Source organism: Paenibacillus sp. TAB_01 (assembly GCF_043945595.1).
Taxonomy (GTDB): domain Bacteria; phylum Bacillota; class Bacilli; order Paenibacillales; family NBRC-103111; genus Paenibacillus_S.
The window spans coordinates 1-111347 of the sequence record NZ_JBIFNP010000002.1; the positions used below are offsets into that span (position 1 = coordinate 1).

At 50.5% G+C, this 111347-nt stretch carries 132 protein-coding genes, 5 pseudogenes and 1 riboswitch (1 of these 138 running past the window's edge); of the genes and pseudogenes, 37 read left to right on the plus strand and 100 right to left on the minus strand.

Going from position 1 to position 111347, the window contains the following annotated elements; translation table 11 throughout:
- Positions 1-434: 434 nt before the first annotated feature.
- From ACHHV8_RS32995 to ACHHV8_RS33040, 10 genes are all read right to left on the minus strand, one after another.
- The gene (locus tag ACHHV8_RS32995; protein ID WP_395163712.1) at positions 435-845 is read right to left on the minus strand and encodes a hypothetical protein; all 411 of its coding nucleotides are present in this window, start codon (positions 843-845) and stop codon (positions 435-437) included.
- A complete protein-coding gene (locus tag ACHHV8_RS33000; RefSeq protein ID WP_395163713.1) occupies positions 842-1102 on the minus strand; it encodes a helix-turn-helix domain-containing protein in 261 nt (86 codons plus the stop codon). Before ACHHV8_RS33000 ends, ACHHV8_RS32995 begins: the two co-directional genes overlap by 4 nt.
- 97 nt (positions 1103-1199) lie before the next feature.
- Positions 1200-1403, minus strand: coding sequence for a P-loop NTPase family protein (locus tag ACHHV8_RS33005; protein WP_395164325.1), 204 nt, complete (start codon positions 1401-1403; stop codon positions 1200-1202).
- A gap of 64 nt (positions 1404-1467) precedes the next feature.
- A complete protein-coding gene (locus ACHHV8_RS33010; protein WP_395163714.1) occupies positions 1468-1959 on the minus strand; it encodes a P-loop NTPase family protein in 492 nt (163 codons plus the stop codon).
- Between the two features lie 13 nt (positions 1960-1972).
- Positions 1973-3007, minus strand: a complete 1035-nt coding sequence (locus ACHHV8_RS33015; RefSeq protein WP_395163715.1) for a DUF4373 domain-containing protein — start codon at positions 3005-3007, stop codon at positions 1973-1975.
- A 228-nt stretch (positions 3008-3235) separates the two neighbouring features.
- Positions 3236-3367: a hypothetical protein gene (locus tag ACHHV8_RS33020; protein ID WP_395163716.1), complete on the minus strand. Its 132-nt coding sequence runs from the start codon at positions 3365-3367 to the stop codon at positions 3236-3238.
- Complete coding sequence (locus tag ACHHV8_RS33025) at positions 3360-3623, minus strand: hypothetical protein (protein ID WP_395163717.1); 264 nt, start codon at positions 3621-3623, stop codon at positions 3360-3362. Before ACHHV8_RS33025 ends, ACHHV8_RS33020 begins: the two co-directional genes overlap by 8 nt.
- A complete protein-coding gene (locus ACHHV8_RS33030; RefSeq protein WP_395163718.1) occupies positions 3613-4110 on the minus strand; it encodes a helix-turn-helix transcriptional regulator in 498 nt (165 codons plus the stop codon). Before ACHHV8_RS33030 ends, ACHHV8_RS33025 begins: the two co-directional genes overlap by 11 nt.
- 190 nt (positions 4111-4300) lie before the next feature.
- Positions 4301-4630 carry a DNA-binding protein gene (locus ACHHV8_RS33035; protein ID WP_395163719.1) on the minus strand — a complete coding sequence of 110 codons (330 nt, stop codon included), beginning with the start codon at positions 4628-4630 and terminating at the stop codon, positions 4301-4303.
- Positions 4627-4884 carry a helix-turn-helix transcriptional regulator gene (locus ACHHV8_RS33040; protein ID WP_395163720.1) on the minus strand — a complete coding sequence of 86 codons (258 nt, stop codon included), beginning with the start codon at positions 4882-4884 and terminating at the stop codon, positions 4627-4629. The genes ACHHV8_RS33035 and ACHHV8_RS33040 overlap by 4 nt, the downstream gene beginning before the upstream one ends.
- Positions 4885-5039: 155 nt before the next feature.
- Here ACHHV8_RS33040 and ACHHV8_RS33045 point away from each other — a divergent pair, with 155 nt between their 5' ends.
- From ACHHV8_RS33045 to ACHHV8_RS33060, 4 genes are all read left to right on the plus strand, one after another.
- Positions 5040-5384 (plus strand): helix-turn-helix domain-containing protein, encoded by a 345-nt coding sequence (locus ACHHV8_RS33045; RefSeq protein ID WP_395163721.1) that lies wholly within the window; start codon positions 5040-5042, stop codon positions 5382-5384.
- A 3-nt stretch (positions 5385-5387) separates the two neighbouring features.
- Positions 5388-6407 carry an ImmA/IrrE family metallo-endopeptidase gene (locus ACHHV8_RS33050; protein WP_395163722.1) on the plus strand — a complete coding sequence of 340 codons (1020 nt, stop codon included), beginning with the start codon at positions 5388-5390 and terminating at the stop codon, positions 6405-6407.
- Between the two features lie 49 nt (positions 6408-6456).
- Positions 6457-6903, plus strand: a complete 447-nt coding sequence (locus ACHHV8_RS33055) for an HIRAN domain-containing protein (protein ID WP_395163723.1) — start codon at positions 6457-6459, stop codon at positions 6901-6903.
- A 94-nt stretch (positions 6904-6997) separates the two neighbouring features.
- Positions 6998-8203 (plus strand): tyrosine-type recombinase/integrase, encoded by a 1206-nt coding sequence (locus ACHHV8_RS33060; RefSeq protein WP_395163724.1) that lies wholly within the window; start codon positions 6998-7000, stop codon positions 8201-8203.
- A gap of 98 nt (positions 8204-8301) precedes the next feature.
- Here the strand turns inward: ACHHV8_RS33060 and groL are convergent, their stop codons facing one another.
- From groL to ACHHV8_RS33105, 9 genes are all read right to left on the minus strand, one after another.
- Positions 8302-9930 carry a chaperonin GroEL gene (gene groL, locus ACHHV8_RS33065; protein WP_395163725.1) on the minus strand — a complete coding sequence of 543 codons (1629 nt, stop codon included), beginning with the start codon at positions 9928-9930 and terminating at the stop codon, positions 8302-8304.
- Positions 9931-10058: 128 nt separating this feature from the next.
- The gene (gene groES / locus ACHHV8_RS33070; RefSeq protein ID WP_395163726.1) at positions 10059-10340 is read right to left on the minus strand and encodes a co-chaperone GroES; all 282 of its coding nucleotides are present in this window, start codon (positions 10338-10340) and stop codon (positions 10059-10061) included.
- Between the two features lie 241 nt (positions 10341-10581).
- Complete coding sequence (tatC, locus tag ACHHV8_RS33075) at positions 10582-11322, minus strand: twin-arginine translocase subunit TatC (protein WP_395163727.1); 741 nt, start codon at positions 11320-11322, stop codon at positions 10582-10584.
- Positions 11323-11387: 65 nt separating this feature from the next.
- The gene (locus tag ACHHV8_RS33080) at positions 11388-11747 is read right to left on the minus strand and encodes a twin-arginine translocase TatA/TatE family subunit (protein ID WP_395163728.1); all 360 of its coding nucleotides are present in this window, start codon (positions 11745-11747) and stop codon (positions 11388-11390) included.
- A 153-nt stretch (positions 11748-11900) separates the two neighbouring features.
- Positions 11901-12905, minus strand: a complete 1005-nt coding sequence (locus ACHHV8_RS33085) for a molybdopterin-binding protein (protein WP_395163729.1) — start codon at positions 12903-12905, stop codon at positions 11901-11903.
- Positions 12895-13395 (minus strand): molybdopterin adenylyltransferase, encoded by a 501-nt coding sequence (gene mog, locus ACHHV8_RS33090; protein WP_395163730.1) that lies wholly within the window; start codon positions 13393-13395, stop codon positions 12895-12897. The genes ACHHV8_RS33085 and mog overlap by 11 nt, the downstream gene beginning before the upstream one ends.
- A 51-nt stretch (positions 13396-13446) precedes the next feature.
- Positions 13447-13944, minus strand: coding sequence for a cyclic pyranopterin monophosphate synthase MoaC (gene moaC / locus ACHHV8_RS33095; RefSeq protein WP_395163731.1), 498 nt, complete (start codon positions 13942-13944; stop codon positions 13447-13449).
- Positions 13945-13988: 44 nt separating this feature from the next.
- Complete coding sequence (locus ACHHV8_RS33100) at positions 13989-14624, minus strand: 5-formyltetrahydrofolate cyclo-ligase (RefSeq protein ID WP_395163732.1); 636 nt, start codon at positions 14622-14624, stop codon at positions 13989-13991.
- 210 nt (positions 14625-14834) lie between these two features.
- The gene (locus ACHHV8_RS33105) at positions 14835-15782 is read right to left on the minus strand and encodes an endonuclease/exonuclease/phosphatase family protein (RefSeq protein ID WP_395163733.1); all 948 of its coding nucleotides are present in this window, start codon (positions 15780-15782) and stop codon (positions 14835-14837) included.
- Between the two features lie 325 nt (positions 15783-16107).
- On the opposite strand from ACHHV8_RS33105, the gene ACHHV8_RS33110 reads away from it, so the two are divergent.
- Entirely contained in the window at positions 16108-18054 is a 1947-nt protein-coding gene (locus ACHHV8_RS33110) for an ABC-F family ATP-binding cassette domain-containing protein (protein WP_395163734.1), read from the plus strand.
- 144 nt (positions 18055-18198) lie between these two features.
- On the opposite strand, the gene ACHHV8_RS33115 is transcribed toward ACHHV8_RS33110, so the two are convergent.
- A complete protein-coding gene (locus ACHHV8_RS33115; RefSeq protein ID WP_395163735.1) occupies positions 18199-20112 on the minus strand; it encodes a hypothetical protein in 1914 nt (637 codons plus the stop codon).
- Positions 20022-20825 carry a hypothetical protein gene (locus ACHHV8_RS33120; protein WP_395163736.1) on the minus strand — a complete coding sequence of 268 codons (804 nt, stop codon included), beginning with the start codon at positions 20823-20825 and terminating at the stop codon, positions 20022-20024. The genes ACHHV8_RS33115 and ACHHV8_RS33120 overlap by 91 nt, the downstream gene beginning before the upstream one ends.
- A 600-nt stretch (positions 20826-21425) precedes the next feature.
- Here ACHHV8_RS33120 and ACHHV8_RS33125 point away from each other — a divergent pair.
- From ACHHV8_RS33125 to ACHHV8_RS33135, 3 genes are read left to right on the plus strand one after another with little or no spacing between them, the layout of a single operon-like run.
- The gene (locus ACHHV8_RS33125; protein ID WP_395163737.1) at positions 21426-21875 is read left to right on the plus strand and encodes a DoxX family protein; all 450 of its coding nucleotides are present in this window, start codon (positions 21426-21428) and stop codon (positions 21873-21875) included.
- A gap of 52 nt (positions 21876-21927) precedes the next feature.
- Complete coding sequence (locus ACHHV8_RS33130) at positions 21928-22479, plus strand: helix-turn-helix transcriptional regulator (protein WP_395163738.1); 552 nt, start codon at positions 21928-21930, stop codon at positions 22477-22479.
- Positions 22476-22937 carry a DUF2269 family protein gene (locus ACHHV8_RS33135; protein WP_395163739.1) on the plus strand — a complete coding sequence of 154 codons (462 nt, stop codon included), beginning with the start codon at positions 22476-22478 and terminating at the stop codon, positions 22935-22937. The genes ACHHV8_RS33130 and ACHHV8_RS33135 overlap by 4 nt, the downstream gene beginning before the upstream one ends.
- Before the next feature lie 126 nt (positions 22938-23063).
- Here the strand turns inward: ACHHV8_RS33135 and ACHHV8_RS33140 are convergent, their stop codons facing one another.
- From ACHHV8_RS33140 to ACHHV8_RS33170, 7 genes and pseudogenes are all read right to left on the minus strand, one after another.
- Positions 23064-24461 (minus strand): NCS2 family permease, encoded by a 1398-nt coding sequence (locus ACHHV8_RS33140; protein ID WP_395163740.1) that lies wholly within the window; start codon positions 24459-24461, stop codon positions 23064-23066.
- Between the two features lie 164 nt (positions 24462-24625).
- A riboswitch (purine riboswitch) is annotated at positions 24626-24726 on the minus strand.
- Between the two features lie 80 nt (positions 24727-24806).
- A complete protein-coding gene (locus tag ACHHV8_RS33145) occupies positions 24807-25235 on the minus strand; it encodes a copper amine oxidase N-terminal domain-containing protein (RefSeq protein WP_395163741.1) in 429 nt (142 codons plus the stop codon).
- 285 nt (positions 25236-25520) lie between these two features.
- Positions 25521-27059, minus strand: a pseudogene (gene guaA, locus ACHHV8_RS33150) (glutamine-hydrolyzing GMP synthase).
- A 288-nt stretch (positions 27060-27347) separates the two neighbouring features.
- A complete protein-coding gene (locus ACHHV8_RS33155) occupies positions 27348-28778 on the minus strand; it encodes a transglutaminase-like domain-containing protein (protein WP_395163742.1) in 1431 nt (476 codons plus the stop codon).
- Positions 28775-28966, minus strand: a complete 192-nt coding sequence (locus ACHHV8_RS33160; RefSeq protein ID WP_395163743.1) for a hypothetical protein — start codon at positions 28964-28966, stop codon at positions 28775-28777. The genes ACHHV8_RS33155 and ACHHV8_RS33160 overlap by 4 nt, the downstream gene beginning before the upstream one ends.
- Positions 28967-28984: 18 nt before the next feature.
- Positions 28985-30046 (minus strand): hypothetical protein, encoded by a 1062-nt coding sequence (locus ACHHV8_RS33165; RefSeq protein WP_395163744.1) that lies wholly within the window; start codon positions 30044-30046, stop codon positions 28985-28987.
- The gene (locus ACHHV8_RS33170; RefSeq protein ID WP_395163745.1) at positions 30012-30716 is read right to left on the minus strand and encodes a DUF58 domain-containing protein; all 705 of its coding nucleotides are present in this window, start codon (positions 30714-30716) and stop codon (positions 30012-30014) included. The genes ACHHV8_RS33165 and ACHHV8_RS33170 overlap by 35 nt, the downstream gene beginning before the upstream one ends.
- A gap of 86 nt (positions 30717-30802) precedes the next feature.
- Here ACHHV8_RS33170 and ACHHV8_RS33175 point away from each other — a divergent pair, with 86 nt between their 5' ends.
- The gene (locus ACHHV8_RS33175; RefSeq protein WP_395163746.1) at positions 30803-31156 is read left to right on the plus strand and encodes a hypothetical protein; all 354 of its coding nucleotides are present in this window, start codon (positions 30803-30805) and stop codon (positions 31154-31156) included.
- 109 nt (positions 31157-31265) lie between these two features.
- Here the strand turns inward: ACHHV8_RS33175 and ACHHV8_RS33180 are convergent, their stop codons facing one another.
- The 9 genes from ACHHV8_RS33180 to ACHHV8_RS33220 form a co-directional block, all read right to left on the minus strand.
- Positions 31266-32249, minus strand: a complete 984-nt coding sequence (locus ACHHV8_RS33180; protein WP_395163747.1) for an AAA family ATPase — start codon at positions 32247-32249, stop codon at positions 31266-31268.
- A gap of 59 nt (positions 32250-32308) precedes the next feature.
- Complete coding sequence (locus ACHHV8_RS33185; RefSeq protein WP_395163748.1) at positions 32309-33319, minus strand: stalk domain-containing protein; 1011 nt, start codon at positions 33317-33319, stop codon at positions 32309-32311.
- Positions 33213-33746, minus strand: a complete 534-nt coding sequence (locus ACHHV8_RS33190; protein WP_395163749.1) for a polysaccharide deacetylase family protein — start codon at positions 33744-33746, stop codon at positions 33213-33215. The genes ACHHV8_RS33185 and ACHHV8_RS33190 overlap by 107 nt, the downstream gene beginning before the upstream one ends.
- 346 nt (positions 33747-34092) lie before the next feature.
- Complete coding sequence (gene bcp / locus ACHHV8_RS33195; RefSeq protein ID WP_395163750.1) at positions 34093-34563, minus strand: thioredoxin-dependent thiol peroxidase; 471 nt, start codon at positions 34561-34563, stop codon at positions 34093-34095.
- An 84-nt stretch (positions 34564-34647) separates the two neighbouring features.
- The gene (locus ACHHV8_RS33200) at positions 34648-35898 is read right to left on the minus strand and encodes a serine hydrolase domain-containing protein (protein ID WP_395163751.1); all 1251 of its coding nucleotides are present in this window, start codon (positions 35896-35898) and stop codon (positions 34648-34650) included.
- Positions 35899-36080: 182 nt separating this feature from the next.
- A complete protein-coding gene (locus tag ACHHV8_RS33205; protein ID WP_395163752.1) occupies positions 36081-36776 on the minus strand; it encodes a hypothetical protein in 696 nt (231 codons plus the stop codon).
- A gap of 188 nt (positions 36777-36964) precedes the next feature.
- The gene (locus ACHHV8_RS33210; protein WP_395163753.1) at positions 36965-37255 is read right to left on the minus strand and encodes a hypothetical protein; all 291 of its coding nucleotides are present in this window, start codon (positions 37253-37255) and stop codon (positions 36965-36967) included.
- A 25-nt stretch (positions 37256-37280) separates the two neighbouring features.
- On the minus strand, positions 37281-37436 hold the full coding sequence (locus tag ACHHV8_RS33215) for a hypothetical protein (RefSeq protein WP_395163754.1): 156 nt from the start codon (positions 37434-37436) through the stop codon (positions 37281-37283).
- 3 nt (positions 37437-37439) lie between these two features.
- Positions 37440-38219, minus strand: a complete 780-nt coding sequence (locus ACHHV8_RS33220) for a hypothetical protein (RefSeq protein WP_395163755.1) — start codon at positions 38217-38219, stop codon at positions 37440-37442.
- 147 nt (positions 38220-38366) lie between these two features.
- On the opposite strand from ACHHV8_RS33220, the gene ACHHV8_RS33225 reads away from it, so the two are divergent.
- Positions 38367-38498 (plus strand): DUF4023 domain-containing protein, encoded by a 132-nt coding sequence (locus ACHHV8_RS33225; RefSeq protein ID WP_395163756.1) that lies wholly within the window; start codon positions 38367-38369, stop codon positions 38496-38498.
- Between the two features lie 80 nt (positions 38499-38578).
- Here ACHHV8_RS33225 and ACHHV8_RS33230 read toward each other — a convergent pair whose 3' ends face one another.
- Genes ACHHV8_RS33230 through ACHHV8_RS33240 form a run of 3 tightly spaced genes read right to left on the minus strand, consistent with a single transcriptional unit; the run spans position 38579 to position 41230 of the window.
- The gene (locus ACHHV8_RS33230; protein WP_395163757.1) at positions 38579-39364 is read right to left on the minus strand and encodes an ABC transporter permease; all 786 of its coding nucleotides are present in this window, start codon (positions 39362-39364) and stop codon (positions 38579-38581) included.
- Positions 39365-39369: 5 nt separating this feature from the next.
- Positions 39370-40164, minus strand: coding sequence for an ABC transporter permease (locus ACHHV8_RS33235; protein ID WP_395163758.1), 795 nt, complete (start codon positions 40162-40164; stop codon positions 39370-39372).
- Positions 40157-41230, minus strand: a complete 1074-nt coding sequence (locus ACHHV8_RS33240; protein ID WP_395163759.1) for an ABC transporter ATP-binding protein — start codon at positions 41228-41230, stop codon at positions 40157-40159. Before ACHHV8_RS33240 ends, ACHHV8_RS33235 begins: the two co-directional genes overlap by 8 nt.
- 390 nt (positions 41231-41620) lie before the next feature.
- Here ACHHV8_RS33240 and ACHHV8_RS33245 point away from each other — a divergent pair, with 390 nt between their 5' ends.
- From ACHHV8_RS33245 to ACHHV8_RS33260, 4 genes and pseudogenes are all read left to right on the plus strand, one after another.
- Positions 41621-42691: an LCP family protein gene (locus ACHHV8_RS33245; RefSeq protein ID WP_395163760.1), complete on the plus strand. Its 1071-nt coding sequence runs from the start codon at positions 41621-41623 to the stop codon at positions 42689-42691.
- Between the two features lie 356 nt (positions 42692-43047).
- Positions 43048-43844, plus strand: a pseudogene (locus ACHHV8_RS33250) (PhzF family phenazine biosynthesis protein).
- Between the two features lie 128 nt (positions 43845-43972).
- A complete protein-coding gene (locus ACHHV8_RS33255; protein ID WP_395163761.1) occupies positions 43973-45325 on the plus strand; it encodes a glutamate-1-semialdehyde 2,1-aminomutase in 1353 nt (450 codons plus the stop codon).
- Between the two features lie 867 nt (positions 45326-46192).
- On the plus strand, positions 46193-50743 hold the full coding sequence (locus ACHHV8_RS33260) for a glutamate synthase-related protein (RefSeq protein ID WP_395163762.1): 4551 nt from the start codon (positions 46193-46195) through the stop codon (positions 50741-50743).
- Between the two features lie 222 nt (positions 50744-50965).
- Here ACHHV8_RS33260 and ACHHV8_RS33265 read toward each other — a convergent pair.
- From ACHHV8_RS33265 to cidR, 5 genes and pseudogenes are all read right to left on the minus strand, one after another.
- Positions 50966-51629: pseudogene (locus ACHHV8_RS33265) on the minus strand (bifunctional 2-keto-4-hydroxyglutarate aldolase/2-keto-3-deoxy-6-phosphogluconate aldolase).
- A 115-nt stretch (positions 51630-51744) separates the two neighbouring features.
- Positions 51745-52722: a sugar kinase gene (locus ACHHV8_RS33270; RefSeq protein WP_395163763.1), complete on the minus strand. Its 978-nt coding sequence runs from the start codon at positions 52720-52722 to the stop codon at positions 51745-51747.
- Positions 52722-53477: a 2-dehydro-3-deoxy-D-gluconate 5-dehydrogenase KduD gene (gene kduD / locus ACHHV8_RS33275; RefSeq protein ID WP_395163764.1), complete on the minus strand. Its 756-nt coding sequence runs from the start codon at positions 53475-53477 to the stop codon at positions 52722-52724. Before kduD ends, ACHHV8_RS33270 begins: the two co-directional genes overlap by 1 nt.
- Positions 53478-53639: 162 nt before the next feature.
- On the minus strand, positions 53640-54632 hold the full coding sequence (bioB, locus tag ACHHV8_RS33280; protein WP_395163765.1) for a biotin synthase BioB: 993 nt from the start codon (positions 54630-54632) through the stop codon (positions 53640-53642).
- Between the two features lie 177 nt (positions 54633-54809).
- Positions 54810-55733, minus strand: coding sequence for a cidABC operon transcriptional activator CidR (gene cidR, locus ACHHV8_RS33285; protein WP_395163766.1), 924 nt, complete (start codon positions 55731-55733; stop codon positions 54810-54812).
- Positions 55734-55954: 221 nt separating this feature from the next.
- On the opposite strand from cidR, the gene ACHHV8_RS33290 reads away from it, so the two are divergent.
- Both ACHHV8_RS33290 and ACHHV8_RS33295 read left to right on the plus strand, forming a co-directional pair.
- On the plus strand, positions 55955-56323 hold the full coding sequence (locus ACHHV8_RS33290) for a CidA/LrgA family holin-like protein (RefSeq protein WP_395163767.1): 369 nt from the start codon (positions 55955-55957) through the stop codon (positions 56321-56323).
- Positions 56320-57003: an LrgB family protein gene (locus ACHHV8_RS33295; RefSeq protein WP_395163768.1), complete on the plus strand. Its 684-nt coding sequence runs from the start codon at positions 56320-56322 to the stop codon at positions 57001-57003. The genes ACHHV8_RS33290 and ACHHV8_RS33295 overlap by 4 nt, the downstream gene beginning before the upstream one ends.
- Before the next feature lie 285 nt (positions 57004-57288).
- On the opposite strand, the pseudogene ACHHV8_RS36855 reads toward ACHHV8_RS33295, so the two are convergent.
- A pseudogene (locus ACHHV8_RS36855) lies at positions 57289-57558 on the minus strand (TetR family transcriptional regulator C-terminal domain-containing protein); the annotation flags it as partial.
- Between the two features lie 15 nt (positions 57559-57573).
- Positions 57574-57897 carry a TetR/AcrR family transcriptional regulator gene (locus ACHHV8_RS36860; RefSeq protein WP_483874901.1) on the minus strand — a complete coding sequence of 108 codons (324 nt, stop codon included), beginning with the start codon at positions 57895-57897 and terminating at the stop codon, positions 57574-57576.
- A 523-nt stretch (positions 57898-58420) separates the two neighbouring features.
- Here ACHHV8_RS36860 and ACHHV8_RS36865 point away from each other — a divergent pair.
- From ACHHV8_RS36865 to ACHHV8_RS33385, 19 genes and pseudogenes are all read left to right on the plus strand, one after another.
- Positions 58421-58609 (plus strand): annotated as a pseudogene (locus tag ACHHV8_RS36865) (transposase); the annotation flags it as partial.
- A gap of 507 nt (positions 58610-59116) precedes the next feature.
- Positions 59117-59521, plus strand: coding sequence for an RNA polymerase subunit sigma (locus tag ACHHV8_RS33305; protein WP_395163769.1), 405 nt, complete (start codon positions 59117-59119; stop codon positions 59519-59521).
- The gene (locus tag ACHHV8_RS33310; protein ID WP_395163770.1) at positions 59511-60023 is read left to right on the plus strand and encodes a hypothetical protein; all 513 of its coding nucleotides are present in this window, start codon (positions 59511-59513) and stop codon (positions 60021-60023) included. The genes ACHHV8_RS33305 and ACHHV8_RS33310 overlap by 11 nt, the downstream gene beginning before the upstream one ends.
- A 253-nt stretch (positions 60024-60276) precedes the next feature.
- Positions 60277-60723: a hypothetical protein gene (locus ACHHV8_RS33315; RefSeq protein ID WP_395163771.1), complete on the plus strand. Its 447-nt coding sequence runs from the start codon at positions 60277-60279 to the stop codon at positions 60721-60723.
- 77 nt (positions 60724-60800) lie between these two features.
- The gene (locus ACHHV8_RS33320; RefSeq protein WP_395163772.1) at positions 60801-61850 is read left to right on the plus strand and encodes a phage tail sheath subtilisin-like domain-containing protein; all 1050 of its coding nucleotides are present in this window, start codon (positions 60801-60803) and stop codon (positions 61848-61850) included.
- Positions 61851-61895: 45 nt separating this feature from the next.
- Positions 61896-62336, plus strand: coding sequence for a phage tail tube protein (locus ACHHV8_RS33325; protein WP_395163773.1), 441 nt, complete (start codon positions 61896-61898; stop codon positions 62334-62336).
- Between the two features lie 115 nt (positions 62337-62451).
- Complete coding sequence (locus ACHHV8_RS33330) at positions 62452-62841, plus strand: phage tail assembly chaperone (protein WP_395163774.1); 390 nt, start codon at positions 62452-62454, stop codon at positions 62839-62841.
- Positions 62842-63020: 179 nt separating this feature from the next.
- The gene (locus ACHHV8_RS33335; RefSeq protein WP_395164298.1) at positions 63021-64904 is read left to right on the plus strand and encodes a tape measure protein; all 1884 of its coding nucleotides are present in this window, start codon (positions 63021-63023) and stop codon (positions 64902-64904) included.
- Positions 64901-65545, plus strand: coding sequence for a LysM peptidoglycan-binding domain-containing protein (locus ACHHV8_RS33340; protein ID WP_395163775.1), 645 nt, complete (start codon positions 64901-64903; stop codon positions 65543-65545). Before ACHHV8_RS33335 ends, ACHHV8_RS33340 begins: the two co-directional genes overlap by 4 nt.
- Before the next feature lie 42 nt (positions 65546-65587).
- Positions 65588-66598 carry an XkdQ/YqbQ family protein gene (locus ACHHV8_RS33345; RefSeq protein ID WP_395163776.1) on the plus strand — a complete coding sequence of 337 codons (1011 nt, stop codon included), beginning with the start codon at positions 65588-65590 and terminating at the stop codon, positions 66596-66598.
- 16 nt (positions 66599-66614) lie between these two features.
- Positions 66615-67001, plus strand: a complete 387-nt coding sequence (locus ACHHV8_RS33350) for a DUF2577 domain-containing protein (protein ID WP_395163777.1) — start codon at positions 66615-66617, stop codon at positions 66999-67001.
- Positions 66991-67401 (plus strand): DUF2634 domain-containing protein, encoded by a 411-nt coding sequence (locus ACHHV8_RS33355; RefSeq protein ID WP_395163778.1) that lies wholly within the window; start codon positions 66991-66993, stop codon positions 67399-67401. Before ACHHV8_RS33350 ends, ACHHV8_RS33355 begins: the two co-directional genes overlap by 11 nt.
- Positions 67401-67934 carry a baseplate J/gp47 family protein gene (locus tag ACHHV8_RS36870; protein ID WP_483874902.1) on the plus strand — a complete coding sequence of 178 codons (534 nt, stop codon included), beginning with the start codon at positions 67401-67403 and terminating at the stop codon, positions 67932-67934. Before ACHHV8_RS33355 ends, ACHHV8_RS36870 begins: the two co-directional genes overlap by 1 nt.
- Positions 67935-68017: 83 nt before the next feature.
- On the plus strand, positions 68018-68449 hold the full coding sequence (locus ACHHV8_RS36875; RefSeq protein WP_483874904.1) for a hypothetical protein: 432 nt from the start codon (positions 68018-68020) through the stop codon (positions 68447-68449).
- A complete protein-coding gene (locus ACHHV8_RS33365) occupies positions 68449-69018 on the plus strand; it encodes a YmfQ family protein (protein ID WP_395163779.1) in 570 nt (189 codons plus the stop codon). The genes ACHHV8_RS36875 and ACHHV8_RS33365 overlap by 1 nt, the downstream gene beginning before the upstream one ends.
- A 264-nt stretch (positions 69019-69282) precedes the next feature.
- Positions 69283-71256 (plus strand): DNRLRE domain-containing protein, encoded by a 1974-nt coding sequence (locus ACHHV8_RS33370; protein WP_395163780.1) that lies wholly within the window; start codon positions 69283-69285, stop codon positions 71254-71256.
- 269 nt (positions 71257-71525) lie between these two features.
- Positions 71526-71756, plus strand: coding sequence for a BhlA/UviB family holin-like peptide (locus tag ACHHV8_RS33375; RefSeq protein WP_395164299.1), 231 nt, complete (start codon positions 71526-71528; stop codon positions 71754-71756).
- Between the two features lie 5 nt (positions 71757-71761).
- Complete coding sequence (locus ACHHV8_RS33380; protein ID WP_395163781.1) at positions 71762-71989, plus strand: hypothetical protein; 228 nt, start codon at positions 71762-71764, stop codon at positions 71987-71989.
- Positions 71989-72735, plus strand: coding sequence for a peptidoglycan recognition protein family protein (locus tag ACHHV8_RS33385; protein ID WP_395163782.1), 747 nt, complete (start codon positions 71989-71991; stop codon positions 72733-72735). The genes ACHHV8_RS33380 and ACHHV8_RS33385 overlap by 1 nt, the downstream gene beginning before the upstream one ends.
- 422 nt (positions 72736-73157) lie before the next feature.
- On the opposite strand, the gene ACHHV8_RS33390 is transcribed toward ACHHV8_RS33385, so the two are convergent.
- Both ACHHV8_RS33390 and ACHHV8_RS33395 read right to left on the minus strand, forming a co-directional pair.
- Positions 73158-73712 (minus strand): hypothetical protein, encoded by a 555-nt coding sequence (locus ACHHV8_RS33390; RefSeq protein ID WP_395163783.1) that lies wholly within the window; start codon positions 73710-73712, stop codon positions 73158-73160.
- A 68-nt stretch (positions 73713-73780) separates the two neighbouring features.
- On the minus strand, positions 73781-74065 hold the full coding sequence (locus tag ACHHV8_RS33395; RefSeq protein ID WP_395163784.1) for a YolD-like family protein: 285 nt from the start codon (positions 74063-74065) through the stop codon (positions 73781-73783).
- 206 nt (positions 74066-74271) lie between these two features.
- On the opposite strand from ACHHV8_RS33395, the gene ACHHV8_RS33400 reads away from it, so the two are divergent.
- Both ACHHV8_RS33400 and ACHHV8_RS33405 read left to right on the plus strand, forming a co-directional pair.
- The gene (locus tag ACHHV8_RS33400) at positions 74272-74625 is read left to right on the plus strand and encodes a YolD-like family protein (RefSeq protein ID WP_395163785.1); all 354 of its coding nucleotides are present in this window, start codon (positions 74272-74274) and stop codon (positions 74623-74625) included.
- 223 nt (positions 74626-74848) lie between these two features.
- A complete protein-coding gene (locus tag ACHHV8_RS33405; protein ID WP_395163786.1) occupies positions 74849-75040 on the plus strand; it encodes a YqaE/Pmp3 family membrane protein in 192 nt (63 codons plus the stop codon).
- Positions 75041-75114: 74 nt separating this feature from the next.
- Here the strand turns inward: ACHHV8_RS33405 and ACHHV8_RS33410 are convergent, their stop codons facing one another.
- The 51 genes from ACHHV8_RS33410 to ACHHV8_RS33660 all read right to left on the minus strand — a co-directional run.
- Positions 75115-75558 carry a hypothetical protein gene (locus ACHHV8_RS33410; protein ID WP_395163787.1) on the minus strand — a complete coding sequence of 148 codons (444 nt, stop codon included), beginning with the start codon at positions 75556-75558 and terminating at the stop codon, positions 75115-75117.
- Positions 75559-75590: 32 nt separating this feature from the next.
- Positions 75591-75821 (minus strand): helix-turn-helix domain-containing protein, encoded by a 231-nt coding sequence (locus ACHHV8_RS33415; RefSeq protein ID WP_395163788.1) that lies wholly within the window; start codon positions 75819-75821, stop codon positions 75591-75593.
- Between the two features lie 624 nt (positions 75822-76445).
- Complete coding sequence (locus ACHHV8_RS33420; protein ID WP_395163789.1) at positions 76446-77183, minus strand: C1 family peptidase; 738 nt, start codon at positions 77181-77183, stop codon at positions 76446-76448.
- 16 nt (positions 77184-77199) lie between these two features.
- Positions 77200-77889 carry a glucosaminidase domain-containing protein gene (locus tag ACHHV8_RS33425; protein ID WP_395163790.1) on the minus strand — a complete coding sequence of 230 codons (690 nt, stop codon included), beginning with the start codon at positions 77887-77889 and terminating at the stop codon, positions 77200-77202.
- Positions 77886-78116, minus strand: a complete 231-nt coding sequence (locus ACHHV8_RS33430) for a hypothetical protein (RefSeq protein ID WP_395163791.1) — start codon at positions 78114-78116, stop codon at positions 77886-77888. The genes ACHHV8_RS33425 and ACHHV8_RS33430 overlap by 4 nt, the downstream gene beginning before the upstream one ends.
- Before the next feature lie 5 nt (positions 78117-78121).
- Positions 78122-78616, minus strand: coding sequence for a phage holin family protein (locus tag ACHHV8_RS33435; RefSeq protein WP_395163792.1), 495 nt, complete (start codon positions 78614-78616; stop codon positions 78122-78124).
- Positions 78617-78682: 66 nt separating this feature from the next.
- Positions 78683-78955 (minus strand): hypothetical protein, encoded by a 273-nt coding sequence (locus ACHHV8_RS33440; protein WP_395163793.1) that lies wholly within the window; start codon positions 78953-78955, stop codon positions 78683-78685.
- On the minus strand, positions 78955-79488 hold the full coding sequence (locus tag ACHHV8_RS33445) for a hypothetical protein (RefSeq protein WP_395163794.1): 534 nt from the start codon (positions 79486-79488) through the stop codon (positions 78955-78957). Before ACHHV8_RS33445 ends, ACHHV8_RS33440 begins: the two co-directional genes overlap by 1 nt.
- A 1238-nt stretch (positions 79489-80726) precedes the next feature.
- Positions 80727-82817: a phage tail-collar fiber domain-containing protein gene (locus ACHHV8_RS33450; RefSeq protein ID WP_395163795.1), complete on the minus strand. Its 2091-nt coding sequence runs from the start codon at positions 82815-82817 to the stop codon at positions 80727-80729.
- Positions 82818-83381, minus strand: a complete 564-nt coding sequence (locus ACHHV8_RS33455) for a phage tail protein I (RefSeq protein WP_395163796.1) — start codon at positions 83379-83381, stop codon at positions 82818-82820.
- Positions 83374-84318 (minus strand): baseplate assembly protein, encoded by a 945-nt coding sequence (locus tag ACHHV8_RS33460; protein ID WP_395163797.1) that lies wholly within the window; start codon positions 84316-84318, stop codon positions 83374-83376. The genes ACHHV8_RS33455 and ACHHV8_RS33460 overlap by 8 nt, the downstream gene beginning before the upstream one ends.
- A 167-nt stretch (positions 84319-84485) precedes the next feature.
- Positions 84486-84803 carry a GPW/gp25 family protein gene (locus tag ACHHV8_RS33465; RefSeq protein WP_395163798.1) on the minus strand — a complete coding sequence of 106 codons (318 nt, stop codon included), beginning with the start codon at positions 84801-84803 and terminating at the stop codon, positions 84486-84488.
- Between the two features lie 12 nt (positions 84804-84815).
- Positions 84816-85214 carry a phage tail protein gene (locus ACHHV8_RS33470; RefSeq protein ID WP_395163799.1) on the minus strand — a complete coding sequence of 133 codons (399 nt, stop codon included), beginning with the start codon at positions 85212-85214 and terminating at the stop codon, positions 84816-84818.
- Complete coding sequence (locus ACHHV8_RS33475) at positions 85215-85637, minus strand: phage baseplate assembly protein V (protein WP_395163800.1); 423 nt, start codon at positions 85635-85637, stop codon at positions 85215-85217. It abuts the gene before it with no gap.
- Entirely contained in the window at positions 85637-86122 is a 486-nt protein-coding gene (locus ACHHV8_RS33480) for a phage late control D family protein (protein WP_395163801.1), read from the minus strand. The genes ACHHV8_RS33475 and ACHHV8_RS33480 overlap by 1 nt, the downstream gene beginning before the upstream one ends.
- Entirely contained in the window at positions 86088-86654 is a 567-nt protein-coding gene (locus ACHHV8_RS33485; RefSeq protein WP_395163802.1) for a phage late control D family protein, read from the minus strand. The genes ACHHV8_RS33480 and ACHHV8_RS33485 overlap by 35 nt, the downstream gene beginning before the upstream one ends.
- Positions 86651-86866 (minus strand): tail protein X, encoded by a 216-nt coding sequence (locus ACHHV8_RS33490; RefSeq protein ID WP_395163803.1) that lies wholly within the window; start codon positions 86864-86866, stop codon positions 86651-86653. The genes ACHHV8_RS33485 and ACHHV8_RS33490 overlap by 4 nt, the downstream gene beginning before the upstream one ends.
- Positions 86856-89096, minus strand: coding sequence for a phage tail tape measure protein (locus ACHHV8_RS33495; protein WP_395163804.1), 2241 nt, complete (start codon positions 89094-89096; stop codon positions 86856-86858). The genes ACHHV8_RS33490 and ACHHV8_RS33495 overlap by 11 nt, the downstream gene beginning before the upstream one ends.
- Positions 89077-89451 (minus strand): hypothetical protein, encoded by a 375-nt coding sequence (locus ACHHV8_RS33500; protein WP_395163805.1) that lies wholly within the window; start codon positions 89449-89451, stop codon positions 89077-89079. The genes ACHHV8_RS33495 and ACHHV8_RS33500 overlap by 20 nt, the downstream gene beginning before the upstream one ends.
- Positions 89452-89606: 155 nt before the next feature.
- The gene (locus ACHHV8_RS33505) at positions 89607-89936 is read right to left on the minus strand and encodes a phage tail assembly protein (protein ID WP_395163806.1); all 330 of its coding nucleotides are present in this window, start codon (positions 89934-89936) and stop codon (positions 89607-89609) included.
- Positions 89937-89955: 19 nt separating this feature from the next.
- On the minus strand, positions 89956-90474 hold the full coding sequence (locus tag ACHHV8_RS33510) for a phage major tail tube protein (protein ID WP_395163807.1): 519 nt from the start codon (positions 90472-90474) through the stop codon (positions 89956-89958).
- A gap of 15 nt (positions 90475-90489) precedes the next feature.
- Positions 90490-91938 (minus strand): phage tail sheath family protein, encoded by a 1449-nt coding sequence (locus tag ACHHV8_RS33515; protein WP_395163808.1) that lies wholly within the window; start codon positions 91936-91938, stop codon positions 90490-90492.
- Positions 91938-92405: a hypothetical protein gene (locus ACHHV8_RS33520; protein WP_395163809.1), complete on the minus strand. Its 468-nt coding sequence runs from the start codon at positions 92403-92405 to the stop codon at positions 91938-91940. The genes ACHHV8_RS33515 and ACHHV8_RS33520 overlap by 1 nt, the downstream gene beginning before the upstream one ends.
- Positions 92402-92965 (minus strand): phage tail protein, encoded by a 564-nt coding sequence (locus ACHHV8_RS33525; protein ID WP_395163810.1) that lies wholly within the window; start codon positions 92963-92965, stop codon positions 92402-92404. The genes ACHHV8_RS33520 and ACHHV8_RS33525 overlap by 4 nt, the downstream gene beginning before the upstream one ends.
- On the minus strand, positions 92962-93282 hold the full coding sequence (locus tag ACHHV8_RS33530; RefSeq protein ID WP_395163811.1) for a hypothetical protein: 321 nt from the start codon (positions 93280-93282) through the stop codon (positions 92962-92964). Before ACHHV8_RS33530 ends, ACHHV8_RS33525 begins: the two co-directional genes overlap by 4 nt.
- Complete coding sequence (locus ACHHV8_RS33535; RefSeq protein WP_395163812.1) at positions 93269-93571, minus strand: hypothetical protein; 303 nt, start codon at positions 93569-93571, stop codon at positions 93269-93271. The genes ACHHV8_RS33530 and ACHHV8_RS33535 overlap by 14 nt, the downstream gene beginning before the upstream one ends.
- Positions 93572-93986: 415 nt before the next feature.
- A complete protein-coding gene (locus tag ACHHV8_RS33540; RefSeq protein WP_395158340.1) occupies positions 93987-95285 on the minus strand; it encodes an IS110 family RNA-guided transposase in 1299 nt (432 codons plus the stop codon).
- 119 nt (positions 95286-95404) lie between these two features.
- The gene (locus tag ACHHV8_RS33545) at positions 95405-96451 is read right to left on the minus strand and encodes a major capsid protein (RefSeq protein WP_395163813.1); all 1047 of its coding nucleotides are present in this window, start codon (positions 96449-96451) and stop codon (positions 95405-95407) included.
- 15 nt (positions 96452-96466) lie between these two features.
- Positions 96467-96835: a head decoration protein gene (locus ACHHV8_RS33550; RefSeq protein ID WP_395163814.1), complete on the minus strand. Its 369-nt coding sequence runs from the start codon at positions 96833-96835 to the stop codon at positions 96467-96469.
- 3 nt (positions 96836-96838) lie between these two features.
- Complete coding sequence (locus tag ACHHV8_RS33555) at positions 96839-97642, minus strand: Clp protease ClpP (RefSeq protein WP_395164300.1); 804 nt, start codon at positions 97640-97642, stop codon at positions 96839-96841.
- Entirely contained in the window at positions 97590-97934 is a 345-nt protein-coding gene (locus ACHHV8_RS33560; RefSeq protein ID WP_395163815.1) for an ATP-dependent Clp protease proteolytic subunit, read from the minus strand. The genes ACHHV8_RS33555 and ACHHV8_RS33560 overlap by 53 nt, the downstream gene beginning before the upstream one ends.
- Positions 97888-99459, minus strand: coding sequence for a phage portal protein (locus ACHHV8_RS33565; protein WP_395163816.1), 1572 nt, complete (start codon positions 99457-99459; stop codon positions 97888-97890). The genes ACHHV8_RS33560 and ACHHV8_RS33565 overlap by 47 nt, the downstream gene beginning before the upstream one ends.
- Complete coding sequence (locus tag ACHHV8_RS33570) at positions 99459-99680, minus strand: DUF6148 family protein (RefSeq protein WP_395163817.1); 222 nt, start codon at positions 99678-99680, stop codon at positions 99459-99461. Before ACHHV8_RS33570 ends, ACHHV8_RS33565 begins: the two co-directional genes overlap by 1 nt.
- Positions 99681-99700: 20 nt before the next feature.
- Positions 99701-101509, minus strand: a complete 1809-nt coding sequence (locus ACHHV8_RS33575) for a phage terminase large subunit family protein (RefSeq protein ID WP_395163818.1) — start codon at positions 101507-101509, stop codon at positions 99701-99703.
- Positions 101490-102044 carry a hypothetical protein gene (locus tag ACHHV8_RS33580; RefSeq protein WP_395163819.1) on the minus strand — a complete coding sequence of 185 codons (555 nt, stop codon included), beginning with the start codon at positions 102042-102044 and terminating at the stop codon, positions 101490-101492. Before ACHHV8_RS33580 ends, ACHHV8_RS33575 begins: the two co-directional genes overlap by 20 nt.
- A 381-nt stretch (positions 102045-102425) precedes the next feature.
- Positions 102426-103049: a tyrosine-type recombinase/integrase gene (locus tag ACHHV8_RS33585; protein ID WP_395163820.1), complete on the minus strand. Its 624-nt coding sequence runs from the start codon at positions 103047-103049 to the stop codon at positions 102426-102428.
- A gap of 462 nt (positions 103050-103511) precedes the next feature.
- The gene (locus ACHHV8_RS33590) at positions 103512-103859 is read right to left on the minus strand and encodes a hypothetical protein (protein ID WP_395163821.1); all 348 of its coding nucleotides are present in this window, start codon (positions 103857-103859) and stop codon (positions 103512-103514) included.
- Positions 103860-103911: 52 nt separating this feature from the next.
- The gene (locus ACHHV8_RS33595; RefSeq protein WP_395163822.1) at positions 103912-104346 is read right to left on the minus strand and encodes a hypothetical protein; all 435 of its coding nucleotides are present in this window, start codon (positions 104344-104346) and stop codon (positions 103912-103914) included.
- Between the two features lie 446 nt (positions 104347-104792).
- A complete protein-coding gene (locus ACHHV8_RS33600) occupies positions 104793-105029 on the minus strand; it encodes a hypothetical protein (protein ID WP_395163823.1) in 237 nt (78 codons plus the stop codon).
- Between the two features lie 20 nt (positions 105030-105049).
- Positions 105050-106081: a DNA cytosine methyltransferase gene (locus ACHHV8_RS33605; RefSeq protein ID WP_395163824.1), complete on the minus strand. Its 1032-nt coding sequence runs from the start codon at positions 106079-106081 to the stop codon at positions 105050-105052.
- A gap of 511 nt (positions 106082-106592) precedes the next feature.
- Positions 106593-106922: a hypothetical protein gene (locus ACHHV8_RS33610; protein ID WP_395163825.1), complete on the minus strand. Its 330-nt coding sequence runs from the start codon at positions 106920-106922 to the stop codon at positions 106593-106595.
- A gap of 36 nt (positions 106923-106958) precedes the next feature.
- On the minus strand, positions 106959-107477 hold the full coding sequence (locus ACHHV8_RS33615) for a hypothetical protein (RefSeq protein WP_395163826.1): 519 nt from the start codon (positions 107475-107477) through the stop codon (positions 106959-106961).
- 50 nt (positions 107478-107527) lie between these two features.
- The gene (locus tag ACHHV8_RS33620) at positions 107528-107713 is read right to left on the minus strand and encodes a hypothetical protein (RefSeq protein WP_395163827.1); all 186 of its coding nucleotides are present in this window, start codon (positions 107711-107713) and stop codon (positions 107528-107530) included.
- Positions 107714-107754: 41 nt separating this feature from the next.
- Positions 107755-108045: a hypothetical protein gene (locus tag ACHHV8_RS33625; protein ID WP_395163828.1), complete on the minus strand. Its 291-nt coding sequence runs from the start codon at positions 108043-108045 to the stop codon at positions 107755-107757.
- Between the two features lie 36 nt (positions 108046-108081).
- Entirely contained in the window at positions 108082-108396 is a 315-nt protein-coding gene (locus ACHHV8_RS33630) for a hypothetical protein (RefSeq protein ID WP_395163829.1), read from the minus strand.
- An 11-nt stretch (positions 108397-108407) separates the two neighbouring features.
- Entirely contained in the window at positions 108408-108950 is a 543-nt protein-coding gene (locus ACHHV8_RS33635) for a site-specific integrase (protein WP_395163830.1), read from the minus strand.
- Between the two features lie 159 nt (positions 108951-109109).
- Positions 109110-109280 (minus strand): hypothetical protein, encoded by a 171-nt coding sequence (locus ACHHV8_RS33640; RefSeq protein WP_395163831.1) that lies wholly within the window; start codon positions 109278-109280, stop codon positions 109110-109112.
- A 19-nt stretch (positions 109281-109299) separates the two neighbouring features.
- Complete coding sequence (locus tag ACHHV8_RS33645; protein WP_395163832.1) at positions 109300-109455, minus strand: DUF6906 family protein; 156 nt, start codon at positions 109453-109455, stop codon at positions 109300-109302.
- Between the two features lie 33 nt (positions 109456-109488).
- Positions 109489-110844 carry a replicative DNA helicase gene (gene dnaB, locus ACHHV8_RS33650; protein WP_395163833.1) on the minus strand — a complete coding sequence of 452 codons (1356 nt, stop codon included), beginning with the start codon at positions 110842-110844 and terminating at the stop codon, positions 109489-109491.
- A complete protein-coding gene (locus ACHHV8_RS33655; RefSeq protein WP_395163834.1) occupies positions 110819-111175 on the minus strand; it encodes a hypothetical protein in 357 nt (118 codons plus the stop codon). The genes dnaB and ACHHV8_RS33655 overlap by 26 nt, the downstream gene beginning before the upstream one ends.
- A protein-coding gene (locus ACHHV8_RS33660) for a DnaD domain-containing protein (RefSeq protein ID WP_395163835.1) crosses the window boundary here: on the minus strand, positions 111168-111347 show its 3' portion. Its footprint extends 570 nt past the window's final position; 180 of the gene's 750 nt are visible here — the last part of the coding sequence; its start codon lies beyond the right edge, outside the window — the gene reads right to left on this strand; its stop codon occupies positions 111168-111170. Before ACHHV8_RS33660 ends, ACHHV8_RS33655 begins: the two co-directional genes overlap by 8 nt.

Below are 111347 nucleotides of genomic sequence, written 5' to 3' on the forward strand. Positions count from 1 at the left end.
TTAACCGTCTGTCTTAAAATTTTCCACGCATCTTCCTCGCTGTTAGCCCGGACACGGATCGTCACGCTATCGACAATCAAGCTTTCAAACTCGTAAAGACCGTTCCCGCCGATAACCAGGTACCATTTTTCTTTAAGCTTCATGCCGCCGCCTCCTGACGGACAAATTTATTCATTTTGTTGTATGGCTACTTGGTAACCAGGTAATCCTCGATTACAGTTTGATTCTGATCAGAAGCACCTGAACTTTGGAGGATAAATCGAATGAATGAGCTTAGTAAATAAGTCCAGCGTTTTCCCGTTTCCAATAGCCTTAAGTATGATATTTTCTTCCTGGCGCTTCAGTGGACGGCCTGCCCACATGGAGAACGTTTCAAGGATATGCTCGAATCTCTTGTTCCTTTTCTTCGTTATGGACGATATTTTGAATGCCCATTAAGCCCCACACCCCATTTGAAGAATAAGCATATTCAAATCAACCTTGCTCATTCCGTATTTTTTGGCGATTACAGAACGGGGAAGCTTATTCTTGTAGTCGTTTAAAACCATCCGCTGGAGTTCAGACAGACCATTTATTTCTAAAGTTCCAGTCAACTGCTTGGATTTGGTTACCCGAAGCCTGAAAGTTTCCTCATCAGGCAATACTTCATATTCCTTTTCATAAGTGAGATAGCAGCCTCTCTTGACTAACTCCACCATCCCAACAGTTCTTAAGTGGTTAATGATGGTTCCGACTTTACCTTTGCCTATCTTTGAAATCTCCAAAATTTCTTTATGCGGCTTACCTTGCTTTAATAATTCGAAAATGACTACCTCGCAGCTGCGAAGATAAATTGGCTCGCTCATTGTTCCAGCATCCTCCTTCCGTAAACCCCTCCGGGGCGGTCATTAATATAGCCAGTACGTTTCCGATCCATCACCAGCAAAACAACTTCATCCATGTCTCGATCAAATGCCCGAGAAATATCCTGAATGCTTAACCCCTCGATCCACATTCGGTCAAATTCTTTAACCTCTTTCTCGTCCCAAACAAAATCCAAATCTTCCAAGCAGACATATAATTTTTGCCGCTGATGCTTTAGAACGACCAGGCTATTTAGCATTCAGCATCCTCCCTACGCATTTGCTCGTATTCCCACTGAAGGTCTTCAACTATTAAATCGCAGATGTGTTCAGGCGATACGTCTAAATCGTAATCATTCATGCACTTTCTGGCCCCCTGTTCATTTTATTGCGGCGTCGATCTGTGCCGATCATTTCCACAAGAACAGCCTGTCCGAAGATTCGGCTGGAAACGGCGTTGCCCGTCCGTTCCATAGCGATTTCGATTCGATTGGGAGCATAGTTGCTATTGATGATGGTCACCTTACCCGGGCAATTCCGATGATCCAGCAGATGAAACATGATATCCTCTGCCCAATCCTTGTACTGGCTCTTAAACAGATCATCGATCAACAGGACCGGTACGTTATGATACCGCCATAAAACGTCTGCTTCGCTTTCTTTGGAGTCCTTTCGATATGTACTCTTGATCTCCCTGAAAAGCTGGTCCGTCCGTGATGTATATTGCCCGTTGCTTGAGCTTTGTCAGCTCGTTTCCGATGCAATGTGTGAGGTAGCTCTTACCCGTTCCATATGCGCTAAGCCCGCGCTGCTTAGCCCGATGTTCATCTCCGTAAATATAAAGCCACGTCCCTGACTTTAAATGTGCGTCGATGTTTTTCACAAAATTATGAGCCTGAATAAAGAACTGTCTGTTCTCGGTATCAATAACGGCGGTCGAAAATAACCTCTCCCGCTCGTTGGGCTTCATCCCTGCAGATGCGTTGCAACTCTCAAAGATTGTCTTTGAATAGCAATCGCACAGGGGCGGATAACCATTTTCATCAACCCGTAGTCTTTCGCGTTCCCGATAAATCACATTCCCGAGCTCGTCCCGATCACCTTCGTCAACCTTCACAACAATGATCTCGTTAATAGTTCCCGTATCCCGACACTTCGAGCATTTGTAGGGACTGTCTGTTAAGTTCATCGAGGTCGTCGTCTGAGACTTGTAACGCTCCGCTTTGACCCGAACCTCTTCCAAAAACTTTGCCACGTCCTTGGATGCCCCTGAGATTGCCTTCTTCAAGCTTGCCGCCTCCTTTTCCATCTGTCATTTCAATGCAGAGCTTTACATAATGCTTTCTCAGTGATTCAGGACTAAGAATATTCTTTCGCCAGAAAGCATCTTTCGTGGCCCAATCAATAACATTTTTGATTTCTTCCTTCTGTCGTCCGTCTAATTCGACAATCTTGCGAAAATCATCAGCCCATTTTTGCATATTGGAATTCTTGATCAAGTGGTCTACACTAAGGTTTTTAGCATATTCATTAATCTTAGAGTGAAGATAAACAGCCATACGATAGTAGCTACTGTCCTCGGCATATGTTTTTATTTGCCGAGAGGTAGTATCTTTGGGTTTTAATTCTTTACTTTTATTTACTTTACTTTCCTTTACTTTACTTTGTGCACTTTCTGCACTCGTTGCGTTGCTTTTATCTGGTTTAATGTATACATTTACCGTGTTACCGTCGGAATTAACTATTTTGATACTCACACTGCATTCCTTACTCATGGCCCCTGCGTCAATGAGAAGGTAATCATGTACGAGGGTTAGCTCCTTGCGCCGTTTGGCGGCCTCGACATACCTCTTTTGAAATCCCTTGGAGGTCAATATAGAATGTCTGTCGAATAGTTCCTGCTGGAAGAAACCCCATTTAATGCATTCATTAACAACATCTTTTATTGTGTTAATGTCAACAATAACCCGGCTTGCGAATACATACTGTTCCTTTTCTCCCCACGGATAGAAGTAACCGTTTTTATAAATCTCTCCCATCAGCTTGACGATAATCCCAAATCCCTGCATACCAAACTTGCCAATTGGGACAACGAGCTTATCGTCCTGGTCTATGTCTACATCCATCGGAAAATAGTCCAATCCTTCCTTTTGCGGTCTTGCCAATATTCATCCCCTCCTCCCCGAAGATCCGAATTGAAAAAATTAATGAGCTGCCTGTTTATCAAAACAAAAGAATAGTGCTTCCCGGATCCCGTACTTGCCTTTATATAATCTGGAATAATCAATTTCCCCTGTTGTCAAAATATTGGTCAAGTGTGCCCCGACCTCGATCAGTCTTGCCTCTGTATCGGGTTTGTCGAGGTAAATATGGGATTCGGCCAAATAGTTCAGTTAGTCGTCCTTCAAACGGATGCTGATCTGATTTACATGCCCTGAAAATTCAATGAACACATTAAAATCCGAGTTTTGATTTAATAAATACGCAATCCCCATGATCTGACCTAGTATCTTTTGTTTAGACATAGGTACTTACCTCCTTGTCAGCATGCTCATGAACAGGTATAATATCTCCAGGTACATTTTCTAAATGTGTTGCACTAAAGTCACTCTGGCCAGTGGCTTTTTTGCTTTGTAAGCAGTTATTTTCCCGAAGAATCCTATTTGTCATCGGTCGGATGCTTTCCTGGGCTCTAAACTCCTCAACCATCTGCCTTACTTCTTTACCTTTCAAGACTCCAGTTACATAGATAACCCTTGAACCGAATACCTCATCTTTCACCGCGCTTCACCTCCATTTCATGTTTCTGTGCTAAACGCTTACGATCTAGGCCGAATTCCTCCTCAAGAACTCCTTGCAGTACCACGGCCTTTTCGATTACATCCCTCATTTCTTGCCAAACTCTTTCAGCGCTTTCCCTGCGCTTTTCGGGGTCGATATGTTTTGCCACGACAAGCCCCTCCAATGCTGCTTCTGCTTCTCCTAGTTCCTTTAGAAGCACGTCTTTTAAAGCTGCCGGGTGTAAATCTAGATTTGGCACATCGTCTAAAATGTTAGAGATAAAGCCACCTGTTCTTTCATCAGCAATTGCCAGGGCTAGTTTCCAACTCAGCCCAGCTACAACAGAATCGTAAGAAGCAGCAAGCTCCCTTTCCCCATTTTCAATACGCGAAAGGACTGTGCGATCGATTGGTAATTTTTCAGACAGCGCCTTTTGGGATAAATTGTTCGATATTCGATATTCGTGAATCGCTTCTCCTAAGCTCAATGATGGCACTCCTTTCTGTCCATTGGAATTTAGCAGGATGGACAATTTGCGCACTTAAAGGCACACGAAATTGACAAAACTGCACATGTAATATATGGGAATGTGACATGATAACCGATTACAATAAGGTCAACCAACATTTCCCTTTTCGGCCCGCCAGCCACTTGGAGGCGGGTATTTCTTATCATTTTCACACCACTTGCTTGTAACCAGAACCGGCGTTTTCAGTAACCCACTCAGTGTGGTCTTCAAGCCATTTCATAAGAAGATGGGTCAGAATCTTGGGATGGCCCAGTTCTCGAATAACTGGGAAATCCCTGCGGTTCATTAACTCGGAAGCTTTGGTACTTTTAATGTCAAGAAACTTCATTAATTGCTCCCGATTCAACACTGGGGGCAGCGACCCTGCAAGCGAATGACGCTCAAGCGCCTGGTCAACTGCTTCGTTAATGGCCTTTCTCAATTGAGTCATGTCCATTTCGAATTTGATTAATGGAATACCGGAATTTGTTTCGCTCATTTACACGACCTCCCTTGTTGCGGCTTGCTCATCATTAAAATGTAATGTTTCATTGCCTTCATCCGCAAAAAAAGAGTCCAGTCGAATTCCAGATATGTTGCTATTGCCTTAGCTACTTCAACGCTCGGATTACTTACGCCATTCTCGATCATTCCGTAATACTGACGTTTTATTCCCGAATTGCTTGCAACTTCTAAATGAGTTTTACTACGAGATGTTCTAATTTTATTAAGCCATAACCTTTTCAAGATCATCACCACCTATGCAATGTTTTATTGCCTATGTCATTAATAATAGGGCAATGTTTCATTGCTGTCAATAACATTATGCAATTGTTTATTGCCTTTTCTGTTCAGGCAACTTTTTATTGCTTATAATTAATGTAATACTAGGTATGTGGGGGATAATTATGTTTTCTGATCGACTTCGCGGTCTACGAATACAATCTAAAAAGACCCAAAAAGACCTCGCTGATTTTCTAGGGATAACAAGACAAGGCTATGGTAGTTATGAAAATGGAATAACTGAACCTGACAACAAAACGTTGAATGACCTTGCTGATTATTTTGATGTGGATACAGACTATTTATTGGGACGTAGTGATGTAAAGAAGAAAAATGGTATCAATAAAGAGACTGAGCCTGTATATCGTATGATCGCACGGGCCAAAGAACTTCCTCCTGAACAATTTGAACAGGCAAAAAAATTCATTGATTTCCTGTATGAGCAGGGAAATAAAAAAGATGAAGAGTAAATTATGAAAAAGATCCCCATCATTCCACGCAGGATGTTTGCAGTACAAGGTGCCCGTAAATTCATGAGAACCTTCGAGATTTCTGAACTTCCTGTTGATCCGTTTGTTTATTTTAAAAATAATAAATGGTTGTTGTTCAAGCTTTCCGAAGCAGAGCAACTCTATGGGCAGAAGGATCCGCTAGGTCTAAGGATAAAAAATGTAGATGCTGTAACCACTTGGAACGGAAAACAATACATGACGATCTACGATGATTCAAAGCATAAATCACCCGGTAGAGTCCGTTGGACACTGGCCCATGAAATCGGGCACATCTATTTGAACCATCTTAAAGATTTTGAGCTAACATCCATTAATCGCGGCGCCAGATTGACTCAATATCAATATCAGACTCTGGAGAAAGAAGCGGACTTTTTTGCAAAAGAGCTTCTATCCCCTTCATACATCGTGTCCAGGCTTGGCTTAGATGAATGGGAAGATATCGCATCCATATGTAAAATATCAAATCAAGCTGCTTTGAATCGTCTAAGGGAATTTGAAACTGTAAAGTATTCTCATAAGATTGATTCTGACGGATATAGGTTTTATGAACAACAGTTCAAAGGCTTCTTAAGAGAGGTTAATTTTTGCTCCAATATTCCTTTTCGTCTGCCACAGCATCTTGTCAGTCGAGATCAGATAGGTGTGAAATATTTGGACTACAAATTTATGAATATATCCATGGATTCGAAGGGCCGATTTAAAATGTGCCCGCGGTGCGCACACTCTCAGTTCTCAGCACATGCCTCATATTGCAAAATGTGTGGTCTTTTTTTATACAACGACTGTCAAAAACAGGTTAAGATTGAAAACAGCGTAAATTGTGGTGAGATAAACCCATCTGATGCAAGGTACTGTGAGCACTGCGGATCGGAAACCTACTTATCAAAAATGGGTTTGTTGAAAACATGGCTTGATATCGAGAAAGAACGCCGGCGTGATGAAATTCATCCCGGCATGCGGATTGGAACAGCGAGGTATTGAATAGCAAATCCCGCAACCGATGTGGAAATATTGAGGCGCGATATTGGAAATGAATTTTTTTAAATGGGTCTGGGGTCAGATCATCCGAACAAATGATAAAAGCGATCAAGAGATGTCAAGAGTAGAAGATCAGTCGTCAGAATATAAAGAGTTTGAAATTAATGTAGCTGGAGTCACTCATAAAAATAATGATGGTTCATCAAGAAAGAAGATTGCCTCTAGTTGTCACTACGGGCAAAAATTAATTCTTGTTCGTGAATTGGACAACCCATATGATAAGAATGCCGTTAAAATAATGACGGAATCAAATAAACAATTAGGGTATGTAGACGCTTGGAACGCAAAAGATTTTCAAGCGATACTTAAGGGAACCTCAAGAACATACAGTCATATCGAGTGTGCGTTTATAGAATCAGGTATGTTCAAACCGGAAGATGAAGATAAATTACTTCCTTACTGCACTGTTTCCATTAAGAAGTATTACAAAAATAATTAGTTAATAACAGCTCTATTATCCCATCCCCTTGTAGGGGCTTTTATTTTGGCTTTGTGTGGAACATATGATCCCATATAGAAAGGGTTTATCAATTATGCCTTACTTTTATAAAGTCGATGCGAAGAATAAACAAGGCTATAAGTGGGTATGTGTCGCTGACGGCCCGCCAGATCCGGTAACCGGTAAGCGTAATCAGATTTCGCGGCGAGCTGACAAGAAGAAAGATGCTGAGAATCGAGTCAACAAAGCAATTGAGGATTTGCTCGACGCTGGGGCAGAACATCCCAAAGCCTTGAGGAATATGACTTTCGAAAAAGCTGCCTGGGAATGGCTAGAAACCTATTCAAAAGGCCGAAGGAAAGGAAGCACAATAAGGGTTCGAGAAAAAGAAATTAAAATACTCCTGCGTTATGTAGCCGCTGTTAATATTGATAAGGTCACACATAAGATGTACCAAAGAATATTGAATGATTTGGACGATAAGAATTACGCCAAAACAAGCATTGAAGGCGTTCATGTGACCGCCGGCATGATCTTCAAATATGCAATACATCATAAGATGCGAAAAGACAACCCGTGTGAAGGGGCTGTTATACCTGTCAAGAAATTAACTGTTGAGGAAATCGAGAATAATACGATCGAGGAAAAATATCTGGAGAAATCAGAACTGACCGAATTTCTTTCGGTTGTTCGTGAATATGGCATGCCGGATGATTTTGAGATATTTTACTTACTTGCCTTCTCAGGAATGAGGTCAGGCGAGCTGTGCGCGCTTAAAGAGACAGACTTTAATTTTGAAACAAATGAAATGAGAATTACCAAGACACTATACAATCCAGATAACAACATGAGGAAATATGAATTAACGCCGCCAAAAACAGAAGGATCCATACGCACCATTGAGCTTGATGAGAGCATAATGGATTTGATAAAGGCTCATATAAAAAAAGAAGCTAAGAAAAGGATGTCAACGAGACATCTATTCGAAGATTATCATGATAAGCAATTTGTCTTTCGCCATGAGAACGGATATCCCATTATCCCAAAGAACATTAATATCAGGATGCAGAGATTACTCAAGAAAACATCCATCAAAAAAGCAGCTACCCCGCACATCTTCCGTCATTCTCATATTAGCATGCTGACCGAAGCAGAAGTAGATATTAATGCGATCATGAAGAGAGTCGGCCACGATGACATGAAAACCACAATGCAAATCTACACCCACGTGACTGAAAAGATGAGAAAGTCTGTCACTCAAAAGATAAAAAATCACTTCGGCAGCATCCTCAATATGTGATTTTTGCAATGAATGTGATTTTTCCGTGATTTTAAATAAAACAGGGCCCCTCACGAGGCCCTGTAAATACTGGTATTTCAAGGTTTTTGGTTGGGCGATTACATCATGCCGCCCATTCCACCCATGCCGCCCATATCAGGCATGGCCGGTTTGTCTTTTTCCGGTTTGTCTGCGATTACCGCTTCAGTTGTCAAGAACATAGCTGCAACGGAAGCTGCGTTTTGCAATGCGGAGCGAGTTACTTTCGCAGGGTCAACGATACCGGAGTCGAACATGTTCACCCATTCGCCGGTAGCAGCGTTGTAGCCAATGCCTACAGGCTCTTTTTTCAGACGCTCAACGATAACGGAGCCTTCTTGGCCAGCGTTAGCTGCGATCGTGCGAACTGGCTCTTCCAGGGAGCGCAGAACGATGTTCACGCCGGTTTGCTCGTCGCCGGAAGCTTGAACTGCCGATACAGCTGCGTATACGTTCACCAGTGCTGTACCGCCACCGGATACGATACCTTCTTCTACAGCCGCACGAGTCGCGTTCAAAGCATCCTCGATGCGAAGCTTGCGCTCTTTCAACTCAGTTTCCGTAGCTGCGCCGACTTTGATAACCGCTACGCCGCCGGACAATTTAGCCAGACGCTCTTGCAGCTTCTCTTTGTCGAAGTCGGAAGTCGTTTCTTCCAGTTGAGCACGGATTTGGGAAATACGAGCGCCGATGTCTTTTTTGTCGCCGGAGCCGTCTACAACGATCGTGTTTTCTTTCGTTACACGAACTTGACGAGCGGAACCCAATTGGTCTGGAGTTGTGGATTTCAGATCCAGGCCAAGCTCTTCCGTAATGACTTGACCGCCAGTCAAGGCAGCGATATCTTGCAGCATAGCTTTGCGGCGGTCGCCGAAGCCAGGAGCTTTAACCGCTACGCAAGTGAATGTGCCGCGCAGTCTGTTAACAACCAGAGTTGCCAACGCTTCGCCTTCAACATCCTCAGCGATAATAACAAGCGGTTTGCCTTGTTGTACAACTTTCTCAAGCACAGGCAGAATCTCTTGAATGTTGGAGATTTTTTTGTCTGTGATCAAGATGTATGGGTTATCCAATACAGCTTCCATTTTGTCTGTATCGGTGATCATGTAAGGGGAGATGTAACCGCGGTCGAACTGCATACCTTCAACCACTTCAAGCTCCGTTGCGAAGCCTTTGGACTCTTCAACCGTGATAACACCGTCTTTGCCCACTTTTTCCATCGCTTCTGCAATCAGTTCGCCCACTTCATCGTCAGCTGCGGAGATCGCCGCTACTTGAGCGATGGATTGTTTGCCTTCGATTGTTTTGGAGATGTTTTTCAGCTCTTCTACAGCCGCTTTAACCGCTTTGTCGATCCCTTTGCGAACGACCATTGGGTTGGCGCCTGCAGTTACGTTTTTCAAGCCTTCGCGAATCATCGCTTGAGCCAATACCGTTGCAGTTGTTGTACCGTCACCGGCAACATCGTTTGTTTTGGTAGCAACTTCTTTAACCAGTTGAGCACCCATGTTCTCGAATGCATCTTCCAGCTCAATTTCTTTGGCGATAGTTACGCCGTCGTTAGTGATAAGCGGGCTGCCGAATTTTTTCTCCAGAACGACGTTGCGGCCTTTAGGACCCAAAGTAACCTTTACCGCATTAGCCAGTGCGTCCACACCACGCAGCATGGAACGACGAGCTTCTTCACTGAATTTAATTTCTTTTGCCATGAGTGATACCCTCCCGAAAATGTAATGTATATTTGGAAACGATCCGTTATTGTTTCGTAAGTAACCTCCACTGCCCTACTCATAAAGCAGCAGCGAATGGGCTAACCTAAGTATATGGCTCAGCTAAATTAGGCTAAAACGGCAAGAATGTCGCTTTCACGCATAATCAATAGCTCGCGGCCATCGTATTTCACTTCTGTGCCAGCGTATTTGGAGAAAATGACGCGGTCGCCTTCTTTAACTTCCAACGGAGTACGCTCTCCGTCTTTCAGAGTGCCGCTGCCTACTGCTACCACTTTGCCTTCTTGCGGCTTTTCTTTAGAAGTCTCCGGAAGAAAAATACCGCTTGCCGTGGTTTCCTCCTTAGCAATGGCTTCAATGACTACGCGATCGCCTAACGGTTTGATCATGAGAAAATAGCCTCCTTTAGATTATGGTTGTTTCAAATTCCTTCTGTTAGCACTCGAATATGTTAAGTGCTAACAACACTTATTATGATAATCAGTTTGTGTGAATTTTGCAAGTGGTTTTGTTCATTTTACTATTTTTTCACACCCCCATCATTGTATCCATTCTCAATTGATATATACGAGAGCTGCCTACAGAAAAAAATCCGCCTTCGCAGCACGCAAAAGCTGTCAAAAGCGGATGTTATTTCAGACCGAACTCCTTCTCCCAAGTCTGATCCTGCAGCAGCTGCTTCCTGTAGATGACCCCGGAAAGCATCACGCTGAACTCATAGAGCACAATCATAGGTATCGCTACGATAATGGCTGAAATCGCATCAGGCGGGGTAATGACCGCAGCGATAATAACCAGGATCATGTAAGCATACCGGCGTATTTTATGAAGCCGCTTCGGATTCAGAATCCTGAGCTTCGTTAAGAACATGACGACAATCGGCAGCTCGAATACGAGCGCGATCGGAATGAGAATGTTGAACATGAAGGAGAAATATTGCGCAATCCCGTACGTTTCCTTCAGTTCGAGCTTCCCTGCAATGCCGGAGGTAAACAGAAACGCCATCTGGAATACGACGAAGTAGCCGAACGCCAGCCCCAGCAAAAACAGCAAAAACGCGAACGGAATAAAAATTAGCGAAGCCTTCTGTTCCTCCGGTCTGAGACCGGGCTTGAGGAACGCCCACAGCTGGTAAAGCGAGAAAGGCAATGTTACGATAAGCCCTACCACCAGCGCAAAGCTCATATACATGCGCAGGGGCTCCCAAGGGGAAAAAGTATACCAGCCGATGCCGTTGGCCGGAGGGATCGTTTTGAGATAAGCGATGGTCGGCTGTGCGACGAACACCCCGATGACCATGCCGATAATCAGGACGATGAGCACCCATATAATCCGTTTGCGAAGCTCGCCCAGGTGCTCGACTAAAGACATTCCTTCATCCTGTTCCATGTGTTGTTCACCAACTTAGCTATGATTGATTAAAAAGTACGAATGTCTCATTCGGGAAGTCTGCGCGGGTCCGCAGCAGGCTTTGGTCTTTCCTGGACAGGCTCGGGCTCCGTTCCCGCAGCCGAGACTGCTTGTGCTGCCGGAGCAATCGGCTCCGCAGAAGCGGCAGGCTGCGCCTGAGCAGCCGATGCACCGGCATCGACTCCAGCGCCTGACGCCGGAGTCACATCCTTACGCTCCTCCGGCGGGGTCCGCACATCTTCCATCAGGTCGCTGGCGCCTTTCTTGAATTCGCGGATTGTCTTGCCCATGGCCCGTCCCAGCTCGGGCAGCTTATTCGGTCCGAAGATAACGAGAGCTACGATGGCAATGAGTAAAATCTCGGTGAAGCCCAGGTTTCCAAACATAGCGTTGAACTTTCCTTTCTAACTTAAATTTCCTTACATTCTCCTAAATGCCTATAGAACGGCAGAACACGAACAAGAGCCCGCTCCAGCTCCAGCAGCCAGGCCGATCCGGTACGCTGCACGATAAGCTGGCATACGCCAGCCTAACGCCTACTAGCAGCCGTACAAGCCCCCGTAGCCCATTTCCGTGATGTCCTCCCGGACAATCCTCTCTCCTGCATAAATACGCGGCAGCAGCACATCGAATGAAGTGTACGGATCGTGCATGACGCAGCCCGGCAGGCCCATCACAGGCACGTCGCCGAAGTAGCCTACAAGCAGCATCGATCCGGGCAGCATCGGCGTCCCGTAGCTGACAATATCAGCTCCCGCCTGCTTGATTGCGCCGGGCGTCCGGTCATCCGGATCGACCGACATGCCGCCGGTAACCAGGATCAGGTCCGCCTTCTGCTCCTCGAGAAAATAACGGATTTCTGCGACGATCGTCTCGCTGGTATCCGGCGCAAGACGCTGTTCGATCACTTCCGAGCCGAACGCAGCGACCTTCTCGCGGACAATCGGGCCGAACTTATCCTGAATGCGGCCTTTGAACACTTCGCTGCCTGTCGTAATCAAGCCTACGCGCATGGGGCGAAACGGCTTTACCTGCACCAGCGGCTCCGCTGAGGCCCCCGCCAGGCGCTCCATCTGCTCAATTTTGGCTTCCTCCACCAGCAGCGGAATGACACGGGTTCCCGTCAACGGGTGGCCGGGCTTCACGACCGTATTGGTCTTAGTCGTCGACATGACCAGCTGATCGATCGCATTAATCGCATCGACCAGCGGTCTGTGTACTTTAGCCAAGCCGTGAATCGTCGACTTCAGCGTGATTTTTCCTTCATGCGGCGAAGTCAGCTCCACGTTGGCGCCTGCAGCTGCACGGGCCATACGCAGGGCCGCTTCATCCTCGTGCAGCCATCCGGGCTGCAGGTCCATCACATAAATATGCTCCTTGCCGATGCTGAGCAGCGCCGGGATGTCTTCCTCGCGGACAATGTGCCCCTTGGTGAACAGCCGCCCCTTGAACGTTCCGGGCAAAATCTGCGTCAAGTCATGAGCCAAAGCCATACCTATGGCTTCCTCCACCTTTACTTCCCGCAGCATCGTATCAGGCTTCATCCCCGTGTTCTCCTTCACGGCCGGTCAAAATGCCGAGCGCATGCGGCAGCTGATCCATAATGGCGGCCAAATTTTCCGAAACGCCCTTCGGGCTGCCGGGCAGATTAATGATCAACGTTCTGCCGCGGATACCGGAAACGGCGCGCGACAGCATCGCCTTCGGCGTTTTTTGCAGGGCAATCATCCGCATCGCTTCCACAAAGCCGAGCGCCTGACGGTCCAGCACAGCCAGCGTCGCTTCCGGCGTGACGTCTCTGGGAGCCAGACCGGTGCCGCCCGTCGTTAGAATAAGATCCACCTTGAAATAATCGGTCATTTCGATGAGCGCGGCCATAATCTCATCCTTCTCATCCGGCACGACACGGTATTCCACGATTTCCCCGTTGATTTCCTCTTCAATCAGCTCCCGAATCACCTGCGCGCTCGTATCCTCACGCTCTCCCCGGGATCCTCGATCGCTTGCGGTTAAAATCGCCACTTTCCAACGCATAAGCTTACTCCTCTCCATGGGTTTCAAATTGCATCGTACACTGAAAGATTATTACTGTTCCGTGTCGTTTCTGAGAAAATCGCCGCTTTTGCCTCCGCTTTTGCTCATCAGCAGGGTTGGTTCGATCACCATACTTTTCTCCGCCGCTTTGCACATATCGTACACCGTCAGAGCCGCAGCGGAAACCGCCGTCAGAGCTTCCATCTCCACGCCGGTCTGCCCCTTTGTGCGGACGGTAGCCTCAATATGCAGCTCGTTCGTTCCGTTATCGGTAAAACGGATATCCACCCCGGTCAAAGAAAGCGGGTGGCACATCGGAATCCAGTCCGACGTTTTTTTGGCAGCCATTACCGCGGCAATCTGGGCAACCGCCAATACGTCGCCTTTGCCGATCTTGCCTTCCTTGATCAAAGCCAGCGTAGCCGGCTTCATGGTCACCGTCGTCCTCGCGGTGGCGCTCCGGCTCGTCTCCGCTTTATCCGAGATGTCGACCATACGGGCGCGGCCTTGTTCGTTAAAATGCGTTAAAGGGCTGTTCGTCTCCCCCATAGCCGCACCCTCCTTTACATGTCGCCTCAAACGGCTGATTGTATCTATCCTCTAGTCTTCGCCGCGCGGATGCTTCTTTCCTCCGTGATCAGCTCGTCCAAGCGAAAATCAAACAAGCCCATCGGCACTTCCTTGATCATCTGAATATCGAAGGCGCCCGCTAAAATATAAGGCTTGCTCCAGCCCGCCCGAACATACTGCTGCATAAAGCGGTCATAATAACCGCCGCCATACCCCAGCCTGCCCAGATGAACGTCAAAAGCCAAGCCCGGCACCAGCACCGCATCGATCTGCCGGATATCCGACAGCTGGGGAGCGCTCGCCTTCGGCTCAAGGATTCCCCAAGTGCCTTTCTCCAAATCGTCATACGTGCGGATCTCGAACAGCTTCAGCTGTTTGGCCTCAGGCTGTACCTTGGACACAACGATCCGGTACTTCCTCGACCAGCAGGCTTCCATCACCGGCTTGACATCCACCTCGGATTTGATAGGCATATAAGTGAACAGCGTGGGCGGATGACTCCCGCTGCGTGTGCCAAAAGATTGAAACAGCTCATCCAGCCTGCGAATGAGGATTTCGTTAATAACCGCTGATTTCTCGGCGCGTTCGGAAACGGATAATGCGTTCCTGGCCTTCTCCGCCTGCCGCCTCAGCTCAATTTTCCATTCTTTTATATTCATGTAACGGCCTCTCTTTGATGGGGTCGGTAACGTGATTAACATCATTCTAATGCCGTGTACTGCCGATAGCAAATTTTTTGCGGCAAATGATGCAAAATGTACAAGGTACTCCCTTAGTTTACCATAAAATACGCAAAAGCAAGTAATGTAAAGCATAAGCGGGAAAATGGCCGTTCAAGCCAGAGGAGAGCGGCCGGCTCCCTCGCTGATTCAATGGATGAACACGGTCGCCAGAACCGGCCGGTGGTCCGAAGCCGCCGTCGCTTCCGTCCAAGCGGAAGCCTTGTCTTCAAACCCGGCAAACAGATGATCGATTTCGCCTCCATGCAGTACCGTCGCCTGCGGGCGGGCTAACGGCACCTTGTGCAGCAGAAGCGAAAGCTCCCTCATCAACGGGTCGCTCTCCTTCATATTAAAATCGCCCATCACGACGACGGGAGTCTGTACCGACCTCACAAACCGGAGCAGCTCCGGCATTTGCTGCGTGCGGTCCGCACGGGGCACGCCCAGGTGAGTCGTAATAATAGTGACGGCCTCCCCTCGCGCCGTAACCGTTTGGGCGGCAAGCGCCACGCGCGGCTCCAGCCCGCCGGGGAGCCGGTCGATTCGAACGCGGCTTAACGGATACCGGCTGAGCAGCGCAATGCCGTATTGGGATAAACCCTGCTTCATCGCAGGGGCAAATATATACTGCATGCCGAGCTGTCTTGCCAAGGCAGCCGCTTGATCCTGCAGGCCGCTTCGCCACTGATAGCGGTCGACCTCCTGAAGAGCGACGACGTCCGCTCCTCCCCGCTCGATTTGGCTGGAGATGGCCGACAGCCTTATTTGACCGTCTAAACCTTTAGCATGGCGAATATTAAAGGTCATCAAGCGAAGTGGCGGATTGGCGTTCTCGCCAGGTAACGCCTGCAGCGGCGCTCGGGATACGGCCGCGCCGGAAAGCGCCGATTCGCTCTGCGAAGCTCCAACAGCCGGAGAAGACACCGTCGCAGTTACCGGAAAATACCGGGACTGCAAAGGAGACAGCCAAAATCCGGCGGCCGCGGCGGTACAGAGCAGCAGCACAAGCGAGCCGGCTATCCGATACTCGAAGCCCGTCTTCCCGCTTCCGCTCCGGGAGGCCGCTTCCATTCCGCTTACAGGTTGAACATCCATCTAGTATCCCCGCTTTCCGCATCAATAACTTGAGCATATAATAGATGCTTTTCGTTTGTATACGCGGGAAACAGTGGGAATAAAGCTTCATCCCCATGTGGATAACTAGATCTGTGGATATGTTTATACTTATCTTGAAATGTATGCACAGAAAGCCTTCGGTTATTGTTAATACTGTGCATAACCTTGTGAATAATTGAAGTTCCGTACAATAGGCTGAAAACTCGGGAAGAACATGATACACTGAAAGTGTTGTTTTGCATAGCTATTTTCAAAATGATGAGATAGATAATCTGGTTGTCTATTGTTTAGGAGGCTTTTATCCATGCTGCTGCAAGTTTCGGGGATCACCAAAAGCTACGGGATCAATACCGTTCTTTCTAATATATCGCTGCAAATTGAGCCGAGAGAGCGGATTGGACTCGTCGGCGTCAACGGCGCGGGGAAATCGACCCTGCTGCAAATTATCGCCGGGGAGATGTCTTACGATTCCGGGGATATTTTTAAAGCGAAGGAAACTAAAATCGGATATTTAAAACAAAACAGCGGCCTCATTTCGGACCGTTCCATCTGGGATGAAATGAAAAGCGTCTTCACGCATCTGGAGGAAGCGGAACGGGAGCTCCGGAGGCTTGAAGCCCAGATGGCCGATCCGGCTGTGCTCGCCAACGAGAAGCTGACGGAAGATACGATGAAAAAATACGCCGAGCGCTCCGAATGGTTCAAGGAGCAGGGCGGCTACGAAGCGGAAGCGCGCATCCGCTCGGTGCTCCACGGGATGGGCTTCGGGGAATTTGCTCCGGAGACGCCGGTCAATACGCTCAGCGGCGGACAAAAGACGCGGCTCGCGCTCGCCAAAATGCTGCTGCAGGCTCCGGATCTGCTGCTGCTCGATGAGCCGACGAACCATTTGGATATCCAAACGCTCACCTGGCTCGAGGGCTACCTGCGCTCGTACTCCGGCGCTATTCTGGTCGTTTCCCATGACCGCTATTTCCTGGACGCCCTGGCGGGTGCCATCTATGAAATCGAACGGACCACCTCCAAGCGCTATACGGGCAACTATACCCGCTATGTCGAGCTGAAGCAGGCGGAATATGATATTCAGATGAAGCAGTTCGAGAAGCAGCAGGAAGAAATTTCGAAGATGGAGGATTTTATCCAGAAGAACATCGTACGCGCTTCCACCACCAAGCGGGCTCAAAGCCGCCGCAAAGCGCTGGACAAGATGGACCGGATGGACAAGCCGATGGGCGAGCTGAAACGAGCCCATTTTGCTTTCGAGGTCGAACAGCCTTCCGGTAAAGAAGTCCTGCAGGTGAACGATGTGGGGATATCCTTCGACGGAACGAAGCCGCTGCTGCGCAATGTATCGTTCCAGCTGCGCCGGGGAGATACAGCCGCCTTGATCGGACCGAACGGGATCGGCAAGTCGACGCTGCTGAAGGCGATGATCGGACAGCGCAAGCCGAATCAAGGCACGATCCAGTGGGGAGCCAACGTTCGCATCGGCTACTACGATCAGGAACAAAGCCAGCTGAATCCGAACAATACGATCCTCGCCGAAGTGTGGAATGCCTTCCCTCATCTGGAGGAAGCTCGCGTGCGTACCGTACTGGGCAGCTTTCTGTTCAGCGGCGAGGATGTATTCAAAAAAATCGCCGCGCTCAGCGGCGGTGAAAAGGCCCGCGTCTCCTTAGCCAAGCTGATGCTGGAAAAAGCCAATGTCCTCATTCTCGACGAGCCGACGAACCATTTGGACTTGTTCAGCAAGGAAGTGCTCGAATCCGCGCTGATCGACTATGAAGGCACGCTGCTCTTTATTTCCCATGACCGGTATTTCCTCAATAAAATGGCGGAATCCATGCTGGAATTGTCACGGGACGGCGTCACGCCGTATTTGGGCAACTACGACGATTATGTAGAGAAAAAGCAGGAGCTCGAAGAAATGGAGCAGCAGCGAAAAGCGGCCGAGGCTGCGAAGAGCAAAGCAAGCTCAAGCGCGGCCGCCTCAGCAGCGAATGCGGCGGACAGCGGCTACGAGTCGAACAAGCTGGCTAAGCGGGAGGAACGCTCAAGGCAGCGCAAGCTCGAGCAGCTCGAGCAGGCTATTGCCCGGCTGGAGGAAGAGATCGGCGGTCTTGAGGCAGAGCTTGCAGAGCCGGAGGTCTACAATGATTACGTGCTGGTCCAGCAGAAAAATGAAGCGATAGAGCAAAAAAAATCGGAGCTGGCCGACTGCTATGAGCAGTGGGAGCAGCTCGCGGAATAAATAAAGATAGGCACGCTGCAAAAGGATGCTGCCGTTTGAGCCATGCCTGAATCCTATAGCAAGACGCCTCCACAACCGCGGTATATGCGGGAAATGGGGGCGTCTTTTTTGTGTAACTATTCAGGCCGTGCAGAGACTGCCTCATTATTTATCGGAAACCGCAGCCTCATCGAACTTCAGCAGCAGCAAAGGCACGCTGCTGTAGACGATCATCGTCGCCGCAGCCACGATCCCGGAATCGTTCAGCAGGAGCGCGGCAATGGTACCGATGACATTGGCAGCCACTCCGTGCATCAAATACGGGTACTGCCGCTGCCAGCGGCGGAACCGCCCCCGCGGCCTGAGCACCAGGACAGCCATCACCGCAAGCCCAGTCAGCAGCACCTTGCTCCAGGCGGAAACCCCGATCAGGTGCACGTTCATCTCCAGCTTGCGCAGGACGATATCGCCGATCCAGCTGAACTTCCCGGCGAGCAGCGCTTCGAACGCCCGACCCACGTGGCTCTGCCGGTGGGCCTCCGCCCCTGTGGCTGCTCCATGGTTGAGCAGCCACAGGCCCGCGAGCGCTGCGACGAGCAGCAGCGCGAGAACGGGCGCCGTCCTCTTCCAGCGGCGCCCGCCGGCCAGGCGCGCACCGAGCGCGCCGAAGCCCAGCGCGGCGGACAGCGCTCCGCCCGCGTTAGCGCCGAGCGCCGGCGACGCGAGGTAGCCGGCGACGAGCAGGCCGGCGGCCGCAGCCGGCGCGGCGCGCCAAGCCGCTGCGCGGGCCCGGTCGGCGCGGACCGCCAAGCGGCGGCGCCAGTGCGCCAGGCGCGGCCAGCCCCAGGCGGCCGCGAGGCTGACGCCGGCTGCACCAGCAGCCACCGGTGCAGCGGCCGAGGCTGACGCTGGGCCAGCCGGCGGCGCTGCGAAGGCTTCGTGTGCAGCCGCCGGCCCAGCTGCAGGCGAACCGTCCGCCGAAGCAGCCTGCGGCTCGCGCTCCGGTGAGGCAGGCTGTCCGCGGCGGGACTGCCGCGACTGCCGCAACGACTGCTGCAGAGCCGTCAGGCCGAGCAGCACGGCGCCGAGCAGCACGCCCATACATTCATTGCCCATTCCATAATAGCGTGCGCCGATCATCACATCGTAGCCGAGAACGGAATGCTGCATCGCCTCCGCTCCCTGATAGCCGTCGGTGAGCAGAAGAATGCCGACCCCTATGCCTATAAAAGCCAGACAGACAATCGTTCGAGTCCGACTGCTCGCATACCGTGCGCAAAGGGCGCTCAGCAGGAAGACGCCTCCTAAGCAAACCATGGCGACGAGCCATGGGGATCCCTGCGGGGCCCCTCCCATGCACAGCAAACCCGCCGGAGCCAGCAGCAGCGAAAACAGCAGCGCTTTCCCGATCTCTCTGGCACGCCTGCCCAGGCGCTTGACGGCAAACAGTCCAATACCTAGAGCCGATAGCATAACCGTAATCTCATACACGGCGAGCCCGTAGAGCAGCGAAGGCCGGATGGCATAGACTTGTTTTATTTGCTGTACTTGCTCGAGCAGCGCACTCCAAGCGCCTGTTTTCGGCTCTAACTGAATAGGCAGCCCGAGCATAGTTTCCGGCACCTCGAGCCGGAAGGCTTGAAGCAGTGTCGGCGCCACGTCTACGAAGGAAACAATGCCGGACCGGCGGGTCGTAGCTGAGCTTAACAAGCCTTCTTGACCGCCGGCGGAATATATCATGAGCGGGACCAGCAGAGCCTTCTGCTTCGCGGCGTCCGCATTCACCTGCGGACTGAACAGCCATAGCTGCCGATTGCTCCCGCCGCTTCGTCCCTCTTCGAGAGACAGGCTGTCTCCCAGCATCGTCAACTGGCCGAGAAAACGGTCCAGATCGCGAAGCACCTTCGATTTGATGCGTTGGAACGCTTCCTCCGTATATAAATACTTCTCATCGTATAGCCGTTGTAAATCTCCAGCCTCCAATAGAGTTACGGAAGGACCTGAGCTTTGCTCACGAACGCGCTGCAGCAGCCAGTCGTAATTGGTGCGTATGCCGGAAGGGTAGCTGCCGTCCCCCAAAAGTCCGGTTTCATCCACCCTGCCGCGGGCAATCGAACCGGACCGGCCGCCAGCATCAGCGGCGCATACCTGCGGTCGGCTCTAGCTGCTTCTTCCCTCGTTGAATCCCCTCCGCCCATACCTTTGCCTGTATTTCCCCACACACTCAGTCTAACGCCTGCGGATTTCAGCGTTTCGCCAAGCAGTCCCGGCTCCGCCCGGTGATAGATGTTTTCGTTCGCACGCAGCATCAGCCCCCACTCAGGTACGATGAGGTCACTTCTGACATCGGCTCCATCGATACCTCGGAAACGGTTAAACTTATCAAGGGACAGCTGTCCGTCCTTCCACTCCTCCTTGTGCACCGCTCTCGCGGCGGAACCCCCTTCTGCAAATTGGCCGGCTCCCAGCGACAGGTAAACGTCGGCAGCGCCTCTGCCCGGCGTTCGTATATTCATGGCTCCCCATGCCGATACTTTTTTCAAATGCTGTAATACAGGAGTGGAAGCCTGCACTTCCGAATCGTCCCCAAGCTCCGTAAAAGAGAGTCCGGGCACAGAGAGCAGTACAACCTGCTTATCCGCGGGGCCTGAAGAAGCTGCAGCCGGTGCTAACCGCGCAAGAACGGGACGGTCATCCCCCCTGTGAACACTGCTGTTAATAATAAAGGTCAGCAATAAACCTATCCACAAGCCTGCGGCAACGGACAACTTCCGCCTGGGCTTTTTCCACATGCTGCGACCGCTCCTTTCTATCTTCAGCATCTATATCTTCGGCTACTGTCCCCCAAATATGCCCAGCTTATCCATTCCCTTTCGAGTATAGGAAGATGCTTGTATTATCCACAGCATTATCCCCTATATCCAACTCGATTTTATCCTTATCAAATAAGCATTTCTCACTTAATCCACAGAGTTATGCACATTATCCACAGGTTGGTGTTAAAATATTTATCCACGCTGCCGTTCCGATGCAATGGACAACTTATCCTGTCGTGCCGCCATTTTTTACCTTTATCCCCACTATACACAAAGGTTGTGGATAACTAATATCCACAACCTTTATGTTCGATTTAGGCCACATTTCAGCCGTTTTTTTGGAGCCTAAGGGCAAAATTTTGCAATTCCTTTTCCAGCGAGCCCCCTGCTGACCCAGCAGGATCCCTAAAAATCAACGGCTTCTCCGCTCCTCGACGTATAACCGGAAAATAGTGATCCCGTCTGCCGGGCAGCAATCCTATCCCCTCGCAAAAAGGATTGACGAGAATATTTTCCCAGTTTATAATCACATTATTGATATTCATATTATGAATATGAAAGCAGGTGTACATCTCCATGATAACCTTGTTCATTTTGTTAGGCGGTTACGGGATCTTGTATGTCTTTTCCCGCCTCGGCGTTCTTCCAGCCACCTCATCCAACGAGGAATTAGCGGCTTGGGCAATGGCCTTTTTTCTCTTCTTTTTCGGTTTAAGCCACTTTTACAAATTTCGCGACCTGCTGCGCATCGTTCCAAGCTGGGTCCCCTATCCGCAGCAGACAGTGTATTTGACCGGCGTTCTCGAAATTCTTTTTGCATTCGGGCTGCTGATTCCTTCGCTTCGTTTTGCAGCAGGTATAGCGATCGTTCTTTTCTTCATCGCCGTTTTTCCGGCCAATCTTAACAAAGCGATCCATCGGATTCATGTGCCGGGAACGTTAAGTACCACGATATTGTCCTGGGTACGTCTTGCTTATCAGCCTTTGTTCATCCTTTGGACCTTGTACTGTATCGATGCTCTTTAGGCCGCTAACGGCCGTCTTATCCCACAATTTTTCCACTAGAAGGGTGAAAATCATGCAATTGCAAGCGAAATACGTCATCTTGGGTTTGTTGTATAAACAGCCTATGTCCGGTTACGAAATGAAAAAGCGTTTCGAAGAGCACTTCTCCTTCTTCTTTGACGCCAGCTACGGCAGCGTATATCCTTCCTTAGCCAAGCTGGAGCAGGAAGGCTGTATCACCAAACAGACCGTCCTTCAGGAGGGCCGCCCGAACAAATTTACCTATGAGATCACCCAGCAGGGCAGGGAGCAGTTTAACGACTATTTGAAAAGCCCGTTGGGCACGGACAGTACCCGGTCCGATCTGTGCATGAGACTATATTTCGGGGAGTTTACCGACGAGCAGACGATCGTGGATTGGCTGGAAAGAGGCATGCAGGCGAATCTCGAGCAGCTGGAAACCTTGGAAAAGCTGAAGAACCAATATGTCTCCCAGATGTCTGCCGCCCAGCGAATCTGCATCTCCATCGGCATTGAGCACCATCGTGCACGTTATGATTCCATCCGCCAAGGTCTTGAGCAAATCCGGCAGATGGATCCGATAAAAAAGGAGGAAACGCGATGAGCTGGCTTGTTTTTATCCATGTGCTGGGTGCGGTGATGTTTCTCGGAAACGTAATGACCGCGGCTTTTTGGAAAATTAAAGCGGAGCTTGCGGGGGATATTGCGCATCTGCATAAAGTTACGAGAAACGTGATGCTAGCCGACTATATTTTTACGCTGCCGGGGATTGTCCTCATTGTCATTACGGGGGTTATTATGACGCTGCAGCTTGGATATTCCCTTGCAGAGCTCAACTGGCTAACGGCGGCCATTGCCCTTTTCGCGGTCACCGGTCTCATCTGGGTAAGCATTCTCATTCCCTGTCAGCTTCGCATGATTCGGGAAAGTCACCTGTCGATGAGGGACAACACGCTAACTCCAGAGTACCGCAAAGCCTCCAGACGGTGGGATGTGTTCGGCGTCATCGCTACTTTACTGCCGATTGCCACGCTGTTCTTTATGATGGCTAAACCATTCTAATTCTCTGCCGATTTACATGGCCCTGTGCCTTTGCCTTATGCCGCAAATAGAAAAGCCCCGGCACTTCAACATCCGTTGAACGCCGGGGCTGTCTTTTTGAAGGAAGCTTGGGTGTTACCCTTCTGGTTAGCCTTCGCTTCCGATAAATACGTATCTGAGAATAATCAGCACGGCCAGAATCCACATCAGCCAGTGCACCTTGTGATTGCTTTTACCGCTCATGTTGCCTACAGCTGCCAGAATAACATAAACCACGATACCGAAGGAAACGCCGTTCGCAATATTGTAGGTGAAAGGCATCAGTACGATCGTCAAGAACGAAGGAATCGCGACCGTCATATCGTGGAAATCGATTTCTTTCACAGCCTGCATCATCAGCACACCGACTACGATCAGCGCCGCGGCCGTAGCCGAGCCTGGGATCAACGCTGCAATCGGAGCAAGGAACAGTGCGAGCAGGAAGCACACGCCTGTCGTCACGGACGTCAAGCCAGTACGGCCGCCCTGCGCAACGCCAGCCGCGCTTTCAATAAACGCCGTTACGGTACTTGTCCCCACCAGCGCGCCGCCGCTGACTGCAACGGCATCGACCATCATCGCTTTACCTACTCTTTTGTTGCCTTCTTCTTTATTCTTCATAAAGCCCGCACGGTTCGCCGTTCCAACCAGCGTTCCGAACGTATCGAACAGCTCAACGAAGGTAAATGTCGCAATAACCGTTATAATCCCCGCATTCCATAGACCTTGGAAATCGAATTGGCCCAGAGCCATTTTGCTCAGATCCGGAACCCAAGTGGTCTTGGCGTCAGTCAAGGAAGCCAGGTTGACTTGTCCCATGAAAATACCGATTATCGTCGTCAGCAAAATCCCGAACAAAATAGCTCCGCGGACTTGAAGCACCATCAGAACGGCAATGAGCACAATTCCGATAATCGTAAGCTGCACCACTGGATCATGCAGACTGCCCATATGGATGACCGTTTCAAAAGAAAGCACGTCGGTAAATTTATGAGCCGGAATATCGTTCCCCGCTTCTACCGCGACAGTCATCAAACCGCTGTTTTTCAAACCGACGATCGTAATGAACAGCCCGATCCCTACGGTGATCGCATGCTTCAAACTGTCTGGAACAGCTACCAGCAGAAGCTGCCGAACCTTCGTTACCGTCAGAACGATGAAGATTAAACCCGAAATGAATACAGCCGCCAATCCCATCTGATACGTAAACTTGCCTTGAGAGGATAAAATCACCGTTGCAAAATAAGCGTTCAAGCCCATGCCCGGCGCTAGCGCAACCGGAAAGTTAACGAACAATCCCATTGCGATTGTCATGACCCCCGCAGCGATGGCCGTCGCCAAAAACACAGCCGTCCAGTCCATCCCCGTCGCGCCGGTACCGAAGCTGCTCAGAACGTTCGGATTTACAGCGAGAATATACGCCATCGTCATGAACGTCGTCAAGCCGGCCATGATCTCGGTGCGTACGTTGGAGCCGTTCTCCTTCAGCTTAAAAAATCGATCCATTCCCCAAATCCCTCCAGTGGTTGTGGAACAACGAAAAAACCCAGCGCTGATCATCGCTGGGTTCACAAACAAATGAAAGACCCGACGCTTGCAGCCAGCCTTCAGCCTCAGAAGAAGACAGCTTATCCAGCCGGCTCCTGCAGTCTGATCTTTCCCGCATCGTCTTGTCCGTTTTGTTTGTTCGTAGCCAGATCATTTACGGTGATCTCGTAGAAACTCTCAGGCCTATTCCCGAGATTATACGAAACTGTTATTCCCTTATTAGTCATCATTTATTCTAAATTTGTTGACGAAGCTTGTCAATCATTTTCCGAACATTTTGTCGAATAATATGTAATATGTTCGTTAATTAATGATGGTAAATAAATGAAACCAAATGCCCGACTTTGAATTCTGCACTGTATTGCCTGTTACTTCACCTACGAAGCGTAAAGGAACCATTGTAATTCCATCTATAATTACCGGCGGCTTCTCAAGCGTCATATTGTGATCATTAACCAGAACATCTTTGCTCCCTATAAACATCGAAATAGTTAATCCAGCTTTGGAGCCTTTAATGATTTGGCCCGTTGCCCCTAAATCGATGTAATCTACTTTCAAGCCAAGCTTCTCAAAAATGGCCCTGAAAGGAACAAGCGTTGTCCCCTCTTCAATTCTTGGTGAAACCTCAAAATTTAATGACTCACCGTTAATTAATACTTTAATAGGCTCTTGAGCAAAAGTCTGAACGGGGTCGAATAAAATCATCCCAGATATTATTCCGATAGCCGTCATTTTTCGAATACTCCGTAAGTTCATCATCAGTCAGTCTCTTTCTATTCCGCCGCAAATATAGTTCTAAATAACTATCCACAAGCCTAAATAATAGTAAGATGATACCATATTATATAGCGCTCAGAATAGACATTTGTTTTTATCAACTTGAAAGGAGATATGCATGAGAACGAATGTCGTCTGGATGGTTCCTTACTTTTGTTTGATATAAAAAATACCCCCTTCCACCTGCTAAATAACGCAGATAAAAGAGAGTATTTTTTCATTTTATTGATTTGTTACCGTCTATTCCCACTCGATCGTTGCCGGCGGCTTCGACGTTACGTCGTAGACGATACGGTTAACGTTGTCCACTTCGTTGACGATACGAACCGAGATCTTCTCCAGCACGTCCCACGGGATACGCGCCCAGTCGGCGGTCATGCCGTCGATGGAAGTCACCGCGCGGATACCGACGGTGTAGGAATAGGTCCGTGCGTCGCCCATAACGCCAACGCTCTTCATGTTCGGCAAAGCCGTGAAATACTGCCAAATTTCGCCGGTCCAGACCGGCTTTGGCAATTTCCTCGCGAAGGATAGCGTCCGATTCGCGGACGATCGTCAGCTTCTCTTCCGTGACCTCGCCCAGTACGCGGATCGCAAGACCCAGACCGGGAACGGCTGACGCCATACGATTTCCGCAGGCAGCCCGCACTCTTCGCCGACTTTACGCACTTCGTCCTTGAACAAAGCTTTCAGCGGCTCTACGAGCTCAAATTTCATATCCTCCGGCAATCCGCCCACATTGTGATGCGATTTGATCGTATGAGCCGTAGCCGTACCGCTTTCTACGATATCCGTATACAGCGTGCCTTGCGCCAGGAAAGCGAAATCGTCGAATTGCGCCGACTCTTCTTCAAACACGCGGATAAATTCGTTGCCGATAATTTTACGTTTTTGCTCAGGATCATCCACACCGGCCAGCTTGCCCAGGAAACGCTCGCGGGCATCGATTTTAACAACCTTCATATCGAACTTGCCGACAAAGGTTTCCATGACGCCTTCCGCTTCCCCTTTGCGCAGCAAACCATGGTCGATAAACATACATGTCAATTGATCGCCGATCGCTTTATGAATCAACATAGCCACGACCGAGGAGTCCACGCCGCCGCTCAATGCGCACAATACTTTTTTGTCGCCGACCTGATTGCGGATATCGCGGATCGTATCCTCGATAAAGCTTTCCATGCTCCACTCGCCCGCACAGCCGCATACCTGGTAAAGGAAATTGCGGATCATATCGTTGCCGTAAACGGAGTGGCGTACCTCCGGATGGAATTGAACGGCATACAAGCTTCTGTCCGGATGGCTCATCGCGGCAACCGGCGCATGCTCCGTGCTGGCATCGACCACAAACCCTGCAGGAGGCTCGACAACCAGATCGCTGTGGCTCATCCAAACCGTTTGCTGTTTATCCAAGCCGTGCACCAGCTTGCAGTGGTTTGCAAAATCAACCTCGGCTTTGCCGTACTCACGCTTCGAAGCTCGCTCTACCTTGCCTTGAAGCTGATGAGCCATCAGCTGCATGCCGTAGCAGATGCCCAGAATAGGAACGCCCAGATCATAAATCGCAGGATCGACGAGCGGGGAATCTTCTCCGTACACGCTTGCCGGCCCCCCTGAGAATACGATCCCTTTCGGCTGAATCTGCTTCAGCTTCTCCGCGGACGTGTTGTAAGGCAGCAGCTCGCTGTAAACGCCCAGATCGCGAATACGGCGGGCAATCAGCTGGTTGTACTGGCCGCCAAAGTCCAGTACCACAATAATTTCATTCGGCTTGTCCATAATTTCCTCCTTAGGTTTCCTTGGTAAGCATTTCTTGATAGGCGTGTAGGTCACACCGTCACACCATGAGGCCGAGTCCGCGAATGAAAAACATTCATCGTAAGCAATAAGCAACAACCGCTTAGGCGCTCTGCTCTAAATCAATAGACATTATTATAATCTTCTGATAAGCAAAGGGCAATGCCTGTGTCGAAATTGGAAGACGGGACGACATAAACGAAAAGCATGCCCTCCCGCGGCAGCTGCAAGCAGCCGGGAAGCCTGCAAAAAGCCTGTAATCCGCAAGGATTACAGGCTTTTCTTCAACAGCTCCCACGCTTCGAGCAGCTGCTTGCGGGAAACAGGCGACGGGCCTCTGCGATACCGGACCGTTTCCAGCAGCCGAACGACCCTCAGTGCGGCGCCGCGCTGCGCTTCATTAGCGAAGGGACGGGTCAGCGCGTATTCGCGCATCGTCTGCGTCGGATCGGCGCGTCCCCACCGCTTCTGCACCTTGCCCCATAAGTGGTCTGCTGTCCGAAGCAGAGCGAGCGTCCGGAACGTTCCAAGCGAGCCCTGTCTATCCAGCCCAAAGACGGTATCGCGCGAAACCGCCCGAGCTTCCCTCCGGTAAACGGTCCACAAGTGGATGATCCAGCCCCCAGAGAGTGCCATTATCCCCAAGGATAAGAGCAGCCACATCTTCATCCCCAGGAGGCTGCTGTGGAACAAGGCGGGAACTCCGGCGGCCCGTGTGTACAAAGAGGAGGCTTGCTCCCGAAGCATGGGGACAAGCTGGCTCCAATCCGTCAGAGAGCCCAGCAGACTTGACTGCCCGGAGACGGCAGCAGGTCTGCCGGAAACGGCGGCAGCCGTAACTGCAAGAGACGCTGCGCCGGAGGCCGTACCGTCATTCGTGCCTGCAGCCCCGGGGGCATAGCCCGACGTAGGATCAAAGGGCACCCAGCCGGCAGAGGGCAAATAGACCTCCACCCAGGAGTGGGCGTCTTTATTCCGAACCTCCACTGTATATACGGTCGCATCGCTGCTGCTCGCTGCTGCAGCCAGCGCAGGTGAGGCTCCTTCGGAGAAGTTCAAACCGGCCGGGGCAGCCGACGCGCCATTGGCCTGTGCAGACTCCCCGCTCGGTTCATTCCACACGTTTCCCTTCTCTGAAGAGAGAACGACGCCTGGAGCAAAGCCTTTCACCCAACGCGCGGGGATGCCTGCCGAGCGAAGCAGAACTACCATCGCGGACGAAAAGTGGTCACAGTAGCCGGATTTCTGCTCGAACAAAAATTGATCGACCAGATCCTGCCCTCCGGATGGAGGCCGGCTGCCGCCCAAACTGTAAGTATAGTTTGTACTTAAATAATGCTCGACGGCTTTAGCTTTCTCATAGGACGAGCCAGCCGATTGTGTGATCTGCGCAGCCAGCTCCCTGACACGGGACGGGAGCGAGTCCGGCAGTTGGAGATAAGCCGTCCGGCGCTGATCGGACATCAGCCGCTCCGGTTCCGGAGTGATGTTCTCCTTGACCGCCCCTCCGTTCCATGCCAGCACCTGTACTCTATACGAAGCGACAGCGTCGGCCATCGCCGGCAGCAAATATTGGTCTGTGGTTGTGTTCCGCCAAATCCAATCGGAGGGGCCCGGTTTCCCCTGCTCGGATACCAGCTCCTCCGCCTTGAGCAGCTCGCCGCCAAGGAACAGCTGGCGGTTCAAGCCTTTCTGCTTCAACACAATCTCTTGGAATGAGCCGGAATCCGGCCCCCTCCGACCTCTCTGCTCTCTTCACCTCCGCCGCTTCCTGCAGCAGAAGAAGGAGAGGCACCCGAACCGGCACCGCCACCGGAGGAGGATGCATAGGCCTGCGCTGCAGCTTGATTCGCTTCAGCCGGCGCGTGCTGCTCCTCATATTGAACCATTCTCGTCTCCGGCTGGGCTCAGCCTTTGCCGGAATAATATGTTTTGGCTTCGCCCCGCCAATAAGTCAGCCGGGTCGTCCTTGCTACGAACGCTACGGTTTCATCCTGGGCCAGCGGCGATCCGAGCCGGCTGTCATCGGAGCTGTAACCGGTTTTGCCTGCAGCGGAAGATGATGACGCGGCCATATCAAAAGGCCAGCGGCTGCCCCAATCGGCCAAGTAACCCGAGGTTAATACCGGCTCACCCTGAACCGGATGCTGCCCCGCCCCAAGCCAAGCTCCCGCAAGACAAAGCACAGTCAGAGCAACACTCCCCGCCAACGGGGATAAGGGGGTGGAGACGGCAGCCTGGCTGAAGCCGCGGGAACGGGAGACGGATGGATGCATGAAGGAAGACGAGCCTTCTTTTCCCTCCTGCCCCCGCCTCTCCGGCATACCGCTCGAAGCCGGCAGAGGAAGCGATTCATCCGCTTCCTCCTTCCAGCGCGACCAGCGCCCGGCCTGCAGCATCGCCTGCAGCAGCAGACCCGCTCCGGCCGCCTGCATAAGCACCGGCGACAGATCGACTTCGAAGAAGAGCTGCAAAATGACGATATACAGCAGCGTCATAACGACGAACCAGAACAGCTGCTGCCGGTCGGCAATAAACGATTGCAGCACCCCGATAAAGAAAGCCCAGCCGCCCAAAAAGAGCAGCGTCCGGGTGGCGGGATCCCATGCGTCGACCCGGCCCTGCAGCGTATAAAGCATATCCCTGTTCAAGGTATGCAGCCAATCGGCCCACCACCCGGCAGGCGGAAGCCACTGGCCGCTGTGCAGCACCGCCGTGATCAGGATAACCGCCAGCAGCTGCGCCCCCCATCGGGTCAGCCGCCCCACAGGCAGCAGGTGAATCGTTAAAAATAATCCGAATGCGACCAGGAACGGCGTCATCCGGTATATCTCGGTTCTATCGGACAGCTGCTTCAGCGGAATGAGCCAGCAGCTCAACAGCCAGAACAATAACAGCGTACATGCCAGGCGTACCCACAGCGGAGATGGGAGTTCAAGCTCCGGCTGCGGACGAGTCGGCTTGGCCATGGCCATCCCCTCCTTCCGCAGCGGGGATGAGGCGGCCTGCCGCGTTCACCGCCGTGAAGATAAGGCCGGCGGCCTCTGCCTGCCGCCGCCAGGCGCTCACAGCTTCGACGGCCATCTCGCCGCTGCCGGCGACACAAACCAGGTGCGCGGCGCGCGGCGCAAGCCGGCTCATCAGGCACAGCAGCGCTTCCTCCGGCTGCGCCGTAATGACGGCGATGCCCGCGCCGGGCCCCATGCGCAGCGCCTCGCGCTGCACATGGGCCGCTGCGGGGAGCTCGCCGTCGCATGCCAGCTGCGCGAGCAGCTCCAGCAGCTGCGGGAAGCGTTCGCGTCCGCGCGCCTCCTGCGACCGGCCCTGCCGGTCGTTTGCGGCCAGACGGACGCTCAGCCCCTGCTGCAGCGCGCGCTGCGCCACTCCCGCCGCGGCCGCAACCGCCGCTTCGAACGATGCCTCGTTCGTGCGGCTCTTGGCCGCGTCCAGGCATATGAGCAGCCGGTCGGTATCCGGCAGCTCCGTTTCTTTGGCGCGCAAATCGCCGGTGCGCGCCGTAGCCCGCCAATGGATCCGGTTCAGCGGATCCCCGGGCGTATAGGGCCGTGTCCCGTACGGAAACGGGGACACGGCCTGCCGCTGCGGCGCTGGCGGCATTCCCTGGCGCGGGAGGGTCATCCCCCGCGCCTTCCGCACGCCGCGTGCGGAAGATCATCGGCTGCGGCAGCACCAGCAGCCTGTGATCCGCGGCTGCAGCGCGCCGCGTGAAGCGCAGCAGCCCGAAGACGTCTCCGGACGTTACGCGGACGGCTTCCAGCCGGTACATGCCGCGGGGCAGCGCGGGAAGACGGAGCGACCACCCGGCCGTGCCGGACAGGGGCGGACGAATTACTTCCCGAACGATAAGCCGCTCCTCTCCGGCGGACGGCTTCCAGACCAGCTCCAGCAGCAGCCAGCCGGCCGGAAACCAGCCGCGGCCGAACAGCAGCCGGCCCTCCAGCACCGTCTGCCCTCCGCTAAAGCCGCGGGACTGCTCTGAGCTCCAGCGCAAGCGGACGGCGCGCGTTACTCCCCAAAGCATGAAACCCAAATACAGAAACACCGTTCCGATAGCATAAAAGCAAAACCAGGCGGAGCGTCCGCCAAAATGTACAGCCCAATACCAGGACGCTCCCCAGCCGGCCAGCAGCAGGCTCAAATTCCATCCATTGCGCATGGCTTGGCCTCCTACTGCGCGGACGCGTACTTGCGCGCCGCCTGTACCGGGAGCCCTGCGACAATGGCTTCCAGCACCGCGATCCCGTGCTTTTGCGCCATATCCGCTTCTGGCGTCAGCACAAGCCGGTGAGCCAGCACGGAGCTGGCCAGCTGCTTGACATCGTCCGGAATGCAGTAGCTTCTTCCGGAGAGGAAAGCTCTCCCCTGCGCCGCCTGCAGCAGGGCAATCGATGCCCGAGGACTCGCTCCGAGCGCCACATCGGGATGCTTGCGCGTCGCCCCTGCAAGCTGGACGATATAGCTTTTGACCGCCTCATCTACATGAACGCGCGCCGCTTCCCTCTGTAGAACGGTCAGCTCCTCCTGCATCAGGATCGGCTGCAGCCGTTGCAGCGGATGGTGCTCCTCCTCCCGGCCGAGCAGAGTCATCTCCTCCGCAGCCGTCGGGTAACCGAGCCTCAGCTTCATAAAAAATCGATCCAGCTGCGCTTCCGGAAGACGAAAGGTTCCTTCGAAGTCGAACGGATTTTGTGTCGCGAGAATAAAGAAAGGCTCCGGCAGCGCATAAGAGGTGCCGTCGACTGTAATGCTCCTTTCCTCCATGGCTTCCAGCAGAGCGGCCTGCGTTCGGGGCGTCGCACGGTTCAGCTCATCGGCCAATACCAGATTGGCCATCAAGGAACCGGAACGAAATTCGAATTGACCCGCATGCTGGTTCCATATGCTGCTTCCGGTCAAATCCGAGGGCAGCAAATCCGGTGTGCACTGAATGCGCTTGAAGCTGCAGTCCACCGTTTTGGCCAATGTCCGGACAAGCATCGTTTTGCCTACGCCCGGCACGTCCTCCAGCAGCACGTGCCCCCGGCACAGCAGGGCGATCAGCAGCTTTTCTATCACATCGCGCTTGCCTATGATCACTTTTTCCATTTGATAGATGACTTTTTGCAGCACCTCGTGCGGGGGATCAAATAACGATGAATGCACCTGAATCATGAAAATACCTCCTCATAGATTTCATTCTATGATTCTAGTATTTCCATTTGAGAGCCGGTTTAGACCCCTGTCGGCATATCGCTCCAGTTCCAGCCCCAGCCCGGAAACCTCCAAGCCCGCTGCAGCAAGCTGTCGATCTGCCCGCGCCCCTCCTGCTCGCCGAACGATGTAATCTGCCCGCCAAGCTGCTCAAGGGCTTTCCTTAACGGTACCCAGACCGTCCCCTCCCGCAGCTCCATTTCCGGCAAGTGATATACGGCATTCGCGACGCTGCTGCTCACGCGCTGTTCGCTGCGGGAGAAATCGTAGCTGACTGTGAACTGTCCGGTGTGCAGTACGGCCGTCCGCCGGGCCTCCTCCCATTCGACCTCCCCGCCTGCCGCTTGAGCCCATAGCCGCAGCGGGATCTGATAATGTCCTGCCTTCAGGCGGTACTGCTCCGGCCCGAGCTCATAGGTTACGCCGTTAACCGTCAGCTCCAGCGGTTCTGTGTTTACTTGGGGGCCGTGTCCTGCGGCTTCGGCATGCTTACCGTCCGCTTCATCGCCTCCGTCCTGATGGGCGACTGAGGTTTCGCCCTGCCCTGCTTCGGCGGCCAACATCTCGCCATGCCGCTGCGCTTCGGACAGCAGCTGTTCAAACTTCGTTTCGGACAAGCTGCGCGGCACGCTCGGCTTGCCGGCACGGAAATGATTCGGCTGCACCTCCGGTGTCAAGGAAGCAAAAGCGTAGCCTTTTTCTTTAAACAGATGAATAATATCCGGCAGCGCCTTGACCGTCTGCTCATGTCCGGTACCGTCGTGCATCAGCAGAATAACCTGCTTTCCGAAGGGCCCCTTCTCCACTGTCTGCAAAATTTCCGAGGCGGGCACCCCAACCCGTTTGGAATCCCCGCTGTCGATATTCCAGTCGTGCACCTCGTAACCGGCCTGATCTAAATAATAGAAATAAAATGCGTCGAAATTACCGAAGGTGCCCTCCCGGCGCCCTGACCAGCTTCGTACGAATTCCGGTTTCTTCTTTAATGATTTGCTCCGTCTGCTCCAGCTGATTCCAGAACGTCTCGACATCGGAATAAAGCTCCTTATATACATGATCATATGTATGATTGCCTATCGCATGGCCTTCCTTCACCGTCTGGCGCAGCAGCTCCGGATGGGCCTTTACCTGTTCGCCCAGAACGAAAAATGTCGCCTTCACCTCTTCATCCCGCAATATATCCAACACCTTGGAGGTCAGAGCGCTGGGCCCGTCGTCAAAGGTCAAATAAACCGTAGGCTGCTCAGGCGCAGCATAAGCCTTATCCTTCCACAGCCGCTGTCCCGACTTCAGCTCTGCGTACAGCTGCTCGGGATCCGTAACGCTTTCCGCCGCATCCGCCGAAGCATGAATGCGATTCCAAGAAAAAGGCATAACCAGCATGGAGCAGAGAAGCGAAACGATAACCAGAAAAAAAGCGCGTTGAAGCAACGTGGTTTTGGTACGGCAGCTGTGCATCAAAAGATCCCTCCGCATAATCTACTTTTAATGAAGCCTTCTACTAAATTAGGCGACTTAATAGACTATATGGGAGAAAGTTCGTTCCTATGCTCAAAATCTTTGAAGGAGATCGCCCGTTTCCGGCAAGCCCGCCGAAACGGAAAAAGCCCCTTCCGAATATCCGGAAGGGGCCTGGCTTGCTCTTGTGTGATGCTAGGGCAGGACATCCTTCCGACCTATTCCGGAAGGGTCCAGCTTTCACCCGGTCCGTCTGCCGGGCTTTTTTTAGATATAGTCCTTGAATTCAGCCTGCATCCAAGCAGCGGCGGCGTCCGCCACGATTCAAGCCTTCTCCTCTGCCTGCCTAGCCGCTTCCAGCACCTCGGCCGCATGATTTTTCACTTTCACCTTCGGTCCATGACCGGATCAGCTTGCCTTCCTCATCAATTAGAAAGGTCGAGCGGACAACGCCCATGTACTCTTTGCCATACATCTTCTTCAACTGCCATACCCCGTATAACTCGCATACGCGATGCTCCTCATCCGACAACAGCAGGAAAGGAAGCTCATATTTCTCAACAAATTTACCGTGTTTTTTTAAAGTGTCAGGACTGATCCCGATGACTTCCGCACGGACTTCCCGGAAAGCCGAGGTAAAATCGCGAAAATCGCATGCCTCCTGAGTACAGCTCGGCGTCATATCGGCAGGATAGAAATAAATAACTACCTTTTTGCCGCGGAATTGACTCAGTGACACTTGTTCCCCATGATGGCCGGGAAGGGTAAAGTCGGGCACTCCTTGACCCGGCTGTAAAATAGGCGTCTCTTCTGCCATATCCATTTCATCTCCTCGTGAGGCTGTCCGAAAGAACCTCGATGCCTGCTCTGCAGCTGCCCATCGTTCTTCCTTAACGTAACATTATAGGGAACCCCACACCGGCTTGTCCACTGTTCTCTTCAAGCTGCCCACCGAGGCCCGGAGCTGCGCCTCCGCCTTCTCATTGACAGGCAGGGCGGCATCCGCCTTCACGGCCCGCAGCAGCTTCTCCAGAAATTGCTCCGGCATGTAACCGTTTTTTTGGTTGCTGCCGGTCACAGCCAGCACCAAATTCAAATCAGGAACGACGAAGATGCGCTGCCCGCCGGAGCCTGCGGCGTAGAACACAGAATGGGCCTTGAACGGGCTCTGACTGCTGGGAAAAGGCTTAAGCCACCAGAAGTAGCCGTAGCCGCCCTCCGTCCCGTCCGCATAACTCGGGCTTGTACAGGGCTGAATGCTGGCTTCTACCCAAGAAGAAGGAATCAGCTGGCCGCCCTCCCACTGCCCGCCCTGCAAATAAAGCAGCCCGAACTTGGCCATATCTCTCGAACGAATCCGTAACGCCCAAGAGCCGATGGCGACCCCCTGCAAATCTCCTCCCCATGCCGGGTTGCGGATGCCCATCGGCACGAACAGCTTGGTGTGCACATACAGGTTCACCGGGATACCGATGGCGCGCTGCAGCAAGCCGGACAGCAAATGCGCATTGCCGTTATTGTACTGAAATGCAGAACCCGGCTGAAACCTCATGCGCCGGTCTAATACATATTGTACCCAATCGGGTGAGTCGGCCATTTCGACGGACGAGCGTTCTCCCCTGTTATCCCACTCGAGACCGGAGCTCATTGAAAGCAGCTGCTCTACCGTAATCTCCGCCTTGCTCTGCTCATGCTGTATTTCAGGATAAAACTCTCCCAGCTTGTGCCCTACTCCGGTCAGCAGTTCTTCCCCGATCGCCATGCCGCAAGCTGCGGCGGTGAAGCTTTTGGTCACGGAATACATCGGATGAAGCCTGTCCTCATCCCATTCCTTACTGTAGCCCTCGGCCACGATGTACCCGTTGCGGACAAGGACGAAGCTGTGCAGGTTTTGATCCTTTACCTCCTTCACCGCTTTTGCCAGACCGGCCGAGTCGATTCCATGCGCTTCGGGCGCTGCGGTTCTCCACCCTTCCGTGGGCCAATAATCAGGCTGCGCCGCTTTTCTTAAGTGCCCCACGGCTTCCAGAGCTGAATAAGTAAGCCGAGCTTTTGCCGAAGAAGAGATCTCTAACCCCCGTACCGGCGCGGCTTCCTTCTGCAGCAGTCCTTCATTTCTCTTGAGACTTATCTGTTGCCCTGCTTTGCTCATCTATGCTCCTCCAAGCCCATTGAACGCCAAAAGCCCCCGCTATGCGCGAGTCCGCTGAAAAACCATAGGCGAGTGCGGACCGCTCCTCCACAGCTTGCGCTTCTTTAGAGAACGGTCCCATACTTGCCGCTAGTCATTCGGCGAGACCTCCATGCGTGAGGCATATTCCGGCGTACTGGACGTTATTTTTCCGATGTATGGATTAAGGCTTCCAGCGAAGGCTTGACTTGATTCGACAGCTTATCGACCAGCTGATCCTCCGTGATGCCTTTGACGGCGGCCAGATCGGCCAACGTTTTTCCATCAGCCAGCCCTTGTTTCACTTCGTTCTTGCTTATTCCGAGCAGTTCAGCGATGTCAGCCGCTTTAACCTTGTAGCCTAGCTGCAGCTTTTTCGTTTTTTCACCGGGGGTTTTAGCCTTATCTTGATACCCTTCCTTCTCGACGATCTTCTGCACCTTGCTCTGAATCTGTTTGTTCAGCTTGTCCGCTTCATCCTGAGTAATCTTATTGCTTTGCAGAGCATCCGCTACTTGAGACGATTCAAGCTGCGCCAGCTGGTCCGTTAATCCTTCTACATTCACGCCTTTGGATAACGCAATGTCTGCAATGGATTTTCCGCTCGCCAGCGCATCGTTCAAGTCGATCCAATCCATACTCAGCGCGTTGGACGCATTGCCCTCCACCTCGCTCCAATCCAGCTTGAAGCGTTTGTTTAACGGAATCGACGTATCCGCCGGCGCCGGCGCGCTGACGACACTGCTATCGTCATCATCATCGTCTGCATAAGCCTGCTGGGTCGCCAATCCGCCGAAGCCTCCTAATAACAACGCCACTGCTACCGTCCCGGCCCACATACTGCGCTTCATTGATTTCATAGCTTCTCTCCACCTTATCCGTAGCTTATTTTACGATGCAGAAGTGATCACCCTTGCAAAACCTAGTGTAGGTCCGAATTATGAAAAAAAATGACACCCAGATGAGTGCCAGCTAAAGTTCACATTAAAATTGGATTAAAATTCCACCCGGCCAAAAGAAGCCGATGCTCTGCCGCAAGCCATTCTGTTCACGCATTCGATTCGTCTGCATGTCCGACCGACAAAGCCCGGTACTGCCATAACACCTGCCGGAGCTCCGGATATCGTTCTTCGGGACATCGGACAATAAGCGTCAGCTCCGGAACGGTTTTCGTCTTCCGCACGACCGGGAGCAGCGACTTCTGTACAATCCACTGCGTAATTCCGCCGCCGATGAAAAATCCCGCTACTGCCGAAACAATGCCCCAAATAATCGGGCCCTCCGCCAGCCGAAAGCCGCAGCTGATACCAACCACCGACATAGCCGTACCAGACGCCATCCCTACCTCGAAGGCCAGCGTTGTTTTACCGGAGGGCTTGGCTAAATCTTCTCCGTACGGGCTCTGATGCACTGTCCATCGGAATAAGCATGATCGCGCTGCGCGCGACTCCCTTTTGCTCCAGTACGGCCAAAGCCTCCTCCACTTCCAATGAATGCTCAAAAGTACTGATGATCAGCATGCTTCACTTCCCCCCTGCCTTCGGGAATAACTCCAGCGGAAACGGGGGATAGCGCTCCTTGAAAAACTGCCGCTGCTCCATACGAAACAAACGATTGATGTCTCTCGACGTCATAAAGGCGTCATACGTAGCCCCTCCGACCACGGATGGCATAAACAGCAGCCATGCCGGTTTGAGCATCAGCAAGCCCTCTTGGGTCCGCCCTTGGAACATTGCCAATACGGCAAGATGCGAGTGGGACAAGGTCATATACGCCATCCACCAGAACAAGCCGTAGAAGCCCAGCGACATTCGGTTATTGTACAGCTGCCCTAAGCCGGGGAGCATGCAGGAGCACAGCAGGGAAGCCCACGGCCGTTTTAGACTGATGGAAGAAATGGTCAGCGGGCGGATCACGTAAGGGGTGATCGGGCTGTTTTCCAATACGGCCAAATGGTAATTTTTATTGGCTTCGATGGCCCGAAGATAGCTATCCCATATCGCAAACATGTAGACGAACATATAAGCGTACAGCCAGCGCTGGTCGAGCACCTCCTTGGCGAGCTCAAATCTGCCGCTGAACGAATATACAATCGCCTCATTTATATGTGTTAGCCGGTTGATAATGACTTCCCATAAGGATAGCAAAAAGCCCTGAATATAATTGTGCAGCAAGAAATGGCCAAAACCCGGAAAGGAGCAGGACCACCCTACCACTATCCATGGATTTTGCCAGCGCAAATAAGTAAGGCCGTCCGTGCTCTGATGCGCCATTTGTCTTCTGGGAGGAAACGGATAGGTCAAATCATTCGATCCCCTTGCAAAAATAGCAATAATTTCAAATAGTATGCGGCAAACCGGATCTTTGTATTCACCCCCTTTTAACCGGGTATGGCAGACACACCGAATGGTTAAAGTAACTTTGAATCCAGCATGAAGGAGGTGCCCCGCATGGAAGACTTGCATCAATTCGTGGAGAAGCTGCATGACAAGCAGGAGAAGGATGAAAAGAACAGGCAGCACCAGGGAAAAGGAACCCCCGGCTTCAAGCTGCCTAACAAGCAGCACGGCACCAATAAGTAACCGGCTTAGCTGGTGGCGCTGATGGATTCATTGAATGCAAAAAGGCCGTGATCCTTTGTGATCACGGCCTTTTTGTGCGGTTAGGAGCCTGCTCCGCGGTACCGCTTGATACCGAAATTCCATATAAACAGAGCCACCGTCAGGAAGACAAGACCGACCAGCGGGGTGAGCAGCGCAAACTGTCCCCAATGCTCCCGATCCAGGAAATACGCCGCGGGATAAAACCCGACGAATCCGAAAGGCAGCGCCCAGGTCAGCAGGAGTCCGAGCAACTTGTTGTAGATTGTCATCGGATAGCGTCCGTAGTTTTGTAAATTCCACAGCAAGGGCAGGATGCCTGTCGGCGAATCCGAGAAGAAAGCAAGTGAAGTGAAGAAAATATAAATACCGCCGTAAATCATAATCGAACCTGCGACCAGCAGCAAGAACACGAACGGATCATACCAGGTCAAGCCTATGCCAAGCTGCGTCCAGGAATAGATCATAATCAGAAAACCGGTCAGTGCGCTGAACAGCGAGGACGGATCTATATTTTCCAGCATCAGCTGAATCAGATTATACGCAGGTCGGGTTAAAATACGGTCCAGCTCGCCTTTGACGATATACCGTTCACTGAAGTTCCACAGATTGAAAAAAGTAATAAATATGCCGTAAGGGACCATAAAATAGCCGTAAATGAACAAGATTTGCTGTTCGTTCCATTCGCCGATCTGCTGCGTATGCTGGAACACAACTAAGATAAAGAACAAGTTCAGCCCGTTGAACAGCAGGTCGGACAGTACCTCAATCCAGAAGTCCGAACGGTAAGCGAGCCGGGTTTTCATGTAATTTTTCAAATAATCCGCTACCAGACTTAAATAAAACATCCGCCTCAACCTCCCTGCACGAACAGCCGGGTTCTGGCGCTCCGCCACAACACGAACAACGGTATAATCAGGATGACAAACCACAGCAGCTGAACGCCCAGCACTTGGTATGCGGCCGTTCCCGCCACCTTACCGGTAAAAACCGCTCCGGGCAAATAGGTGATCGCCTGAAACGGAAGCAGCTTCAGCAGCCCTTCCGCCCAGCCGGGGAAGAAAGACATCGGCACGACAAGCCCGGAGAACAGGTCTACCGCAACCCGCTTCATCCGCATCATCCCTTCATTGTTTTCAAGGAAGAAAGCGAACAGCCCGGTAATAATATTGATCTGCGAATTAATCAAGAAGCTGAAGAACAGCATGAGCAGGAACAAGGCCCATACCCCCGGATCCGTCGGGAGCTTGACGGGAAACAGGAAACAGACGATGACCATGCCGGGCGTGGAAAACAGCAGCAGGCGAAAAATACCTTCACCGAAGCCCTGCATCATTTTGACGATTACATAATTGTAAGGCCGGATAAATTGAACCGCGACGCTGCCGTCTTTGATTTCATTGGCAATTTCCCGGTCCAGGTTGTTGAAATAAAAGGCCCGGGCCATCCAGGATACAGCGACATAGGTGGTCATTTGGCCGACGGTCATGCCGCCCAGTACCTCGTTCGTTCCGTAGATCGCTTTCCACAAGAAATAATAGGCACCGATATTGAGCGCATAAATGATAATACCGCTGTAATAATTGACCCGGTAGGCCAGCATCATCAAGAAACGGATGCGGATCATGTCAAGGTAAGCGCTAAGCATGTACGGTCACTTCCTCTTTCTGCTCCGCTTCCTTGTCGTTAAAGGCGGCGTGCATCGCTTTCGCCTCGGCGGACCCTGACTTATATATTTCACGCACGATATCGTCCGTATTTGTCTCGACGATTTTAATATCCTCGATGCTCATGACGCCGACGACACGGCTCAGCACCTCGGAGACGTTAGCCCGCTGCTGCGGAATCCATACCCGAGCGGTCCGTTCATTGTCGACGGTCCAGGCGACCTCCAGCCCGGCGGTCAGCTGCTGAAGCCGCTGCAGGGTCACCCCTTCGGCAAATTGCAGAATAACCTCCTTGCCTTTACCCCATTTCGCCTTCAGCTCCTCCAGACCGCCGTCATAAATAATGCGGCCGTCATCCAGCATAATGACGCGGGAGCACAAGGCTTCAATATCCTGCAGGTCATGCGTCGTCAGCAGAATCGTCGTTTCGTAGCGCTGGTTCATTTGCTTTAGAAACTCACGGATTTCCGTTTTCACGACAATATCGAGCCCGATCGTCGGCTCGTCCAGAAACAGAATCTGCGGATTGTGCAGCAGGGACGCCGCCAGTTCACATCGCATCCGCTGGCCGAGACTCAATTTGCGGACAGGGCGGTTCAGCAGCTCTCCGAGCTGCAGCCGTTCCACCAGCTCATCCAGACGCTGCTTGAAATCGGCTTCCGAGACGCGGTACACCTTCTTCAGCAGCTGGAACGATTCGATGACGCCGATATCCCACCACAGCTGGCTGCGCTGCCCGAAGACGACGCCGATGCCCTTAACGAACTTCTCGCGTTCCTGAAACGGGATAAAGCCGTTGACCCGGATGTCGCCGGATGTGGGAACGAGAATCCCGGTAAGCATTTTAATCGTCGTCGATTTGCCTGCTCCATTCTCACCGATATAGCCGCAAATCTCGCCTTTGGGGATTTGAAAGCTGATATCCTTTACAGCCCTCACGTGGCTGTACTCCCGGTTGAACAAATCGCGGACAGCCCCTTTGAGGCCGCTGCGGCTTTTTTGTACCTTGAACTCCTTACGCAGGTTGTTCACTTCTATCGCTTGCATGGTTTCCTCCTGAGTGCTTTCTATAATTTTAGATTTGTGGATTCGAGGCAATCCTAGTTGTAAAAACGGGTAAGAAGTTATAGTTTACCCGAAAATATCCGATTCGACAAAAAAGGGACCCTCCTCCTCGGAGCCCCCTGAGAAACGTGTCGCAATCTGACGGAACTTGCTATAAACTTTGGAAACAAACTATAATAATACATAGGTCGGCTGCCCCTCCCTGAATCGCCCTTTTCAGGAAAGGGGATGGAAAAACCGCCATATAATAGGAAAACTTACCTCTATTATCCGGGTATGTCCCTGCAACTTTTCCAAACCCTATACTCGTTATGATACACGAACCTTTTCTAAAGGAAAAGTAACTGACGACCAAAGAGAGGATGTGACCCGATGGTTAGAAAAATCAAATGGACCCTGCTCACGCTGCTGCTCCTGCTCTTGGTGGGAGTCGGATATTATACATATGCCTTTTTAACCTTCGCCAATAATATCCAGACCAAGCCTGAGGGCGGCGGCAAAATGTTCGGTACTCTGACCTCCAACAGTACCAGCAAGCCTGCCGAGACGTATGTGCCTCCCAAATGGGAGGGCAAGCAGCGGGTCAACGTACTTCTGCTCGGCGGAGATTCCCGCGGCCTGAAGAAGAATGAAGTTCCCCGCTCGGATACTTTGATGGTGGCTTCAATCGATCCGATCACGAAAAAAGCTTATTTGTTCTCGATCCTGCGGGATACTTACGTAAAAATCCCCGGCCAGGGCGAAGACCGCATCAATGCGGCTTTAGCTACGGGCGGGCCTAATCTGGCTATGAAAACGGTCAGCGAACTGCTTGGCATTCCTATTCAATACTATGTTTATACCGATTTTAAAGGGTTTATCGCACTGGTCGACGCCATCGGCGGCATCGATATCGATGTGGAGAAAGACATGAAATATACCGACGCCGAGGACGGCCATGAGTACGACATCAACCTGAAAAAAGGGCCTCAGCATCTGGACGGCAAGACGGCTTTGCAATATGTCCGGTTCCGCCACGATGCGCTGAGCGATTTCGCCCGCACGGAACGGCAGCGCAAATTTATGACTGCGGTAGCTCAAAAGATGCAGAGCACCTCTTCCCTGATCCGGCTGCCCAAAATTTTAAACAGCGTCGATCCTTATATTGAGACGAATCTATCCACGACCGACATGCTGAAGCTTGGCTCGCTGGGTTATGAAGCGAAGACCGAAGGCATGGTCAGCCAGCAGATCCCTCCGTCCGAGCTGTTAATCGAGAAGCGGGTCGGCGGCGCCGAGGTCATCAGCGTCAACAAAGATAAGCTGCAAGCCTATTTGAAGCAATTATTCGACGGGACGAACCCATCTTCAACGCAGAAGGATTCTTTGCCGACAGGTAAGGAAGACGTGAAAACAACCAGCGCCCCTGCAGCCACCTCCGGCAGCAGCGGGATTCGAAGATAAGATTATTAAGTTAGAACGGGCACGCACGTTGCCTGTTCTTTCTTTATACAGAAGCATACAACGTACAGCGCCTGATAGGCTCCCATTCCATCCGTCACGGACTCAACAAGCAGCAAGCTCGCCCCACCCTGTGGGGTTATTTCCTATCGGCGGATCGTATGAAGCTGCCGTCACCGGCGGCCGGAAGGACGCCAATCGTTCAACGAGGGAAGCCAGACTCACATTGCGGTGCTGCGCGGCGGTCGGCCGACTCCCGTGCGCCGCTCGGTTTCATTGCCGCTGGAAATTGCCTATAATGAAAGAAGCAGCTGCTTTCGGCTGGCTTGGCCGTTAACCCATTAAAGGAGATGTTCGATATGATTCCTATTTATACTGTCGATGCCTTTACGTCCCATCCGTTCTCCGGTAATCCCGCAGCCGTATGCATCCTGCAGTCGTTTCCCGAGGATGAAGCATGGATGCAGAACATTGCAGCTGAAATGAATCTTTCCGAAACCGCCTTTCTATGCGCCACCGAACAGCGCGGCAGCTACCGGCTCCGCTGGTTTACGAAAGAATCGGAAGTGGATCTCTGCGGCCATGCGACACTGGCAAGCGCCCATGTCCTGTGGGAAACGGGCTCGGCTTACGGTGTAGACAAGCTTCGCTTTCATACCAACAGCGGCGTGCTGACCGCCCGGCGTCTGAATGACGGCATTGAGCTGAACTTTCCCGTTGAGCCTCCCGAACCGAGCGAAGCCCCGGCATTGCTGGCTCAAGCGCTGGGCGTGGAGCCGGTTGCCGTCTCCCGCAACCGGCTGGACTATGTTGTGGAGGTAGCGACGGAGCGCGAGGTGCGCGAGCTGAAGCCCGACTTCCGGATACTGAAGGACATCCCGTCCAGAGGGATTCTGGTCACCAGCCGTTCGGACAATCCGGACTATGACATTGCAGCCCGCTGTTTCTTCTCTCCGATCGGTGTGGACGAGGACCCGTCACCGGCTCGGCCTACTGTGCGCTTGCGCCCTATTGGAGACAAAAGCTCGGCAAAAGCGGCATGACCGCCATCCAGCTCTCCGCGCGCTCCGGCGTCGTCAAGCTGCAGATGGTCGAAGACCGCGTCCTGATTGAGGGAGACGCCGTCATTGTCGTGAAAGGCCTGCTAATGCACTAAGCGGATAAGAATAGGATGTTTAACCTTTGAACGGAAAACAAAAAACAGGCCTGTTTTTTGTTCGCCCGATACATATTTGAAATTTCGCCCGATACATATTTGAAATAAAGAAGGAGTCTTTCTGACCTATGACCAATCTTAAATCTGACATACAGCCCCTCGCCCGCCCTCGCTCGGCTGCGCTATATGAAGAAGCGCTGCAGCATATCGTCGGAGGCGTCAACAGTCCTTCCCGATCGTTCAAAGCCGTAGGAGGCGGCGCTCCGGTCTTTATGAAGCGCGGACAGGGCGCTTATTTCTGGGATGCGGACGATAACCGTTATATCGATTATTTGGCCGCCTATGGCCCGATCATATTGGGGCACGCGCATCCGCATGTAACATCGGCGATCGTCCGCGCGGCGGAAAACGGCACCTTGTACGGCACGCCGACCGAACTGGAAATCGAATTCGCGCGGATGATCAAGGAAGCCATCCCCTCCCTGGACAAGGTGCGCTTCGTCAACTCGGGAACCGAAGCCGTCATGACGACCATCCGCGTGGCTCGTGCGTATACGGGGCGCAACAAAATCATCAAGTTTGCCGGCTGCTATCATGGCCACTCCGATCTGGTGCTGGTCGCAGCCGGCTCCGAGCCTTCCACGCTCGGCATCCCCGACAGCGCGGGGATTCCTGTAAGCATTGCGAACGAAGTGATCACGGTGCCGTTCAACAACGCCGAAGCGCTGGAAGCCGCCCTCGCCCGCTGGGGAGACGAGGTCGCCGCAGTAATGGTCGAGCCCATCGTCGGCAACTTCGGCATGGTCATGCCGAAGCCGGGCTTCCTCGAGGCGCTGTGCTCTCTTGCCCGCGCCAACGGCTCCCTCGTCATCTATGACGAGGTGATCACCGCGTTCCGCTTCCATTACGGCGCGGCGCAAACGTTCGACGGCCTGGAGGCGCCAAGCCTCGCGGCCATCGAGCCGGACCTGACGGCCTTAGGCAAAATTATCGGCGGCGGGCTGCCGATCGGGGCCTACGGGGGCCGCAAGGAAATCATGGAGCAGGTAGCGCCCCTCGGTCCCGCCTATCAGGCGGGCACCATGGCGGGCAACCCTGCCTCCATCTCCGCAGGCATCGCCTGCCTGCAGGCACTGCGGGAGCCGGGCGTCTACGACCGGCTCGACGCCCTTGCCGCCAGGCTCGAAGCCGGCTTGGCCCAAAGCGCGCGCGAGCATGGCATCGCCCTGACGATCAACCGCATCCGCGGCTCGCTGTCCACGCATTTCTGCGGCCATGCCGTGACGGATTACGACCAGGCGCAGGATACGGATGGAGAACAATTCGCCCGCTTCTTCCGCCTGATGCTGGAGCAGGGTATCTGCCTCGCTCCGTCCAAGTACGAGGCGTGGTTCCTGACTACCGCGCATACTGAAGAAGATATCGAAGTAACGATCGGCGCCGCGCAGCGTGCCTTTGCAAGTATGGCGGCCGCTCGTTAAGTATCTTTTGACGTCTTACTCCCATCGCTTCTATAAAAACATGCCCTTAAAAGACCGCTGCATAGGTCGGAGGCCACTGAAAATCATCGGCACGAGTACAGATCATTCTTCCGCATGCCGTTGTCCCTGCATTTCCTTTGATTTGGCCCGCTTTAAGCGGCTCAAATCCGGAGCAAGGACAAACGCTTGCGCTTTCCGAGGAACGCTCCGTACGCTCCGCCATTTTTTTCAATGGCCTTCTATATATGCGTTGCGGTCTTTAAGTATGCATAATCTCCGTTTCCGTCGGACAAGAAGGTCTGCCAATGGAAATAATACCGTCATATTAATCAGGGCGGCAGTCCCTCGTCCAAATGAAAATCCCCCTGTAAAAATGATTTAAAAAGCGAACTATTATATCCACTTGGTAATAATTCGTTCGTCTTTATCAAAATACCATGTTTTTAACACACTTTCCCTTTATTCACCAATTATGCAAAATAGATAACGCTTACATCCATTGTTTACCCGGATTGTTCTATTGTGTCGAAAGCAATTTCATGCTATTCTATAGATACTTTATTTTTAAATAAAATCGGCTAATTTATAAGGTTTTTGGCAAGAAAGCCGTAATGATATGCGCTCATTTTGTCGAGGTGGGCTCATTGTTTTTTTTTGTAGAGCCTCATTTCACCGCTTATCGCTATCATCGACAAGCTAAAGCCGCAGTTATTTATGCAGTTGAATTGTATTTTTATTCACTTTTTCTGCTGAGATCAAGCTGTCCGCTTTCGCTTTCATACTGCCTGGGAAACAAACCTTGCTTGGTGACGATTTAGACCCGCATACTTTTATTGGGAGGTGACGGTCAGCCTGCTGACCACAAGAATGAATGAAGTAATGCGCAATGAAGGCCGTTTTCAGAATCTGTTAGGTACCGAGCACGACAGCTGCGGTATCATCTGCATCGTAGAAAAAGACGGTTTTCCATCCCGTGATAACATCGCTAAAGCGATTGATGCCCTTGTTAAAATCGAACATCGTTCGGGTTTCATTAACGGCGAAGGCGACGGATGCGGGATTCTCACCGATATTCCAAGAGCCCTTTGGGAGAAAAAGTTAACGGACGCCGGCCTGGACGGCAAGCTGGCTTACGACAACCGCTTTTCCGTTGCCCATATTTTCGTGCCGCGCAGCTTGGATATTTCCGCTTCCGAGATGCAGCAAGGTATTCGCGAGTTGTTCGCCCAGCATGAAATCACTATTATCCTGGAGCAGGAAAACCAGGTCGACAGCAGCGTGCTTGGCCAAAACGGCCGTAACGACGAGCCTACGTTCTGGCAGGTTGCCGCTCTTTGCGATAAGCAGGAAGTCGTTGTAGCTGACCATTTGTTCGAGCTGCACACGGCGATCGAGAAGCGTTACAACGTGCATGTCGCTACACTCAGCAACGTTACCGCCGCTTACAAAGTCATGGGCGCGGCCAGCATTCTGCCTAAATATTTCAACGATATGCGCGATCCGCTGTTCGCGGCGCAAGTAACGATCGGCCACAACCGTTACTCCACCAATACGCAGTCCAGTTTCTTCCGTGTTCAGCCATTCTCTTTGCTGGGTCATAACGGTGAGATCAATACAGTGAAGAAATTGCGCCTGGAAGCCGATATGGTCGGCGTTCAGCTGGTTGATAACGGCAGTGACTCCCAAGATATGAACCGCACCATCGAAACCTTCATCCACCGTTTCGGCATCACTCTGTTCGAAGCGATGGAAATCGTCTTCCCTCCTATTATTAATGAAATGAAGCTGTTCCGTCCGGAGCTGCAGGATCTCTATGTCTACTATCGTCAAATTTGGGGCCACTATGCTCAAGGTTCGGCAGGTATCGTTTCCCGTTACGGCAATGAATGTATCTTCAGCGTAGATGCGCTGGGTCTGCGTCCGCTGTGGATGGTCGAGAGCGAAACCTCCCTGTACTTCTCCTCCGAGCAAGGGGTTATTACCGTCGGTGAAATGGTTGCCGATCCGAAGCCTATCGCTCCCGGCGAGAAAATGGGCGTTGTGCTGACGCCTGGCGAGCATGTTCAAGTCATTCCTTATTCCGAGGTTCAATCGCTGGTTTACGAACGCGCCAGCAAGCGCATTAACTTTGCAGGACTGCGCAAGCATCTGGTTGAAGGCGTTGCTTCCGTTGAAGCTTCCTCCAATGAAGAGATTACCGTTACCGATGCCCTTTACAGCGCATTCGGCTGGGACCGCGAAGGCATCCAGCAGATCGAAACCATGTCCGAGACCGGTGCAGAGCCGATTCGTTCCTTGGGTCATGACGGTCCGCACGCCTGTATCAATTGGGAGCGTCAGAACATTCCTGATTTCATTAAAGAAAGCGTAGCGGTTGTTACGAACCCTGCGATCGACCGTGACCGTGAGATGGAGCATTTCTCCACCCGCGTGGTCGTCGGACCTCGTCCTGCCGTATACGGACAGCCGGATCAACGCTTGCGTATCGAGCTGCTGACACCGCTGGTGCTTGAGGGCGCTAACGGCGCACAAGCCTTGTCCGAGCTGGGCCAGCCGAGCTTCGAGCAGCTGGTAGCCCAATTCTCCGCTCAAGGCGAGAACGCGGTAGCTGTTCTTTCAACAACGTATGCCCGCGGCACTTCCTTGAAGGACGCTTTGGAGCAGTTGGCGGCAGATGCCGTCGCAGCGGTACAGAACGGTGCTATGCTGCTTGTGCTTGACGATGCGCAGGCGCATCAAAACGACCGTTTGTTCCTTGATCCGCATCTGACGGCTTCCAAGGTGGATATCGCGCTTCGCGCGCACAAATTGTCCTTCGGCGACAATCTGCGCCGTCAAGTTACCGTCGTGCTGCGCACGGCTGCGATCCGCAACCTGCACGATATCGCCGTAGCTGTCGGCTTGGGCGTAGATGTTGTGTCTCCTTATCTGCTGTTCGCTACCGCTGCGGACAAGAACGGAGCTCCGGCTGCGCATAAGGTTTACCTTGCTTTGAGCAAAGGTCTGGAGAAAGTCATCTCCACGATCGGTACGCACGAGCTGCGCGGCTACACCCGCTTCTTCTCTTCGATCGGTTTGAAGCCTGAAGTATCCGATGTGCTCGATATCGTCAACTATTTGGGCAGCGAGAATGCAGGTACCGGCTTTGCCGAGCTGGAAAAAGACGCTGAAGCCCGTTACGCGGACTTCTCGAATCCGAAGGCGAAAGCAGCCCGGAACTTCCACTTCTTCCAACGGATGTGGAAAGCTTTAGGCGAAGCCGCTTCCGGAACCGCGCCTTACACGGATTATCGTGACAAGCTGCGCGAGGAAGAGAAGCGCAATCCGATTTCGATTCGCCACGTAGCCGATTTCAACTACGAGCTGGCTCAGAAGGAAGGCCGCAAGCCGCTCGAGCCTTCTCAAGTCAACATCGGTGTAGGCGATCATGATCTGCCAATGCTTATCTCCTCCATGTCGTTCGGTTCCCAGAACGAAACCGCGTTCCGCGCGTATGCGGAAGCCGGCGAGCGTCTGAACATGGTAACCATGAACGGCGAGGGCGGAGAAATTAAAGATATGCTCGGCCGTTACAAAAGAACCCGCGGTGCGCAGGTCGCATCCGGACGTTTCGGTATTAACGTAGAGCTGGCCAATGCGGTCGCATTCCTGGAAATCAAGATCGGTCAAGGCGCCAAACCGGGCGAAGGCGGTCACCTGCCGGGCTCCAAGGTTACAGCCAAGATCGCTGCGGCGCGTAATGCGACGATCGGCTCCGACTTGATCTCGCCGTCCAACAACCACGATATTTATTCGATCGAGGACTTGGCGCAAATCATCTCCGAGCTGAAAGAAGCGAGCGGACGTAAAGCGAAAATCAATGTTAAAATCCCGGTCGTACCGGGTATCGGTACCATTGCTGTCGGTGTAGCCAAAGCAGGTGCGGATGTCATCACCTTGTCCGGCTTCGACGGCGGTACAGGTGCGGCTCGTATCCACTCCTTGACTCACGTCGGTCTGCCTACCGAGATCGGTACGAAGCTGGCTCACGTGGCGCTGATCGAAGCGGGGCTTCGTCATAAAGTCGAGCTGTGGTCTGACGGCGGCTTGAAATCCGGCGCAGACGTAGTCAAAATGATGATGCTCGGCGCGAACCGCTGCGGCTTCGGCAGTATCTCCATGCAAGCGATCGGCTGCACCACCTGCCGCGGCTGCCATTTGGATACTTGCCACGTAGGTATTGCAACGCAGATCGATTCCATGGAGGAAGCTGAAGAAAAAGGGCTTCGCCGCTTCGTTCCTCGTGTATACGATACGGCTGTAGATTCCCTCGTACGCCTGTTCGGCGGTATGGGCGAAGAAATCCGCGAGATTGTAGCTCAATTGGGCTTCGCGAACGCACAAGATCTCGTAGGCCGTTCCGACCTGCTGCAGCAAGTAAGCTGCAACGACAAAATCGATTTATCCGAAATTCTTCGTCCGGCTCCGTTGTCCTTCGCAGCGGCTCAGGATGCACAGCTGGAAGCTGCCGCGGCCGTATCGTCCGATATCCGCATCGCAGCTGGTGCCGAAGGTCAAGAGTTCTTCCCGGATTCGTTATCCTTCGATGCACCGGTTGAACGCGTATGGTCCAAACTGGATGCGGAATCCCGTATTCTCGGTACCCGTTTTGCCAGCCACCGCGTCAGAGACCGTTTCGACGGAAGCTATGACAGCCTGCCTAAAGTTTCGTTGAACTTGACAAACGGTTCCGTAGCCGGTATCGGTTTGGGTGCCTTTAATGCCCGCGGCGTGGAAATTACCGTTAACGGCGGCGCTGAGGACGGCGTGGGTAAAATGTCGCTCGGCGGCAAAATCGCCGTTCTGAAATCGCAGGGCCAGAACAAACAGTTCATCAACGGTTCCGTTGGTAAATCGTTCGGTTACGGCGCACAAAAAGGCCTATTCCTGATCCAAGGCAATGCCGATACTCGTGCCTGCATCCGTTTCTCCGGTGCGGACGTTGTCTTCGGAGGCGAGATCGCTTCTCCTCTGGAAGATCACCTCGGTGGTCTGGCAGCCCGTGCGAACCTGAAGGGCTTCGCATTCGAATACATGACCAACGGCCGCGCTGTTGTCCTTGGCGATCCGGGTCCATGGATCTGCGCAGGGATGACCGGCGGTGTGATCTACCAGCGTCTGGTGCCGGAAATGGGCTTGGACGAAGCAGCTATCACACGCCGTATTGCCAAGGGCGCGAAAGTGAAGATCGAGCAAGTGGGTCCGCAAAGCGTTAAGGACTTGAACGAGCTGCTCGGCGCTTACCATCAAGAGCTGGAAGCTTCCGGTCAATCCGATGCTGCAGCAACGGTAGCATACCTGCTTGCTAATCTCGAAACGAGCTTTGTACGTATCGCACCTGTCAATCTGCAAGCAGACCAATCGGTTGCAACGGAGTAAGCTGATATAGATGCAATTCCCAAAGGCGCAGAAGCGATAAGCTTCTGTGCTTTTTATTTTCCTGCCTTCACCAAGAAAACCCCACAAAGTGGAGCCTATGCTTCGAAGCAGACTCAGGTACTTTGCGGGGACCCCGAAAATTTATAAATTGTGATAGGTGAAAAAAGAGACGATCCTCTTCATAGGAAGATCGTCTCTTCATTATTGCTTTGTGGCTCAATCTTATTGCTTCGCCGCCCGGTACGCTTCGATGTACTTTGCCGCTTTCTTGGCAACCAGACTGTAGTTGCGCTCTTTCACCGCATCGGTGGTCAGGTCGGAGCCGATGCCGACAGCTACCGCGCCCGCTTTGATCCACTCGGCCAAATTGCCGAGCGATACGCCGCCTGTCGGCATGATGTTTGCCTGCGGCAGACGGACCTTTAATGGCTTTAATCGTCGACGGGGAATACAGGTTGCCCGGGAACAGCTTGACGATATCTACGCCAAGCTCCAGCGCCTGCTGAATTTCCTTAACCGTCATGACGCCCGGCATCACCGGTACGCTGTAACGGTTGCATAGCGTTATCGTGTCCGGGTTAAGGGAGGGCCCGACTACGAACTCGGAGCCGCTTAGAATGGCTGCACGCGCCGTCTCCGGATCCAATACCGTGCCTACGCCGATAATTGCGTACTTGGACGGATCCTGCGTGGAGCTGGAATATTTCTTGGCCAGCTTCTCGATCGCTTGCAGAGCGAAAGGCACGGTCATCGTCACTTCGATGACTTTAATGCCTCCCTCGATGGCTTGCTCCGCCATCTCAACGACTTCCTCCGGCGTTTCGCCGCGGAGCACGGCTACGACGCCTTCATTACTGATTTGCTGCAGCAGTCTGATTTTCTTCATCTTGTATCATCCATTCCTTTGCTTCAAAGTAGAACCCTCCGGTTGCCGGAAGGGAAAAGAGCTGTCTCCCCTCCTCCATTCTCCCGTTGAGTATCTCTATACCTAAACCGTATGCTTACCGTTCTACGTGCTTCACATTGTTCAGCACGGCTTCAACCTGCTCCCAGGTCGGAATGCCTTCCCAGTCGCCTTCCATTTGAACGACCATCGAGCCGATCAGATTGCCGAGACGAACCGCCTCGGCATGGCTGTATCCCTTCAGCAAGCCTACGATGAACCCTGCGCAGAAACCGTCACCGGCTCCTACCGTGTCCACCACCTGCTCGGCCTTGAAATAAGGCACCGCCGTTACGTTCCCCTTCTCTACGACGTAGGTTTCATCGTCGCCGCCTTTCACGATCGAAACCGCATTCAGTTCATTCAAATGCTTCACGATTTCGTCGAAGCTTTCCGTTTGATACAGCAGCTTCAGCTCGTCCAAACCCGGCAGGAAGTAATCCGCTTCCTTCGCCATATCCAGAAGCACGCCGCGCGCTTCTTCAATAGACCAAAGCTTCAAACGAAGGTTCGGGTCGAAGCATACCTTGACTCCGTGCTTGCGCGCCAGGCGAATCGCTTCCTTGGCCGCCTCGCGGCACGATTCGCTGAGTGCAGGCGTAATCCCGGTGACATGCAAATATTTAGCCTGCTTAATATATTCTTCATCCAGATGCTCCGGCTTCAAGGTGCTGGCCGCAGAGCCCTTCCGGTAATAATAAACCGAGGTTTTACCGGACACGACCTCGCGGAGCATCAGCCCCGTCGGCGCCTCCGTCGTCAGCTCCGCTCGGGAAACGTCGACACCTTCGCCGCGGATTTTTTTCAGGATCAGTCTTCCGAACGGTCCTTTCCCGAGACGGCTGAACCAGCCGACACGATGACCAAGGCGTGCTACGCCGATAGCCACATTGCTCTCCGCGCCTCCGAACAAGCCTTGAAACTGCGGAGAATACTCAATGCCCTTGGAGCCTGTAGGCATCATCAAAGCCATCGTCTCGCCAAACGTAATGATTTCCGGCTGAAACATTTGATTGGAGTTCTGCGATGTCGTCATTATCGGTTCATCCATCCGCCGTCAACGCACAGCACGTGACCGTTCATGTAATCGGAAGCGGAGGAAGCCAGGAAAATCGCCGGTCCTTGCAGATCTTCCGTCGTGCCCCAGCGGCCAGCCGGAATACGGACGAGGATTTGCGAGCTGCGCTCTTCGTCGGCACGCAGGGCGGCCGTGTTGTCCGTCGACATGTAGCCTGGAGCGATCGCGTTAACTTGAACGCCTTTGCCTGCCCATTCGTTAGCGAGCGCTTTCGTAATCCCTGCAATCGCATGCTTGGATGCGGTATAACCAGGAACGTTAATGCCCCCTTGGAAGCTGAGCATCGAAGCGATGTTAATGATTTTGCCGGAGCCCTGCTTGATCATTTCGCGGCCAACCAATTGGCACAGGAAGAAGGCGGCATTCAGATTCAAGTTGATCACGTCATGCCAGTCCTGCGCGGAGTGGTCGGCGGCCGGCGTACGGCGGATAATGCCCGCGTTGTTGACTAAAATATCAATTTTACCGAAAACGTCCAATGTCTCGCTAACGATGCGCGGCAGCTGGGACTCGTCGGATAAGTTCGCTACAATCGTATGAACCTTGCGGCCCATTGCTTCAATTTTCTGTTGGGTTTCTCTGTTCCGGTCGTTGCTGGTTACGACAACGATATCTGCGCCGGCTTGAGCCAGTCCCAAGGAAATGCCTCCGCCCAGACCGACCGCACCGCCCGTGACGATCGCTACTTTACCCGTTAAATCAAAAAAACTCATATTCGCACCTCATTTAAACGTTTAATGTGAATTCGTAAAAGGACGACTGGAAGGTTGTCTCTCTACCTATTATAAGTGAAGTACTAGTATTGTGCCAGCCTCCACCTGATAAAAACACAACCTGACCTGACGATTTACGCCTATCCTGCCGCCCTTATTCACTTACAACGCGCAAGGCTCGATTTCAAAGCCCAGCTCTTCAATCATCCGGTGATCCTCCCCCGCCGCCTGGCCCTGCGTCGTTAAATAATCTCCTACGAAAATAGAATTAGCCGCATATAACGCCAGCGGTTGAAGGGTACCCAAATTCAATTCCCGTCCTCCGGCAACGCGAATTTCTTTGGCAGGAAGAATAAACCGCATTAAGGCCAATACCTTCAAGCACTTGCGAGGATTTAAACCGGTGCGTCCCTCTAACGGAGTTCCGGCTATCGGATTCAAGAAATTGATTGGAACCGAATCGGCATCCAGCTCTCTTAACGCATAAGCCATTTCCACAATTTCTTCATCGTTTTCTCCCATGCCGATAATCACGCCGGAGCAGGGCGACATGCCGGAGGCTTTGGCTTGGGCGATCGTCTCCATCCGATGATCGTAGGTATGGGTCGTTGTAATGTGCTGGAAGTGCCCGCGGCTTGTGTTCAAATTGTGATTGTACCGGTTCACGCCGGCATCCTTCAGCCGCACCGCCTGATCCGAAGTCAGGATACCGAGACAGGCGCAGATTTTCATCGGCATCGCCGCTTTGATCTCCTGTACCGCCTCTATCACCTGCTCCAGCTCTCTAGTTGTCGGTCGTCTGCCGCTGGCTACGATGCAGTAGGTTCCAACCTTAAGCTCCATCGCTTTGCGGGCTCCCTCGACCAGCGTCGCTTTATCCAGCAGCGGATATTTATCAATCGGCGCCCTGGAGATGATAGACTGGGAGCAATACCCGCAGTCCTCTGGGCAAAGGCCGCTTTTCGCGTTAATGATCAGGTTCAGCTTCACTTTCTTTCCATAATAGTGACTGCGCACCTGAAAGGCCGCATCCATAATCGCAAGAAGCTCGCTATCCTCAGCCTGCAGCAGCTGCAGTGCCTCCTCTTTCGTTACTAACTCTCCCATTAAAGCCTTATTACTATACGCGGACCAATCGGTTGTTCGAACCAGCATGTAGGTAACGCCTCCCCATAAATTGCCGGAAGCCGGATGCTTCCGGAACGGCATCGATGCTTTTGAGTTGTCAACCAAATTTTGATTTTTAAAGTTAACAATTAAGCTAGGGATATTTTACCTTAATCCGTTATGAAGGGCAACCCCGGCATAGCTGCAAATTTGTCTGCGCTGCCATTATTGTTCCGTCATCCCAGATCGGTCCAGCAGCTTCAGCTTTTCTTCGAACCGCTCCTGCGTAAACCGAATCCACTCTTTTGCGGCAAACGATAAATACATATTTTTGCGCCAGATCATCGCCAAATGCCATGGAATCGTCGGGTTCACCACACGCAGTGTACGAATGCGGCTCGGGTTCAGCACCTGGCAGATCGGCTCCGGAAGCAGAGCAATGCCCAGATTGGCCGCGACCATTTCGCCGATAAAATCCCACTGCGAGCTTTTATACAGCACCTGCGGCTGAAAGCCTGCGCGGACACACTCGGAAATGATCGTATCGTGAAGAGCGAAATCCTCGCGAAACAAAATAAACGTTTCCTCCGCTAACTCAGCTAAGGACACTTCCTCTCGATCCGCCAGCCGGTGTGCCGGATGTACGAGCAGCCTCAGGTTCTCCTGAATGATCGTATACGTTTCAAAAAGCTCCTCGTTCGTAGGCAGCAGCACGACGCCCATATCGAGATTGCCGCCGGCCACCTCGGATTCGATTTTGATGGAGCCGTCCTCCACCATCTGAATCGTCACGCCCGGATAGCAGTCGCGGAAGCGGCGGATCACCATCGGGAAAAAGCTCGCGCCGGCCATCGGCGGCAGTCCGATCCGGATATTGCCTTTATGCAGATGGGTAAGGTCGTTAATTTCCCTCTGCAAATCGTTAAACGATTGGACGATATCCTGTGCTTTGCCCCATATGACCTTCCCTTCCTCGGTCAGCTCCACCCGCTTGCCGATCCGCGAGAACAGCTCGACACCGAGCTCCTCCTCCAGATTCTTGATCATCTTGCTCAGCGTAGGCTGGGTGATATGGAGGATTTCCGCCGCCTTGGTGAAGTTGCCCGTTCGCGCCAGCTCGAGCACATACTGCAAATGTCTTATATCCATCCGTTTAGCCTCTCTAACTATAGACAATAGGAATGATTTTTATTCTATATATTCATTTTACCAATGAAAATAGATGCTGTACACTTTCATAAGAGGTACTTTTTCAGCTCCTTGTTCACCAGACATATGCCGTTAAGCCCAATAAAAATCTACTTTATAAGCAATCTTAAAGTCCGTGACAGCGGACTTTACAAGATCAAGCCGTGGAGGAATGCCCCTTGTTGAGTTTTTGGAAAAGCGCTGCGCAGGTGCTCTTTTTTATAATCTTATCCTATTTGATGAACCGGTTGGTGGAAGTACTCCATTGGAGCGTTCCCGGAAGCATTCTGGGGCTTGCATTGGTGTTCGTTTCGCTGCAGCTGAAGCTGATCAAGCTGGAATGGATCGATCTCGGCGCCAAATGGCTGCTGGCCGAAATGCTGCTCTTCTTCATCCCGCCCGCCGCGGGAATGATCCAATACAAAACGCTACTGCTCGGCAGCGGCTTTCGTATCCTGCTGGTCGTTGTCGTCAGTACCATCATGGTGATGCTTTGCGCCGGATTATTGGCCGAGTGGATCGCCAAACCGAAGGAGAATAAACCGTTATGAACGTCATCGCCATAGGCTGCTTCTTTGTCACGCTAATCATTTATCTCGTTACGAAACGTTTTTACCAGCGGTTCCCCAAAATTTATTTTACCCCGCTGCTGCTGACGCCCATCGTTGTCGTTTTATCTTTGGTATTGTCCGGCGTCCCTTATGAAACCTATCACGCCGGAACCCACTGGCTTAGCGATATGATCGGCCCGGCGACGGTCGCTTTAGCCGTTCCGCTATATAAAAATTTCGCTATCCTGAAAAAGCACGCTTTGACCGTCGGCGTTAGCGTTCTTTCGGGCGCAGTACTTGCTTACCTGTCCTCGGCATGGCTTGCCAAGGAGCTAAAGCTGAACACTCAAATTATGGAGAGCATCGCGCCCCGCTCCGCGACGACGCCGATTGCCATGGCCATCTCCGAGCTGACGGGAGGCGTACCGGCAATTACGGCTTTGTTCGTCCTGATGACGGGACTGCTCGGGATGCTGCTCGGCCCCGTCATTATCCGCCTGTTCCGCATCCGCAACGAGATTGCCCGCGGCGTCCTGCTTGGGACCAGCGCCCATACGGCGGGAACGTCCAAAGCGTTCGAGTTCGGCTCCGTATCCGGCTCGATCTCCAGTATCGCTATGATCCTGACCGCCTTTATTACGCTGCTGATCGCCCCTTGGGCCCTGCGTATATTTCAATAGACGCCTCATTCCCGGCAAATCTGATCCAGATTACGCCGATCCCTTTCGGAGGGTGTCCCATAAGTCATGAAAATGGCTTATGGGACACCCTCTTTTAATTTTGAAACAAAAGGCTTTGTTAAACCTTAAGAAAACAACGTGTAAAATGCGTTCCTCGAAGGTACAGTATTGAACTTCGTTATCCTAGCCATTTCTTTCCTAGTTTCAACGGTATTATGATTCGCGTACCGTTTCGGATAAGCCTTGCGCCTCTGCACGGTTATTTTCCGGGAATCGACTACATGCTCAACCATCCGTATGGCGTGAGCACAGCTCCTGGAGATGGCGAATGACGATCTGTTCAACGGTCTCCGGTGTGTAGAGCTCCGGGCGGAGCATTGCAAGTATCGTCAAGCCTTCGATAAGCGCGGCCAATCTTAGCGTTTCGAGTTGAATGTCCACCTCGGAGGGGAGAAGCTTCGCTTGAGCTAGAATTTCAAGGGCGGCTTGAGTCAGGTAGTGGAGTCCGTCCGTAAGCTCTTCTTTTTTAGCCCGCAACGCCAAGCTCGTGAGGGAACGGCTGGCGAAGGTTCACCAGACGCCGGCGGCAGTTCGTTTGTCCGCATCCATAGGGAGCAGCTGTAACAGAATTTCCCTCGCGGCCTTTATCGGAATAGGGCTTATCACCAGCCCCTCTGCTGCTCTGGCAGCTCCTCTCGTCAAATAATAATCCACGATAAATAGTAACAGCTCGTCCTGCGTTGAAAAATAATGCCGCAAGGCGCCGGGCGATAATCCTGCCGCAGCGGCGACGGCGCGGATGGATGCATGCTCAATTCCTTTTTCTTCAATAATATTCCATGCCGATTCGGCGATCAGTTTTCTTTTTTGTTCGTGGTCCACGACTTTTGGCAACGGTAAAAGCTCCCTTGTTTTATTTAATTCACTGTATTAAAATAAATAATACAGCGTGTTATTTAGAATTCACTCAGTTATAACGCATCACGATAATCATGTCAATGGTATGGGACCTTGTCGTGATTGACGGGAATATACTGGAGAACTGGTTACCATCTTCGATATATCAACTAAATAAGTGATGTGTCACTTAGGAGGGGTTAAAAGTGTTTTACTTTGAGGTACTATGCTTTTGTTGTAAAAAACCATTCAGGGCATATGAAGGTTCACTAAAATATAAACAAGCTAAGGAAAGAAAGGTTAAGTATTTTTGTTGCGAAGGATGCGCTGATAAAATACGCATTGAAGCTATATTGAATTTTATGAGCAATATAAATCGTATTTAATTGTTGATTTGCGAATGAAAAAGGGCCCTATGCGAAACGACCAGCTCAAGCCGGGTTACAATGCTCAGATTGGTACCGAAAATCAGTTCATTCTTGGCTGCAGTGTGCACCAGCGGCTAATTGACATGATTAAACACGAGCCCGTGTTTGGCGATAGGAAGAGTAACCGAGGCTTCAAAAGGTTCCTGCTTCGAGGCTTACCCAAAGTAAGTCTGGAGATCGGGTGGCTTTCCCTTGTGGGGGTGTTCCAAAGTTTGCTTACTTTGGGAACACCCTCTATTTACTTTTACAGCAGCTCTCAGCCGATTCGCTCTCGTCTGTGAGCGGCGTATGATCTCCTGCTCATTATCCGCCAGCGTGCAGACGCTATGTTCCGCAACAACCTGACCCTCTAACCAGTGATGTGTGGACCTCGCTGCCGCGAGCGCTGTTCTGCACCGGCGCGGAGCCGACCCGGCGAACGGGACGGCTCTACGTCTTCTCGCACTCTCCTCCGTTCCCTTTGCGTTCTCTTTGCGTTCCCCTTTTGTTCGCCTCTCTTTCGCCTGGTATTCTCTCACTTTATCTCAATAATAGAGAAAATAGCTGAAATCGATAGATATATGGAGATTACCGGCTATGAATCCCGGAAAATCGGCATAACTTGCCCAATAAAAGCATTTTTTTCCTCCTTGCGTTCAAAGCTGGAAGAGATTAGAATAATAAACACGAACAAGTGTTCTTATTTCGTTCGCATTTTTGGAAACAGTTTACGTTAAATCACGATACTTGCGGTTGAAGCTTGAACTGCCTTCACACCAATCTGATCTTTCATACGGAGGTTTTGAACTATGGGAAAAGCACGCATCGATTTGGATAAAGGCTCCCGGGACTACGCCCGCAAGTATGGGCTGATTGACGCCAAAGGGATCGAGCTTCTGCTCCGCGACGGACATCATATACGATCAAGAACTTATTATGCCGGCGATTATGCCGGAGTCGATATTTTAACGGATTTGCAGCGTGCCATGGAAGCCGCCTCTTTAACACCGCGGCAAAGCGAGTCCATCGCCTGGGTTTACGGCTGTGACCTTCCCCTCGATACGGCGGGTTTGCTGATGGGGGTTACCAAGCAAGCCGTTCGCCATGCCGTCCGCTGCGCTACCGAGAAGATTGCCGCTGTATTTAAACATTGGAGCGATTGCGAACAAAGCAGGAATGAACTTAGTAAAGCAGGTGAGCTGCATGAGCTATAACTATACATCCGACTTTGAACGGCAGGTCAATCAGCTCGTCCTCCGCGGTATTCTGGACCGCAGTGTCCGTATGAACGAAATCCGGAAGCTGATCGAGTCGCACACGGGCTCAATGAACCATAAGCCGGACACGACACAGCTGGAACGGCTTGCGGATTATATTTTAAAAGAAGAGCTGACCGATCCGAATCCTTATAAAATGTCGCATACGCCTTATCCCATCCTCAGTCCCTGGCAGCAGGAGCTGCGCTATCGCCGTGAAGTGACGCTCAAGGTCGCCGAAGAAATCGGTGCGGACGGACAGCGGTATGCAGCCCCCAAACGACGCCACCGTTCTACCAAGGAGCTTCTGCTGCTGGACGAACAGGCTCGCATCCGCAATGCCGAGCGTGCCGCTCAGTACCAGAAGGATACGGCTCCTGGACCTATAAGTGTTTATCACCTCCGGCCGGACGAAATCTCCCCTCCCTCTCGAGATAGTAAGTATATAAAAAAAAGTTAAATACTTACCTTTACTTCTCCCCTATCTCAAACCTATACGTTATGAAACGGTCGATACCTCGCTGAACCGGCGGTATCAGACTCCGTCACTACACCGGGAGGTGACTGCATCATAGCGTATCGGCTGACGAAGGCATACTCAGCGGACGAAGCTTGCAGAGGAGATCCGCTGCTCCCGCTTCCTCCTTTCCTCATTTTTCATTGAACGCTTGAAGCCAACGGCCCGCGATCAATCTATCGAAAGGGGTGACGAAGTGTCACTCATTCAAGAAATGCTGTCGGTAGAAGCTTTTCTGAAGACAAAGTTTCCCGAAGCCGCTACCCTGCTTTATGAAGCGCCGTCCACGGCTCCCGCAAACAGCTTCAGTATCGTGCTGCTGAACGATTTGCGCACCTCGGAGACGCACCTGCACATCCGAACGGAGCGCGAATACCAGCTGCGGTATACCGGAGCGAGCGCAGAAGAAGCACTGGAGACGATGGACAAGCTCAGCTCTTGCATGTATCAGACCCCGTTCATTCCCGTTCAGGGCCTGCCGCGGTTCATTCGCATCGCTTCCTATGCCTTTACTGCCGCAGCCTTAAATGAGAGCGGCCAGTATACCTGCACCGGCAGCCTGCGAACCGAGGGCCGGGTGGCGCGAACACAGGAGGCCTACGAAAAAATGCAGCATGTGCATGTCCAACAAGTTACCGTTTAACACAGCTGCCTGAAGGAAGCCCTGAAGCAGCAGATAGCCGAGCAGAACATTAACCACAATACTAAGGAGGTTTCACCATGGCTGGAGGCACTTGGGATGTAACATCTTTACCGATTCGTCCGGGATTGTATTTGAACTTTAAAGAGGCGGCGGCCGCACAGATTGTTGGAGGCGCACGCGGGATTGTCGCCATTCCTTTGACGTCGTTCGCAGAAGGTACGGCTGAGGCCAAAGCTTTTTATACGGTCGGCAATGAAACCGAAGCCGCGAAGCTGTTCGGCGCAGATCACATCCAATCCATCAAGCTGGCCCTGCAGGGCGGAGCGAAGGAAGTGCTCGTTTATACGCTTCCGGAAAGCGCAGAGGCGGCGGATTATGCGGATATGCGCGCTGCCTTCGACACGCGGCCTTTTAACGTATTCGCCTACGACGGAGAGTTCAGCGAAATCGAACAAACCGCGCTCAAAGCCTGGATTTCCGCGAATCGCGAAGAAGGCAAGCACTTTATGGCCGTTATCGGCGGGACCTCGGCTGCTGATACGGACCCTGCCCAGGGCAACGCCCGCTCGATTGCAAACAATGACATGTACATCGTCAACTTAATCAGCGGCGTATCCATCCAAGGGACCGACTACAGCTCTGCACAATTCGCCCCTTATGTTGCCGGGATGATTGCAGGCACTGCCATCAACCGTTCCATTACCTACGCGCCGATTGCGGCTGACGATGTAACCAAGCGTCTGACAAGTTCACAGGTGAAGGATGCGCTGCTAGCCGGGTCTCTCGTGCTGGTTCATGACGGAGAAAAGGTGAAGGTCGAGCAGGGATTAACTTCGAGCAAGCACAAAATCCGCGGCATTCGCACCCGGCAAGCGGTGAGCACCGATATTGCCAGAACGGCAAACGATACCTATATCGGGAAAATCGATAACAGCAAAGACGGCCAAGCCGCTTTGATCAGCGCTGTGAAGGCTTATCTGGAATCCCTCGAAGCGTATAATACGCTGTCCGATGTGAGTGTTATTCTCGATCCGCAGCATCCGAGCACAGGCGATTCCGTATACCTGCAGATCAGCTACCGCGAAATCGATTCGATGGAACGCATTTTCCTGACAGTTACTCTTTAATGGCCTGAATATTTCACAAACTAAAATAAAGGACGGTGCATCAGTATGCCTATCTTGGACTCCACTCGAACGATTCAAGGCAGCTTCGGAGAAATTTGGTGCGAAGGACAATGGTTGTCCAACTTCTACTCCGGCGAAGCGACAGCCGAAATTTCCTATGAGAAAATTAAACGCGCCGGCAGCCGTATCAGCGGGAATAAAGCGGGAACGATCGAGCTGTCCGGTACGATCAAGGGCTATAAAGTGACCTCCGAGCTGGCTGGCAAAGTCGCTCAGGTCATGAACAGCAGCAAATCGGCTTTCGTGACCGAATTGAACATGAAGCTGAACGATCCGGAAGCATACGGCTATGAATATGTACGCCTGAAAGGTGTGCAGTTCACTAAGATCGACCTGATGAAGTTCGAACACGGTACGATTGTCGAAACGGAATGGCCGTTCGTATTCGACGATTTTGAGTGGCTGAGCGAAATTAAAGTCAATTAATCCGGCCTGAAGGTTCACAACCCCGCGGTACCTGCCGCGTTCACATATTCGAGGAATCCAACGGCTTGCGTTGGGTTCCTTTTTTATTACAAAACCATCTTTGGAGGATGATTATATGGATGCTCTACAGGCTTTTCTGACCGCTGATTTGCATATTGAGAAGGAGCTCCCTTTGCGCCGCCTGAACACGAAGCTGCGGATTCAAGCCATCGATTCCAATACGCTGGACAAAGCGCGGGAGCAGGCGACCTTCTATACGGGGAGCGGGAAAGCCCGCGACCGCGAGGTCGATAACGAGAAGTTCAAAGCCATTCTCATTACCCAAATGGTGACGAATGTCGATTTTGCTAATGCCGAGCTGATGAAAAAGCATCATGCCATCAACGCGGTAGATTGCGTGCGTAAAGCTCTGCTTCCCGGCGAGATCGAGCGGATTGTTAATGAAGGGCTGGCTCTCTCCGGCTTCGGCGATGCCGACGAAACGGTCGACGAGCTAAAAAACTGATCCGGTCAGGCGGTGTGCCGTTCCTGGCTCATGTGATTTTCCAGCGACACCACATCCCGCCTGACGAATTTTATGCGAAGCCTTACGCATCACGGATGGCTATGCTCGCTTCCACCCTGGTTCAGCTTGAGGATGAAGAAAAGGCGGCACAACGAGGAGGTGACAGGTAATTGGATAATGTGAAGGTTATCATTCAGCTTGAAGACAAGTTTAGCGATAAAATGCGGAAAATAACAAAGGAGCTCATTACATTTACCCGCGTTGTTACGCTATCCTCATCAGCTATCAAAAAATTAACGTTGTATAGTACTGCCGCATCAGCGTCTTTTACTGTATTGAACTTTTCTGCCAAAAGTGCGTTCAACTCCATTCGAAAAGGAAGCGCTTCGGCTTCCTCTAAAATTCTCCAGTTAACAGCCCAAACGGCCCTGTTAGGGTTTGCCGCTAAAAGGGCTTCTTCTGCATTTAATGGTATGTCTTCCTCTAAAGGAACCTCGGCTTCGGCTTCATCCGCCGATAAGGACGAAGGGTCTCTTTTGACAAAGGTAGGCGGCGCTGCAGCCAAGTCCCTCTATACTGTAAGCAAAGCCGCCCTCCAGCTTTCTTCCGATGCAGAACAAGCTAACGTTGCCTTTGAAACCTTGCTAGGCAGTAGTGATAAGGCCAAAGAGTTTAGCAGCCAGCTTGCCGCTTTTTCCAATAAGTCTCCGTTTGAGCTTCCTGAAATTAGAGAGGCATCCAAAAAGCTTCTAGCCTACGGTATAGCTGCGGATAGCGTAGTTCCCATGCTTACTGCCGTTGGGAATGCCACGACCGGTCTGGGCTTGGGGAGTGAAGGCTTTGATGAAATTGCCTCCTCACTTGGAAAAATGAAAATGGAGGGTAAAGTCAGCTCGGAAGAAATGGACAAGCTTGTGGAGTCAGGCATTCCTGCCTGGGAAATCTTATCAAAAAAAATCAAGGTAAGCACGGATGATTTGAAAGAAATGGCAGAAGCCGGTACTCTTCCAGCAGATCAAGCGTTAAAGGATCTTACGGAGGGCATGAATACCCGGTTTCCAGAAGCTATGGCCAAGCAAGGCCATACGCTGGAAGGATTATTCAACCAGCTGAAAAAAACCTTTGAGAACGGCCTACTCCAAAAATGGGGCGACGGCATTTCCATGGCGATTCAACCGAAGCTGGAGCAGCTGCTTGCCTGGATTACTCAAAATAGCTCCACCCTGGATCAATGGGGACAGATGCTGCAGGGAGCCGCCTTTTCGGCAGCAGATGCTATTTTAAATGCTTTTCAGTACGCTTTTAATTATGTTAAATCGCAGTATCTGAGTAATCCCGAATTTATGAACCTCTCGATACCGGCAAAAATTGCATTTATTCTCGATGATCTCCTCACCCATTTTAACACTTGGTTACAATCCGGAGGGCAGCAGCAAATTTCTTCCGTAACGGAATCGCTTACGACCTCTCTGGTCAATGGAGTCCAGACCATAGCGAAACCGTTATTTCCAGTTGCACTTGAAATCGGTTATAGTCTCGCCAGCGGGATTATTGAAGGACTTGAAAAGACGATTGCAGAGCATCCTCTCTTAATGACTTTAATCGGAGGTGTCAAAGGAGCCCAGATGGGAGCTGCCCTTGGACCTTGGGGAGCTCTGATTGGAGGTGCGTTAGGTGCCGGCACCGGTATAATTGCCAGCTACGCTGCAAAAAACTCCCTTGAAAAGAAAGAGTTAGAGCGCAGCCAAAACGGCACTACTGTACCTACAAAAAACTCCAGCGGAACTCCAAGTTCAATGGTCCCTTGGAATGCAAATGCCTTCTCCGGACCGGAATTTTCCCACGCAGGAGGACTTGACCGCGTCCCCTACAACGGTTATCATGCCCTTCTTCATAAGGATGAACGGGTTCAGACCAAAGCCGAAGCCGATGCTTGGCGAAGTGGTTCTCCCGCCTCTCCAATCCAATTCACCTTCCACTATCACGGAGAGCGAATGGGAGAAAGCGATATCGACAATATGCTGGGGATCTTCGTCAGGAAAATGGAGGCGTTGAACGGATGAGCACATTAGCCATATGGCTTTCGTTTAATAACGAGGCGGAACAGCTGCAAATCCCCGTAAATCCGGAAACGGTCAAAGTGACTACCACCCACGGCTATGAAGATATCGATGTTGCCCAGCTTGGCGAGTATACGTTTATAGGCAATGAAAAGCTGCGCGAATATACGTTTTCCTCGTTTTTTCCGAGGGACTATGATCTATCCTACTGTAATTCCTTGACGGAACCTCGAGCTCCATGGGAAATCGTGAAGCAAATCGAAACGTGGATGTCTGCCCGGCAGCCCCTTCGGCTCAAAGTAACTCCCGTTTCAGCGGAGAACGCCTCGCTCCCTCCATTTATCGATGTCCCTGTAACTATCCGTTCTTTTTCCTACGAGGAGCGCGCCGGTCATATCGGGGATCTTTTTTATGATTTGACTTTGAAGGAATACCGGTTTATTGAATTCAAAAGGCTCGTTAAAGCCTCTGACGGCAGCGTCCTGCTGCCAGAAGATGCGCCGCGTCCGGAGCAGCTGGCCCGGCCCGAAACGTATGAGGTGCGGGGCGGAGATACACTTTGGCATATCGCCAAAAAAACGCTAGGCTCAGGCGACCAGTGGCGCAGCCTCTACGAACTCAATCAAGACCTGCTGGGTCACTGACCCGAACCTCATTTATCCCGGGCAAACGTTGGTGATCCCTCAATGAATATTCAAGTTGTTTATAATAACGAAATGTACCTGGACCCTATTGTTAATTCGATTACTTGGTCAGGAGATATAACCCAAGCTTTTCGCAAGCTGGATGTCACCCTCACGAATACAATTAACGGCAAGGAACAAGCCGTCGATCTTCAACTCGGGAAGGAGCTCCGGCTGCTGGATAATGATAATGAGCTGTTCCGCGGCATCATTTTTCAACATACAATCGACGCCAAGGGCAAAATGTCCGTGACCGCCTTTGACGAGAACATTTATTTAACCAAAAACACGGATTCCCGAAAATTTATTTCCATGACCGCCTCTTCCATTCTTCGTGAATTGTGCGGCCAATTCAATATCCCTGTCGGGGAGATTGCGGACACCGAATACGTTATTCCCAAGCTGATTCTGCGGGATAAAACCATCTGGGACATGATCGTTACGGCGCTAACCGAAACGCGCAAACAAACCGGCCGCCGCTTTTTGTTGTCTGCCAGAAAGGGTGCGGTTCAATTGACCGAGCGCGGAAGCAAGATCACGGATTGGGTGCTTGAGGATACGACAAACCTGCTCACGGCGTCCTACTCCCTGTCCATTGAAGAACTGCGGACCAAAATTAAAGTCATCGGCGGCGACGAGGACAAAAATCCGCTCGAAGCTTATGCAGAGAATACTGAGCTTATTGCAAAATACGGATTGCTGCAGCATTTGGAGCGTGCGCCATCCGACCTTAATCTTTCACAAATCGAGCAGCTAGCCGCTCAGTTAGCTGACGAGCACGGAAAAATAAAGGATGACGCCAGTGTAGAAGCCATTGGGAATGTAGAAGTGATCTCCGGAAGCGCCGTTTATGTGAAGGATGCGCTCACTCGGATTGTTGGGGCCTTTTATGTGAATAGCGATTCCCATACATTCGAGAACGGAACTCATAAGATGAGCTTGACCATCTCCGGCGATGAGAACCTGCCCCAATTAGCTTACGAGCAGCCCGGCGAATCCGCTCCATCCCGATAGAGAGGAGGCCATCTCCATGATAGAAGGGTCCAACATCAGCAAGTTCGTTCAATTGATCAAACAAATCGGTTATAACGACTTCGACCGCTTTGAGCTGGCTACGATCCTCTCCCCGCCCCCAGGTCTTCGTATCCAAGTGGACCATATGAAGATCGAACTGGATGGGACAGATGTCGTTATGGCCGAGCACCTGACTGAATATGAGCGAAAAGTAACTTTCAAGAGTGCAGCCGCCTCCTCATCGAATGAAGATTCGGGCACCTCCTCCCCCATTCCAGATGGAGATCTGCTGCTTTCTTTCAAATCCCCGCTGCAGGCTGGAGACCGTGTTATCGTCGCTTCGGCCAATGCCGGACAAACCTATGTCATTTTAGACAAGGCGGTGAGTTCTTTTGGCACTTAGTCCCTTAAACAGCACGGAAGCGCGTGCCATACGCATTAACAAAATAACCAAACCATCAAAAACCTATGCGCTCGATTTGGAGACCGGTACGATGGACGGCGTTATCGATGGCCTGGATGCTATCAAGCAGTTTATTCGTAAGGCGATAGCTACGCCTCGCTATAGGTTTATGATCTATGACGGCCAGTATGGCTGTGAGCTGGATTCTTTTATCGGGCAGGACATGCCCCTTGCACTCCTACGATCCAACATTCCGAGAATCATCCGAGAGGCTCTTATCTACGATGATCGTATCCGGGATGTGCACAGCTTCGAAATCCGCCTGGAGGAACAATCACTGTATGTATCATTCGCTGTATCCACCGAACTCGGAACGATCAGCCAGGAGGTAACCATTTAATGGCGTATGAATCACAAACCCAAACTGCAATTTTGCAAAGAATGCTCGATGCGTCTCCCCCGACTATCGATAAACGGCAAGGAAGCGTAACTTACGATCTCCTTTCCCCTGCCTCCATCGAGCTAGCCATGGCCTATATCGAACTGGAACAAGTGCTTAAGCTTGGTTTCGCTGATACTTCCTACGGTATCTATTTAGACTTGCGCTGTAAAGAAATGGGGCTTTCCCGAAAACAAGCAACGAAAGCTGTAGGAGAAGTGACCTTCTCTGGACCGCAAGGCACGCTGCTGGCCAAAGGTACAGAAATTTCGACGGGCGGTAATTACCCGGTGTATTTTAATACTACCGCTGACTGCCTCCTTGGCAGCACGCCTGTCACGGTTACAGCGGAAGCTAAAACCGGCGGTGCCAATGGGAATGTGACCATCGGTGCAATCAAGCTGCTGCTCGGCCCCTACAGCGGGATCGTTTCAGTGAATAATGCTGCGACCTTTAATGGCGGGGTCGATTTGGAATCGACCAGGATCTTTTAAACCGATATTATGAAAAAGTACGCCGGCCGGCGACCTCCGGCAACGCGAATCAATACCGTCAATGGGCGCTTGAGATTTCCGGTATTTCCGACGCCAAAGTATACCCGCTCTGGAATGGCAACGGGACAGTCAAAATCGCCCTGCTTGATACAAACAAGCGCGCTCCGCTGCCTAACAAAGTGGAAGAAGTGCGTCAGTTTATTACCTCTGTCGCACCGATTGGCGCGGATGTAACCGTTGTGCCTGCTACTGAAGTTCCTATTCATATTAGCGCAGCCTATACTTTAAAAACCGGAACTAGTCTAGACAATGCCCGCCAACAAATCGCCGAGGGCTTAGCCGCTTATTTAAAAACGCTTGCTTTCTCCGATCCTATTGTTCGCTATACCCAAATCGCCAATGTGATCCTGGGCACAGACGCCATTGTGGATTATACCGATCTGCTTGTGAATGGCGGGACAGCGAATTTGACTATTGATCAAGATAGTGTGGCCGTGATGGGGACGGTGACCTGATGAGGGATTATGAGATAATTGGTAAAGGGGTAACCGACTATATTCCTATTTACTATCGCGATTCCCCATTAGTTCGTAACCTTCTTGATCGTGAAGCCGTTGAACTCAGTCATCTAAACGAAAATATATCCTCTTTAATTGACCAATTGTTTGTAGAAACAGCGACATGGGGGCTGTCCTATTGGGAGAACGTGCTCCGTATCCCATCTGACAGCTCGAAGCCTTTTGACCAACGCCGTTCTGTTATTAAATCCCGTCTGCGTGGTACCGGTACAGTTACCGTTGAGCTTATCGAAAATGTAGCTGAATCCTACTCAAACGGCACGGTTAGCGTTATTGAAGATATACCTAACTACACGATTGTCATTAAATTTATTAGCACACGAGGAGTACCTGCCAACCTTGGAGATATCTATAATGCTTTACGGGAAATTGTCCCTGCACATTTAGCCGTACATTTTGAATTTAGTTATCTGACTTGGGGTGAGTTAGATGACGACTTATTCACATGGGATGCTATGGATGCTCTTGGGTTATCGTGGGACGAATTGGAAGTTTACCGATCGTAATACAGGAAATGAGGGGATTCTATGCCAGATGTTACGCCTAGACTTGGAATGAAAAAACCGTTAGGCAATGAAAATGTAACACGAGCTGCCTATAACGAGAATTTGGATATTATAGATGCGAATGCTGCCAGTAAATCAGAGGTTGCCCTAGTTCGGACTGATAGCACAAAATCGCTTATCGTTGAGGTCCGAACGTCCGATCCTGTAAATCCAGTTCTCGGACAGCTCTGGCTGAGAAGCGATTTGTAGGAGGGGGGGATTTGAATGAGCACTACTGCGATAATAACAAGTTCAAGATCTGGTTATGTACGTTCTAATAATCCGAACACTTCTATAGCAAGCACAGCGGTATATGCTACTTGGAACACCGGTACGGGGTACTACGAATATGGATACTACCTATTTGATATATCTTTTATACCAGCCGGTTCTATTATTAACAATGCTTATTTAACCCTAACATCTTATAACTCAGGAAGTACATCCACGGATACTATACAGGTATTTAAAAGTACATCTGCATGGGCAAGTGGACCTTTAATCTATAACACGCGTCCAAGTGTGGAGGGTAGTCCCTTTCAGACTTTTACGGGGATAACAAAAACGTCTAGTCTTGTAATTTCAATGACTTCAGTTATCCAATCCTGGGTAAATGGAGCCGTTAACGGTGGTATTATGCTTGCCAATGCAACAGCTGGTGGTTCTAAGTCGTGGTGTGCCGAGGGTGTTGGTGACGTCAATTCACGACCTAAACTAACTATTGACTACACTGTTAATACCGCTCCGAATGCCCCAATTCTTGGGTTTACGGACGGTCAAGTACTCAATACACGCAAACCAACCATAACCTGGACATTCAGCGATTCGGACAGCGGAGACTCCCAAAGCCAGTATTTTGTCGAAGTCATTAACGGCTCTTATTCCGCTCCCTTATGGAACAGCGGTTGGATTGCCAATGCAAACGCAAGAAGCTACACGTTGCCTGCAGGTGCTATCCCATCAGACGGCCAATGTTATATCCGGATGAAAGTTACGGACAGTCAAGGCGCAGTTAACCAATCCAACGGTAACGGTCCTGATACGAGCTTCGGAAACCGACGACTTATTATTGATACCGTCGCCCCTACAATCGCCAGCGTTTCCACTCAGCAGTTTAACAAAAATGCAAACACAACCACTAGAGTTTGGGCATACGGATTATCTGATACTACCTCAGGAGTTAGCTATGTGACCGTATTCCTCGTTAGACCTGATGGATCCTACTATCAGACGAATAACGGAATCAACGCCGGAAACGGAAACTGGTATATTGACGTTACTTGGAATAACGATGTTCAAGGAAACTGGGGTGTTGATTTCCGTGGGGTCGATGCTGCAGGAAATACGGGAAATATGGCACGTGCTAATGTGTATGTGGATTCAACTTCTCCAACGATTGCAAGCGTCCAAGGCTACAGCTATACCAATCAAACTACAGGAACACGACGTGTCTGGGCCTACGGGGTTACCGATAATGGTTCAGGAATCAATCAAGTGCTATGCAACTATACGGTTCCAGGAAAATCAACAGTAAGTAGTGTAAATTGTACTGCTTCAGGCTCTGACTTTTTCATTGACATACCACTTTCCGTCCAAGGTGAATACAGGGTTGAATTTTATTGTATAGACAGAGCAGGAAACTGGATGAGTAATCCAAACAGTAAAACCGCTTCTTTTTTCGTAGATAGTCAACGCCCCAATGATCCCGATCCTAATGTATCCTATGGGACCACGACTGCCCTCTTTTCATGGAAATCCTTCTCAGACCCGTCTCCATCTTCAGGCTATGATAAAACTTACATGTATCTTGGAGAATGGAACGGTTCGGGTTGGGTTGGAACTCCGCTTTATAACGGAACAAGCATCGGTAATGTGCTGACTCTTGCCGTAAACGGCTTAAAGCAAGGCGCCCGATATCGTTACACCGTCACACAATATGATAAATCCGGTAACGAAAGCTCTTACACCTATAAGGAGTTTGTTACTAAAAGAAAAATCGGAGAATACCGAATTCAAAAATCAGGACAACTTCTATCTTTACCAGTTTATGACCCAAATTCCGGAATTAACGGTCCTAAGACTTTACGGACATCAGTTACTGCCGGCATCGGATGTTTAGAACTTGTACCTGTCAACGATCCTAATGCGTCACCAATCCGTTTAGTTACTTCCCAAGGAGTTAAAGCTATTTCAAAATGATTTTAAGCTAGTATAAGCTTAATGATAAAATGGTGCGAAGATGGTTACTGCTGTCACCTTCTTCGCCTGATTCTTCACCGATAATTTCCTCATAAACAGACATCGGCCGAAGTTTAACCAAACTAACGATCAAACAATGAATCGAAACCAGTCCATTTCTTCCTCCTCCTTGCACTCGATTTGTTTATTAAATGTATCTGAAGGCCGATCCTAATAGCTACTTAAATTCATTCAGATAAAATGAGCTCTAATTAAAGGAGGCAAAGATTATCGAAAATCTTGATGCTCTCTCCTACTTCTTAACACAAGGTCCTTTCGCCGTCTTATTTGTCTGGCTCCTCTTTTCTTCCCACAAAGAATCACGCAATCGCGAGCAGGCTCTAATTAACGAAAGCCGTGAACGCGAGGGCAAGCTCCATGACATTCTCGATAAGTTTAGTGATAAGTATGACGTTATCATTACGGAAATTCGCGATATGAAAATCCGTATTAAGGAGTGAATCGAATGGAGAATGACGTTCTAACGTTAGCCGCGCTCGTAGCTGCATATGTTGGGGTGGCAAAAGGATTCGGAATCAAGGAAAAATGGACGCATATCGCATCACTCTTCTTCGCAGCCGTCTTCATATTAGTACCTGAAGAAGCCCAAGCTCTTATTATAAAAATTAGTATTATCGGACTAACAGCCTCAGGTGCATATCAATACGTCAAAAAACGGAGTGATAATGCCTAATGACATTCAAACAAAAGTTCAATATTACCCCTCGCTATTTAACTGAAAACACTTCGAGACGCCCTTCACTCCCAGTGAATACCGTTCGTTTTATTGTTGCACATGACACAGGAAATCCAGGTTCTAGTGCAGCTGCAAATGTCAGCTACTATGAACGTTCATGTAACGATATGGAAGCAAGCGCCCACCTCTTTGTCGACGATACGGACATCATCGAATGTGTTCCGTTTCTAACTGGTCCTGCCGAAAAAGCATGGCATGTAATTTACAATACTCCAATCGATAATGAACTTTTTGGAGTAGATGCTAACGACTGCGCAGGCGGTATTGAATTATGTTATGGTGGAAATATTGACTTGAAGACGGCCTATAAGCGCTACGTCTGGGTAACTGCATATTCCTGTTGGCGTTATGGACTCAATCCCGTATCGGACATAACCGGCCACTATATTCTGGATCCCAAACGAAAAGTTGATCCAAAAAACGCTTTTAATCTGCTCAGTAAGACATTCGAGGATTTTATTGCGGATGTTATTGCGGAATATACGGAATGTTTAGCGCCTCACGAGAACGAAATAATTAAAGATAAGGGCCTAGATAAAGGCGTAGCCGTAACAATCCTGAATACTTGGCTTAAGCCGTCATGGTACGCGGCTAATGAGACCGGTAATAAAAATCAGGCTGACTATATCCATTGGTTAGCTGATAAGATCCGAGAAGGCAGCGGATTAGAGCCAGATAATTAATGCTAACCTTAAATATCGCCTCTCGCCTGAGTAGGCTAGTCTCATCTACTGAATGAGTTTCGCATTAGTTTAACATCTGATAAAATCAACGCTTTTATAACATAAGAGCGGCGTTTCAATCGTTCCGCTACTACCGCTTTAGTACTTTCACATCTAAATTATTTACAATAAAAAATCCCCTTACGATTAACTTCGTAAGAGGATTTCATAATAGACACTTCAGTTACAAATCATTTATTTCGTACTCTATAGCCATTGTCACGTTCTGACAATAATTAATGCTAATAAACGTCCCAGGAGGACGTACAAAATACTCAAAAAATCGCGTTACATCAACGTTTCACAAAACCCAAGTGTAAAATATGTGTAAAACGAACCCCGACTTAATAGTCGGGGTTCAATTGGTGTATATTCAAAGCAGCTTACCTAAGTTGCATTGTTGCCTGCAAATCACTTAAATAGATCATCTTCACTCGATCATCGTTATCATTCAAAACAGTTGAAAAAAATAAATGATCCTTCTGTGATTCTAATTTAATCTTTTCAATAGATGATGCATCTATAAACTTTTTTCCTATTAAGTCGTAAACATAGTCCACGGACCGGGGGCTTTTTTCACGAACTATAGGATATTTTTCACCATATAATTTTAATATGCTATCTTTTAAATCACCAACCTTTGCTCCTCGTACAGTGCTGTAACTTTTCTCTGATTTCTCAACAAGCAGTATCATCACAACCTTCTGATCCCGGTACATAACTTTGACACCATTATCATAATCTAACCAAAAGTTCTCTTTGGTTCCTGTACCTAGTGTTTTTTCAGCATCTGTCTTATCCATCCCATAACAAACCATCGCTTTGTTCCCTAAAGATTCAATGCAAAGGTCATCTTTAGTGAATACAGTCGTATCGCTCCCTTCTCCGCATGCCACTAAACCAAAGCAGAAAGTTAGTAAAATCAATAGATTTTTCATTTTTACACCCCGTAAATCAGTATATAGTTACCATTCGTCAAATCCTCCAAAAAAAATAAACCCTGGACTTATCCCCCAGGGCTTTCTATTTTCATGATATCCATAAAAGATACCTTAGTTATAATTCCGTGCCGCTGAATATGGACTTTACCTGTACGAGAGTCCATTTCGGTGATCAATCCGCGAACCTGCTCTTCCCAACCCCAGACGGTCAATAAAACCTCCGCGTCTTCCTGCTTTGCCTCTGCCAGCTGGTTAGCTAATTCCTCCAGCACAAACTCATCCCGCGTTGGGCGTTTTGTTGCATACTTTTTGCTTGGCTTAGGCACTCCAATAGTTCCAACTGTCATCATACCCACCAACCTTTTCCTTTTGTGGAACATGTGTTCGTATATAGTCTAAGCGAACGATATACAACCGCGCAATAGGGAATAAGTCCTATCCGGTGTTTTTCTTAATCTAAATTCTCAATCGCTTGGGATTTTGGATTTTCGGCTTGAAATTTTATTTGGCGTCACTTAAAATAGGAACAAATGTTCTGTTTTGGAGGGGTTTCACTGTGAAAAATAAGGAGACCAAGTTATCGAACGGAAGCAATAAACTTTTTGAAGGTAGCCGGTTTATTATGCCACAGCATCGAGAGGCGGCAGTGATAGCGGCCAGGGAAGAGCTACGTCAATCCAGGCCCCTATTCGATGAACAACGGATCCAGGATTTGAGCTATGCGATTAATGAAGCAATAAATGAACGTTCACAGGTTAACATATCGATTTTTGGAGAGTTTGGTAATACGGAAGAACAGGGGTGGATCTCTCGAATCGACCAACTGAAGCATCAGATTCGGCTCGAAACAGGAGATAGGGATTTTGAGTGGATCAAGCTGGAGGACATTGTAGATATTCAAGTAAGATAAACTTTACCCCTATATGATGACCGGTTGCAGACTTCATCCCCTGCCGCCCGAGACGTGGTTCTCCTCCCTCCCCGACGGAGGATAGCATACGGATAGCCTCGCCATTGAGAACTGGGCGAATACAAAAAAGAGGAGATTAAAGAGGACTAAACGATCGACAAAGCTCGCTGGATTGATTTAAAATATGAAAGAACCAAGTTAATCCAATTCAGGGGGAGTTTACATGCGTTACCTTTTATGTTTTCTAGTTCCGCCACTTGCCATTTTGCTTTGTGGGAAGCCTGGTAAGGCACTGCTGAATCTTGTGCTTTGGTGTTGCTTGATTATTCCTGGTATTGTTCACGCACTTCTCGTTGTTAAAGAGCATAAAGACGATAAACGTTTTGCTCGGCTTGAGAAGGCGATGAGGCAGTAAGCTTTAAGGAGAAGCCCCTCGATTAAGAATTGAGGGGCTTTTATATTTTTCTAATGTAGTACTTTAATTTCTTTCTACAACGCCAGCTCAACTACACTACGATCGCGGCGAATCTCTAACGCCTGAATAAATAATTTATACACTTCGTCACCAGCGTTTCCAAGCCACCCCATCAAATCAAAATAGTGTTGGCTACCGGTGTACAATTCTGCTGCAGCTCGCACTAAGCCGCGGTATGAGCTGGATAGCTGCCCGACGATTTCTGATTCTAGGTGCTTACCATTTTCATCATCGTCGTCACCCCCGGTCCACTCGCCCCAGTACCATCCAATCGGACCATCGCAATTATTCCAGTTGATTTTTACGTAAATCTCTGGATGGGCAGCTACATAGCAGGCAGCCGCATACTCCGGGTTTTTATGAGCCGTGAAGCGTTCCAAAAGTGCTTTAAAGTTAGCTAAGTGCGTTTCGGAAGAAAACCAAATGTTGCCCAATGTCATGCCATGATAGTTTCCCATGAATATAAAATCCTCCTACTTGAGTTTAAAAACTACTCTTCCCGCGGCCCAAATTTTTCTCGAAGGATTAGAGCTTGCTTCCTTCTTTCTTCTACGTCGGTCCGGAGAAAGAGGCGCGTGGATCCGACCTCTTTCACCGGCAATAACTTCTTACTTTTTATTAAAGCAGACAGGTTTTGCTTGTTAATGTCCAGGATCTCCAGCGTTTCCGCCACAGTTAAAACTTCGCTTTGGATAAGCTTAACTAATTCATCTCGCTTCATTTTGTATCACCCTAATTTAGCTAATGTTATCCCTAGCGCGATAAGGCTGATCACCATCGATGCGACGCTAATGATCATGGTAGCTTTTTGTGTGTTCATTGTGCTACTCCCTTCATATCGTGATATACTAAGGAAGAGAACGATAAGAAGCGAACACGGGCCGGCCGTTGAGATTAACTGGCCCGTGTGCCCATCACCGCTCCCCTAGTGGGAGAGCGTGATGATGAGGTTGATGATCGATGTTAGCAAACTGACGATGGCTGTGACGAGCGGTATCAGTTTACTAAAATCTTGCTTCTTTTTCTTTCTCTTTTTTTTCTTCATTCTTGTTCTCACCTCCTATTAATAATATACCATACCACTAGACTTTTGTCTAGTGTTTATGTGGATTTATTTGGTATTAACCCAAATATATGAAATAAATTTTCCTGTTTTTTGAACATATATCTGAAGAGAGCCGAGGAAAAAGGATGCCCGAAGATATGGCTCCAAAGCCTCTCCAGGTACTGGCCAGCGGCCCCATCTGGTATAGGTACCAAATTAAAAACTATGCTAACTCTCGTAAATGAGCGAGAATGTAAAAATAGCCCCCTCTATCCCGAAGGATAAAGGGGGCCGCTCTGTTTATCGAGCTGTCCACATATCCTGAACATAGGCTGTGAAGTAATCTTTCGGAAGATAAAAATATCCTTTATCCCCCCAATTTACTCCCCAGCTATTCCGCATGATAGCATACAGAGAGCCGTTTATTTTCTTGTAGCCAACAACGAGAACCGCGTGAGAGCCTAAGTATTGTTCACCGTTTTTGGGCATCGGTACGACGCCAGTACGCCCCACAGCGGACGATTCGAAAGCACTGTATACATCCATGCCAGCGACAACGGGGAACCCCTCCGCAAGGCTTTGCTGAATGGCCTCGAAGGTCAAAACGCGTCGGTACTCCGTAATTTTATAATTCCCGGCATCGGCCTCTGCCTCGGCGCTCGGCGGATGCTTATAATCGGTGCGGCTGTACGGATAAAACGATTCGCGAGCGCATCCTTGGGTAGCAAGGATTTTCATGCCGTCACGGATGAAGGCCCCGCTGTCTTCATTTTCCCAACCGTGCAAAGCGCGTTCGTGCCAGTAAAGGTATAAACGGGAGAGATAGAAATAATAATTGTCCCTTCGCTTGTCCAAAAACTGTTTTAATCCCAAAATGGCATTTGCTGTGCAGGAGCCAAGCGAGCCCTGATCCATGATATCAGTATCCAAGGGACGCAGATCCACTTCCTCCGGCAGCTGCAGGGCGGTTGGTGCAGCCACCTTATAAATAAAATCGCGCTGATCGATCAGATCTATTTTTAATAAGTATTGTCGCATGTCGGTGTCCCTCCCCTTAAATTAACCCTTTTCGATACAATACGGTAAGCAATCTATAAAAATCGTAGCTGCCTCCATCGGGTTTCTCTATTAATTGAGCTTTGATAGCCTTTTTTACTGCTTCAGCTGCCCAATCGGGTACCGGCATACTAGCCTGTTTTTCCAAAACGTTTATTTTTTCGATATGCGCTTCGGCAGTTTTTAAGAGCGTCTGACACTGCCCTTGCAGATTTTCCACAAGAGATTCTAATTGCGTGACTTGTTCCTTCAACATTTCATCGTCCTCCTCTAAAATGAAGCCCTGACTCCAATTTCCCTTTAAAACGGAAATTAGGTTTGCGGCATAGTTCTTATCTGCTGCCCATCCGCAGGCCGCAATTTCTTGTATTTGCTCGATCTCCGTTTGCTTTTGGCAAACCCCTTTGTATCTTGAATTTCGTGAAATGAAGTCAATGTAACCTTCTACTGGGTCATCATATCGAACATAATATCCGCCCTCCTTGGCTGGCCGGGCGGTTCCCTTCATCGATTCCGGATACTGAGCCGTCCAGGTTTGGCCTGCAATGTTGTTATTCACAAGCAGATTGTTACTTGTAAATGCACCTGTTTCCAACTGCCATTGAGCCAAAATAACCGTAGGAAACCAGCCTACAAGAGCACTGGCTTCCTTTGCTTTGCTCCACCAATAATTTTTATCTACACTCATGGGGTACCTCCCGTTTTGTTTTTAGACAATTGGTAAGCCCCTGTTGCCGTCAAGCCGATCGTGCTGATCGCTACGATCTTGCTCTGAATCTCGGTCGGTACGAGGACAAGCACGGCAGCGATGGCCAGTGCGAGCAAGGAAGAGAATTTAGTGGACATGCCAAGCGACTTGGCTACGCCGACAAAGGCCGTAATGAGGGCGGCCAGCGACAACATATCTGTTTCCATGATTTCTACAACCCCTTTTGTTTTAAGGCTCTTTCTGCCTTTGCTTTAATTTCGGAGGACACGAAACTCACCACGGATTTGGGAATCCATCGCTCCCACCCGGCCCGGTAGGCGTTGGCCGTGGCACTTTCCCAACTGTGATGAATGAGCATGATCGTTATGGTGTAAAAAGCAAATCCAGGCTGAGATATCGCAAAAACCGTTAAAGCGACTTGGTCCAGCAGGTAGCCGATAAACGGCAGCCAGAGGAGCAGAACCGTCCGGAAGACACCGGATGTTCCATATTCGCTGGAGTACGATTCGTTTTTCTTCGCAGCTGCCGTACCCGTGATCCAATCGGCAGCGATGACGGAAATAAAAAGCACAAATACCCAAAACTTGCCGCTGCTCACAAGCTGGCCAAGTATGGGAGCAGCAATCGTGCCCATAAAACCGGCTGCAGCATTGGTCGGTTTGGCCAAGGAATCCAAACTGTAAAAAGCTTTAATAAATCGATTCATTTTTTTCTCTCCTTGCCTAACCGCAGGCATAAAAATAGGCCCCGCTAGGTACGGGGCCAGGGCTTGCTATTCTGCTGCTAAACTTGTCGGCCGGAACTGCGGATCGGCGTCTGTCTTAAGCTCCAGCGTTTCCTGGTGCTCTTCGGCTGTAAGCCAGCCATTTGCAAGGGCACGGTCGATATCGTCTACGTAATAGTTCTTAGCGGCATACGCCTTGACATGAGGGGTATATTCCTCCGGGATTCCAGTAAAGCTATCCCGCGCGGTATATCGCTGCTGTCCTGTCATGTTGATGTTCAAAGCGTAATTCGACACCCGAAAAGATAAAATAGTAGCCATTAGTCCAACACTCCTTTTTCCGCTAAATAGTCCACCAACGACATAAAATCCGCGCTGTTGGCTGCGTTTATGTCTTTTTGTACTGCAAGTTCCTGGCGTAACTGCACTGTTAACGCCAGGCTTTCGTCAAGTTGCTCCTGCAGCGATTTAGGAACCGGCTGATTTTTAAGCGCGTCAATTTCTTCCTGGGTCAAGCCTTCGATCCAAAAGGAAGGCTGTTCCAGTAGCGGCTCCTCGCCCCGGTCTTCTTCGGCTGTATTAAGCCAGGCTGCCATCTCTGCATTGTAGGCTTCCAGTGCTTCCTGGTAAGCTTCCCACGCTTCAAAATCAAAGCGCGGCTTATACAGCACAGCCTGGACGGGTACGGCCACCGTGTAACCGGTAATCTCCGGTTCGGGCAGCTCTGCTTCTTCTTGATCCATGCCCGCAGGCTCCGGCCGCGCATAGATCGGAAAGACGCCTGTCACATGATCTGCGACAAGCGTTACATCAGTCATATAGCCAGCAAGGTTTACTATAATTGCTTCTTTCATCGGGTCAGCAACTCCTTATTAGTCGGTTGAAAAACTTGTAGCTATAGAGAAATGGGTATTCGATCCAACAAGCGCATTTAATGCTCCAGAGGGGAATATAGTCATTGACCCATAAATATCTGTGGTTCCGTTATATGAATAAGCCGGGTAATCTAACTGTAAGGAGGGCTTATATCCGGCAGGTAATATAAAAACAGTTGAGTTCATCGGACCGTTCTTTACTGCGCCTCTCAATTCAACCGTACCGTCATTTAATTTTCGGTATGCAGGCTCCCTGCCAGGTACAACTACCCATCCATTAAGCAGCGTCGGCGTTATCCATTGCGGCTGCTCCTTCCCGGCCTTCTGGCTCTCCAGCACGCTGACACGGGTTAAGACGTCAGCCTGGCTGCGGGCCAGCGTATCGACCGTTGTTTTAAGATTGGCGCTGTACTCGCCGTCGATGGCTTGTACTGGTCCGGTTAGCAGGTATAGGTCGCAGCGGTAGGTAGGTGACAGTGTAGGCGGCTGCCGGGTCGTAGTCTACTGCTGGTATTCCGGCCCGCTGCAAGCCTCCATCGACATTTATGGGCGAGTCTATAGTCCATTTCTTATCAAGCATGTCGTTTCTGTAGATAGAAAATAGACGTCTGTTCCGGTACCTTAACGGGGCCTGGGAATTTGCAAAATAAAAAAGATTCCCCGTGTTAAGAACGGGCGCTGGTGCCTTTTCCCTTACAACCATGCCCGCGCCTACTTCCAACTGGTTCAGCCCCTCATGCAGCGTAATACCGCCTTCTACAGGGATTACTTCGGTTGTCGATGTTGCTAGCTGGTAAATGAGTTTGGAAGGCGTAAATAATCTGCCTCCGCTGTCAGCCGTAGCCAAGGCAGCAGGCAGGGCATTAGTGCCCGAAGTATCGGCGGGCAGCACAGACCCGGCCGCAACGGCTGTAAGTTTGACCCAATTTTTATTCCCTGTCCCATTGTAAACAGAAGTCTTTGGGTCGCTACCATCCAAGTACATTCTCCACCCATTAAAACACGCCTGGAGTTCGGCCTGCGTGGGCAGATAATCAGGTCCCCAGCCGCTTTCCGTGTTTGCGATTTGTATGAATAGCGTGTTATTCGTTAGTGTTTGTTGGTCTGCGGCATTGTGTCCTAGCGCGAACCGGTTTTCAAGAATCTTCCCGTCATACTTTACTACAGTACCCGCATAGGGAATTGGCGTTGAAAACGGCTGGGAAACTCGAATCATTTTAGTTCCTGAAATTGTTTGGTTCGTCGGACCTTGCAACCCAACCCAAGGTACCATCCAGCACCAGTTCTCCAAACCGGGAATTTTTATAGTATTGACCGTCGCGGTACGTGATTTCGTCGTACACGCTGCGGTCAATGTTCGAGTGCAATTTTGTCGGGAATACCAGGCAATCGTCTTCATTTGGTTTATGCGGCAGGGCTGTGCTTCCCAAATTAAGCATAGGCTTAATGTAAGTAAATACGCCTGCTGTGGTGTTATCTGGCGCTGGATTGTCTGAACTTGAATTTGTGGCGTTCAGGATAACGGAAAACTCTGCGGCTGTTGTAGTAAATGTCAGACTTTGACCCGCAGGCACTACAAGTTTACGCGTGTTATTATAATCAGCATCCTTTATGGCTAGCCGATAGTAACCCGAAGTGCCCCCGCTGCTAAAGGTATAAGTCGTATTGGGCAACAACATAATAGTCGGAGAAAATGCCTGCGATTCCGTTGTATTGCCTGTGGACGTAATCTTTATTGTGTATCCGTCAATTACTTCATAAACAGCCCCAAGATTCGACATTCCCCAGTTTTCAAAAAAATTTGGTATCTGGTTTTCCCCACACTTAATAACGTACGGCGTATTGATCGGCTTAACATCATCGACGTACTGGTACTTGGCTGCGACTTGCGCCGGGTTCATGCCGTCCAGGGCGGCGTACTCTACTGTGCTGACCTCATATGGGCGTACGGAATCTACGTAAGCATAGGTGCCTACCGCGCCCCCTACGTCAATTTCGACGACATGCGACGCAGCGGTAGCTGTGAACTTAATAAATGCAGGAGTAAATTTAGTGGCATCCGTAATGTCTGGGGTTTGTGCTGACCCTTGGATTCTGCCCCATATTTTCGTGGCATTGCCATTTTTGAAGTCAAACACAACAACATAGGTCTTACCTACAATGGTGTTTATAGTGTAAGTAATAGCGCCGTAAGTACCGGAGGCTACCATAATCTTTAGCCCTTGTTTACCACTGGTAAAATTAGTGGTGTCAATCGTGGTAGATGATTGAAATAGCCCCCAGCCTGTAGGACTTGATTCAAAACCTCCAGCCCGCCCCAGCAGGTTTACCCGCGTCTGACCCTTGATGCTTACAACGTTGTACGGGGCTACGCGGGGTGACGTTATGACCTGCTGCCCGCTGACCAGGCTTACCGACGTAGGAGGCGATTGCTTAATTACTTTGTCGCCCAACTCCGCAAGAGCTGCCTCCGGATCGGTCCCTGAGTAATAATCTGCTGAATCCACAAGCGAGATATTACCTGCAGCAATCTTTGGCCCGTTCCCATTTGTGCCATCATGTGTATGCCCTCCGCCAGCGGCAGCCCCTAAAAACTTATTGAAAATCTGCTTAATGGTCATTGCGGGAGAAATCGACCAATTGGATTCGCCTGTTATGTTTTTCAACCTGTTGCCGATGAATGACAATAGATTAGTCAGTGTATTGGGTCCAGTGTTTGGGGTCGCAGTATCATCAATGGTACGGTTTCCTAAAATCGTATCGGTTACGGCGGCATTGGCAAGGCCGGTTGAAGAAATTTTAGGACCGTTACCAGGAGTCCCGTCGTGCGTGTGACTCTCTAGCTCCAATTTTGTCGCCAATACAAGCGACTGATCAATCGTTGCTGTGACATTGGCCGCATTCCCGACAATGACAATCGCATCGATGTGCTTTTCGAGTAGATCCGCCGCGCCGCCTGCGGGAATATACTCCGCATTGTTCCCAGCATTGCCGTAGCAGTAGAGAACTTCTCCTGCATCGGGATCTTGTGCAAATACCCCGATTTCGCGAAAATAAAAGCCACTGCTCATGTCCTGATTATTTAGCACCGCGCCGATCGTCGCTTTGTTGTCGGCAAGCGGCTTGAGTTTCGTAATAGATAGGCTTTTTCGTTCATTAATAAGTGCATTCAAATCGGAAATGGATTGGCCGCCTAGACTACCGTCACCGATCGCAATTCGAGTGTAATGCAACTGCACACCGGCCTGTGCTTTCACCTGCAGAGCACGGCCGCGGCTCGTTAATATCAATCCGCCAAAAGCGCCCATTTATACCACCTGCTTTATCGTCATAAATTCGCCTACATGCAATGCACCGCCGTAATACACATTCATTTCATCGGCCATAGATAACAGGATACCATCCAGCCAAGAACGCGTGTTTTTCACGGAATTGAGGGCTTTTAAAAAGTCGCTCGCCTGTTCATTCGTAGCCGATGAATTGGTTGTAATAACACGAAACGTGTACGGCTCCCCTTCAAATTCATACCATTCCTCAACACGGCCATCTCCGAAAATGGTTGTAATCAGCTCTTCCACGGCTGACGGCGTCCCTTTCCGGCGGTGCCAGGCATAGCTATTTTTAATTAGATTCCGCTTGGTCTCCAAAGGAAGCGAAGCGTCATAAAAATCCACGTGAAAATCCCATGCAAGCTCGTCCACTTCATCCGCTTCAAGCGTATCCAGGCGAGAGAAAAAGTCCAGCTTTTGAATCTGCTCATTGAGCTGCTGCAGCTCGTTATTAATCGCTTGAACTGCTGCTCGGACGGTCGGATCGTTCTGTAGGTTTGGCGGAACGATTTTGAGTAGATCCAAGGAATCCAGATCAATCATCTTCGAGCCCTCCATACGTCATCTGTACATTTTCTGCGATAGCTACTTCCTGACCATCGATAACTTGGTGTAAGGGGCCGGTAATGTCCACCCGGCGAGCCCCGGCCTGCATCACGCGCCGTGTCAATTCCGATGGGTTAATGCTTCGCCCCAACTTGGATTTTTGCCATGTTACAAACCCGGTGACAGCCTCGCCAATAGCCGCTTGAATCCGCGGGACATCGGCAGCATCTGAAGCATCAATCCAGTAGGTCGCTTCCAAATCATACGGCACTACATTCGGTGCAGAAACAATGACTTGATCCGTCAGCGGCCGAACCTTTCTGTCGTTGCAAACAGAAGCAACGGCGTCCAATATATCTTGGCTCGGGACTTCGCCTCCCTCCATAAGCGGTATGATCTGCACAACCCCTTGAGCTGGCGAAAATACTGCGACATCAACAATAGCCGTGCTTACCGTTTTCGCCCAATGACGATAAGCCCCATCCGGCCCAGCCACTGAGAATGATTCGGGTGCTTCATGCAGCCGTTGCCGGTATGATTCGTCATCCTCCACATCAGTTCCGCCCGAGCTTGCGGTAATATTGAACGCTTGAGAAACAAAAGCGATGGGGTCCACAATTTGTGTAATTTGGCCCGGCAAAAAACCGTTCCCGATGGTGCCCGGTGTCATGCAGAGCGCCTCAATGTCTATGGATTGTTCCCCAGCCGGTACCTCTTGGTAACTTGTTGTCTGAAAATAGATTTTATTTACACTCAGCCGGGTGCCCTGCGGAATCGGAACGGGGCTTTGCTGTGCAGCCGAAAGTACGAAGCGAATGGTTGTTCGCGCCGCTGCGGCCTGCAGCCGGGCTGTCTCCGAAAACGCGCCGATATGGTCCAACACCTCGCTGCTCGCATAGCGAAGCAAACGCTGCTTTGCTGTCTGATCGATCAATACTCGCTGCTGGACAATGATGGTTGCAATGGACAATAAAAAAAGCCGTACCGGGTCGCCTGGGTACAGCGTTCTTCCGGAAACAGCTTCGTATAAAGTCGCCATTTGCTCGACCGTTTTCGAAACATCGGCATCCGTGAATGAAATTTCCGGCAAATCAAGAAGGCTCACAGAATCACCCCGCTTGCCAACCGATAACGAACGGTTGGGATGATTTGGCCGCTTTCTATATCACGCTGGTAAGTAATTTTGACCACTTCGATCCGGGTTTCGTACTGCCGAAGAGCACGGATGATGCGGTTTGTCAGTTTGGATTCGGCAACCGGGTAAGGTTCATCGACTGGCGGATCGATGCCGAACGATCGATCCAGCGGTACGCTGTTTTTCAAAGTGGTGATGATGGTCCGGATGTTTTGGTCGATGGCCTCCAGCCCGGTTGCCCCGAAATCGATTTCTTTTACTCTCCCGGTGACTTGGTATTCCATGTATGATTCACCTCATAATCCAATCATGTATTCTTCGAGCTCGATGCTGGCCGTCGCGATGAGCACGTTCCCGTTGGTGTCAATGTGGTCCCAGCTTTGTTCTAAGGATGTGATGGCCCACAGGCCCTCTCCTAATGATTTGCCTCCGATGGTTAAATCAGCAACTTCCCCATTTCGGTTCATTACGAGCAGCTTCTCCATTTCATCCCGCGGTTTGACCCCGTAGCTTACATCAAACCGCATTTTAAAGCTGATCGTGTCCAAATCCGGACCGAGAAACTGACTTTTTGGCTTTCTCAGCAAGATTTCATGCTTGGCCCATCGCGCCGAGCTCTTACGGCTGAAATCTTCGAACGTTCTCAATGTCTCCGCTGTAGCGATAAATACCACATCCCCGAAAGCGCCAATCATTTAACCGCCTCCCTCCGTCACGCGGCCTGTGACCTGCAGGTCGCCCTCGATAATCACTTTGCTGTTCGCCTTCAGGTGCAGCTCGCCGCTGGTCGCATCGTAAAAGACATGGCTTCCGTCCGGGAACCATACTCCCTGTTGGTGGATGGCGGACGGCGGTGGCGGATTGGCATCGGTGTAGAACGCCCCCAGGCAAAAACCAGCGCTGGCGTCATCACTTAAAAAGAGGCATAAAACCCGCTCGCCGACTGCCGGCAGCGAAAAGTATTTTCCATTTACTGTTTGGGCGAACAGGACCGGCAGCTCCGACGATACACTGTCATTGTCCTCAAATTTCACCCGGACCAGGGCCTTTTCAGCCACGATGGAGGATACCATCCCGATCCGGACCCGATTATTTCGCTGTGGCTGGCCTGAAAACATCAGTACCCCTCCAAAACTTTGCGTATTTCGATGCTGGTCTGATAACCGCTGCTGATACTGTGCTTGGCCGACGTGATGATGTACTTCCCGTCGAAATTTTTCCATCCGGTAATTAAAATCGTGACGCCCGTAACCATCTGGACGTTCCCGTCCAACTCTATGCTTGCTTTGGCCGCCTCTTTGTTTTTCTCCCGGAGCCGTTTCTTCGCAAGCCGCTGCGCCTCAGCGATGGAGGCAACTTGTTCATTAATCTCCAGCAAGGGGCCGTCTTCTGGTGCTGATGGGGCCTGGTATGTGGCTTGAATGAGTCCCTTTTTCGGGTCGTTATACCGGACGCGGCAGGCTACATAGGCACTGTCAGCGGAATGCTCTGAAAATGAGTACGAAATCACTTCGCTTGTGCCGCGGACTATCTCTGCAACCGGATCCTTTTGCTCGTAGACGGCTTCATCAAAAAGAACGAGCTGACTGTCCGTCAATTTCATGGCCACACCCTCTTTCTCCGCCAGGTCCGTGCAGAAAAGCCAAATCCGATTGATCAGACTGTTCCGCGCGGTCATATGGCGGCGGGTTTTCCACATCAAACAGCAATGTAAACCCGGCATTGGATGCGATGTCCGATGCAATCCGTTTTAATGAGACATTTTCCCACACCTTGGATTTTTTCTCGAATCGCACCCTGGAATCAAAAGGCAGAGATACCGCCTTGATTTGCAGCACATCCGGTGGGCCTTGGATGCTGTATCCGTCAATTTCAAAGGACCCACAGTACAAGGTTTCTTCTTCGCCGATGTCGTTCCAGTTGGTCGTGATGATCGCTGCCTTCAAGGTATCCCCCTTTCGGGCCATCCAGTCCCCCTGCCACAGCTGGGAACGGTCTTCGATGGTGATTTGCAAATCATCCACCTTGCCGGTTCCGTTGTCGCTGTAGCTTAAATCAAGCAAATAGCCGGAAATTTCAGTGGAAACATCGGTGTCTTCGTATAAAAGCTGAACCGCTGCACGACGTCCGTTCATAACGAACCACTCCGTTTCCATGGGGGTAGATTAACGGCCGTTGTCGCCGGTATTGTAGGTAGGTCAAGGACGGTATTGGCCGAGAACACAACGGTTTGCAGCAGGTGAGGGTTCGCCTGCATCAGCAAGGGGGTATGCTGCTCACTGCCCAGCAATTTCAGGGAAATCATGTCCCAGGTATCCCCTTGCACAGTCGTATATTTAAGTGCCATAGCTTAACCGCACCTCGTTTTGAGCAATGGATTTCAATTGTTCCAAAAGTCCATCATTTCCGCGTCGAACTCCACGGGCAACCTGTCCTTCGATATCTCCGGATCCGCCTTGAACAATGATCGTAGGCGAGTGCGTGATGTAGATCGGGGCGGCGGTGCCTCCCGAATTCCCCTGTGCATTTCCCATGGTGCCGAGCATGCGTCCTGCAGACTCCCATAAACCGCGTGAACGCTCCGAATTATTGATCGGGACAATTACCTCTTTGTCGCCGCCCTCCCCGATCCAGGCCAATTCCGGGCTGCTAACGATGCCGCCATCGGCATAACCGCCGATTTTGGGGATTTCCGATATACTAAACCCGAAATTCTTGCCGCCGATACCCGGTACCCAATCCGGAACGTCGAAACTCAAGCCGTTTATACCGCGAATCGCCGCGTTCATCGCATCGATAGCGATATTGATAGGCAGAGCCAATACGGCGCCAAGCGCGCTGAAAATGCCGCTGAAGACATCTTTGACTCCGCCCCATGCTTGGCCCCAGTTCCCTGTAAATACGCCTGTGATAAAGTCCAGCAGCCCGCCGAGCGTCGTTAACAACCCGGAAATGATCCCTTGTACCGCCGTTACCGCATTCATCACGACGGATTGAATGATCGGGAAGGCGACGGTGAATCCGGTAATGATGTTATCGATCACTGGCTGAATGAACCCCCATACAGCGGTAAAGGCTTGTCCCAGCTTATCAGCCACCATGATAATTTTGGGTAGAATGGCCGTTATAGCGCCTGAAATCGCAGGAATCAGGTTATTTGCGATAAATCCGACAATATTCGTAAGTACAGGTGCTAATCTGGCGTATAAATAGCTGACCACGGGTACTAACGCTGCTATGATTTTGCTGCTTACTGCATAGAACGTACTACTGATATTGAGTACTAAAGGTACGACTTCTCGGATTGCGTTGCCGATGCCTCCTATGAGTGCGGAATAGAATGGCTGCAACGTGACGAAATTATGCCGGATAAAGTTGATTGCAGAACCGATGGCATCACGAGTCTTCAAGAAACCAGCAGTCAGTTTCGTTGCGAATTGATACGCCCCTTCCTGGCTCACGCCAAGCTTTACCAGCGCGGCTTGCATGCCGGACCAGGCGTTCAGATCGGCCCCGCCTTGAAAGAGACTAAACAAGAACTTGGCTCCAGAAGTGACAACTTCAAGCGAGCTTTGAACCTTAAGCAACGACCGTGTAAAGCCTTGAGCAAAAGCCGTTGCCTGGTCTCCACTGACGCCGAACCCGGTCAATTTATCCACCAATCCGGTCCACGCGCCAAAATTAAAGTCGCCGCCGCTAAAGATACTTTTGGCAACAGCCCAAGCGTCCCCGATAAAAGATAATTTATCGGCTGCCCAGGAGGCGAGCTTCCCCATTTCCCCGAAGGCAGCAGATACGGAGTGCTGAATCACGGGCAAGGCCGCCGTTGTCCAGTCAAACACCTTTTGAAAAAGCGGCATGGCAGTCTTCCCAAGCGGAATGACAAAATTGGTCTGGATTTGCCGGCCCATCATGCTGAGAAACTGACCGGGAGAATTCAATCGGATTTTGTTCATCTGATCCATCGTATTTTTGGTGGCATCAAATTGGCTTTTGGCGGTACCCATCGCAGAGATAACGCCGGCTTCCATGTCCTCGAACTGGGTGCCGAAAAGCTGGACCCCAATCGTATTTCGCTGTACCGGATCTTGAACCGCGGCTATGGCCTTAACGACTGTGTCAAACGAAGCCTTGGCCTCCGGGCCGCCCTTGGCGAAGGTTTGGGCCATTGCGTTGGCATCCATGCCGAGCGCTTGAAATGCTTGGGCTGTGTTTTTAGAACCGTCTTTTGCGCGGATATTGAATTCCTTGACGGCATCCCCGACTTTGTCCAAATTAAAAGCGCCAGCTTCTAAGCCGGCGCCAAAAACATCAAACATTTCGCTTGCGGAAAAACCGAGGGACTTAAAATAAACGCTGTATTCGTTGGCCGAATCAAGCAGTTCGTCTGACTTATTGAGTCCCTGCTGCGCCCCCTGGGTCAAAAGGCTGTAAGCCTGATCTGAGGTGACGCCAAAGTTTTTCATCATTGTATCGGCGGTTTTTACCGATTCCGTCACATCAAAATCAAAGGTGTCCCGCATGATGAGCGCATTTTGGGTGACGCGTTCGAGCTCGTCACCCTGCAGCTTCGTCACGGTTCGTGCCGTTGAAATTGCCCCTGCGAGGCTCGTCCCAGTTTTCGCCGAAGTTTTGGCCGTAGAGGTGTTCGGCAATTTTGCTGACATCCCCCATTTGCTCTGCTGTCGCACCGGTGGACATCTGTACTTTATTCATGGCTTTCTGGTAATCATTCGTCGCGGCCAATGCGCCGGCGCCGAGTGCAGCGATCCCCGCCGTCACTGCACCGGCAGCCAATGTTGCCGTCTTTGCAATCGAGCCGATCTTTCCGACCGTTCCCTCCACGACTTTTGCTGCGCCTGAAAATGTTTTTGTAAACCCTGCGCCCAGCTGCGCCGCCAGCTTAAAGGCAATTTCATACTCCTTAGCCAACGCGGATCACTTCGCTTTCATTTCTTTAATATCTACAATCCATTGATATAGTTCTCTGATCGGCATATTCAGCCAGTAATGAACAGGGCTGTGGGTCTGAAGGGAAAGAGAAACCGCTACTTTTCGAAGCAGCGATTCTCTTTTCGTCTCCAGCCCTAACCGAGCAAAAAATTTTGTACACGGATAGTGATTTTTGAAAAGTCCCTCGCCGGCAGCGATTTGATCAGCTCAAAAGGAACTTTAGCCGCCCGAGCTGCGACCATAGCAAGATAAAGCTTGGAAATTTCGAGGACAGGTGTCGGGTTGCCCTTATTGTGTATCGTCAGCTGCCGTTCGGCAGCAAGCAGGTCATCACTTGTGAGGCTTTCCAGATCCAGATCGAGCTCTGTCACGGTATCTCCTTCAAAAACAAGGCTGCGGCTCAGTTTAAAAACCGGGTCTTCCCCGGCTTCATAGATGGCTACATTATCATCGTTCATTTCCATGCTTTATGTTCTCCCCTCTCTACATTCCTAAATTTTCACGAACGGCTGCAAGGTAATCGGTGCCGTCGATGATGCAGATATAATTAAACTTGTCGACCTCGACCACTGTCTTATTGTCGATCACGATTTTGACGTAGGTTACCTCAAACTCGTTTGAGCTGTCCGTTGTTGCGCCGATATCAAATTTGCCGATATCATACTTTTTGGGAATGGCCCGCACAGACACCTTCACGCCTACACTTTTATATCCGCCGGCCCCGGCGTCATAGACTTGCATCGACCCGCGGAAATCGAGTGCGTGAGAAACCGGTGCTGCCAGCTTTACAGCTGCCGGATCCACAGCACGCCAATTTAACGTGGCGGTCATCGATCCGAAATGGCCGATAGTAGGAGAGTCTACTTCACCGGCGATACCAGCCCCTTTCACGGTTTCGGTTAAGTATTCCAGGCTGGGAAGCTGAACGTCAGCAGTTCCGAGAAAATCGGAACCGTTTAAATAAACAGAATACGAGGTGAGTTTTTCAAGAACCTGTTTCAAGCGTTACCCCTCCTTCTAGGCGGTCAATGCCGCGAGATACTGTGCGTCATACTCCAGCAAAAAATCAAACTCTTGGGCTGGTGACGGCGGCGTCACGAATAAATGAAACTGCAGCTTGCCATCCATCATATCCGTCGTTGAATTTTCTTCCTTCAAAAACTCCACCCGGCCGCCAAGGATGTAGCCCACCGCCTGCAGGCCGTTCAGCCAAATGTTAATTCCATCCGTCACGCTTTCAATCAAGCGTTTATTCGCCGGATTATCGAGCTTTTGCCAGTAGGTTAAGATGACTGCGTTGGAAATCCAGTCGAACATCCGGCGAATCGGTATAAACGCGTTGATCGGGTCGGTTACACCCGGATAAGCTGCCGTGCGGTTCCCCCATGCCTTCCATCCGCCCACGAAATTAAGAGCAGTCACGATCCCGTTGGCGTTCAAATAATTGGCTTCCTCCGGGCCAAGGTAAAGGTCACTTTCTGCAGAAAGCAGTGCGCCATTGATTTGCAAGGTGCGATTTGAAGGGGAAGCGACCGGCACGCCGCCGTTGGTCTGATCCGTCTGGCAGATGACCCCAGCAAGCTGCGTGGAAAGGTGGAACAGCTTATCTTCGAGCCGCACCTTTGGATAACAAAGGATTTGCCGTTCCGAAACGATGTTGTTCTCCGTCTTCCACTCAGGGGCCAAGGTGTAATTTGTGACCGTGTCCGTCGGAATGTCCAGCAAAGCCAAGCATTTAAAATGCTCGTTAATACTTGATGCCTTTGTCAGCATCGCAGCTGCTACCAAAGGATCATGGCTGAAGCCAGGCGCCAAAAGAAGGCCCGGAACAAGCCCGAAGCGTGGGAAGACTTGCTGCAGCAGCTCCAACCCACTTCGTTTTCCGGTCGTTCCATCAATACCGCCGATGACATCGGCCGATTGAACCGCGGATGGATCCAGCTTGGCATATCCGATCTTCAATGCGGCATCGGCTGCTGGAATGGCGCCCGTTGATTTTCTTGTGACTACGACATACCCGTTTTTATCAAATTCAGCGATAAAATCGGTATCCCGCACATAAGTCGTTGTGTCGTCATCGGATTTCACTGTGAGGGTATCGAGCAAAATGCCCTCCACTTCCAACGTGACGGCATCGTCAACCAGCGCAGCAGCCGCCGGAACGACAACAGATTTGTGCTCTTCCGGATCCAGCACATTCACAAAAATAACTGGGGCCTGACCGAATAACTGGAAGTGCGAGTACATAAATTCGCACAACGTGAAGTCTTCCCAGTTGTCACTGTACCCGAAGACCTCGACGGCTTCCTTATAGCTGTTACAAAGAACCGGCTCATTAACCGGTGCTGTCGCCCGAGCGGTCAAATGAACCGGGGCGGTACCGAATACGACCGGGTTCGTCCCGGCTGTTGTCGTTGACAGGACCGAAGTGGGAATATCTTTCGTGTAAATACCGTGTTTGTCCACTATATAAACTCCTCTCTATTGGCGGCATCCTCTTCCAAGATGGTTGGTATCATCCAAGTGGTATCCGCCTCGCCGATCCATTCAGGATACGGCTGGTCTTCGAACAGTTTCCACTTGTAAGGCAGCTCCAACCGGTACCGGTTATCGACCACGCGGTCTTTTAGCAAGCTTTGCCGCACCTTTTCCATCAAATTGAGCACATCCACAAAGCCGTTGTCATCCCGTGAAAAGATCCCGAAGAGCAGCTTTATCCGGACAATGCTTTCATCCTGGTCTTGTCCATCCAAAATCCGCACGATGATATATGGGAAATCGCTGACGTTTTCGCTGCCACTCTGCTGCTGCGGCAAGTACCCGGCATGCACATGTGGAGCACAAACGCCGCTTTTAGGTACATTCAGCATAAAATGTTCTGTGATATGCCGCAGTTTATCGCATAAAGCACGCTGCAAAAGAACAGCCGTCATGCTTTTGAACTCCTTTCCATGACACGTTTAATTTCATGGTCAAGCCGCTGGTTCAGCCGCTGCGCCGCTTCCTTTTGCAAATGCGTAATGACTTCAGGCCGGTTGAGCATAACCGGCATCGCTGGTCCATATAGCTGCTGGATCGGCAGCCGGCGGCGGCCCGCCCGTTTAAACACGCCAACATGTGAGCCCACCTGCGTCACAAATCCGCCCTTCACCACTTTTGCATTCCCTTTTAAGACAGCGGATCGAACGGACTTCGGCTGCTTCGCCGGCGGCTTGCCTGGCGTCGTCTTGAATTTGATAAGGGGAATATTTCTTCCGCTTGAAGTCACTTCCGCTCGGAGTTCTTTGGCGCTGGCCCGGTGGCTTAGTCGCACGAGCGGACGAATGTCGGTGGCTTTCACGGAATACATTTCCCGGACCTTTTTGACCGCTTCGGTCTTGACACCCTGCGCGGTACGGTTCAGCGCGGACGCAAACACTCGCGGAACGGCGCTGCCGATCAGGCGGATGCGGCGGCCGGCAATCGTCAGTTCAGCTGTATCAACTTGAATCATCCTGAATTCTCCTCAAGAACAATAAAGAGCAGGCCAGCATCAAGGGAAACCGAAATCACGGTGTACCATTCATCGTCTAGGTTGAACTGACTGCCGTCATTCGGTATAAACCCGAGCGCTTCGTGGGCTACATATACATGTTTTTGCAATAATGAAACACCCTCGGCATAATCCAGAGGGTGTTTCTTTAACGTGATGGAGTCCACCTGTGCGATAACTTCCCTGTCCATTATCAGATGGGTTTCCGAAAATTCATTCGGATTCAAAAATGTGGACAAGTCCGCCGCGATGATGTCCTTAAAATTAGGAACCGTCATGACTTCCAGCCTGCTCCTCCAGAAATTCTGTATATTGCGCGAGACGTTCAGCGGCGTTTGAACCTGGTGTCATCCCATTCGCTTCGAGTACATCCTTTTGTTCTGGGGCACTCAATTTCGCGAACGCTTCCCCAGTTAGCGGAAAGTTTTCTTCGATATGGTCCACGAATTCGGCATACCCTTGATCAACAAGACCTTTTTCCTCTGCAGGAGAAAGGCCCGTGATAACGACCCCGGCCTCATACACGGTTCCGTTATGCTCTACTTTCCATTGGCTCACGATCGACATATGTCATCACTCCTACTATAAAGTAATGTTTTCTCCTGGTTTCTCACGAATTCTCAATATTTCAACTTTGACAGCTTGAGCGATAATAGTGGAGAATGCGGCCTGTGCAACTGATTGAAGTCAGAGCGTAGGCGGGAATAGAGCTTAGGATATCAGATTCCAAAACTGTGGATTATTCGGTATGATCGCACAGTTGGATATCCACATTCACCCTCGAGGTTTACCCTCCCATGTCACGCTGGGTCTATGCCCTCACATTCCTTCGTTCTACCTCTCAAGGGGTGGATGCCGATTCTTGCTCCTTTACGGGGTCGTTGCCCTTATGGAATATTGTTCGTCGGCTTCTCCGGTGCTTCCGTTGTCATAGTTGTTCACTTGTGAATAATGCGAGATTCCAGGTATTTGCTTTCTTGCTCTAAGCAGCCTCTTGCTGTATCTGGTAGCTCCTAACGGGCCCCATAACGTCAATTGCGTTGTACTCTCTTTGCTTTGTCCCCAGCGTGTGCAGAACTCGAATGAGTTTGCCACACAAGGCGATGAGGGACTGCTTTTTCTTGAGTGGATTTTGGCTTCGCGTTGTATAGTGCTTGTGAAGCGACTTAAAAGCCTCATTCTTAGCCACCATTGGCATCACCGCGCGGTACAAGAGCGCTCGCAGGCGTGATCGTCCTCGCTTGCTAATTCCCGTCTTGCCCTTGCGTTTACCCGAGCTGTTCTCTTTGAGGTTTAGCCCGGCGAGTCGAATAATTTGTTGACCGTGATCGTAGTTGTTTAGATCCCCAACCTCAGCTAGAAATCCAGCCACGGTAATCGCTCCAACTCCCGGTACGGTCAGCATTTGTATTACTCCAGGAATGTTCTCCAGGATCCGCATGACTTGCCCCATAATGGATTCCAGTTGATCGTTAAACAGGTCGAACTGCCCGAGCAGCGTATGAAGTTCCATTCGAGCCGCGACGGCGCCTTCTACCAGTCCGATAGACGCAACAGCGACAGCGTATAGCTTTTCTGCACGCTTGATCCCCACGCCACGCTTCACGTCCGTCTTCCAGTGAGCCAGGACGTCTCTGGCCCCCTTGGCGACGATGTCTGCCGGCAACGGAAATGCCCTCATCGTCATGAGCGAAGCTTTGCCGTCCCAATCCTTAAAGACACCGATGTACTCCGGAAAAAACCTGTCAAACCAGTTGCCGATGCGACCTTTCACTTGCGTCAAGCTGGCCGACACCTTCTCCCGCAGGTTCATCAGGATTCGTAAATCTGCGTATTCTTTTGTAGGCAATTTCGGCTCCGAGTACTTCCCGTTCCGAATGAGATCCGCAATGACTTTGGCATCTTTATAGTCGCTTTTCGTCTGCGAGTTGTCCTCAAGTTCTTTCGTCTTGCTGACATGATGCGGATTGACGACAACGACCTGAATGCCTTGTTCCTGCAGAAATGCTGCGAGCGGGAACCAATAGTGTCCGGTTGGCTCAATTCCAAACACAATATCAGTCTTGCCATGTGTTTGTCCGAGCTCCTTCATCCACGTCGCCAGTTTTGTCAACCCTCCCTGATCGTTGTGGAACACGCAATCCTTGCCCAGTTCAATTCCACGAAAATCTACTGCACGCGCTACATGAATCTTCTTGGCAATGTCCGCACCGACAACCAGCGTCGAATCGGTAATTCGTGTAATCCGTTGATTCTGTTTCTGTTTTAGCTTATGCTTCATAGTAGGTGCCTCTTTTCGTATGTGGGTTTTGTTCTTTTGGTCGAGAACAACGATTCCCAGTATACAAGAGGCGCTTTTTTCGTTCAAAGCTCAAATTACTTCATTACAGGAATGGCTCCTTATTGCACCTTGCAGACATACCAGCTGTCCACTTCATGCGGAACCGGCAGCGGTCGGCTGTTTAATTGGGCAAATCGCGCGGCAGGATCCTTCTGCATCCAAGAATCCGGAATCCGTGGTCCTTCATAGGTCACGAAATTCTCTCCTTGAGCCAAGGTAATCGCTCCATAACACATGCTTGATTGCGCACGGGTCGATCCGATCATGACCGTGCCGTTTGGAACCATCGGCTTTTCGACCGGATTTTCCGGATCGGTTTCATCGTCCAGATACCATTCATCATAGCTGTACAAATCCATGCCAGTTGTGACGACCGTGCCAATATAGGTAGCGCCGTTAGGCAACTGTTTCGGATCGATCTTGCCGATGTTCATGCCGCGATTGTCGAAGAGCTTTTGTACAATCGGATTATTACGGAAGTTAGGAACAACGTCCGAAGCAAGGATGGCGATATCCGGCGTTAATCCCGATTTCTGAATGACCGTAAGGCGTAGGTTTTCAAGTCTTCTAATGGGGTCGCTGCTCGGATCATCCCATTTTTCGGTTCCTGTTAAAACGAGGTTGTTGGTAAAGTCATAATCAAGTGTTTGTTCGACGCCTTCGCCGATCATGTCGACCTTACCCGTGAAGAGCACTTGTGCAGCCATCCACTCTTCCCGGCGTGTAATGGTATCGTCCAATGTGGCCAGGTCTTGAGCCAGCAGTTCAACAGCCCGTTCATCCGGCGATTTTCCGGAATACAGATTCTCGCCGGCAAGCCTTGTGTTTAAATCACCCACAGTAAGAACCGTTTTGGGTTTAATCAAAGCCGGTTTATAGGATTTTGTTGTAAATCCTTGGCGTGCCAACACCTGTCCTGGAAGGCGAGGGGAAACAAACGGTGCCATTTTACGGCGTCCCTTGTAATAGTCGACGTCCACGGATTCCGTGACAAAGGTATTGTTTTTACTAAAAAACGTACTGCGTAAAAAGGTTTTCGCCGGCAGCATCAAACTAACGGCTTTGAGCAAGGTGCGCGGTTCATACAAGCTGATATCTTTTCCCATGGATCCAGTCTCCTTTTAGGCTTTAATGTTGCGGACATACAGTCCGATGTTTCGCATGGATTGCTTGTGCGTATCCAGTGTATCGGTACCGCCAAAAACTAAAGCAGCTCCGTTGAGCTCGGCTTTCAGATAAACCACGCCCGGCGCGTCTGCAGCCGTTGCGTCAATATTATCCGCCAGCACGCCGTACACATTTTCGGTGCCGTCCGTTTTTGTCGAGTCGACCAACGAACCTTTATCATCTGCCGTGGCCAGCCCGATCACGGACCCGGCGACATAAGCACGGCCGGCTTTGAGCGTTACGGCTGTTGTCACGACCGGCTCACTGCCGACAACCAAATTGGCATAGCTCATTGAATAGGTGGAAATAAGTTGTTCCGGCATGGTTTACACGCTCCCCCGTATATTGTTGAAAGCATCTGCAATCGACTTGGCTGTATTGTTCAGCTTTTCTTCTAATGTGGCTTTTCCATCTTCTGCTGCGATAGTTACAACCATGTTGATCCCGGAATTGTTGGCATCCTGCTGCATATTGTTTCCGGCAGCCGCACGCTTCTGCTTCTCTGCTTTAATGATCGCAACAGCGGTGTCGGATACGCTCGCGCCGGTCGCTTTGGCATTGGCAATAAGTTCTGTATTGCCTGGCGCATGCAGCTCATCGAGCGCCTGCATCCGAGTACGTTCGGCGGTCACGCCTTCGGCCACTGCCGCGGTATAAATGTCCGGGAATTGATTTTTCAAATCTTCCAAATTCAAGATCGTTACACCTCCATGAGTACTTGCATTTTGGGGACTTACGGTTCGAACTGCGGGCCTTTGCCGCTGGTTATTCGGCTCCGGCAGCTTCGGTACATTAAGAAATCGGGAAAAGTCCATATGAACCCCGTTCACGCTGGCGACGGCGCCGCGCATATAGGCGGTGACTGCCGTGCTTTCTTCAATTTCATCTGCGAAACCGAAATCGACGGCTTCCTCTGCAGACAGCCAGGTTTCAACATCCAGCATTTGAATGAGTTCTTCGGAGGATAGTCCTGTTCGATCGGCATAGACCGAAACGAGGGAGTCCCGAATTTTATCGAGGAAGTCCGCCGCCTCCCGGAAGTCCTTGGCCTCACCGCCATAAATTGAAGTCATCGGGTTATGAATCATCATCATCGCGCCCTTGGCCATCACGATTTTGTCGCCAGCCATCGCAATAATAGAAGCAATCGACGCGGCGTATCCGTCCACATCGAACCGTGATGTCCGCCTTGTGATTTTTCAAGATCGAGCGGATGGCCAGTCCTTCGAAGACACTGCCGCCCGCGCTGTTCATGCGAACGGTAATTTGCTCCAGGTCATCCCCCAGCGCTTTCAAGTCAGCGGAAAACTGCCGGGCCGAAATGGAATCGCTCCACCAACTGTTCCCGATGTCTCCGTAAATCGTAATTTCAGCGCTATTCTTCGTCATCTGTTTTAGATTCCAAAATTTTTGAACTGTCATTTTTGTTTTCACCTCCTTCCATGGTTAAGCCGTCAGCTTTACGCATCCGTTCTTCCCGGACACGCTGCCGGTGATTCATCTCAAAATCGCCGCCCGTAAGCTCCGCTGTTTCACGTTCACGGGTACTGAAGCCTTCATCGACCCGCATTTTGGCTGCCGTTGCTTCTTTCAGTGGATCCAGCTGCCCTGCGGATGGGCCATGCCATTCGGCTTTGGTATAGGCCCTTCGGATTAATGGGTCGTCAAAAAAGCCGGGCGCCGGGATTCGTCCCTTTGCGACGGCTTCAGCAAACCATTCTTCATAAATCGGCTGACAAAAATCGGAGGCGAGCCACGATCGGCGCATCCGAAACATCTTCCATGCTTCCAATAACGCCCCACGGCTTGCAGAATAGGACGCTGTGAAGTGTTTGACGAGTAATTCAAGGGGTATTTCCAGCGCGGCACCCACCTGCCTTAGAACGGCTGTGACAAAGCCGTCAAACGCGGTATTCGGTCGGCCCGGATTCGCAAAGGTGGGTTTCTCGCCGGGTGCCAGCCCGATAATAGACCCATTTCCCAGCTCATAACTGTTTACATCGTCATCGTCGATGCGGTACTCATCCCCGATACTTTGCCCGAGGGGACTCTCCGGTGACTCGCTTTCGATAAAGACCGTGAACATGCCGGATACAACGGCTGCCATCAGTTCAGCTTCGGTATATCGCCCCAGTTGCTTCAGTGACTCAATGACCGGCGCCAGGATCGGCACGCCTCGGCGCTGCTCGGGCCGCTCGGATTCCATCAAGTGAAGCACATTTCGTCGCCCTGTTCGGGCGCCGAAGGCTTCCACACGAGCCCAGTCTTTGCGCTTTTCCATTTTTCCAAGTGGATGCTGGTTCACAAACCAATAGGCGACCACCTCGCCATTACTGTCGACCTCGACTCCGCCCTTAATGTCTTTGCCCTGTTTGTTGTCCGGATCCGCACACCGATCCGCTTCAAGCAAACGTATTCTCGTGCTGTAAATGGAGCCCACACGCGGAAAGATCGGCAAAAGCGCGAAGCAATCGCCGCTCATTAATTGAGAGAGGCAGGCCAACTGCTGCAGTTCGTACAAATTATTTTGTCTTGCCGCGTCACATTCCACAGATTCAGCCCAGTAGTTGAACTCTCGTTCGATGACACGCTTTAAATCCTGGACTTCGTCATCAGATAACCCTAGAAAATCCCCGTCAATCGCTGGCTTTAGCCGTAATCCGGTACCCACGATGTTCGTTCGGGCCGTTTTGATCCCGCCGGTGGCAAGCGCGGCGCCGCCCATATACAGATCACGGGAGCGCTGCCGCAGTGTATCCAGGTTGTCAATGATGTCCTCATTCGGGGAACCGCCGCCGAAGAGCCAGCCAAGCAAGGATTTTTTTGTCCGGCTGGCCCCGTGATGGGAATACCCCGAGTTCATAATGTCAAGTTGCTTCCGGGATACCTGCCGTTTCAGTGCAAGTCGAGGAGCGACATATCCGATCAGCTTGTCCAAACGGTTCATCAGTCGCGCGGAACCACGCGCATGACGCGAGCACCGCGGCGATTATAAGACAATTTATTGACCTCATTACGCCAAAATGTGATTTGCTGACGGATCTCTGTAATGTTTGCCCGAACGAGCTCCCGCGGACCGATTTTATATGATTGTCCGGTGGATACGGCCAGTTCGGCAGCAAGCCAAGCCTCCAAGTGCTGTTTTGCAGTCTCCAAAGTCCATGACATAATTCCTTTCACCTCCTTTCCTACAATCCTTTACTAATCACACGCCGCTTTTTGCCAGCACTGCGGGCTGGCTTCGGAATCAATGGGGCATCCTCCAGCTTAGGATTCAAAATTTCAAGGGCAGCCGTGTTATATACACGTAAATCCAGCGGTTCATTTCGGTCACGGACCTTCTTCCACACCTGATAGGCAACCCCTTGGCGGTACCGGGTCACCAGTTGCTCGGCTGTCAGTCCTTTGAAATAGGCTTCGTTATACCCTTTGTTCTTCGGAAAATGGCAATAGCCGGGGCCTTCATCGACTTGGAGCCTGGATAAAACCTTTGCCTTTCCTTCATCCACACCGAGATTAAAGAGAATGGCCTTTTCTCGCTTGGTCCGTGTATTGCCATTAAGAAATGGAACGTACTCCCCATTTTGTGACCCTTTCCCCTTAATGGCATAGATACGGCGGGCTTCTCGGGCTGCACAAAAGCGGTACACCTCTGTTGTGAAGTGACCGCCGGAATCCATGCAGGTAATGGCAATTCCCATTTTCTGCCCTTTGGCATTATCCCAGGTACGGGAAAGATATTCGTCGAGCTCACTCCAAACCTTGGCTTGCTTTAAGTCCCCCCGGATTTGATGATATTCAATGCCCCAGGATTCCTTCCCAGACCCCCAGCCGATGACCTCCACTTCAAAACGATCATCCTGCACGTCGACGGCTGCTGTCAGCACCTTGACCGGATCCGGAACATCGTGGTCGTATTTCTCCAAGCGCTTGAGCAGCTGTTCTTCTTCTACTTTCTCGCCCTGTTCTTCCCATGTTTCACCGAGAGAGGTATTTGTCCAAACCTTCAATGTCTCGGGGCCGTTTCGCTTGGCCTCGAAGAATTCTTCGACGATGGTTTCCCATTGTTTCCATGGGCTTGCAAACTCGTTCAGATGAAAGCCGCGAACCTTAGCATTCTTCTTCCGCGGAATCCATTTGCCCTCTTCCGGTCTCCATTCCTGTTTGGAGTGCAGCGTGCCGCAGGCCCTGCAGGCATGGTCAGCTTTGGTGCAAATCTGCGTCTCCTTGTCGTATTCAAACTTGATTTGTTCCCAAGTAAGCGGCTGGTATTCGCCGCAGCTGGGACAAGGTAAACACCATTGCTCCATGGAACTCCCTGAATAAAGCCCCTCGATCCGGGATGCACCTTTCGTCGTTGGCGTGCTGACATAGATTTTCTTTTTATTCCAGAAAGTGTTTGTCCGCTTGGAAACTAGCGTGACCGGATCCCCTTCGGCGCCAGCCGATACAGGGTACCGGTCCACTTCATCACACAGGACGATCCGGATCGGACGGCTCGCAAGGGAGGCCGGCGAGTTCGCCCCCGCCAAGGTAATATGGCCGCCAGGAAAAACTTTGTGCAGCAGCGTATTCCCGCTGTCCCGGCTCTTAACGTCCTTCACTTTCCCGCGCAGCGCTGGCGTATCCCGAAGCATGGGAGCCAGCCGGTCTTTTGAATAGGCTTGGGCCAAATCTAAGGTCGGCTGCACAAGCATGAGCGGCGCCGGGTCGTTATCGATGTGATAGCCAATGATATTAAGCAGGAATTCCGTCTTCCCGACCTGGGCTGACGACATGACAATGATCGTTTCTACCTCGGGGTCATTGGTTGCATCCATGATCCCCCGTTGATACGGTGCCCGTTCCGTTCGCCATTGGCCCGGCTCGGCTGATGCTTCCGGGGAGAGTTTACGGTAATCGTCGGCCCATTCGGAAACGGTTAAGTCCGGTGGCGGTGCCAGAAGCAGTGCAATCTCTTGAAAGAGCTTGTGTGTCTTAGTCGGAATGGTCATCATCGCTCAACTCCACATATTCCGTGCTTTTGGCGTAGAATACCTGGGGATTGTACTCAGATAGCTCCATTAAGGCTTCGCGTACCTCTTTGGTCAGCAGGTTCATAATCGCCGGCAGCTTGCATCCAACGAGCTGCGGCGCCAGCTTGGCCGGTAGCGCCATAATCCGTGAACGAAACGCCGCGAGCATATCGTTCATGACGAATTTCACATCTTCCGATTTGTGAAGATCCCCCCGCATGACTGAAAGCTCGATTTCTGCTATCTCGCGCTTGGCTTTTTCGTGGCGTGCCCGTTCATCGAAGTAATCTACACTGCCGGCATCCTTCGCCCCTGATTTATCTTGCAGCGTCCGGATGTAATTCTGAATACTCTCCGTTGCCTTGTACTTTCCTCGGGCTGCTTTGACGAGAATCCCTTCCTCTGCCAGCTGCTGGACTCTCCTTGTACCCAAATTGAGCATTTCAGCAAGCTGGATTCCGGTTAAAACCATTTCGTTTTGCACGGTTTTGGCCGGGCTCTCTTTCGCCTTTTTCATGGATTCTCCCCCCTTTGGAAAGCACAAAAAACCTTGACACTGCAAGGCTTTTGGGCATATGGATTTTTATACACGCGTACGCATAAAGAAACGAAACGATCAAAAAAAATTTGTGCCTAGACGGATTTTGGGCTCACGCGCACCCGCAAGGAATTGAGGCCCAGAAGGACCCGTAAATTTCCAAATTGGGCGCCGATTGGGGCTCGATTTACGCCTGCTTTCGCACGGTTTATCCCACCGATACCACTATCTGTAAATATTTATTCAGTACATCATATCTTTTATTTTGATGCACTCTGTCAGCGCCGAAATCCCTTGTCCTGACTGGATTCTTTCAAAGCTCATCGTCCGAGTGCAACATGTTCCCAATTTGATGCACTGCTACAGATGCCAGCCTCTCACGCTGGAATTAATGTCATCCTGAATAATCCCAATGTACCGAAGCAAATGGTACTCATCTTGATGTCCAAGCAAGTCCTTGAGGATGGCTGTGTTCTTATTCTTCTTATAATGATGGTAAGCAAAGGTCTTTCGAAGGGTATGGCAGCCTACACGTTCTAGCCCGTACTTCCGTCCGATCCTGTTAACGATCCGGTAAGCAACGCTTCGGTCAATGTGCTTGCGAACGCCATCCTCCTTTTTCTTTTGACGGGATAGAAATAAATACTCGTGATTTTCCCTTCCGTCCATGAGGGGGCGGAGCTCACGCCGTAACCAATCCGAGATAGGCAGGGTTATTTCCTTCCCCGTCTTCGTCATGCGAATGTATAAATCTGCTCTCTTCAGATCTCCGACCTTAAGCTTCAGAATGTCTGATATTCGAAGGGCTGAGTTGATCCCCAGAATAAACATTCCATAGTTCCGGAGTGAGCTTTTTTTAAGGTCTTGTTTGATCGACTCAAGCACATCCAGATCACGAATAGGCTCAACCGTGTTCATGCCGACTTTTTTATGCTTAGGCTTAGGTTTCGTGTTCGGATTCAGCTTTCGTTTGCGCTTTAGCATTCGGCACCCCCGATCTGGCACCTGGCCTGAAGCATACTTGCTTAGTGCCGGTCCACTCACCCCATATGCACCCTTTGCATCGATCCGGCTGCTGAGGCAACGGTGGATCTTTAGACTTCTTCTTCTTCACGCGACTCCCTCCCCTTGTCCTTTGCGTGATATCCCAGCACAAAAAAGAGCCGCTCTTCGCGACTCTCTGCACGTACACAACTTCATTCCTCCAGCAGCGCCCCCGGTCTTAACAGGAGCACTGATCAAAGAATAAATAAGGGGCTTCGAACCCCACCTCATCTCCACACCATTGCGGTAAACGCTACGGTCCTATTTCAACCCCCAGCGTGGCCGAGTGCCTACAATGATAAAGGTACAGTAGACATTACCTGCATAGCGTGCTATGCTCTATGCGTCTACTGTACCTTTAATTTGGCGACATTTTGCCGCCGCGTTACCGTCGTTTTACCGTCATTTTTTGTCGAATTGTCCGCAATATAACAGGGCGTTTGCAATAACGAGTATGCCAGCCTCAAGTTTACGTTCTACTGTCCGTTCACTCATACCCCGAGCGGCAAAATGCCTGACTGTTACCTTATTAACGTTTCCCTTGATGTAGCGGTATACCATGATTTGTTTCATCTCTTCATCTAAAAATGTCGAAAATGCTTTTTCTATATTGGTAAGCGTTCGAAGATCCTCTTCTGACGTTTTATCTGGGAAAGTTTCGTGAAGTCTTTTTGCCTCTTGGTACTGTTCGAGATATTCTTTCGTTCGTTGGTATTCGTCTTTCGCGGCCACCGGGATCAAAAATAGCAATGCTACCGACCTCCTTCACAGGTGTAAATTGCCAAACGCTTGTGAATTTGGATTAACTCCCGGCATGTTGTCTGTGCGTTTCTTCTTCATTCAATATTGCAAAATTCAATTGTGTTTTCGTCATACCTAACTGTCTTGCGAGAATCCTGCGATCCACATCCTTATATTTTTGAAAATGAGCTTGCTGTTTCGGAGTGAACCGCGTATCTGACAAATTTAGAAGCTTTGGATCAATTTCAGGTTTCTCTTTCCATATAGAACGACCACGCTTCTCGACCATTTCATAAGGAACATTTGTAACACTGAACACATAGTACCGTTTCCGACCTGTCCTTTCCAAGATCCCATAATTTACGAGTCTTTTCAGCATGTGATACATAGTATCGATATTCATATCCAATTCTTCAGCAATTGTTGAAATATCTTTTTTCGCCTTTAATCCCTCTACGAGTTTAGCTTCGTTGGGTAATAACAGCAAAATGTTCATCTCTAGGTCCTTCCTTTCATATTCAACTTCGCACTGGCACAATATTCTTGAATATTCTTACAGGAATCCCATCCCTAAATATCGTATTTATATAGATCAAGGGACGAGGTGACTATTATATTGAGAAAAATATTTGTCGGCTGCTTTGCCGTCGCTGTTGCTTTTGCATTGCTCTCTATAGCAGCAAAGTTTCTAGGTTAAACTTTCCCAGCACACTTTTATTGGACGAGGTGATTCCAATAGCTAAAAAGAAAGCACGTCGTCAAAGCCAGCTTACAATATCGCAATTCCTGCTAGGTCTAGCGTTGTTCGCCGTCCTCATGATTGGAGTCTACTTTTATCTTGACTATGCTTGGGACAATACTTTGGAAAGAGCTAAGAATTTTAAAGTCGGATAGCTTCTCGAACTTAGCTCTTTCTAAGTTCCTCAATATTCAATATGTCCGTCATCCAAAAGACGGTTCTAAGACAATCTTTCCATCGGTATATTCGGTCATATAAAACTCGCAGCCATTCACCTCACAAGTAACAATATCCCGATATTCATCATCTGGATCATTGATCGCGGAACCCGTACTTGTTTCTTCTCCGCAGCACGGACATTTAACGTCCTTGATGCTATCAGCCAAGACTTTGATATAAGCTTCCAATATTTCTTTGTCACTTTTATCTGGCTTTCCCATTAGATCATGTCCCTCCATATTCAGCGAATGTTCATCGCTTCGATCTCCATAATTGCTTTAAAGATTGGGTAAATCTGCTGCGGCACTACGGCGTTTCCGAGCGCTTTAAGTCGGTCCACCCGATTGGGAATCCCATTAGCCACTCGACCCACATCGGGTTCAGTTGACCACTGTTCCCATCCCGAAGGAGTGCCCCAGGCACCGAGTCTCTGTCTATATGTGAAGGGGGCAGCGTGCTGTTCTTCGCGTCCTGCGCTGTTGGCGTCGGAAACATCCGAACTACATCGTTTAGATTGGGGCTCCAACCTTGTTCCCGTTTCCGCTGCGCTCTTGGTCCGCTCGGATCGTCGCCACTCCTGTAATCCCGCGCTTGAGGTGTTGGTAACATCTTCACTGCCGTTGCCAGTCCATCCCCAGCTTTCGCCGATGACCCCTTCCGATTGTAGTTCCCGTTCACCGTTGGAGTCGGCCACATCTGTTTTGCCTCCTGATATGACGGCCTGCGTGGATCGTTCCCTGAATATTTTGCCTGCTCCATGTCGGCCATCGTTGCCATGCTGTTGGTTGGAGTGGGCAACCACAAAAACTCTGTCTCTTCGGTGTGGAGCATTGACGGCTGCAGCTGGAATAATAAACGGCCGCGCGGTGTATCCTTCACCTTCCAGGTCAGTAAGCACGATGTCGAGGCCCAATGTGACATGTCCAGCAACATTTTCGCCAACAACCCAACGTGGTCGGAGCTCTTTAACCAAGCGGAAATATTCTGGCCAGAGGTGACGGTCATCTTCCGTGCCTTTTCGCTGCCCGGCATGACTAAAAGGCTGGCAAGGGTATCCCCCGTGAATAAGCTCAATTGACCCGATTCCATCAGTATCTAACCTCTCTTTCGATAAAGTTCGAACATCCTCATAAATAGGCACGCCCGGCCAGTGCTTTCGCAACACCTTACGCGGAAATTCTGCCCACTCGCAAAATGCCACCGTCTTGATGCCGGCCCACTCGCAGGCAAGATCAATTCCGCCGATGCCGCTGAATAAACTCAGTGCTCTCATAGGCACCTCCATGTCCCTCAATATTCATCTTGTCCGCCGCCACAAATGTATTGTAAAATAATTACAATACTAAATCGGAAAGCGGTGATTAAAGTTGTTAGATACCAATACGATTAACTATTTGTACAGACTATCGACTTACGATGGTGATCCTTATGACGATTACAAACAGTCGTTAATAAATGCTGGTATGACCGAAGCAGATGCGACACATGAAATGGCGTTGTACATGAATACGATTTGCGACCTTATGGACTAGCGGGACTTTGCCCGCTTTTCTTATGTCTTTCGATATTCAGCGAATGTTCGTAATCATTTACTTAAAATACCAATACCTTCGATGTACCCGTGAAGCTTGAATACATTACCCATGTTCATACCGCTTTCGGAAAAAACATCATTCGAGGAATTGTCAATATATCCCGATCTCCAAAAGTCGGTTTCAGATAATTTATAAGAACATGTCACATATCTGTGCTTCATTTAATGAGCCTCCCATGTATTTCCGTATTCAGCCTGCGTTCCTCTGCCGGAACCATGCCCGCGAAGCTTTAATCAGTTCATCGATACCTTTGTTTTCGATATTGATAAGCACAAGCTGCGGAAGCTCCTTAAATCCGCTTTTGGTTGGGGTAAAAAATTCCTCTTTGAATCCAAGGGTATCGATGTTGATTGGAACGTCATCTTCATTAGCTATCTTGGCCGCTTCTTCTTCGGTATAAAGACCTGCGGTCTGGAGAACGGCGGTATATCCTTGCCGATCTGATCCCCAAAACAGGTGAGCATTTCCACCGAAAAACATATCCTTATGACGAAGAGAGACAATAACGTATTTTTTCATGGAATCCTCCTTCATGTTCCTCAGTATTCAAGCTGTTCATGGCGTATAGCCAAGGAACTCCTCGTTTGAAAACCATTCTGCTTCGCCATAAGTGAAGACGAATTTTGCAATATCTATCTCTTTCCCATCCTTGGATACCACGGCTTTGATTTCATCCAAAGGAACGCCAATCTGCTGTAATTTCTCGATGTTCTCCGGCTTGTTCTCGATCATACAATAATGCAACACGCCGCCGTGGCAATCGTATTCGGTTAATCCAAATGAATTTAGAATATCCAATTTGCTATCCTTATCTAGTCGTTCTTCGCCCGTTGGTTCAAAAATCCATTCATTGAACCCGCAGTTCCCGCAATCATCCGCAGGCTTCTCTGCATTTAGCAATTCTTTGTTGATCGTACCTCCGCAGTTACCACAGAAGAATATTCCGATCTCATCATTAGATTTAGATTGATAGGCTGCGACTCCGTACCATAACTCGATTTCATAGAGCTGCACACCTTTATCTTTCAAAACTTGGAGAGCCTTTTTCACTTCTGGATCATTTAGCAAACTCACGATAAGTTCCTCCTTATGTCCTTGATTATTCAATCTTGCCCGTAACTCCATTACTCGATAATATTATTTCTCGCAGCATAGCCGCCTCTTAAATGAGCCTGTCTAAACACATAATCAAGTGCTCTTTCAAGCGCACCCTCTTTGTTAAATGATACATCCGATTCGTAACCATTAATCGCCATTTCCATTACAGCTTTCTTGAACTCCTCAATAGTTTGCTCTGACATTCTAACCATTCCATTTATCCTCCAAGTCCTTTAATATTCATGAATTTCCGTTACCAGTTCGTGCTATAAACGATGAATGGGAGCGAAACGCCTTTGCAATATGACTTGAAAAATTCTCCGAGAGTGGATTCTTCAAGTACGTTCCATCCAGGGTGCTTCTTAAACCACCAAAGGGACTCGCCGCCTTCTGCGGGCTCTTGAATGTAGACTGGCGTGTCATCTGACATCACTGCCATTGATATGATTTCCTCATCTGGAACTTCATTAACGAAATGATTACGTGCACTCTCTTCACTTTCCGCCCAAATAAAGTCCGTTGCGTTAATCACATGCATTTTCATTGAAAAACCTCCCATGTATTTGATTATTCAAGCTGTTCATGGCGTATAGCCAAGGAACTCCTCGTTTGAAAACCATTCTGCTTCGCCATAAGTGAAGACAAATTTTGCAATATCTATCTCTGTCCCATCATTGGATACCATGGATTTGATATCATCCAAAGGAACTCCAATCTGCTGTAATTTCTCAATATTCTCCGGCTTGTTCTCGACCATACAATAATGCAACACGCCGCCGTGGCAATCGTATTCGGTTAAGCCCAATGAGTTTAAAATGTTCAGCTTTGCGTCTTTATCGAAAGCTAAGTAACGTTCTGGATTAGACTTATTTCGTAAAACCATTACTGGAATCATATAATCCCTCCCTATAAATGGAAGCCGCCAACGGCCTCGTCTATAATATCCTGGTTAATCCCGATGTACCGCAGCGTGATCGACGGCGCGCTGTGATTGAATATTTGCTGCAGCAGCGCCACGTCTTTATACTTTCGGTAAAAATGATAGCCGAACGTCTTGCGCAGCGTATGCGTCCCGACCTCCGAGAGCCCGACTTCCGCCGCCGCTCGGTTAAGGATGCGATAAGCCTGCGTCCTTCCGATATTCTGCTTGGTGCGGTACGAAGGAAACAACGGCGCGTTGTCCGGCATGCCTTTGGTGTACTGGTTGATGATCTCGCGCAGCTCCGCGTTGATCGGGAAGCGGCGCATCTTGCCGGTCTTGCGTTCGCGGTGCGTCAGATGAGACTTATTCCGCACATCTTTGACATGTAGCCGGAGCAGATCACCGATCCGCAGCCCGACGTTGATGCCCATGACTAACAAAAACCAATCGCGATCGCTTTGTTGCCGGAGTACGCCTTTCATCTGCTCCAGCTTTTCCGTGTTTCTGATTGGCTGAACAAACTGCATGGCTCTCCACTCCTTTTAGGTATCCTGGGTCCAGCAACCTTTCATTCCACATTTCGGGCAAGGCTGAATCTGAATGAGTTCTTTTGCGTACTCCTTCTTCTCGCCGCAGCAGACTGTTACCCATTTCATTTCGCTTCACCTCGCAAGGGGAAAAATTATTCATTGAATGACTTCACAGTCATCTTCATCAACCCAACTATAGCCAGCTTCGTTTTCCCAGATAATAAATTCCGTTTTACCACTTCTGTTTTTTTGTGTCCTGATGACGGTATACTCAGTCCCTTCCCGACCTTCATACCATCCTTCGCCGTTGATAATTTTTATTTTCACTCATGCACACCGCCTGACTTCAAGCCTTTTGAAGCTTCCGAACCGTATCGGTGTTTCGATGAATTAAAACGAGCTCTGCTGGAGTGTCCCTTTCGATCAACCAGTTATTAACATTCAGCCCAGCTGCCTTTATTGCTTTCTTCTGCTTAAGTGTTGGATTTTTCCCCTGTTTCATTTCGTTCCCCGTCCTCTCGTTTTCTATGCCAATCTAGGCCACACTACTCTGCTCCAAACTCAGAAACTTATTATATTTTTTGATAAAGGCCAGCTCCACCGTGCCTACCGGGCCGTTCCGTTGCTTGGCGATGATGATTTCGATAATGTTTTTCTTCTCAGTTTCTTTATCGTAATAGTCGTCACGGTACAGGAACGCAACAATATCGGCATCCTGTTCGATTGCTCCGGATTCCCGCAGGTCAGACATCATCGGGCGTTTGTCCTGGCGCTGTTCGAGTGATCGACTGAGCTGTGACAACGCAATAACCGGCACATTCAGTTCTTTAGCCAAAATTTTGAGTGCCCTAGATATTTCAGTGATTTCTTGCTGCCGGTTAATTCCACTTCGATGCACGGATTCGATCAGCTGCAGATAATCAATAATGACCATGCCAAGATCATACTCTTTGGCCAGCTTGCGGCATTTGGCCCGAATCTCCATAACGGTTAAACCTGGGGTGTCATCTATCAAAATTGGGTATTCATCCATCATGGATATGGCGATGGTCAATTTCTCCCAGTCTTCACCTTCCAGATGTCCCGACCTGAGGCGTATTCCATCGATATGGGCTTCAGCGCTTAACATCCGGTTGCCGAGCTGTTTTTCACTCATTTCAAGAGAAAAGACGGCGACTGCCTTCTTGCTTTCTTTGGCCGCGTTTCTCGAAATATTCAGCGCAAAAGCCGTTTTCCCAACAGAAGGGCGAGCTCCAATAATGATTAAATCACTATTTTGAAATCCTCCCGTCATCCGATCCAGGTCTCCATAGCCTGAAGGCATACCGGTTATGCCTGTCCCGTCTCGATTGAGGTACTTTTGTTCAAGATCCTCATAGCAGTCCTGAAGGACACTCCCTAAACGGCGAGGCTCCTTCGATTTGGTGTTTCCTCCGCTCAACTGCTCCAGCTTATTTTGAGCAGCTGCAAGGGTTTGACTTGCATCCTCCGTGTCAAAGGCCGATTCGGTGATTTCGTTTGCTGCAGCTATGATTTCCCTTTGCCTGAACTTCTCGTTAACGAGGTCAATATAATGGCCTATATTCGCGACCGTAGGGATCGCATTGGCAATCCCGCTGACATAACCCGTGCCGCCAACCTCTGTCAGCCATCCCTTCAACGTTAGTTTATTTACGAGTAGGATCAGGTCGATCGGGTTTTCCTCTGCGGCCAGCTCTTTTATGCACGCATAGATTTTCCTGTGCTGGGGTATATAAAACGCACTCGCCTGAACGCTTGTAAGTACCTGATCGGTGATACTGGGCTCTGAAATAATCCCGCCCAATATGGCTTGCTCCGCCTCCGGATTATGAGGCACGGGACGATCAAACTGTTCTGCGATTTTTCGCAAGCTGACGCATCCTTTCCCTTGCAGATTCGGGGATCTCTCCGCCAACACTCATTTTCAGACGGTCGATTTCCTCCAGCATTTTGCGCGTTTCCTCCGCATTCGGCACATAGTTTCCTTCCCGATGTTCCGGCTGATCTGCCAGTGCGCCAGGATGTGGCGGGTATTTGTTCGATGCTATGGAAGCGTAATGCTTCAGGTTCGCGAGCGCTTGATGATACGGCACTTTTTCAAGGACCCCATACCAAGCAGCTGCTTTTTCAGGCTCGCCGGTGAACGAAGGGTAATAATAAACAATTTTTTCAAACAGTTGCCAAATGTCTGCTTTATTCATGTTCGCGCTCGCGCTCCCTTCTCGCTTGCTCAGCAAAATAACTTGCCTTGTCTTCCCGCTGGCTGCTGCCCTGCGGCTTATTCTTTCTCGCATCGTAAGCTGCATCGTTTGCCTTCGCTTGGCCCAATGTCCGAACGCCGGATTTAAAGTAATCATCCAATATCCGGGTAAT

Coding starts and splice junctions, on each gene's coding strand:
- ACHHV8_RS32995 (WP_395163712.1), bottom strand. CDS start 845: ATGAGCGAGCCAATTTATCTTCGCAGCTGCGAGGTAGTCATTTTCGAA.
- ACHHV8_RS33000 (WP_395163713.1), bottom strand. CDS start 1,102: ATGCTAAATAGCCTGGTCGTTCTAAAGCATCAGCGGCAAAAATTATAT.
- ACHHV8_RS33005 (WP_395164325.1), bottom strand. CDS start 1,403: ATGTTTCATCTGCTGGATCATCGGAATTGCCCGGGTAAGGTGACCATC.
- ACHHV8_RS33020 (WP_395163716.1), bottom strand. CDS start 3,367: ATGTCTAAACAAAAGATACTAGGTCAGATCATGGGGATTGCGTATTTA.
- ACHHV8_RS33035 (WP_395163719.1), bottom strand. CDS start 4,630: ATGAGCGAAACAAATTCCGGTATTCCATTAATCAAATTCGAAATGGAC.
- ACHHV8_RS33040 (WP_395163720.1), bottom strand. CDS start 4,884: ATGATCTTGAAAAGGTTATGGCTTAATAAAATTAGAACATCTCGTAGT.
- ACHHV8_RS33045 (WP_395163721.1), top strand. CDS start 5,040: ATGTTTTCTGATCGACTTCGCGGTCTACGAATACAATCTAAAAAGACC.
- ACHHV8_RS33050 (WP_395163722.1), top strand. CDS start 5,388: ATGAAAAAGATCCCCATCATTCCACGCAGGATGTTTGCAGTACAAGGT.
- ACHHV8_RS33055 (WP_395163723.1), top strand. CDS start 6,457: ATGAATTTTTTTAAATGGGTCTGGGGTCAGATCATCCGAACAAATGAT.
- ACHHV8_RS33060 (WP_395163724.1), top strand. CDS start 6,998: ATGCCTTACTTTTATAAAGTCGATGCGAAGAATAAACAAGGCTATAAG.
- groL (WP_395163725.1), bottom strand. CDS start 9,930: ATGGCAAAAGAAATTAAATTCAGTGAAGAAGCTCGTCGTTCCATGCTG.
- groES (WP_395163726.1), bottom strand. CDS start 10,340: ATGATCAAACCGTTAGGCGATCGCGTAGTCATTGAAGCCATTGCTAAG.
- tatC (WP_395163727.1), bottom strand. CDS start 11,322: ATGTCTTTAGTCGAGCACCTGGGCGAGCTTCGCAAACGGATTATATGG.
- ACHHV8_RS33080 (WP_395163728.1), bottom strand. CDS start 11,747: ATGTTTGGAAACCTGGGCTTCACCGAGATTTTACTCATTGCCATCGTA.
- ACHHV8_RS33085 (WP_395163729.1), bottom strand. CDS start 12,905: ATGAAGCCTGATACGATGCTGCGGGAAGTAAAGGTGGAGGAAGCCATA.
- mog (WP_395163730.1), bottom strand. CDS start 13,395: ATGCGTTGGAAAGTGGCGATTTTAACCGCAAGCGATCGAGGATCCCGG.
- moaC (WP_395163731.1), bottom strand. CDS start 13,944: ATGGGGGAGACGAACAGCCCTTTAACGCATTTTAACGAACAAGGCCGC.
- ACHHV8_RS33100 (WP_395163732.1), bottom strand. CDS start 14,624: ATGAATATAAAAGAATGGAAAATTGAGCTGAGGCGGCAGGCGGAGAAG.
- ACHHV8_RS33105 (WP_395163733.1), bottom strand. CDS start 15,782: ATGGATGTTCAACCTGTAAGCGGAATGGAAGCGGCCTCCCGGAGCGGA.
- ACHHV8_RS33110 (WP_395163734.1), top strand. CDS start 16,108: ATGCTGCTGCAAGTTTCGGGGATCACCAAAAGCTACGGGATCAATACC.
- ACHHV8_RS33120 (WP_395163736.1), bottom strand. CDS start 20,825: ATGTGGAAAAAGCCCAGGCGGAAGTTGTCCGTTGCCGCAGGCTTGTGG.
- ACHHV8_RS33125 (WP_395163737.1), top strand. CDS start 21,426: ATGATAACCTTGTTCATTTTGTTAGGCGGTTACGGGATCTTGTATGTC.
- ACHHV8_RS33130 (WP_395163738.1), top strand. CDS start 21,928: ATGCAATTGCAAGCGAAATACGTCATCTTGGGTTTGTTGTATAAACAG.
- ACHHV8_RS33135 (WP_395163739.1), top strand. CDS start 22,476: ATGAGCTGGCTTGTTTTTATCCATGTGCTGGGTGCGGTGATGTTTCTC.
- ACHHV8_RS33140 (WP_395163740.1), bottom strand. CDS start 24,461: ATGGATCGATTTTTTAAGCTGAAGGAGAACGGCTCCAACGTACGCACC.
- ACHHV8_RS33145 (WP_395163741.1), bottom strand. CDS start 25,235: ATGACGGCTATCGGAATAATATCTGGGATGATTTTATTCGACCCCGTT.
- ACHHV8_RS33160 (WP_395163743.1), bottom strand. CDS start 28,966: ATGGTTCAATATGAGGAGCAGCACGCGCCGGCTGAAGCGAATCAAGCT.
- ACHHV8_RS33165 (WP_395163744.1), bottom strand. CDS start 30,046: ATGGCCAAGCCGACTCGTCCGCAGCCGGAGCTTGAACTCCCATCTCCG.
- ACHHV8_RS33170 (WP_395163745.1), bottom strand. CDS start 30,716: ATGACCCTCCCGCGCCAGGGAATGCCGCCAGCGCCGCAGCGGCAGGCC.
- ACHHV8_RS33180 (WP_395163747.1), bottom strand. CDS start 32,249: ATGATTCAGGTGCATTCATCGTTATTTGATCCCCCGCACGAGGTGCTG.
- ACHHV8_RS33185 (WP_395163748.1), bottom strand. CDS start 33,319: ATGTCGAGACGTTCTGGAATCAGCTGGAGCAGACGGAGCAAATCATTA.
- ACHHV8_RS33190 (WP_395163749.1), bottom strand. CDS start 33,746: ATGCACAGCTGCCGTACCAAAACCACGTTGCTTCAACGCGCTTTTTTT.
- bcp (WP_395163750.1), bottom strand. CDS start 34,563: ATGGCAGAAGAGACGCCTATTTTACAGCCGGGTCAAGGAGTGCCCGAC.
- ACHHV8_RS33200 (WP_395163751.1), bottom strand. CDS start 35,898: ATGAGCAAAGCAGGGCAACAGATAAGTCTCAAGAGAAATGAAGGACTG.
- ACHHV8_RS33205 (WP_395163752.1), bottom strand. CDS start 36,776: ATGAAATCAATGAAGCGCAGTATGTGGGCCGGGACGGTAGCAGTGGCG.
- ACHHV8_RS33210 (WP_395163753.1), bottom strand. CDS start 37,255: ATGGCGTCTGGTACGGCTATGTCGGTGGTTGGTATCAGCTGCGGCTTT.
- ACHHV8_RS33215 (WP_395163754.1), bottom strand. CDS start 37,436: ATGCTGATCATCAGTACTTTTGAGCATTCATTGGAAGTGGAGGAGGCT.
- ACHHV8_RS33225 (WP_395163756.1), top strand. CDS start 38,367: ATGGAAGACTTGCATCAATTCGTGGAGAAGCTGCATGACAAGCAGGAG.
- ACHHV8_RS33230 (WP_395163757.1), bottom strand. CDS start 39,364: ATGTTTTATTTAAGTCTGGTAGCGGATTATTTGAAAAATTACATGAAA.
- ACHHV8_RS33235 (WP_395163758.1), bottom strand. CDS start 40,164: ATGCTTAGCGCTTACCTTGACATGATCCGCATCCGTTTCTTGATGATG.
- ACHHV8_RS33240 (WP_395163759.1), bottom strand. CDS start 41,230: ATGCAAGCGATAGAAGTGAACAACCTGCGTAAGGAGTTCAAGGTACAA.
- ACHHV8_RS33245 (WP_395163760.1), top strand. CDS start 41,621: ATGGTTAGAAAAATCAAATGGACCCTGCTCACGCTGCTGCTCCTGCTC.
- ACHHV8_RS33255 (WP_395163761.1), top strand. CDS start 43,973: ATGACCAATCTTAAATCTGACATACAGCCCCTCGCCCGCCCTCGCTCG.
- ACHHV8_RS33260 (WP_395163762.1), top strand. CDS start 46,193: ATGAATGAAGTAATGCGCAATGAAGGCCGTTTTCAGAATCTGTTAGGT.
- ACHHV8_RS33270 (WP_395163763.1), bottom strand. CDS start 52,722: ATGACGACATCGCAGAACTCCAATCAAATGTTTCAGCCGGAAATCATT.
- kduD (WP_395163764.1), bottom strand. CDS start 53,477: ATGAGTTTTTTTGATTTAACGGGTAAAGTAGCGATCGTCACGGGCGGT.
- bioB (WP_395163765.1), bottom strand. CDS start 54,632: ATGCTGGTTCGAACAACCGATTGGTCCGCGTATAGTAATAAGGCTTTA.
- cidR (WP_395163766.1), bottom strand. CDS start 55,733: ATGGATATAAGACATTTGCAGTATGTGCTCGAGCTGGCGCGAACGGGC.
- ACHHV8_RS33295 (WP_395163768.1), top strand. CDS start 56,320: ATGAACGTCATCGCCATAGGCTGCTTCTTTGTCACGCTAATCATTTAT.
- ACHHV8_RS33305 (WP_395163769.1), top strand. CDS start 59,117: ATGGGAAAAGCACGCATCGATTTGGATAAAGGCTCCCGGGACTACGCC.
- ACHHV8_RS33310 (WP_395163770.1), top strand. CDS start 59,511: ATGAGCTATAACTATACATCCGACTTTGAACGGCAGGTCAATCAGCTC.
- ACHHV8_RS33320 (WP_395163772.1), top strand. CDS start 60,801: ATGGCTGGAGGCACTTGGGATGTAACATCTTTACCGATTCGTCCGGGA.
- ACHHV8_RS33325 (WP_395163773.1), top strand. CDS start 61,896: ATGCCTATCTTGGACTCCACTCGAACGATTCAAGGCAGCTTCGGAGAA.
- ACHHV8_RS33330 (WP_395163774.1), top strand. CDS start 62,452: ATGGATGCTCTACAGGCTTTTCTGACCGCTGATTTGCATATTGAGAAG.
- ACHHV8_RS33340 (WP_395163775.1), top strand. CDS start 64,901: ATGAGCACATTAGCCATATGGCTTTCGTTTAATAACGAGGCGGAACAG.
- ACHHV8_RS33345 (WP_395163776.1), top strand. CDS start 65,588: ATGAATATTCAAGTTGTTTATAATAACGAAATGTACCTGGACCCTATT.
- ACHHV8_RS33350 (WP_395163777.1), top strand. CDS start 66,615: ATGATAGAAGGGTCCAACATCAGCAAGTTCGTTCAATTGATCAAACAA.
- ACHHV8_RS36870 (WP_483874902.1), top strand. CDS start 67,401: ATGGCGTATGAATCACAAACCCAAACTGCAATTTTGCAAAGAATGCTC.
- ACHHV8_RS33365 (WP_395163779.1), top strand. CDS start 68,449: ATGAGGGATTATGAGATAATTGGTAAAGGGGTAACCGACTATATTCCT.
- ACHHV8_RS33370 (WP_395163780.1), top strand. CDS start 69,283: ATGAGCACTACTGCGATAATAACAAGTTCAAGATCTGGTTATGTACGT.
- ACHHV8_RS33380 (WP_395163781.1), top strand. CDS start 71,762: ATGGAGAATGACGTTCTAACGTTAGCCGCGCTCGTAGCTGCATATGTT.
- ACHHV8_RS33385 (WP_395163782.1), top strand. CDS start 71,989: ATGACATTCAAACAAAAGTTCAATATTACCCCTCGCTATTTAACTGAA.
- ACHHV8_RS33390 (WP_395163783.1), bottom strand. CDS start 73,712: ATGAAAAATCTATTGATTTTACTAACTTTCTGCTTTGGTTTAGTGGCA.
- ACHHV8_RS33395 (WP_395163784.1), bottom strand. CDS start 74,065: ATGATGACAGTTGGAACTATTGGAGTGCCTAAGCCAAGCAAAAAGTAT.
- ACHHV8_RS33405 (WP_395163786.1), top strand. CDS start 74,849: ATGCGTTACCTTTTATGTTTTCTAGTTCCGCCACTTGCCATTTTGCTT.
- ACHHV8_RS33410 (WP_395163787.1), bottom strand. CDS start 75,558: ATGGGAAACTATCATGGCATGACATTGGGCAACATTTGGTTTTCTTCC.
- ACHHV8_RS33415 (WP_395163788.1), bottom strand. CDS start 75,821: ATGAAGCGAGATGAATTAGTTAAGCTTATCCAAAGCGAAGTTTTAACT.
- ACHHV8_RS33420 (WP_395163789.1), bottom strand. CDS start 77,183: ATGCGACAATACTTATTAAAAATAGATCTGATCGATCAGCGCGATTTT.
- ACHHV8_RS33425 (WP_395163790.1), bottom strand. CDS start 77,889: ATGAGTGTAGATAAAAATTATTGGTGGAGCAAAGCAAAGGAAGCCAGT.
- ACHHV8_RS33430 (WP_395163791.1), bottom strand. CDS start 78,116: ATGGAAACAGATATGTTGTCGCTGGCCGCCCTCATTACGGCCTTTGTC.
- ACHHV8_RS33435 (WP_395163792.1), bottom strand. CDS start 78,616: ATGAATCGATTTATTAAAGCTTTTTACAGTTTGGATTCCTTGGCCAAA.
- ACHHV8_RS33440 (WP_395163793.1), bottom strand. CDS start 78,955: ATGGCTACTATTTTATCTTTTCGGGTGTCGAATTACGCTTTGAACATC.
- ACHHV8_RS33445 (WP_395163794.1), bottom strand. CDS start 79,488: ATGAAAGAAGCAATTATAGTAAACCTTGCTGGCTATATGACTGATGTA.
- ACHHV8_RS33450 (WP_395163795.1), bottom strand. CDS start 82,817: ATGGGCGCTTTTGGCGGATTGATATTAACGAGCCGCGGCCGTGCTCTG.
- ACHHV8_RS33455 (WP_395163796.1), bottom strand. CDS start 83,381: ATGATTGATCTGGATTCCTTGGATCTACTCAAAATCGTTCCGCCAAAC.
- ACHHV8_RS33465 (WP_395163798.1), bottom strand. CDS start 84,803: ATGGAATACCAAGTCACCGGGAGAGTAAAAGAAATCGATTTCGGGGCA.
- ACHHV8_RS33470 (WP_395163799.1), bottom strand. CDS start 85,214: ATGATTGGCGCTTTCGGGGATGTGGTATTTATCGCTACAGCGGAGACA.
- ACHHV8_RS33475 (WP_395163800.1), bottom strand. CDS start 85,637: ATGTTTTCAGGCCAGCCACAGCGAAATAATCGGGTCCGGATCGGGATG.
- ACHHV8_RS33480 (WP_395163801.1), bottom strand. CDS start 86,122: ATGAAATTGACGGACAGTCAGCTCGTTCTTTTTGATGAAGCCGTCTAC.
- ACHHV8_RS33485 (WP_395163802.1), bottom strand. CDS start 86,654: ATGAACGGACGTCGTGCAGCGGTTCAGCTTTTATACGAAGACACCGAT.
- ACHHV8_RS33490 (WP_395163803.1), bottom strand. CDS start 86,866: ATGGCACTTAAATATACGACTGTGCAAGGGGATACCTGGGACATGATT.
- ACHHV8_RS33505 (WP_395163806.1), bottom strand. CDS start 89,936: ATGGAAATGAACGATGATAATGTAGCCATCTATGAAGCCGGGGAAGAC.
- ACHHV8_RS33520 (WP_395163809.1), bottom strand. CDS start 92,405: ATGACGGCTGTTCTTTTGCAGCGTGCTTTATGCGATAAACTGCGGCAT.
- ACHHV8_RS33525 (WP_395163810.1), bottom strand. CDS start 92,965: ATGATTCAAGTTGATACAGCTGAACTGACGATTGCCGGCCGCCGCATC.
- ACHHV8_RS33530 (WP_395163811.1), bottom strand. CDS start 93,282: ATGACGGTTCCTAATTTTAAGGACATCATCGCGGCGGACTTGTCCACA.
- ACHHV8_RS33535 (WP_395163812.1), bottom strand. CDS start 93,571: ATGTCGATCGTGAGCCAATGGAAAGTAGAGCATAACGGAACCGTGTAT.
- ACHHV8_RS33540 (WP_395158340.1), bottom strand. CDS start 95,285: ATGAAGCATAAGCTAAAACAGAAACAGAATCAACGGATTACACGAATT.
- ACHHV8_RS33545 (WP_395163813.1), bottom strand. CDS start 96,451: ATGGGAAAAGATATCAGCTTGTATGAACCGCGCACCTTGCTCAAAGCC.
- ACHHV8_RS33550 (WP_395163814.1), bottom strand. CDS start 96,835: ATGCCGGAACAACTTATTTCCACCTATTCAATGAGCTATGCCAATTTG.
- ACHHV8_RS33555 (WP_395164300.1), bottom strand. CDS start 97,642: ATGGCTGGCGACAAAATCGTGATGGCCAAGGGCGCGATGATGATGATT.
- ACHHV8_RS33560 (WP_395163815.1), bottom strand. CDS start 97,934: ATGACAGTTCAAAAATTTTGGAATCTAAAACAGATGACGAAGAATAGC.
- ACHHV8_RS33565 (WP_395163816.1), bottom strand. CDS start 99,459: ATGAACCGTTTGGACAAGCTGATCGGATATGTCGCTCCTCGACTTGCA.
- ACHHV8_RS33570 (WP_395163817.1), bottom strand. CDS start 99,680: ATGTCATGGACTTTGGAGACTGCAAAACAGCACTTGGAGGCTTGGCTT.
- ACHHV8_RS33575 (WP_395163818.1), bottom strand. CDS start 101,509: ATGATGACCATTCCGACTAAGACACACAAGCTCTTTCAAGAGATTGCA.
- ACHHV8_RS33580 (WP_395163819.1), bottom strand. CDS start 102,044: ATGAAAAAGGCGAAAGAGAGCCCGGCCAAAACCGTGCAAAACGAAATG.
- ACHHV8_RS33585 (WP_395163820.1), bottom strand. CDS start 103,049: ATGCTAAAGCGCAAACGAAAGCTGAATCCGAACACGAAACCTAAGCCT.
- ACHHV8_RS33595 (WP_395163822.1), bottom strand. CDS start 104,346: ATGAACATTTTGCTGTTATTACCCAACGAAGCTAAACTCGTAGAGGGA.
- ACHHV8_RS33600 (WP_395163823.1), bottom strand. CDS start 105,029: ATGGGAAAGCCAGATAAAAGTGACAAAGAAATATTGGAAGCTTATATC.
- ACHHV8_RS33605 (WP_395163824.1), bottom strand. CDS start 106,081: ATGAGAGCACTGAGTTTATTCAGCGGCATCGGCGGAATTGATCTTGCC.
- ACHHV8_RS33610 (WP_395163825.1), bottom strand. CDS start 106,922: ATGAAAAAATACGTTATTGTCTCTCTTCGTCATAAGGATATGTTTTTC.
- ACHHV8_RS33620 (WP_395163827.1), bottom strand. CDS start 107,713: ATGGTTAGAATGTCAGAGCAAACTATTGAGGAGTTCAAGAAAGCTGTA.
- ACHHV8_RS33625 (WP_395163828.1), bottom strand. CDS start 108,045: ATGAAAATGCATGTGATTAACGCAACGGACTTTATTTGGGCGGAAAGT.
- ACHHV8_RS33630 (WP_395163829.1), bottom strand. CDS start 108,396: ATGATTCCAGTAATGGTTTTACGAAATAAGTCTAATCCAGAACGTTAC.
- ACHHV8_RS33635 (WP_395163830.1), bottom strand. CDS start 108,950: ATGCAGTTTGTTCAGCCAATCAGAAACACGGAAAAGCTGGAGCAGATG.
- ACHHV8_RS33645 (WP_395163832.1), bottom strand. CDS start 109,455: ATGAAACAGGGGAAAAATCCAACACTTAAGCAGAAGAAAGCAATAAAG.
- ACHHV8_RS33655 (WP_395163834.1), bottom strand. CDS start 111,175: ATGAATAAAGCAGACATTTGGCAACTGTTTGAAAAAATTGTTTATTAT.